The following is a 114,947-nucleotide window of genomic DNA, read 5'->3' on the forward strand; positions in this document are numbered from 1 at the left end:
GACCGGTTCGACGGGCGGGACTCCGTCGCCCTGACGGAACTGGCGGAACTCGCCTACGTCGTCTCCCCGACGGCCGTGACCAACGCGTACTTCCGCGGACTCGACCAGCAGCTGACCGAACTCGGCATCAGGAAGCGCATCGAAATAAACAGTGCCGCTTTCGAAGGAATTTCCGAGATAGTGTCCAGCGGGCTGGCCTTCTCCATTTCGATGCTGGACCCCAGGAGCCCTGTCCAGAATTACCATCTGGACAATGTCACCGTCCTTCCGTTCTCCGATTTCCATCCCCGACTGGAGACCGGTTTGATCTGGCGCAAGGACCGCGGCCAGGGCGGCGACCTGGATGAAGTCGTGGCTGCGGCCCGCGACGTGTTCGCCGAACCGCTCCGCTCGTAATCAACGAAAACCTTGCGAAAGGCGGTATGACCACTGCGGTCATACCGCCTTTCGCCATTTGGTCATTCCCTCGGCTTTCCTTCTCCACACCCCTCGCTGTAACTTAGTTTCCAGATACACGGAAAGAGCGCAGCAAGGAGTGAACGAAAGCCATGACGGACCTCGAGAACACCGTCACCGGCCCCCTGGAGGGCACCCGCGTGATCGACCTGTCGACCGTGGTGATGGGCCCCTATGCCGCCCAGATCCTCGGGGACCTCGGCGCCGACGTGATCAAGATCGAGTCGCCCGCCGACACCGTCCGCGTCGGCCACTACCGCACCACGCCGGGCATGACCCCGCTGAACCTCAACGTCAACCGCAACAAGCGCAGCGTGTCCCTCAACCTCAAGGACGACGCCGACCGCGAGCGGGCCCTGAAGCTGATCGACACCGCCGACGTGCTCATCACCAACATGCGGCCCGGCGCACTGCACCGCCTGGGCCTGTCCTACGACGACATCGCCGCCCGCAACCCCGGACTCGTCTACGCGCACGCCCAGGGCTTCCGCAGCGACTCCGACCGCGCCGGCAACGCCGCGTACGACGAGACCGTGCAGGCGGCCTCCGGCCTGGTCGACATCGCCGACCGGGCGCTCGGCGAGCCGGTCTACCTGCCGACGATCATCGGCGACAAGGTCTCCTCGCTGACCATCGCCTACAGCGTGCTCGCCGCCCTGCTGCACCGGGGCCGGACCGGCCGGGGCCAGCTCGTCGAGATCCCGATGACGGACACGCTGATCGCGTTCAACCTGGTCGAGCACCTCGCGGGCCACACCCATGTGCCCGAGACGGGCCCCACCGGGTTCGCGCTGTCGATGCTCAAGGGCCACAAGGCGGTGCGCACCAAGGACGGCCTGGCCTGCGTCATGCCGTACAACCCGCAGAACTACCGGGACTTCCTCACCGCCGCCGGACGCCCGGACCTCGCCGAGGACCCGCGCGTCAACGGGGACGCCATCGACAGCGCCGACCACGAGGATCTCGCCGCGCTCCTGGAGATCTGCGCCCCGGCGCTGACCACCGAGGAGTGGGCGGAGGTGTGCGCCAAGCACAGTATCCCGATGGCCCCGGTGCTGGAACTGGACCGCGCCCACGAGGACCCGTACGTCCGCGACGGCCATCTGCTGGACAGCGTCGAGCACCCCACCGAGGGCACCGTCCGCACCATCGGCATCCCGGTGCGGTTCTCCGCCACGCCCGGCTCGATCCGCCGGCTGGCGCCGGTCGCGGGCCAGGACACCGAGGACGTCCTCGCCGAACTCGACGCCGCCGCCCGCTGAACGTCACGGGAAGACAGTCAGGAAGACAGCCATGAGCACCACCGCAGAACACCCCCACTCCCCCGTCGTACGCACCGAACGCATCGGTTCCACCCTGCTGATCACCCTCGACCGCCCCGAGGCCCGCAACGCCGTGAACGCCGCGGTCGCCTCCGCCCTGGCCGACGCACTCGACGCACTGGAGGCCGACCCCACTCTGCGGGCCGGCGTCCTGACCGGCGAGGGCGGCACGTTCAGCGCCGGTATGGACCTCAAGGCCGCCCTGCGCGGCGAGTCCCCCGAGATCGAGGGCCGCGGATTCGGCGGCCTGACCGAGGCCGAGCCCACCAAGCCCCTGATCGCCGCCGTGGAAGGCTTCGCCATGGGCGGTGGCTTCGAACTGGCCCTGGCCTGCGACCTGATCGTCGCGGCCGAGGACGCCAGGTTCGGCCTGCCCGAGGTCAGGCGGGGCCTGATCGCCGCGGGCGGCGGCGTGATCCGGCTGCCCAAGCGCGTCCCGCATCACCTGGCCATGGAGCTGCTGCTGACCGGCGAGCCCGTCGACGGCCGCCGCGCCGGTGACCTGGGCCTGGCCAACCGGGTCACCGCGAAGGGGCAGGCCGTCGCCGAGGCACTCCGGCTGGCCGAACGGCTCACGGACAACGCCCCGCTCGCGCTGGCAGCCGTCAAGCGCGTCGTCCGCGCCGCCGACGGCGCCCCCGACGCCGAGGCCTTCGCCTTCCAGCGCACACAGATGAAGACCCTGATGGCCTCCGACGACGTACGTGAGGGCATGACCGCCTTCGCCGAGCGCCGCCCGGCGCGGTGGACTGGGCGGTGAGGCCGGCATGAGGACCGAGGACGTACGGCAGCACCTCACCACCCCGCTCACCAGCCCGGCGTACGCGCCGTTGATCCCGCGGTTCACCGACCGCGAGTACCTCAACATCGTCTACCGCACCGACCTCGACGCCGTGCGGGCCGTCGTCCCCGAACCGTTGCGTGTCGAAGAGCCCTTGGTCCGGTTCGAGGTCATGAAGATGGGCGACGTCAGCGGCTACGGCCCCTACACGGAGGCCGGCCAGGCGATCCCCGTCAGCTTCGACGGCGAGCAGGGCGAGTACCTGCACGCGATGTACCTGGACAACTTCCCGGCGACCGCCTCCGGCCGCGAGGTCGCCGCCTACCCGAAGGTCATCGGCTCCCCGTCGCTGTACGTCGACTCCGGCGCGGTCGTCGGCACCCTCGACCACGGCTCGCTGCGGGTCGCCACCGCGACCATGGGCTACAAGCACCACGAACTCGACCGACGCGAGGCCGAGGCGCAGATCACCGTGCCGACGTTCATGCTCAAGACCGTCCCCGGCTACGACGGCATGCCGCGCGTGCAGGAACTCGTCCGCACCCGTATCACCGACCTCACCGTCAAGGGCGCCTGGACCGGACCCGCCCGCCTCCAGCTCTTCCAGCACGTGCTCGCCCCGCTGGCCGATCTGCCGGTGCTGGAGGTCGTTTCCGCCAGCCACATCCTCACCGACCTGACGCTGTCCGGCGTCGAGCCGGTCCACGACTACCTGAAGGGAGGCGCTTCCTCATGACCCGCCCCTTCCGTACGGCCGCCGTCATCGGCGCCGGAACCATCGGACTGTCCTGGACGGCACTGTTCGCCGCCCACGGCCTGACCGTCCGGGTGAGCGACCCGCGCGAGGACCTCGCCGAGGCCGTCACCGACGCCCTGACGCAGTACGCCCCGCACCTGGCCGCCCGCGGCCTGGACGTGACCGGCCTCGCCGACCGCGTCCACATCGCGGCCGACGTCACCGATGCGGTCCGGGACGCGGACGTCGTCCAGGAGAACGGCCCGGAGCGCGTCGAGTTCAAGCAGGGCCTGTTCGCCACCTTGGCCCGTGAGGCACCCGCCCACGCGCTGCTGCTCAGCTCCTCGTCCGCGATCCCGTCGACCGCGTTCACGAACGAGCTGGCGGACGAAGACGCCGCCCGCGTCCTGATCGGCCACCCCTTCAACCCGCCGCACCTGGTCCCGCTCGTCGAGGTCGTGCCGGGCGAACGCACCGGTGCGGATGCCGTACAGGCCGCGCTGGACTTCTACACCGCGGTCGGCCGTACCCCGGTGGTCGAGCGCAAGGAGATCCCCGGCTTCGTCGGCAACCGCCTGCAGAACGCGCTCAGCCGCGAGGCGGTGTACCTCGTCGAGCAGGGCGTGGTGACCCCCGAGGACCTCGACAAGGTGGTGACCAACTCCCTTGGCCTGCGCTGGGCCACGGTCGGGCCGTTCCTCGGCTCGCATCTCGGCGGCGGCCCCGGCGGGTACCGGCACCTCGTCGAACACATCGGCGCCTCGATGCAGGACATGTGGGACGGCCTCGGCCGCCCCGCGCAGACCCCCGACCAGCAGGAACGGCTCATCGAAGCCGTGGAGAAGGCTTACGGCTCCTGCACGTACCCGGAACTCGCCGAGACGCGCGACCGCAAGCAACTGGCGGTCCTGGACGCACTGGCCGACGCCGGCCGGACCACCGGGACGGCCACCCCGAAGGAGGAGAACTGAGATGACCACCACCCCGCGGCCCACCACGCCCGGCCCCGTCACCGACGAACTGACCGCCGACTTCTACCACTACGAGTCGCTGCTCCCGGACGACGAGCGCAAGGTACTCCTCAAGGCCCGCGCCCTCATGCGCGACCGGATCAAGCCACTGGTGAACGACAACTGGGCCAAGGGCGCGTTCCCCAAGGAGCTCATCGGCCTGTTCCGCGACAGCGGCCTCGCCGGACTGCCCTACGAGGGCTACGGCGACCACAAGCCCGCCGCGAGCAACCTCCTGACCGGCATGCTCGCCCTCGAGATGACCCGTACCGACGCCTCGGTCGCCACCTTCTTCGGCGTCCACAACGGGCTGGCGATGTACTCGATCTACTCCGGCGGCGACCAGGAGCAGCGCGACCGCTGGCTGCCGGCGATGGCCGCGATGGACAGGATCGGCGCGTTCGCTATGACCGAGCCCCTCGGAGGCTCCGACGTCGCGGGCGGCATGCGCACCACCGCCCGGCGCGAGGGCGACACCTGGGTCCTCAACGGCGCCAAGAAGTGGATCGGCAACGCCACCTTCGCCGACTACGTCGTGGTCTGGGCACGGGACGAGGACGACAACCACGTCAAGGGCTTCGTCGTCGAGAAGGGCATGCCGGGCTTCGACCCCGTGAAGATCGAGAACAAGCTCGCCTTCCGCATCGTCGAAAACGCCGAGATCACCCTGACCGACGTGCGGGTGCCGGAGGCGAACCGTTTGCAGAACATCAACTCCTTCCGCGACGTCGCCGAGATCCTGCGCGCGACCCGCGCCGGAGTGGCCTGGCAGGCACTCGGAATCATGACCGGTGCCTACGAACTGGCCCTGGACTACGCCCGGGAGCGGCAGCAGTTCGGCCGCCCGATCGGCGGCTTCCAGCTCGTGCAGGACCTGCTGGTCAAGAGCCTCGGCAACATCACCGCCTCCTGGGGCATGCTCGTCCAGCTCGCCCGCCTCCAGGACGCCGGGATCTTCCGCGACGAACACTCCTCCCTGGCCAAGGCGTTCGTCACCTCGCGGATGCGGGAGGTCGTGGCCTGGAGCCGGGAGATCTTCGGCGGCAACGGCATCCTCCTCGACCACGACATCGCCCGCTTCTTCGCCGACGCCGAGGCGATCTACTCCTTCGAGGGCACCCGCGAGATGAACACCCTGATCGTGGGCAAGTCGATCACGGGCCAGAGTGCCTTCGTGTGAAGAGTTGCGCCTCTCCCCCGCCGTTGGACGGGCCGTGCTGAGACACGGCAGCCCAACGGCGGATCCCACCAGGTCAGTGCCCCGGGACCGGAGGTCCCGGGGCCTTCTGCGTCGCATCAGCGTCCACGCCCACCGACTCGAAGGACCGGAGCTGGCTGCTGACCGGCGGCAACCGCAAGGACGTCACCCAGCTGCTGCCCCGGCTCGACGCCGTCCCGCCGGTCCATGGTCGGCAACTTGTCCGCGTGGGTCGACCCGGACCCGAGGTCCCGGGCCTGCCGCCACGACTCCAGGCACCACCAGCAGGTCCGCCCGAGCCAACGAGCGGGACGGCTTACGCCGGATCCCCCGGACGGCCTCCAAGGCGCGACAGGGGCCGGAGGAGGGACTTCCATGGACGACATGTCCCGACTCGATTGCGCATGCCCACGCCCTCTTCGCTCCGCCGCGGCACTGGGCCTGCTGGCGGCGCTGGCCGTCGGCTGTACCGCGGCCGATGCCGACACGACCGCCGCAGGGCGTGCGGCCGTCGCGACGTCGCCCCTGCCCACCGTCCCACCCGCCCAGCCGCCGCGACAGCTCACCCGGGCCGAGGTCGAGAACGCTGTGAGCCGGCTGGACGACGTCGTACAAGACGCCATGCGCCGCACCGGTGTGCCCGGAGTCGCCGTGGGTGTGGTGCACGACGACAAGGTGCTGTATCTGAAGGGGTTCGGCCTGCGGACGGCAGGCATGAAGGACCGGGTCGGACCGGACACCGTCTTCCAGCTCGCCTCGGTCTCCAAGCCCATCGCGTCCACCGTGGTCGCCGCGGCCGTGGGCGAGAAGACCGTCGGCTGGGACGACCCGGTCGTCGGCCACAGCTCCGGCTTCGCCCTCAAGGACCCGTGGGTCACCCGCCATGTCACGATGGCCGACCTGTTCTCGCATCGCAGCGGACTGCCCGACCACGCCGGAGACCTCCTGGAGGACCTCGGCTACGACCGCTCGTACATCCTGGACCACCTCCGCCACGAACCGCTGGCTCCCTTCCGTGCCCACTACGCGTACACCAACTTCGGGCTGACCGAAGCCGCCGTCGCCACCGCACGTGCAGCCGGGACCAGCTGGGAGAAGCTGTCCGTCGACAAGCTGTACCGGCCGCTCGGCATGGACTCCACCAGCTCTTCCTTCGCCGACTACGAGAAAGCGGACAACAAGGCCGCCCTGCATGTGAAGACCGGGGAAGCCTGGCATGCCGAGCATGTACGCAACCCGGACGCCCAGAGCCCGGCGGGCGGGGTCAGCTCCACAGCCCGTGACATGACGAAGTGGCTGCGCCTGCAACTGGGCAACGGAAAATTCGAGGGCCGGCAGGTCGTCGACGCCGACGCACTGGAGCAGACCCACGTGCCGCACATGGTCTCCGAGCCGCCGCACTCGCCCGCGGGAAGGACCGGGTTCTACGGGCTCGGCTGGAATGTGAGCTACGACGACCAGGGCAGGCTGAAGCTCGGCCACTCCGGCGGCTTCGCGCTGGGAGCGGCCACCAACGTCGCGTTGTTGCCCTCGGAGAAGCTCGGCATCGTCGTCCTGACGAACGGCGAGCCCATCGGCGTACCCGAGGCGATCTCCACCACGTTCCTCGACACCGCGCAGACGGGCGGGCCGACCGTCGACTGGCTGAAGTTCCTCGGGCCGCTCTTCCAGCAAACCCTGCATGCGGAACACTCGAAGGTCGACTACAGCAAGCCTCCGGCCTCGCCCGCACCCGCCAAGGCAAACAGCGCCTACACCGGAACGTACGCCAATGATTACTACGGCCCGATGACCGTCAGCACCCAGGGGGGTGGACTCACCATGCAACTTGGGCCCAAGAAGCAACGGTTTGCCTTGCGCCACTACGACGGTGACACCTTCAGCTACAGCACCACCGGCGAAATGTCCGTCGGCCTGTCCGGTGTGACCTTTACCGTCGGGTCCGGCGGACGCGCCGACAAGGTCCGGGTCGAGAACCTCGACACGACCGGCCTCGGCACCTTCACGAGGAATGACTAACCTCGCGCTTTCATGAAGGCCTTGGCTCGGCCCTGCTTGTGAGAAGCGGCTCGATCACTGCCCAGATGTCCTCGTCCACAGAGCCACGGCCGCGAGCTCGCACAGGACGTGACCGCGGGCATGATGGAGGCCATGACTCACACCGCTCGACGCATGTTCGAGCTTCTGGAGCCGATCTGCCTGGTCACCTACTTCGCCGACGAGTGCAACGAGGAGCTGGCCGCGCTCGGCCACCGCACCTACTGGGACGGCTACTTCGCCAGCCGCGCCGCACCGTTGGGGCGGGTGCCGGCGCAGGTGGTGCACGCGGCCTTCTACAGCTTCGCCGACGGGGAGGCCGCGCGGCACATCCCGAGCGCGTGGGAGACGATCCCGCCCGAGGCGTCCCTCGCCGCCCGGGAGCGGGGCAGCGCCGCCTCCCTGCGACGGATCCTCGGCGAGGAGCTGGCCGACTCCCCCGGCCTGGTGCGCGCCGCCGACCTCACCACCGAAGCAGCGACGAACGCGCCCACAGAAGGGCGGGTCATGTACGCCGGGATGCGGGCCCTTCCGGTGCCGGGCGACGCGGTGGCCCGGCTGTGGCATTCCGCGACCATGCTGCGCGAACACCGCGGCGACGGGCACGTCGCCGCCCTCGTCGGCGCGCGCATCGGCGGCACGGAGGCCCACGTGCTCTCCGCGCTGGAACAGGGCATCCACCCGCCGGAGTCGTTCGGGCGCATCCATCATCTGCCGAAAGAGCGACTGGCCGCGGTCATGGACGGCTTGCGTGAGCGCGGGCTCGTCGACGCCGACGGCCACTTCACCGACGCGGGCCGCGAGACCAAGCAACGCGTCGAATACCTCACCGACGAGCTCGCCGCCGCACCCTACGAGGCCCTGTCTCCCGCCGAACTCGACGAGCTGGCCGCCGCGCTCGAACCCATCACCGCGACACTGGTGGCCGCGGGGTCACAGTGACGAGCGGGAACTGACCGGACGAGGAATCCGCCATCCGGTACAGCGGGTCCTCGGCCCGCGCGCCCGCGACAACGAGTACATCGCCAGGCTGATGACTACGGAGTCCGCGTTGGTCATCCGGACCTGATGTCACGCGGTGACGCACAGGTCGACCAGCTGGCGGGGGTGTCCAACTCCCGCCACCCGAGGCGAGGAAGACGACGGACACAGCGAGCAGCGGGCTTCCCGGGTGGCGGGAAACTTCCCCGTCGCTCCCCTGGAGCCTTCACCGCAAGTGGGTTCCGCGCGGCCCATTCCACGGCCAAGCCGCGCTCCTCCCTCCCGAACACCGGCGCTGGACGGCCGCGCTCAGGTAGCAGAGGTGTAGCCGTTGCAGGCCACTCTCGCCCTGGTTGACGGACCGCCCGGCGCCTGTGCGGAAGGGGTCAGTTGTGACTGATGTAGCAGCGGATGGCCGTTCCCTCAGGGCTGGTGTGGACGCGTACAAGGTCGGCGAGGGAGTGCACGAGAAGCAGGCCCCGGCCGCCGAGCTTGTCCCGTGCGGGTGGGCGACGGCCGGCGAGCGGATCGTTCAGGAACCCGTGGTCGCGTACCTCGCACACCACATGGCCGTCATCGGCCCACACGCGCAGGGTGCCCGAACCCCCGCCGTGCACGACGCTGTTGGTGGTCAGCTCGGCCACGATCAGGGCCACGTCATCCAGGCGGACACCGGAAAGACTGCGCCGCGCGGCCTGCTCGATCGCGAACTGCCGGGCTCTCGGCAGTTGGCCGGCGTCGAAGACGATTTCCTCGGCTGCCGCAGGCTGCTCCAGAGGCTGGTTGTAGCGTGCGACCACGTGCTCGGGGGCGTAGTCGGTGCTGGCTTGTTCCCTGCCGCCGGAGATGATCAGGGGATGGGTCGCGTACGCGTCGGTGAGTACCTGTTCGTCGAGACTGTCGGCGTCGTAGGGGCACAGGATGGTGACTTCCCGGCCCTCGAATGCCGGGTTGATCAGTGCCTCGTGCTGGACGCATGCCGGGTACTCCACGGTGCTGCGGCCGGCCCAGATCGGCTCACCGATGATCCGCACCCGCTTCTCGCGGTGGCTGTCCGCGAAGGCGCGCAGCACCCTGGGGATGATCCGCCCGGGGTTGCGCCCCGCCTCGGTCATGTCGAGGAACTTCACCTGGGCCACGTCCTCGCCCAGGGCCGCCTTGAGGATGGCAAGGTTCGGCCCGGGCACGGCCACCGCCACCGGCTCCCCGGCCTTCAGGCCGTCGCGGACGAACGGCACGGTGCCGTCCAAATACTCCTTCTCACCTTGGTAGAACAAGGCGGGATGGACGAACGGTTCAGTGCTGGGCTCCATCATCGTCCCATCACCTCGACAGTGAGCAGGTCCGGCCAGAACAGGTCCAGAACGCGCCGCAGGGTGGCGGGCGGTTCTTCGAGCACGATGCGTCGCCCCTGGGGTAGGTCCTGGGCCGTCATCGCCAGGGCGGAGACACCGGCGACGTCGACGAAGGTGACCGCGGAAAGTTCCAAGTGGCACGCCTGTTCGTCGCTCCGAGCAAGATGGTGCAGCGTCTGTTCCCAGGCCGGGCGGGTGAGCAGGCTGATCTCGCCGACGGCTTGCCATCCTGGCCGGTCCGTCAACGGGCGCACGCGTAGGCCGCCCGCGGCCGGGGACGGCGATGCCGTCGGCCCGTCCGCCTCCCTTGAACTGTCCACACTGTCACCCTTGGTTGCCCGCTGCCTTGCTTCCCAGTATCTCCTACCGCTGGAGTGTAGGCGGCGGCTGCCTGGCGGAGGTGACGTCCGGCCGCAGTTGGACCTGCGCGAGCCCACAGGCCTCGACGCGGACAACGCAGTCGCGGCAGAGGTCGACGTCCCCGTGCCGGCCGCGCTGGCCGGCCTCCTCGCTGCCCGCGGCATCCTCTGGGCATGGGACGTGGTCGTCAGCGCGGGAGGAGTCGTCCACGCCACCGGTGCCCGTCCAGAGCGGGGAATCCGAGGAACTGCCGACCGAACGTCTCTCCGGCATCGCTGCGACGCTCCGAGAGGTCTTCCTGGGAGCCTGGCACGCGGCCCACCGCGCATTGTTGCCCCCGGCCTCACCGGCTGCCGGACCGTGCAAGCCCGAGCCGCCGACATCCACCCGACAACTCAGGAGAGCTGACGACATGACGAACCGCTGGGTCGGAGTGACCATCGACTGCCTCGACGTGGAACGGATAGCGGGCTTCTGGAGCGCGTTGCTGGATCGCCCGACCCTGCCTTCCCGCCCCGGCTGGGTCTACCTCGGCCGTCCCGGCGACCCACAGCCCCGCCTCAACTTCCAGCCTGTGACCGAGCCGAAGCGCGCGAAGGCACGCCTGCACCTCGACATCGGAGTCGACGACATCGACCAGGGCATCGCCCAGGTCATCGCCCTCGGCGGTCGGTCCACCGGCGAACGGCACGATTACGACGAAGGCGTGGTCGTCGTGATGGCCGATCCCGAGGGCCACGAATTCTGCCTGGTCCAGTACTACTGAACGGCCCCCGATGCGCGTTGCGCGTCGAGCTCTCCACGCTCTCGGCAGGGACAGGGACACGGGTTGGGAAGGGGGGCGTGAGTGCGGAGCGGGCCCTGTGCGCCGCGGATGCCGGGGTCCCGTCGCGGCGTCGGCGACCGCCTCCCGGCAGCGGACGGACATCTGCCGCCGCCACCGTGTTGGGGGTGAGCACGTAAGGCACCGCAGGTAGTCGCGTAGTACCGCGGTACGACGTCTGCGGCGCGGTTCAGCCTCCTGGTACCACCGGATCCGGTCGATTCGGCACTTAGCGTTGCCGGTGTGGCGTCGGAGATCACGGACGCCGGAGACCGACAGAAAGAACGCGAATGATCGACGCACGCCAGTTGACCAAGAGGTACGGAGAGAAAACGGCCGTCGACGGGCTGGACTTCGTCGTGAAGCCGGGTACGGTGACCGGCTTCCTGGGGCCCAACGGAGCGGGTAAGTCCACGACCATGCGCATGATCGTGGGCCTCGACGCCGCGACGAGCGGCTCCGTCACCGTGAACGGCCACCACTACGCCCAGCACCGGGCACCGCTCCAGGAGGTCGGCGCTCTCCTGGAGGCGAAGTCGATCCACCCGGGGCGCTCGGCGTACAACCACCTCAGGGCCCTCGCGCTGACCCATGGCATCCCGGGCCGGCGGGTGGACGAGGTCATCGACCTCGCCGGGCTGGGCAGCGTGGCGAAGAAGCGGGCCGGCGCCTTCTCCCTCGGGATGGGCCAGCGGCTGGGCATCGCGGCGGCGCTGCTGGGAGATCCGCAGACGGTGATGCTGGACGAGCCGGTCAACGGGCTGGACCCGGAGGGTGTGCTCTGGATCCGCAACCTGCTGAAGACGCTCGCGGAGGACGGACGGACGGTGTTCGTGTCGTCGCACCTGATGAGCGAGATGGCTCTGGTCGCGGACCACCTGATCGTCGTCGGGCGCGGGCGCCTGCTGGCCGACACGACCGTGGCGGACCTGATCCGCGAGGCGGGCGGTGACACGGTGAACGTGGCGACTGAGGACCCGGCGCGGCTGCGGGACGTGCTGGCCGGACCGGGCGTCGAGGTCACCGGCCGGATCGGCTCCGAGGAGCTTCAGGTGACCGGGCTGACCGCCCGGGAGATCGGCCTGAAGGCCGCCGAGCACGGGATCGCGCTGTTCGGGTTGAGCGCTCACACGGTGTCACTGGAGGAGGCGTTCATGGACCTGACCAGGGATGCCGTGGAGTACCACGGCTCCACGACCGGGATCGAGACCCTCGGGAGGTCCGCATGAGCACCCTCACCGAAGCGGCCCAGGAACCCCGGACCGCCCCCGCCCGCCCTGTCTACCGGGTGACCGGACGGCGGGTGCTGTCCTCCGAGTGGGCCAAGCTGTGGTCCCTGCGCTCGACGTGGATCACCCTGGGCCTCGGCCTGCTGTTCCTGGTGGCCTTCGGCCTGATCTCCGCGAGCCATTACAAGTCGGGGATCAACTCCGGCCGCACGGACCGGGATTTCGCCGATGCCACGGCCGTCAGCCTGTCCCTCTTCGGTACGAACTTCGCGCAGCTGGCCCTGGGGGTGCTCGGCGTGCTGGTCACGGCGGGGGAATACTCGACCGGCATGATCCGCTCGACGCTCGCGGCGGTGCCGCGCAGACTCCCGGTGCTGTGGTCCAAGGCGGCCGTGTTCGGGCTGGTCGCGCTGGTCGTGGGGACACTGGGCGGCTTCGTCGCCTTCCTGATCGGGAGCGGCATCGTCTCGGGCACGCCCGCCGCCATGAACCTCTCGCACGCGGGGGTGGTGCGCAGCCTGCTCGGCGCAGGGCTCTACCTCGGCCTGGTCGGCGTGATCGGCACCGCCCTGGGCGCCCTGCTGCGGTCAGTGGCCGGCGGGATCTCGGTGCTGGTGGCCGCACTGATGCTCGTCCCGGGACTGATCTCCCTGCTGCCGAGCTCCTGGCAGAACGACATCAGCCCCTACCTGCCGTCCAACGCGGGACAGGCGATGTTCGCCCTGACCCACGACGCCACGACCCTGTCGCCGGGCGCCGGGCTGCTGGTCTTCCTCTGCTGGACAGCGCTGGCATTGGGCGGCGCGGCCTACCGGCTCGCGCGCACCGACGTCTGACACCTGCACCATGAACAGGTGACACCCGTGACCATCGATGACATCAGCGGGATGGGACTGCTGGTCGCCCGCCTGTCCCGGGGCGGCCAGCGGCTCCGGCACGCCGACCGGACACATCCGTGGGTCCTGGACACCACCGTCGTGGCCCTGGTCTTCCTGATGTTCTGCCTGCCCGACCTGTTCCACGGTGGTCCAGGTGACGGTGACGGTCCGCGCCGGTTCCGGTTCGCCTTCACCGACCTGCCCGTCGCGGGGATGCTGGCACTGCAGGCCGGCCTGGTACTGCCCCTGCTGTGGCGGCGACGCAGGCCCCTCGCGGCCTTCGTCGCCATCACGGCGGTGTTCGTCCTGCAGTGGTCCCTGAACGTCCCGCTGCGCGCGGACATCGCTCTCTTCGTCGCCCTGTACAGCCTGACCCTGCACGGGCGGCTGCGCCAACTGCCGTGGGCCTGTGCGGCCATGGCAGGCGCCATGGTGCTGGTCGCCGTACGTGTGTCGCCGTTGGTGTCCGTCTGGGACGCGCTGTTCTTCCTGCTGAGCACGGCGACCGCGGCCCTCGCGCTCGGTCTGATGGTGCGGATCCGCCGGGCCCAGCTCGCCGGACTGCGGGACCGGGCAGCCCGGTTGGAGATCGAGCGCGACCAGCGCAGCAGGCTGGCCACGGCCACCGAACGGACCCGTGTCGCCCGCGAGATGCACGACATCGTCGGCCACAACCTGTCCGTCATCATCACGCTCGCCGACGCGGGGGCCTACGCCAGCGACATCGCTCCCGAACGGGGCAAGGAGGCCCTGCACCTCATCGGCGACGCGGGCCGACAGGCCCTCGGCGAACTGCGGCGCGTGCTCGGCGTACTGCGCGAGGCCACGGACGGCCCCCCGGACGGTCCCGAACTCAGCCCACAGCCACGAATCGGGGACATCGGCACCGTGTGCGCCAAGGTGCGCGCCGCCGGACTGGAGGTCGTCTACCGGACCTCCGGCGACGTGGACGCTCTGGACAGTGGGGTACAGCTGACGGTCTATCGCATCGTCCAGGAAGCCCTCACCAACACCCTGAAGCACGCCGCCACCGGCACCCGGGTGCGTCTGGCGATCCTCGTCGAGGACAGCCGGCTGAGGATAAGTGTCCAGGACACCGGCCCGGCCACACGGCCCGGACCGCCGAGCGAGGAAGGACATGGGCTGGTGGGCATGCGGGAACGTGCGGCTCTGTACGGAGGCACTGTCAGCGCGGGGCCGACGGACGGCGGAGGATGGAGCGTCGACGCCGTCCTCGACCTCACGCCCCGAAGCGGTGACCGATGACCACCGTGCTGATCGTGGACGACCAGCCGCTGCAACGCTACGGCTTCCATCTGCTCCTGGACTCCGTCGCCGAGACCGACGTCGTCGGTGAGGCGGCCCACGGCGCCGAGGCCGTCCGCAAGGCCGCCGAGCTGCGCCCGGACGTCATCCTGATGGACGTCCGTATGCCCGGCATGGACGGCATCGAGGCCACCCGACGCATCGTCGCCGCCGGTGGCCGCTCGCGTGTCCTGGTGCTCACCACCTTCGACCTCGACGAGTACGTCCATGCCGCCCTGCGCGCCGGCGCCAGCGGCTTCCTCCTCAAGGACGCGCGCCCCGAGGAGCTCCTGGCCGGCATCAGGGCCGTTGCCGTCGGCGACGCCGTCATCGCACCCGCCCTCACCCGCCGCCTCCTGGACGAGTACACCAGGTACGTCCCCGCCCACAGAAGCGACTCCGCCGAGGATCCGCGGCTGAGCTCCCTCACCGACCGCGAGCGCGAGATCCTCGTCGCCGTCGGCAAGGGCTGGACCAACGGTGAGATCGCGGCCCGGTTCGTCCTGTCCGAGTCCACGGTCAAGACCCACGTCGGCCGGGTCCTGGCCAAGATCGGCGCCCGCGACCGCATCCAGGCAGTGATCTTCGCCTACGACCTCGGTCTCGCCCGGCCCAACGGGGACTGAACCGAGGAACCGTCGCCATCACCGAGGACACCTGGCCCGCTGCCTGGACGCCGAGCTCACCCGTACGGCCGAAACGAGGCGATCGTGCCGCTGTTTGTGTACGACGACACCCGCGACGGCGACCCCACCCGTCCCAGGGGGCACAGCCTCGGCTCCGTCAGTCACTTCGTTTCGTCAACCACTCCGCCGCCCCCGCCCGGCCACTTCCGCTGACTCCCCGTCAGCCACGTTCGAGCGGTGGGCCCGTGCCATCGGTTTCGCTCGGGTGCAGCACATTCCGGCCGCCTAGAAACAGCCGCAGGCCGTCGCGTGGGACTCCAAGAGGAGGAACGAGTGCTCCAGTCGGGCGCCTTCTCGGTGGCGGCGGCCACTCTGCGGGTGTAGCGTCGTGATCCAGCAGTCGTGGTTCCGAAGTTCCGTTCGCCCGTGATCGCCATCACGGGCGTTCTTGCGTGTCAGCGCCTCTCCGGACCAGGGCGATCACCTCCCGGGCGCGCAGAGTGCGGGCCCGGTTTCCCTCTAAGGAGACGGTTATGGCCAAGGGCACTGTCAAGTGGTTCAACAGCGAAAAGGGCTTCGGCTTCATCGAGCAGGAGGGCGGCGGCCCGGACGTCTTCGCCCACTACTCCAACATCGCCGCCCAGGGTTTCCGCGAACTGCAGGAAGGCCAGAAGGTCGAGTTCGACGTCACCCAGGGCCAGAAGGGCCCGCAGGCGGAGAACATCCGCCCGGTCTGATCGCGCTGCTGCGGCAAGGCCCGGCATACCTGGCTTCAGGATGTCGGCCTTGCCGCCTGCCGCAACCGTGACCCAGGGTTGCTTCGGCTCCCCGGCTCACCGCGGCGACAGCTGCGACACAACGCCGGTTCTCGTGTCCTGTTCGTGCCCTGTGCCGAACAGGACACGAGGATCAGCCGCGCCGGCAATCGGGCAATCGACCTGCCTCGCCGGCCGCCGTGCGCCTCACTGGCATGGTGGCCCTCGACCATGTGCTTGCTCGCCCGCCGCACCCCCAGATGGCGTAACGGCTGGTTGTCATTCCCGCGCCCCCGCCTGCTCGGGGCGCTCGTCAGGGCCCGTACGCGCGACGCCCCGCGCGAAAAGGGCATCTCCGGTGCCGTAGTGGCGCAGCAGCCACACACCGTAAGCGGCATGGAAGACGTATACGCACACCTGCCACCAGTCCGGCGCCGCACCCGGCGAACGGATCTGGAAGAAGTCGTCCAACGCGTGGACGGCGACCATCGGCCAGATCGAGCCGATCGCGTACCGCAGCCCGGCGCAGGTGAAGCCGAACAGGCCGGCGGACAGCATCTGCCACAGCGTGTCGTCCAACGGGGCGCCGAAGAACAGGTAGTTCTGGAAGTGGCCGGCGCCGAACAGGAAACCGACGCCGATCGCCGCCCGCAACGGACCGAGTGGCGTGAGGATTTGCTGCACCAGGCCGCGACTGTAGGTCTCCTCGTTGATGCTCACCCACAGCAGTGAGACCAGACTGCTGACCAGCAGGGTCGTACGGCCCTCAAGGCCCGCCACTGCGTACGAGCAGGCCACGACGAGCATCGGCAGAACCAGCCACCAGCGCCGCAGTCCACCCAGCACGGCGACCCCGCTCACGCGCAGCCATCCCCACCGCCGCAGGACGATCCAAGTGCCCGCGAAACAGGCCGCGTTGACCACGGTTGCGCCCAGGTCGGGGAACCAGGACGGTGCCAGGGGCGGCAGGATCACCTTGGCGAGCAGTACCAGCACCACATGCCAGGCGAGCGTGAACTCGACGGCCCCCCACAGGGGATGGCGGCTTACGTGCCCTTTCCACCGGTGCATCACGCGGTGAGCGTAACTGCGGGAACCTGCTCGCCGCCCTGCGCTATCGAACGCCGCCTGCGCGGGCTCTTGGGACGGCCCGCCCCGTCACGCGTCGGACGCAAAGTCGAGAACAGGACTGCCGGGCTGCCGGACTGTCCGGCGGGCTGCCTCGCGCAGGGCGGAGACGGCTGGTTCGTCGCGGCTGTCGGGCAGCCAGGCGAGTTCGGCCGTCGAGAGGCCCAGCTCCGGGCAGTCGACGTAAGTGAGGCCGACGCGCGGGTACAGGCGGCGGGCCGCGGCGGGCAGGAAGGTGATCGCCCTCCCTTGGGTGACGGCGAGGACCATGGCCTCGGTGTCTCTGACCACAGGGCCGAAGCGGACCCTGGTGCCGTCGGGGCGGGGGTTGACCGTCAGGTGGTTCCACCACGAGCGGGGTACTTCCGGAGGCATGTCGACGACCGTGCGATCGGCGAGTTGGCCGAGCGTGAGGGTGTCGCGGTCGGCGAGCGGGTCGTCGGCGGAGAGACAGACCACCCGGGCCTCGGACGCCAGGTGCAGGGACTGGATCCCGCCCGGCAGGGGGCCGCGGAGGAAGGCGGCGTCGACCTCCCCGCTGAGCAGCGTGCTGAACATGTCGACGAAGGTCAGATTGCGGACCTCGATCTCCAGGTCGGGGTGCCGAGCGCGGAGGTCGGCGAGGATGGCCTGGGCGTAGGGCATGGCGGCCTCGGCGCCGAGACTGCCGATCCTCAACAGCCCACCTGTCGCGCCGACATGACGGTCGGCTGCCTGTCGCAGTCGGGTCATGGCGTCGACCACCGTCCGGGCCTCCTCGGCGATGGACCGGCCGACTGCGGTGAGCCGCACGTTCCGGCCGCCGCGCTCGACGAGTACGACACCGAGCCGCTGCTCCAGCGATCTGATCTGCTGGCTGAAGGCCGGTTGAGTGACGTAGACCCGCGCTGCCGCGCGCCCGAAGTGCAGTTCCTGAGCGAGGACCAGGAAGAGTCGAAGTTGGTGGAGACTCGGCTCTCGCTTACCCCCGGATCCGCCACCAGCAGTCATAAATGAAAGCTTATCGACAGGAAGGGCATCCTCTTCTCCCTCTCGGCTTTCCCTTCCAAGCCCACTACATCAGGATCTATGGGACCGACTTGGCCGACGGAGCAGGATGAGCCGGACGCTTCAGGAGTCGTCCGGCGCGGTGATTCCTGCCTTATTAGGCCGTCTCCGCCCCGGCGTCGAGCGTGCCCGGTCCGGTGCGTCCACACCGCCCTTCTCAAGGAGTCACTTGCTTCGTATCCATTTCAGCTGGGGCGATCTCGAGAACGTCCGCATTGCTCAGCAACCCGATCCTCTATGGGAGTTGGTGTGCGCGGTGTGCCGCCTCCAGACGCGTCAGGGGGTCGTGGAGTTCGGACACTGGCGCCGCGAGACAGGTCAGCGGCTGTCGCGAGACCGTCGAGCCGCACATGCCCTGGGCACCCTGCGCACCGTCATCCCGGCCTCCGGCTACATCCCCGACTTCCTGACGCCCCCGGTCACCGGCGAGTGCTTGGAGTCGGGTCTCGAAAAACTACGGGCGACGCCCCGTGACCGATTGGCGGCGGAACTGACGCGATTCGCCGGCACACGGCCGGTGCCGGGCTGGCTGCGAGGCCCCCATGAACCACCTACCGCCTCGCTCAGCCTGGTCTCCGACGCGCTGCGGGGCTCGTTCCACACACTCCTGGAACCCTACTGGCGGCATGTCCGTTCGGCCGTCGGCGACGACGTGTCGGTCCGCACCCGGGCCGTACTCGACGGAGGCACCGCCGCCCTCCTGGAGGGCCTGCACCCCTTCGCCCGCTGGAACCCGCCGTATCTGGACGTGGACTATCCCGTCGACCGGGAACTGCGGCTGGAAGGGCGGGGGTTGATGCTCGTGCCGTCGTATTTCTGCTGGCGCAGACCCACGGCCCTTGCTGATCCCGATCTCGATCCGGTCCTCGTCTACCCCGTCATGAAGCAGCCTCTCGACATCGCCCGAGCAGGCGAGGAACGGCTGGAACGACTGCTCGGCCGCACCAGGAGTGCGGTCCTCGTCGACGTGGCAGGCCATCCCGCACGCACCACCACCGAGGTGGCGCAGGCCCTCGAACTCGCACCGGCCAGCGCGAGCTACCAGATAGGCGTCCTGCGCGGGGCAGGACTCGTCGTGAGCAGGCGAGACGGCAAGCACGTCGAGCACAAGGCGACGTCACTGGCTCTCAACCTGCTCGCCGGCACCGGGACGACGTTTCGAAGAGGTTCGAAAACATAGCGGCCCGTGCAGGTGCATGGCACTGTCTTCGCAAGCGTTGAACGACCAGGGGGAACCACATGGGGCGAGCCGTCAAGGCTGCGCTGATCGCACTCTTGGTGCTCGGCTGCTGCTCCGTCCTGGCGGCCAGATCGGCACCGGCTCAGCACGTGACGATCACGGCGCACTAGCGCGAGGCACAGAGCCGGCGACCACTCCTCGCACCGGGTGAGCGCCGGATGCCTGATGGCCCCGACAGACGCCGACAAGCACCGACCGACGACCAATGGGGGAACAAATGAACCTGCAAAAGCGTGCACTCGCCGTGGTGTTCCTGGCAGCGACCGCCCTGGGCGCCCTCGGCGCGCCCGCGATGGCGGCGCCGATGCCGTGGGAGACCAGCAAGGTCCCAGCCGTCCCCGCCGCGGCCGACGGCCACGACGGCAGCGTCATCGTCACCGTCCAGTGCGGGCCTCCCTGCTACCAGTAGGAGCTGGGAGCACCGTCGTCTGTATCACCTCGGTTCCCACTGATTCCTGCGGCAGACACCACAGTCGCAGGAACGCACAGGCGCAACTTGAGCATCGTCACCGCCAATCTCGCCATGTCGCTCGACGGGTGCACCGCAGGCCCTCATCAGAGCCGTGAGCACCCCTTCGGCACCGGCGCCGACGCGCTCACCGCCTGGATGTTCGAGACGGAACAGCCCGGGAGAGGGCAGGACGCACAGCTCCTCACGGACGGGTTGATGGGGGCCGGAGCCGCCGTACCACGCACCGGTCCGCTCGAGATGCGGGGCGGGACCACGTTCACGTTCGTCACCGGAGGGCTTGAGACAGCCCTGGAGCAGGCGCGGAAGGCGGCGGGTGAGAGGGACGTCGAAATCGCGGGCGGCGCGTCGCCCGTACGTCAGTACCTCGCCGCGGGACTGCTCGACGCACTGGTGCTGCATCTGGTGCCCGTCGTGCTCGGCGCGGGAGAGCGTCTCTTCGAGGGCCTCGCCCAACTGGCCCTGACTCCGGTCGAAGTGATCAGTTCACCGACTGTCACGCATCTGCGTTACCGGACCGCGCGTCGGGACTGACCCATTCACGCGGCTTATCGGGACTCCAAGACGATCACACACATGGATCGCGGCCTTTACGGGCGACGCCCTGCCACCCTTCCACGACCGGAGGAGCACCGCGCCAGCGGAAAGCCACTGCGGTGACCGATCCAGCAGGGCTCACGTCCCTCCGCCCGAGAGCACCGACGTCGGGGAGCGGTCGATGGACACCTACGACCGGATCGGCGAAGTGATCGACAGCGGGCTGATGGCGGTCGACAACACCAAGATTCGTCGAGAGTGGTCGGGGCAGATTCCCCCAAGTCACCTATCACATCGCAGCGTTGAGGAACCGGCCGTCAGGTGTGTGGCCCCTCGGGCCGCCGACAAATTCGTGCAGATGGGGATGCGAGCCGCCCCCGGCTGCGTGGCTGTCAGGCGCGGGCGACCACGCGCTGCAGGTCGGTCGGCAGCTGGATCTCGCGGGTCCAGCATGCGGGCCGCAGCGATCTCGTCGCCGGTAAGCGGAGACTGTTCTTCCTGGGCCGCCCGGCGCCCACCCTTGATGCCCGGACCATCGGCCCGGGCATCAAGGCGTTCCCTCCCTCGGCAAACCCGGCCGCCGAGGCCGTGCCGCTGAGAAAGCCCTTCTCTCAACGGACGGGCTTCGAGTCAGAATCCGATCGGGGACAGCCGCGGTCACCAGTAGTGGCGTCGGCCGGCGACCGCGTGCCCCATGGATCCCATGACCCAGAAAACGGCGCCCACCACGGCCAGGATGATGCCAAGGGTCCAGAGGATCGATATGCCGGTGAGGAAACCGACGACAAGCAGGATGATGCCGAGCGCGATCATGACGTACCTCCTGGTGCGAGCTGACGTGTTACCTCCCGGATGCCCCGAAGCGGCAACATCACCCCACCCCGAGCAATCACGAACTAATTGCCGATGGACGTCGGGCAGGTATCGCCTCGCCGCCCCGATCGCACAGGCTCACCGAACGCCCGTGGCTCGTGCTGGTGCCGGCCTGGTTGGACAGGTGGGCGAGCGCACGTGGTGATCATGTGGTGGTGAATCCGTTGATCACGGAGGGATTCCGTGCCTGCCGTTGCATCACTGCTCGTGCCCGCGGCGCTGGAACACCTGACCATGCTCCCGGCCGGTGCCCCGTCCCGGTCGCCGACGGCGCGCGCCCGCACGACGCCTCGGCCCTGTGCTCGATCCGCGTGACAGACACGGCCGCCGTATCCCGCGTCCGCGCCGCCCTGCGCGGCGGCGGCCCGCGTGACGGCCGGGCCCCGCGCTCTCCTCGCGGTGGCGAGTGGATCGCGGACGCTCCCGGCGGGTTCTACGCGTCCTGGGGTTCACGCCAGTCACGCTGTCGGCCGCGCGGCCGTGCCGCCACCCGTGCACCCTCTGCTCGTGCGGCTCGCGTCGTGGCGGCCGGACGGCCGTCGTCCCTCTGAAACGAGATCTCCGCCCTCGTCCCGCTCCACGGCCCCGCGACCTCACGGGCACCGCGATCACCGCCGATGCCCCCTCTGCGGGCGGGGAGCCTCTCCCCCAGGCCGGCCGCCCTGGCACATCGCCCTGGACCATTCCAACGCCCGTACGGGCCCGTCATCGATCGCCCGCGCAACCTCCGAACCGTCCACGGCGGGACGGCAGAGCCGCTCGCCTGCACAAAGGTCGGCCCAGGCATCCCAAAACCGTGGTCAGCAGGGGACGTTGTAAGGAAAATGGCCCTCATGACGTACGAAGGCTCCTCCATCGACCCGTCCAAGCCCAGCATCGCCCGCGTCTACGACTACTTGCTGGGCGGCAAGGACAACTACGCCGTGGACCGCGAGATCGGCGACGTGTTCAAACGCGACCTGCCCGGCTCGGTGGCCATCGCCTTCGCCAACCGCGCGGCCCTGACCCGCGCGGTCGGGGAGATCGTGAAAACCACCGGTATCCGGCAGTTCATCGACCTGGGCAGCGGCCTGCCGACGGCCGACAACGTCCATCAGGTCGCGCAACGGCACGCCCCCGAAGCCCGGGTCGTCTACGTCGACATCGATCCCCAAGTCCTGGTCCATGGCCGTGCGTTGCTGGAGAAGGACGAACGGACCCGGGTCGTCGCGGTCGATGTACGCAATCCCGAGGGCGTCCGCACCCACCCCGACACCGTGGAAATGATCGACTTCACCCAACCGGTCGCCGTCATGTTCAGCGCCATCCTCCACCACGTCAACGACGACGAGGACCCGGCCGGCATCGTCCGCTACTGGCGTGAGAACGTGCCGTCCGGAAGCTACTTCTTCATCAGCCACTTCCGCTCGGGCAACAACCCACAGACGCAGGAGGCCGAGAAGGTCCTCCAGCAGACGTTCGGCCGCGGCCGGTGGCGCACCGACGAGGAGCTCGCCTCCCTCCTCGACGGCCTGGAGATCCTCGACCCCGGCATCGTCCCCGCGCCCCTGTGGCGCCCGGACCAGACCGCCACTCCCTGGAACGACAGCGGGGAACGGCAACTCACGGTCTGGGAACACCTCATCGCCGCCGCCCTCGCCCGCAAACCCTGACCACCACGCGCAACCGGACGGATCATCGCTGAGGGCGCCCAGCCTCAGGTCGGTCGTGCCTTTTCGCCCCGCCGCCGAAGGGAGGCACGGGCGTAGAGGACCAGCCGCCCTGAGGTGCGGTACATCTGATGGAAGGTCACTGCACGTGCACAGAAGTCGCGTATACGCGGTCATCATCGACACACCCGAATCCGAGGCCGCCCAGGCGGCGAGCTTCTGGTCAGCGGCTCTCGGGGTCGACGCTCAACCGTTTCCACCGGAACCGCAGTTCACCACCCTCCATCAGGCTCTACCCGGACTGATCACCGCCATTCAAGCCGTCGACGACGCGCCCCGTATGCACCTGGACATCGAGACCGACGACGTCGAGGCGGAGACCGCGCGCTTGATCGCCCTGGGTGCGGAGCAGATTTCACAGTGGCAGGAGTGCCACGTGCTCCGAGTGCCTGGCGGGCAACTCGTCTGCGTGCTGCCCGTGGAGAGCGATCCCGAAGGCTTCCGGGCACGGGCCACTGTCTGGCCGTAACCCGCAGCAGTTGTGTTCAGCCAGGTTGGAAGAATGCGAGCAGTTTCTGGGCGGCGTCCGGAGACGTCAGCAATTCCTGCATGTCCGCGGACATCCGGGCGGCAGCGCTGGTGCGCTCGAACATCTCGCGTTCGTATTCCTTGACGGCGGCGGGAAAGTCGTTCGGGTGCGCGGCCAGCGCGAGACCCAGCACGGCGCCGTCGAGCAGCGCCATGTTGGCGCCCTGTCCCACTGGCGGCATCAGGTGCGCGGCATCGCCGACCAGCGTGACACCCGGCGTCGACGGCCAGGTCAGACCGACCGGCAGAGTGGTGATCGTCCGGGGCACGACCATGTCGTCGCAGGCCGCGATCAGCGCGGTGAAGCGCGCGTCCCAGCCGGGGAGCAGGTCGATCAGCCTGGCACGGGCGGCGGCCGGGTCGTCGAACGGGATCCCGCTGGTGGCGAACCAGTCCTCGGGTGTGTTGTAGAAGCTGAGGCCGATGCGGACGCGACCGTCACCGTTGCGCTGCGCCCCCAGGGATATTCCGTTGCCGAGCACCCAGTAGTTGCCGCGCCCGACCATCGCCGCGAGGTCGGGATGTGTGCGGTCGATGTCGGGAATCCCGATCTCGACGACGTTCTGGCCGATATGCGCCGGGCGGGCATCGGTGAGGAGCGCGCGGACCCGCGACTGCGCGCCGTCCGCACCGACCAGCAGGTCATATGTCGCGCTGCTGCCGTCGGCGAAGTGGAGCAGGCCGTCGTCGGCGGACTTGTGCGTGTGGCCCCAGCGCACGGCGTCTTCGGGGAGGGAATCCAGTAGCAGGTTGCGCAGATCGGCGCGGTCGACCTCGGGTCGATCGAGCGGGGCGTCGTCGGGTGTGTCCTCCTGGAGCAGCAAAGTGCCATCCGGTTCCAGGAGACGCATGTCCTGGCCTTCGCCGCGGGCGATCGCGGAGAACTCGTCGATCAGACCGGCCTCGCGCAGCGCCCGCTGGCCGGAGTGGATGTCGAGCATGCCGCCCTGACCGCGCGCACCACGTGACGGCTCACGTTCGTACACGACGGAGTCGATGCCGTGCACGTGCAGCACACGGGCGAGAGTCAGCCCGCCGAGGCCGGCTCCGACGATGGCGATGGTCATGGTTGCCTCTTCCCGATACACCGTACGAATCGATACACTGTATCGCTCCATGCGATGTATTGTTTGCGGCATGTTGGTGTGGGAGAGGCCGGAGCCGCCGAATCGACCTGTACCGGCCCCGCTGAGCCGGGAGCGGATCGTGCGAGCGGCGATCCGGTTGGCCGACGCGGACGGCCTGGAGGCGGTCTCCCTGCGCAAGGTCGCGACCGCCCTGGACGTCGGGCCGATGCGGCTGTACAGCTACATCGCCGGCAAGGAGGAGTTGCTCGACCTGATGGTCGACGCGGCCTACGCCGAGATACGGCCGGTCGGAGACGACTGGCGGGAGGTACTCCGGTCGCTTGCCGAAACCACCCGGCAGGTCTCACACGAGCACGAATGGCTCGCCGACCTGCTCGGTGGACGACCACAGCTCGGGCCGCACGCGCTGGCCAGGGGCGAGGCTGTCGTGGCCGCGCTGGACGCCGTCGACGTGGACGCGGTCATGCCGGTGGTCACCGCGGTCGACGCGTACGTGATCGGTGCGGTGCGGCGAGAGATCGCCGAGCGGCGGGCCGAGCGTGCCACGGGGATGGACGAGAAGAGGTGGCAGGCCTCACTCGGTCCCTATCTGGAGCGGACCTTCGCCACCGGCCGATTCCCCGCACTCGCCACGGTGGTGCGCGATGCCGCCCACCTGGACGCCGACCAGACCTTCCGGATCGGCCTCGACTTCCTGCTCGACGGCATCGAAGCCCGCATCGCAAAGTGACGCGCGGTTCAGGGCGCGAGGCCCACGCCCTCCATCGGCCCGACGCTCGGTGCTGCGCGCGGGCCAGTGCAGGTCGCCGGGGACGCGGCCGCCAGGACCAACTCGAGAGCAGGGCTGAGCGACAGGTGAAGCGGAGCCGGCTGCCGCGGCGGCCGGCTCCTGAGTCAGCGACACCTACACCGCCCCTGCGCAAGGGAAGCGCCCGCCCATCGACCCGCAGCGGCCACCAACTGGGCGGACCTTCCCGGTCACCGCACCAGCGAGCGGTGACCGGGGCGGTCCCGATCCGGTCGTGTACAGCCCCGCCGATTCGCGTGACCTGCTCGACCAGCCCGGATCGTCATCACGAAATCACGACAGACCTATTTGCCGCTCGGCCGGCCCGAAACGTATCCGCCGGATTTACTCAGCAGCCCGTTGCGTTGTAATTCCAGAACGCCGCCCTGGTCTGCGGTCCGGCGATCCCATCGGGAGTTCCGGCGTTTTCGCCGACGGCGTTCAAAAACTTCTGGAGCGCCGTGATCGTATTGGTGCCGACGACCCCGTCGACGGTACCGGCGTTGTAGCCCCAGGCGTTGAGCATCCTCTGCGCGGCCTTCCAGCTGTTGGTGCCCAGCTGCCCGTCCTCGGTACCGGCGTTGAAGCCCCAGGCGTTCAGGCAATTCTGCCAGTTCTTGGCCCGGGCTGTGTTCAGGCCGAGGTTGTTCACTGCGAGGATCGAGGCATGCGGGCTGCTGACCGCAGGCTTGGTGGCGTGCTGAGGGGCCGCCACGCTCGCACTCGCACCCGCAAGGCCTCCAGCGGCGATGCCGACGACGGCGCTCGCGACAACAAGTGCCCTGGTCAGAGAAGTTCGCATTGTTTCCTCTTTCCGATCGACGATGAAGGAATTGACGCGACCGCCCATACCGGCTGTCTGCGCCGCCGCAAGCGTGCCAGGATCGCGCTCCCAAATCCCGTGAAAATGCGAGCTACTTTTTCGTATGACCTGATTCAGGCCACATTTCAAGCACGCTCCACAGGAGATCCAGTCAGAGAGTTCTGTGAATTCCGGCCGGGGACGGTTGAAGGGCTCGGTCCGCCGTCAGGCAGAGCTCTTGCGGTACGGCCAGGCCCGTCGGTCGGCACACCTCCGCCCCGGGTGGCCCCACGGACACCGGCGTGTCAGAGCCGGGGCGGCGAGCGCTGCGGTTGACGCTTGGGCTGTGCGGTCGTCGGCCGCAAGACCGGCATCAGGAGGTTGAATCGCATGCTTGTTCTGGGCCGCTCGCAGGTCGAGGCGCTGCTCGACATGGACTCGCTGATCGACGCACTGGCCCTGGCGATGGCAGACCTCAGTGCGGGTCGCGCCTCGGTACCCGACCGCGTCGCCGCCCTGGTGCCCGAACGCGATGGATTCCTGGCGGCCATGCCGGGCTTCCTGCCATCGGCCGGGGTACTCATGACCAAGCTGGTGTCACTCTTCCCGCACAACGACGGGACGCGGTTGCCCACCCATCAGGCGCTGATCGTGGCGTTCGACCCGGACACCGGCGAGCCCACTGCCCTGCTGGACGGTACGGCCATCACCGCAGCGCGAACCGGCGCCTGCTCCGCCTTGTCGGCGCGACTGCTGGCCCGCGAGGATGCGACAGTGCTGGCACTGCTGGGCACCGGCGTGCAGGCGCGGTCCCACGCCCGCGCGATCTGTCGGGTCCGCCCGATCCGCCAGATCCGCGTCGCGGGCCGGAATCCGGCGAAAGCCGCTGCCCTGGCTGATGAACTCTCAGCCGCACTGCAGGTCGACGTCCAGGCCGTGTCCAGCTACGCCGCGGCACTCGACGGCGCGGACATCGCGGCCGCGGCAACGCACGCCGTCGAACCCGTGATCCGCCGGTCCTGGCTGGCACCCGGGGTGCACATCACGTCCGTGGGGTACAACCCGGCGGGTCGCGAGATCGACGACGCCACGGTGGCTGAGGCGCTGGTGTGCGTCGAATCGCGCCAGGCCGTGCTCGCTCCGCTTCCTGCGGGCAGCAACGACCTGCTCATTCCGATCCGCGACGGTCTCATCACCGCCGATCACGTGCACGCCGAACTGGGCGAAATCATCGCCGGCAGCAGACCGGGGCGCGCCACGCCGGACCAGATCACCCTCTACAAGTCGGTCGGCGTGGCAGCGCAGGACGCCGCGGCCACGGCCCTGGTCGTCGCCTCCGCCCGCGAGCAGTCAATCGGCGAGGAGATCACCCTGCGGTGATGCTCACGCCGTTCTCCTCAGGCTCGGCGACCTCAGTCGAGTCCGGAGGGTCCTGCATGCGATCCTGACCGCGAGTGCCGGCGAGTGCTCGCGACGGGCAGACGCCGTCGGCGCTCAAGCTGCTCTACCCGCACGGCCCGACGTCCCAGGAGCCCTGCGCGTCGGCGCCCGTGAGCCGTCTGCCCCGAAGCGGCGGACGGCCATGCCACCTGAACTCAGATACGAGTGGTCAGCGCACTGAACGACGGCAGCATCGCCTGACGAGCCTTCAGCCCACAGGCACAGTTCAGTCAATGGATGCGGGCGCCAGGGGCGCAGTTTTACGCGACCAAGGTGCGGCGGCACTCACGCCCGCTGGTCGCCCACTGATCAACGCCCCGAAGGCTACGGCTGCCTGCCGCGCCTCTGGACGGATCACGTCAACACGGTTATCCGACAAGTACATGGCCCCGATCGAGGGAGGCGCGCTCACCCGATACGGGCGCATCGGTCAGCGCCGGCGTACCACCGGGCTACCGGATGCGTTGCAGCGGCATGGACCAAACATCCACCACCACGGGATGCCTCCTGACCCACGGGAGGCACCGCCTCCCCCATGCCGAACTCACCGACGTCTACGGCATGAACGTGCCGATCTACACCGCCCTCGTGGCCGAGTGGTGGGCCCGGGGGCGCACAGTGCCCGGCCGGCACGATGCCCAGTGGGCCACGCTGGCCGCCCCACCCGCGACCGGGATGCCTGGCGGCACGGAAATTCGAATCGGCACCGGGGCCTGGGAACGCGTGGCTCTCTTGGCACCCGGCGCAGGCTGAGCAGTCGCCGGATACGCAGGCCGTCACCGCCACATTCGGCCGGTGTCCGCAGTGCCCGATCCGCGCAGAAACCGCGTGCGGACTCGGGCTTCGACGGCTGCCGTTTGGGCGCCGGGGCGGAGGGATGAGGCCGGGTCGAGCAGGGTGGCGAGTATTCCGGTCGCCTCCTGGAGGGCCACTTCCACGGCCGCCGGGGCGTACAGGGTGCCGCTGCCGTCGGGCGGTACGAGCCAACGGAGGGAGCCGGCGGCCCGCTGCAGCGCCGGGACGGCGATCCACGCGCCGCAGCCGGCGTAGCGGACGCCGTCACCGACCCAGCGGCTACGCGGATCCGGCGGCAGGAAGAAGCCCACCCGGTGGGAGGTGAAGTCGGCGAGAGTGGGGCCGGGCTCGTGCCGCGGCGAGCGCAGCAGCACGTCGAGGGCGAACAGGCCCAGTTCTTCCGGGACGCTCAGCACGTCCCAGAACCGGCCGGCGGCCAGCACCGCGGTGCCGGAATCCGATTGCCAGGCCCGCTTGCAGGCCCGGGGGTCCGTCGCGGCGGCGGCGAGCCACTCAACTGCTTGCTGCGCCTGGTTTCTCAAGAGCTCTCCTCTGCGGGGCGGCGTGCGGGTGGAACGGTACCTCTGACAGAGCGCAAGATTGTGCGAATTTCCGGTGGTCTGACCGGAATGCTCGGCGCCCATGCTGGTGCATATTTCTACGTGGCGGAAGGGGTGGCGCGACATGGCGCTTTGCTCTGGCGCGAACGACCGCGGGTTGTCGAGGCGCGCTGAAGCGGTCCGAAGGGCAAGCCTGTTGACGAGGTTCAGGGTCCGCGGCTGGTTCATCCGCCTTCGCGAGTGGGAGTGCCGAGTGGCCTGGCGAGGATGGCCCGCGGCGCGCGACCCGTTGGCTTCGCTGGTACAGACGGCGCAACGCCTCGACTACGGCGCAGGCCGGTCCAGCAAGCTCGATGACGATGACGATGACGAGCAGCGGTGAGCGCCACACCGCAGCCGGTGAACACGATCCGGCGGGACTGTGGTCGGCGTTGAGCACATGCACAGAAGCGGTTTCGGGGTCGAGCAGTCCCTGGGGGGTGGTGGCCTGGGCTCAAGGGGGCCGACGTTGTGCCCGGCGCCTGCGTGGCGGTCGTACCCGCGCGGCACCCGCCGTCCTCTATCCGAGCATGAGCATCGTCTCGGCCACCTCGCCGACCGCCGCATCGGGGATCGCGGTGGCGGCCTCGTCCAGGACGAGCAACCGTGCTCCGGGGATTTCGCGGGCGATCGCCTCGCCGTTGTCGACAGGGAAGAAGCGGTTGCGGCGGCCGTGGACGACGAGCGAGGGGACTGCGATCTCGGGCAGCCGCTCACGCCAGCGGGGTTTGCAGTCGAGCCTGGCAAACACCACGCCCATCTGGTTGGCCATCTGGACCGGGGGTGCGATGCCGGGCGTGCGGTCCCAGATGTGCGCGGCGATCGCGCGCGCGGCGACGGGGTCGTCGCCGAGGATCTCCGCGCCGGCGGCGGCGAACTCCGCTACCGCCTCGCGGTCGGCCCAGTCGGGCATCGCGCGCGCGAACAGCCTGCTCATCGTCGCCTGTTCATGGTCGGAAAGGTCGTCGTCGGGCGGGCCAGGGGCGACCGCGCGGGTGCCGACCAGGGTGAGCGCCGAGAACGCGCCCGGATGGTCGAGCACGGCCACCTGGGCGACCATCCCGCCGACGCCGATCCCCGCGAGGTGCGCAGGCCTCCCGCCGAGGACATCGGCAAGCGCCGCCGCGTCGGCGGCGAGGTCGCGCAGGGTGTAAGCGGGCGCTTGCGGGTCCGTCGCCGTCGACTCCCCGCTGTCACGCAGGTCGTAGCGGACCACGCGGCGCCCGCCGGCCGCGAGGTGCTCGCACAGCGCGTCCGGCCAGGAGAGCATCGTCGTCCCGCCCACGAGCAGGACGAGTGGCGCGTCCTCGTCACCGAACGACTCGATGCCCAGTGCGATCTCGTTGGCGTTGACAGTGACAGTGGTCATCGGATCACCGGGAGACGTCGTAGGTCAGGTGCGTCGCGGTCGATGTCGAGATCACGCTCCGCTGCACCAGTGTCCGCGGCGCTCCGCCGGTGAACAGAGGTGTCCCGGCGCCCAACATGACCGGCGCGAGGTGCAGCGACAGTACGTCGACCAGCCCGGCCTCCACCGCCGAGCCGACCGTGGCACCGCCGCCCATGAGGATGACGTCGAGGTCCTTGCCGCCTTCCGACGACGCCGCCTCGGCCCGCTCGCGCGCGGCGGCGACGGCGTCGGACAGACCGGTGGTGACGAACGTCCAGTCGAGGTTGGTCGTCCGCACCGACTCGGGCGGCGAACTCGTCACGACGACGAACGCGGGCTTGCCGACCTCGCCGGCGCCGTAGCCGGTTGTGTCGTCCCAGCCCTTCGGCCCGTCGACCACGTCGAACAGGCGACGGCCGAGGACGACGGCCCCCGAGCGAGCGGTCCCTTCTCGCAGGATCCGGCGATCGTCGGGGTCGTCGGAGAACGCCCACGTGTGCAGGGCCTCGCCGCCGGTGCCCAGACCGTTGTCGGGGCCGGGGTCGGGCCCGGTGACGAAGCCGTCGAGAGAGACCGAGATGTCAGCGATGATTCGAGTCATGCCAGGGCAGACCCGATCCGCCGCCCGAACTCATCGCTCACGCATGAAACGTGTGGCGGATGCGAACTGGAGAGCAGGATGCGCGCGGCGCCACGTCGGTCGTACGGCGGAGGTCGCCCCCGCTCACCTCAACAGCTGGTTCAACAAGGTCTCGCCCGACCTTCGATCACCCCTCGGCAGCCGCTCCCTGGCCCGGGCCCGAAACCAGGACTCTGGTGGCGAGGTTCGCCAGCTGTGCCCGCATTCTTTCCCGCGGCACGCGCTGCTCCCCGGCCAGGTGCTCGACGAGGTCGGCTCGTGTGGCGGCGAGCAGGGCGTGGGCGATGAAGTCGCTGTCCGTCAGGCCGGGGATCTGCTCCAGTACGGCTTGGAGCATGCTGTGCCACCGCTCGTAATGGTCCGGCTGGTAGGGACTGCTGCTGGCGCCTCCCGCCTCCAATGCCAGCGCGAGGCGCCGGTTGTCGAGCTTGAAGCAGAGGAGTGCGTCGAGCAGGGCGAGCACGCGGTCCCTCGGCGGGGTCGCGGGCCCCAGAGGTGGCGGCCCTGACTCGACGGCCTCTCCGAGCGGTTCGAGCCGTGCCTCGTACAGCGCGCGGAGCAGTCCGGCGCGATCGCCGAAGGCGCGGAAGAGGGTTCCCTTGCCGACGCCGGCCGCTGCTGCGACGTCGGCCATCGTGACGTCCTCGGGACTCTCGCGGCAGGCGAAGAGGGCGTCGGCGGCTTTGAGCACGGCTTCCCGGTTGCGGACGGCGTCCTTGCGGGACTTGCGCTCGGGCATGGTGCTCCCTCGTTTGCAAAGCGGACTAGCGGTCCGTATTGTCGAAGCGGACCTAGGGTCCGGATTCTGTGAACTGGAGGATACCCATGTCCGCACCGACTTCGCCGGTGGACCTGTACCACCACAGCCTGCGACTGCTGCTCGACAAGAACATTCCCGCATGGGTCGACCTGTGGGCCGAGGACGGCCTCATGGAGTTCCCCTTCGCTCCCGGGGGCTGGCCCCAGCGCCTGGAGGGCAAGGAGGCCATCGCCGACTACATGCGCCACTATCCCGACCACATCGATCTGCACGCCTTCCCCGACCTGCGAATCCATCGGACCACCGATCCGCAGACCATCGTGGTCGAGATGCGAGGCGTCGGCCGCCTGGTGAAGTCCGACGCTCCGTTCGACATGACCTACATCGCCGTCGTGACCGTTCGGGACGGGCACATCGCCTCCTACCGCGACTACTGGAACCCCCTCGCCGTCCAGGAACCCGGCACCGACTTCGCGGGGAGCAGCCGATGACGACCGCAGGCACCACCCTGGTCATCGGCGCCACCGGAACCACCGGCAGCCGCACCGCCACACAGCTGGCAGCCGCCGGCCACCGCGTCAAAGCCGCCAGCCGTCGGGCCGGCCAGGTCGCCGGCGCCGAGCCGGTCCCCTTCGACTGGCACGCTCCCGCCACCCACGCTGCCGCGCTCGACGGAGTCGACAGCGTCTACCTCATACCGCCGGTCGGGGACTCCGACCCCGCGGCGGTCATGCTGCCGTTCCTTCAGCAGGCCCGCAGCGCCGGCGTGCGGCGCGCGGTGCTGCTGAGTTCCTCGGCGATCCCCGCAGGCGGCCCGGCGGTGGGAACAGTGCACCAGGCACTGCCCGGCCTGTTCCCGGAATGGGCCGTACTGCGACCCTCGTGGTTCATGCAGAATTTCACCGGCTCGCACGCGCACGGCCGCAGCATCCGTGACGAGGGCAGCATCTGGACCGCCACTGAAGGCGGCCGCGTCGCCTTCGTCGACGCCGAGGACATCGCGGCCGTCGCCGTCCGTGCCCTGACCGACGAGCAGGCCCCCAACACCGATCTCGTCCTCACCGGCCCCGAGGCACTCAGCCACGACGACATCGCCCTCATCATCACCGAGGTCACCGGCCGACCCGTGACCCACCGTCGCCTTTCCTGCGAGCAGATGCGCGATCGCCTCTCGGCGGAGGTCCCGGTGGAGTTCGCCGCTCTGCTGGCCGACCTGGACCGCGCCATCGCCGCGGGGGCGGAGGACCGCGTCACCGACACCGTCCACCGCCTCACCGGCCGGCCCCCGCGCAGCTTCCGCACTCTGCTGGAAGAAGAGGTGGGCTCCAGCAGCTGATGTTCCGGGACGATCGGCAGTTCTGCTTTGGATCCCTATCGCGATCTCGGCCTGCCGTCCACGGCGTCAAAGGCGTTACGGCACGTCAGAAAATGAGGCACCGAAGGCGCCGCCAAGAGCATCGAAATGATCAAGGGGCCGTGGCGCTCCCAGGCGGGACAGCCGGTCAGTCGTCGGTGCACGAGGGCCAGTGATCTGCGGCCCACTCGGGCCAGCCCGGCCAGCCCGTCGGCGGGTTCGGAACATCGCCGCCGGCGAGCTCGGCGGCGTCGGGCTCCTCGAACTGCTCCCGCCATCGTTCTACGTCGGCCTCGCTCATCGGGAACGTCTGATGCGGTGCCCTCTCCTGGCGGTGGGCGATGCGCGCGAGCTGGACGTCCTGGTCCACGGGCACGTAGACCACCTGGCAGGCCGCCCCGGCCGACTCCGCCAGCCGGCGCAGTGCTGACCGTTCGTCGCGGCCCCAAAGTCCGTAGTCGAGCACGACGCTGGTCCCCAGCCGTAGGGCCTGCAGGGCGACCGCGATGAGCCGCCCTTCGAGCACCCAGCGCTTGCCGTCGGCCATCGAATCGCCGAAGAGCGGGATCATCCACTGATCTGGGGTCAGCCGCAGCGCCCGGTGCGTTGCGGCGAGCTCTGTGGCCAGGGTGGTTTTACCGGCTCCCGGGAGTCCGACCATCAGGAGCAGGGTGGTGACGCGCGGGTCCGGCGTGACGATGGGTCCGGCCGCATCCGGGCACGGGCATGGGCTTTCGCGCTGTGAATCGAAAGAGTGCGGCTGAGACATTGGTCCCCTGATCAGGCAGGACGGCCCGGCAGCACAGAAATGAGCGTGACTGCCAGCAGGACTCTGATCTGGCGGTAGGTCTCGGGGCTGACCTCGAGGGGGCAGCAACAGCGCCGTGGTTACGGCATCCCGGGCACCGCCGCAGCGGCGGTACGGGTGGTCATGGCAGCACAGCAGCACATGCCTGCACCGTAGCTCACCCGGTCGGCGAACCTCAGGAACATGCGCGTCAAGCGAACCGGGCTCAGCGCTGCAGCGCCCCGCACGTAGCTCGCCGATTCAAGCGCTCACTCGCCCACTGAAGGGTTCTGACCGTGCTTCCGCGTCCCGCTCTGCATGGGGGCTGGCGGCGGGTATCAGCCGGCCAGCTTGTTGAACTTGCGGATCTGCTGGTCGAAGACCCGGGCGGGTGCCATGCGGCGCAGCAGGCTGACGCGCCGGGCGAACGGGCCGGCGGTGGAGCGCAACCGCGGCCTGCGTGCGGTGGCCGCCGTGACGATGGCCTGGGCGACGACGGCGGGGGCGTCGCCACCCGTGACCGCCTCGGCGACCACCTGGTCGACGATGCGCCGCTGTTCCGCGTAGACCGGCAGCGGCGTTTCGGGCAGCACGAGGTTGCCCTCGAACGCGGTGTTGGTCCCCCCGGGCTCGACGAGCAGCACCCGCACGCCGTGCTCACGGACCTCGTGGTCCACGGACTCGGAATACCCCTCCACCGCGTGCTTGGACGCGATGTAGGCGGCCATGTACGGCTGGGGGATCAACCCGTAGATCGACGACAGGTTGATGATGCGCCCACGGCCCTGGGCACGCATGTGGGGCAGGACGGCCCTCATCATGCGGACGACGCCGAAGACGTTGATGTCGAAGACGCGCTGGTGCTGCGCCAGGGAGCTTTCCTCGATGGCGCCCGATGAGCCGATGCCGGCGTTGTTGACCAGGACGTCGATCCGGCCGAACCGATCGATGACCTGCTGGACCAGCGTGGCGACCGAAGCGTCACTGCTCACGTCGAGGTCGAGGAAGGTCACGCCCTCGCGGGGGGGCGACCTTCACGGTGTTCCGGCTGGTTCCGATCACCTCGAAACCCGCTTCGACCAGGGCGATGGCGGCGGCCTCCCCGATGCCTGAGGACGCGCCTGTCACAAGTGCTACAGGTCGTTTCGTGGCCATCATGAGCTCCTTGGATTTTGATCATGTCCACAGCGATTTGCGGCTTTCGGGGTTCCTGATCTCAACTCGCACCTTGTGTCGACATCTGACGAGAACCGCATCTCAATAGTATCTGTTCCTCAATTATCTGCAACTCTGATGTTGCAGTTCTTCAGGAAGGTGCAGCTCAGGAGTATCCTCTTTAAGGAGATACGAGTCGATGACGGGACGGGAGACCTCGTGGGACGAGCACTGCGGGCTGATGCCGAACGCAGCGTGCGCGCCATTCTGGAGGCGGCCGAGAGGGTCCTCGCCGAGGATCCCGGCGCGCCGATGGAGCAGATCGCCGAGGCTGCGGGTTTGGCCAGGACCACGGTGCACCGGCGGTTCGCGAACCGGCAGGCCCTCATCGAGGCACTGGCCGCTTCCGCGAAGCAGCAGCTCACCGACGCCATCGACGACGCCCACCTCGACACTGCTCCCCCACTGGTCGCGCTGCACCGCGCCACCGCGAACACGCTGCGAGTCAAAGGCGCCTGGCGGTTCACGCTCGGCAATCCCTTGGCGCAGACCGACGTCACCAAGGATGTCTGGGCCGAGATCAACGCCCGGTCTCTCGCCTTTCTCGCGCGAGCGCAGCGTGAGGGACTCCTCGATCCCGCGGCAGATCTGGAGTGGACGCGGCGGGTCTACTACGCCCTCATCGGCGAGGCCCTGCACGGGCCCGGCGCTGACGAAGACCCGGACGCACAGAACCCGGACGCACTGGCCACGCGTATCGTCGACACGCTGCTCCGCGGTGCGGGACGACGCGACTGAGCCGCACCCACCCGACGGCGCACCGGGGAGCGGGAGTCAGTAAGGGGTGCCGGCAGCAGGACTGGCAGAGCCGGAGTGCAGGACCGTTCCCCCGGGTGGCTTTTCTGCCATGCCGGTGGAGACGCTGCACGCTGTCCTGTGGCCAGGTGTGAACCTCAAAGTGCGGCAAGTCATGGTCATCGATGGCGACTTGGGGGGTCTGGGCGGCGGAATGTGGCCCACCGGGCAGGTAGCCCGGGCGCCGGACCTCGACGTCGCATCTGCCGCACGTGTTCACAGCCGCTATGGGCGTGAGATGGCCGGGTTGCCTGTCTGCGGGCGGGGACCGGCTGTCCATCTGTGACTGCGACGGTTCTTCAACAGACCTGAAGGGGAGCCGGCGGGTCGGGCTTCGGGTACGTCAGTGGCAGGTTCCGGTCAAAGGTTGACCAAACCACCGGATGCTCTGTCCCACGCGTGGTCGGGTCTCCAGCGACGGCTGTATACACCGCCCGTTTGGGAGGACCTGGTGTCAGCACCAACCCGCAAGAGACGATGGCTCACGATCTGTGCCATCACCGCAACCGCCGGACTCATCGCGATACCCGCGAGCGCCGCGCCCGGCCAACACGGCGGTAGCCCCTTCGGGGCCCGCACACTCGACCAACTCGCCGCGGAGCGAACGCAGTCGGTGGGCGCCATGAGCCCCAAGGTGAAGGAAGACGACGGCGACGACGGCAACGAGGCCGACGAGATAGCCGAGGGGGCGGACCAGTACGCCGAGGCCCGCACTTCACCCGGCATCGTGGCCCCGGGCGCGTACGGGGCCGCATGGGCCAGTCTCGCCAAACTGCCCGGCACCGGCGGCAGTTGGCGCAACGTCACCGATCTGCCGTACGACTCCGACGACTCGCGCTACCGCGACATCGACTCCAACTCCAGCGGTGGCTCGGGCAATGTCACCGGCCGGATGGCCGCGGTGGCCGCCGATGACGACGGGTACGTGTACGCGGGCAGCGCGGGCGGCGGGGTGTGGCGGTCCCGTAGCGGCGGCGGGCACTGGCAGCCCATCAGCGACCGGCTTCCCACGCAGTCCACCGGCGCGCTGGCGCTCGACGGCGGCGGGCGGCTGTGGCTGGGCACCGGTGAGGCGACCACCAACGCGGACGCCTACCTCGGCAGTGGCGTCTACGTCCTGTCCGACCCGCACCACGGCACGTTCTCCACGCGCAGCCGGGTCGGCGGCCACGAACTGGAGTCCACCACCATCCACGAGCTGCGGTTCGGCGGCGGCAAGGTGTGGGCGGCGACCAGCGAGGGCGTGTGGAGCCACTCCACGAAGAAGCTCAGCGGTGCCTGGAAGCTGGAGTACGCGCCCAACCCCGAGTACCTGCCCGGCGGTTCGAAGGCCGACGACCCCGACGCCGCGTACAAGAACATCACCAACGACATCGCGATCGACCCGAAGAACCCCTCCAAGGTCGTGCTCGCGGTCGGCTGGCGCAGCGGTGACGACTACAACGGCTTCTACACCAGGACCAACGGCGCCTGGACCAGGATCACCAGCGGCTTCGGCGACCTGCCGACCGACGCGGACAACGTCGGCAGCGTCACCTTCGCCCGTTCTGCCGACGGTTCGCGCTATTACGCGATCGACCAGTCGCCGGAGCAGCTGAACACCAATCCGGACAGCGGCCTGGAGGGCATCTACGTCTCCAAGTCGGGCTCTCCCAGCGGCCCTTGGACGCAGATCGCCGACTACCAGGGCCTGGCCGCGTCCGGCTCGGCGCTGACCTCCCCGGGCTACATGCCCGGTGTGCAGGCTTGGTACAACCAGTTCCTCAGCGTCGACCCGGCCGACCCCGAGCACGTGTACGCGGGCTTGGAGGAGGTCTACGAGACCAAGGACGGCGGCACCAGCTGGTCGACCGTCGGACCGTACTGGAACTTCGGCTTCTCCTGCTGGAGCATCGACCCGGCCAAGCAGACCGGTGACTGCAACCCGACCACCCACTCCGACCAGCACGGCGTCGCGATCGGCCGGTACCACGGCAAGAGCTTCGTGTACGTCGGCAACGACGGAGGGGTCTACAAGCGCCCCGTCAACGGCTCCCAGGACTCCTCCGGACACGCCACCGACTGGGCCTCGCTCAACGACGGCACCATCGACACCCTGCAGTACTACTCGGTCGGTGTCGGCAAGGACCTCGACCATGGCGGCGTCTCGGTCACCGGCGGTCTGCAGGACAACGGTCAGTCCGTCCTGCGCAGCAACGACAAGGTCATGGGCTCCAACTTCGGCGGCGACGGCGGCGACACTCTCACCGACCCCGCCAACGGCTGCAACATCGCCGAGGAGTACGTCTACCTCTCCATTCAGGTGACTCAGAACTGCGCGGTCAACGACGGCAGTTGGATCACCGACCCGGGCAAGGCCACGTCGTACAACGTCGCCCCGGCCGACAACGCCACCGGTGAGGCACGTTTCATCGCCCCGCTCGCGGCCGACGCGAAGAACAGCTCGACCTGGGTCGCCGGCGGCCGCCATGTCTGGGTGCAGACCCACGGTTACGCCATCCGCAGCGGTGACGAGTGGAAGAGCGTGTACGACCTCGGCGAAGGCCACACCGCGACCGCCGTCGCCGCCTCGGGCGGCAAGGTGTACGCGGCCTGGTGCGGGCCCTGCAACAACCAGGGCTTCGCCCGCGGCATCTCCGTCGGCAACGCGGACGGCACCGGCTGGCACAACATCACGCTGCCGGCCACGGGCGCGGACGGCACCGTACCCAACCGCTACCTCAGCGGCTTCGCCATCGACCCGAAGAACGCCGACCACGTCTATCTCACGGTCAGCGGCTTCTCCCGGCAGTGGACCGAGGGACCGGGCGCCGGCGTCGGGCATGTCTTCGAGTCCAAGGACGGCGGCACCACCTGGAAGGACATCTCGAAGAACCTCCCCGACGTGCCGACCGACTCCGCGGTCGTCACACCGAACGGCGGCCTCGCCGTGGCCACCGACCTGGGTGTCGTCTATCGCGCGCCCGGCCGCACGAGCTGGCAGCGCGTCGGCTCGCTCCCGGCCGTCGCCGTGCTCCAGTTGAAGCTGAGCCCGGACGGTCGCACGCTGTACGCGGCCACCCACGGCCGCGGCATCTACACGATCAAGGTGCGGGACTGCGACTGAGGGCACCATCGGCGTCGCGGTGAACGGGTGATCCCGGGTTTCCGGGGTCACCCCGCCGTCGTGTGCGGCACCACGTTCACGTGCAGGGTGAAGGCCACGCTGCCCGCGCCCGCCAGGTCCGGTTCCTTCGCCAGGGCGGTGATGTCGGCGGCACCACCCCGAGTACCCGCGCTTCGCAACGAGGTTCTCCCGGTGCCGTCCGCACCCAGCTGCCAGCCGGAGGGCAGGACGAAGGCCGGCGCGGAGCTGCGTACGGCGGTCCACCGCCTGCCGTCCGTGCGAGGGCGCAGGACGAGCGACACCACGGTCCCGGGCCGCACACACAACTGCTGCCGGGCCGGATCATCGGGTGACACGGTGAGCTCCACATGCCCGGTGGCGCAGCTGTTCGGCGAGGCGGGCACGGAGGCCGACGCGGACGGGTTTCGCCCGGTCGGGCTCGCGGTCGGTGGCGCAGAGGGACTCGCGGCGGCCGCCCCGGACGAGGCCGTCGGCGCACCGGTCGTCGGCGTCCCGGAGTCGCTCTCGGACGGCCCTCCCGACGCTCCGCCGCACGCCACCAGGACCACCACCCCCGCAGTCACCCACCCCCCGGCCCACCATCGCATCCGCGCACCTCCCGGCCAGGCTTGCCCGGACACCAGCATGCCCCACCCCGAAGGTTCGTGACGAAGAGGGTGATCGAGCGCGGCTCCACAGCGTGTGGCTCACGCGCGGAGACCGTCCGGCACGCCCCAGCGGCGCGCACCCGGCGCCCATCACGGCCATGCTGGGCACGACGGAGCCCGAGCCAGGAGTACGAGGCGGTGTGACGATGACCATCGACGTGATGGTGCGGCGCGAGATCCCGCTGCCGCCCGAACGGGTGGCCGCGTACGCCATGGACTGGCGCCACGACGCCGAGTGGACCCAGGGCATCCGTACGGCGGGACTGACCCGGCAGGCGGACGGCGGCGGCTTCGGGACGGGCGCCGAGGTCACCCGCACGGCACACTTCCCCGGTCGGCGCATCGACTACGTCCTGCGTGTGGCCGCGTACCAGCCCCCGCGGCTGCTGGACATGGTGTCCGTGGCCGCTCCCATGCCGATGCGCGTCACCTACTCCTTCGAGGCGCACCCGCGCGGCACACTCGCGGCCATTCGGGTCCGAGGCGGCCCCAGCGGTCTTCTACGCCGGGCAGGCCCCCGCTCGCCCGTCAGGCCCGTTCCTCCCTCACCAAGGATCTGCGCGACCTCGAGCGCAGACTTTCCGAGCGACAAGGAGACGTCTGATGGCGTACGACGAAGGGCTCGCCGAGCGCATCCGCCAACACCTCAGCACGGTTTCCGGCGTCGCCGAGAAGCGCATGTTCGGCGGCATCGCCTTCCTGCACCAGGGCAACATGGCCGTCGGCGTGACCGGCGGCGATCTCATGGTCCGCGTCGGCCCCGACGCCGCCGACGCGGCTCTCGCCCGGCCCGGGGCGCGGATCTCCGACATGGGCGGCCGCCGGATGCGCGGCTGGGTCGTGGTCGCCGGTTCCGCCGTGGCGGAGGACGAGGCCCTGGGGGCGTGGATCGACGAGGGACGCGCGTTCGCAGCGAGCCTGCCACCCAAGTAGCGCCACGGCTCCGAGGTGAGCGCGGTCGAACTGCCGGTTCAGGGACCGCTGTCGAAGTCTCCCGCGGGCGGGAGGGCCGTCCTCGGCCAGGGCTGAGGACGGCCGGCACCGGCGGTGCCGGGACGTCAGTCCTGCTGCCCGACCGCCTCCAGTACGGCCTTCAGCTGCCGCAGCGGATCCGGACCTGCGATCCGCAGTACGACCGTGTCCGCGCCGGCCGTCGCCAGCTCGCGGATGTGCTCGGCGGCCTGGGGGGCGGGGCCCGAGACGGTGAACACCTCGTGGGACGGGCGGCCGAGCCAGGCGCCGTGGCCCTCGATGTGCGGGTGCAGGGTCCGCGCCACCTCGTCGGAGTCGTCACCGATGCAGGCGAAGGCGAAGACCATCAGAGCGTGGTCGGACGCGGCGCCGCCCTTGGTGATCAGCGCGCGGGCGTTCTCCAGGTCGCGCGGGCCGTGGCCCTCCGTGATCACGGTGCCGTCGGCGACCCGCCCGGACAGTTCCAGGGAACGGGAGCGCACCACGCCCGCCACCACTGGCGGCACATCGGCCGGAGGGTGCGTCAACTGGACGCCTTCCAAGCGGACTTCACGGCCTGCCAGTTCCACCCGTTCGCCGCGCAGCAGCGCGCGGACGGAGGTGATCGTCTCTTCGAGCAGGGCCAGTGGGGAGCGTGCCGCGGCGCCCACCTGGGCCATCCACTCCTGCACACCGTGCCCGATCCCGGCCACCAGCCGTCCGGGGAACACCCGTGCCAGCGTGGCCAGTTCCATCGCCAGGAGCGCCGGGCTGCGCAAGGGGGCGGGGGCGATGCCGATACCGACCCTGATGCGTTCCGTGGCTCCCAGCGCCACGGCCGCCGCCGACACCCCGCCGTTCCACCCGAGGTCCTCCACCACCCACAGGTCGTCCACCCCGAGCGCCTCGGCCTGCCGCGCGAACCCGGGCAGCCCCTCCGGAGCCCAGTCGCGGTCGTACATCACACCGATCCGAACATTCGTCATACGCCGGAACCTATGCGGCGGCCACGACTCGAACAACGGTGTATTCGCCGCTCGTGACCCCAGGGCTGGCACGTCACCCGGTACCGGCCTGTCCCGTCGGCCCGCGTCCGAGCTCGTACGACTCGGGAGGCGGCGAGGCGATGAGTCCGGTGCGGCCGGCCTCCCACCAGGCATGCCGGCGACGCGCCGACCGAGGCCCGCAACGGGCTCCGGGCACCTCAGTCGGCGGCAGCGTATGAGGTACCCGGAAGTCATCGCAGGAAGATCGAGCACCCCCGGCGCCCGGAGATCCGGGGTCTGCTCCCCCGCCTCGCGCGGGCCCCGTTCAACCGGCCTCAGGCCTGGCTACGGGCGCATCGGCAGCCGGCACCAAGCAGGTGCCGGTCCTCGGCCACGACGCAGGGGCGTCCGGGGTTGGCGCAGGGTGGGCCGACTCCGGAACCGCCTCCGCTCAGCCCCCGCTCTTGCGCCGGAAGGACCGCTGGCTCGAAGCCGGGCCGTGCGCTCCACGGATCTTTGACGCATTGGGGTTGGCAGCAAGGTCGGCGGCGTCAGCCTGCGCACCGCGCTTGCGATCCAAGGCCTCGCGGAACTTGCGTTTGAGGTCGTAGTTGCCGTCGCTGTCGGGCGTGAGCGCGGACGTCTCGGGGTCAGCCGGCTCCGAACCTTCTGGGGACGCAGCTTCTGCGGTCATCGTGACCTCCTGGGTTCGGGCAATGGGAAGCCCAGCTTGTCATGCCGGGCGCGGTACGAGACACCGGTATTCCTTCTCCGGCCCATCATGGACCTCACCGCCACGACCTGAGGCGGGCGGCAACGCCTCAGGAGTTCTGAGCGACCGTAAGCACGATCTTGCCCCGTATGTGCCCCTTGGCGGCGCGTTCGTGCGCGGCGCGGGCGTCCGCGAGCGCGAACGTGCTGTCGATCGCGACGCGGACCGTGCCCGCCTCGACCAGGCGTCCCAGTTCGGCGAGCTGCGCGCCGCTCGAGCGGACCTGGGTGGCCGTGACCGTGACTCCCAGCTTCGCGTTCTCCTCGTCGTCGAAGTCTCCGAAGTACACCGGATACAGAGCCCCGCCACGCTTGAGGGTCTGAAGGAAGCGCCTGCTGCGGGGACCACCGACGGAGTCCAGGACGAGATCGACACCACGGGCGACTTCTTCCGGACGGTCCTTGGTGTAGTCGATGAACTCGTCGGCCCCGAGTTCCCGCAGGAACGTCTCGTGGGCGCCGGAGGCCACGGCGATGACGTGGGCTCCCTTCCACTTGGCCAGTTGGAGAGCGAGATGACCCACGCCACCGGCAGCGCCGTTGATGAGCACCGTGGTCCCGCCGTCGAGCGCCATCGGACGGTGCTGGGCCGCTTGGAACGGCGAGGGGTGGTCGTGCCCGAGCTCGATCAGGAACTGCCACGCCGTCAGCCCCGACATGGGCAGTCCGGCGGCGTGCACGTGGTCGACGCCAGCCGGCTTGTGTGCGAGGTCGGACGCGGGCGCGGTGACGTACTCGGCGTACGCGCTGCCCTGGAGGGTGGTGGGGAAGCGCAGCAGGCCGACCACCTCTTCTCCGACGGCGAAGCCGTTGACGTCGGCGGCGACGGCCGCCACGACACCTGAGACGTCGGTCCCCGGGATCAGGGGAAGATCGAACGGGGGCTTGAGCTCGGGAGGTACGTCGGGCATTCCCTCGCGTGCGTACCAGTCAGGAGGGTTGATGCCTACCGCGTGCACGCGCACGAGCACCTCGCCCGGGCCCGGTTCGGGAACCGGTGCCTCCTCGTAACGCAGCACCTCAGGGCCGCCGAACTCGTGCAGACGGATCGCCTTCATCGTGTGGGTCGACATCGTTTTCTCCTGCCCGCATCGCGGGATACGCTTATTCGGATCAGCGATCCGGGTATCCGGACCACTGATCCGAATATATGGACCACTGATCCGGATAGTCAAGAGGGGCAGATGCGGGCCGACGCCAGGAAGAATCACGACCACGTGCTCGCCGTTGCGGGCACGGTCATCACCGAGCAGGGTGTCGACGCATCGCTGCGCGACATCGCGCGCAGGGCCGGCGTGGGACTCGCCACGCTGATCCGCCACTTCCCCACCCGTGAGTCCCTCCTCGAAGCCCTTCTCCGCACGAGCTTCGACGAACTGGCGGCAAAGGCGGCGGCCCTGGAGACATCGAGTGCGCCCGACGACGCGCTGGCGTCGTGGCTGCGCGACTTCGTCGCCTGCGCGCACGACTACCGCGGCGTCATCGAACTGATGGTGACGGCCATCGAGGACCCGCAGTCCGCACTGCACGCCTCATGCGTCGCGATGCGCGCCTCCGGCACACGGCTCCTCACCCGCGCCCAGGCGCAGGGTCTCGCACGAGCGGACCTCGACGGCACGGACCTGTTCGCGCTGGCCGGGTCACTTGCCTGGCTCAGCGATCAGCCCTCCCTCGCCGCACGCGCCGATCACCTCTTCGAGGTGGTCACGAGCGCCATCCTGAGGAACCCGGTGAGTACCGACAGCAGAGACACCCCCTCGTTGGCCCCCTAGCCGAGGTCAAGCCGCACACAGGCCTCCGAGCGGCACGCGACCGGCCCGGCCGCGTGCCGCTCGGGGTAACTGGTGGACTGGGACGCGGCCTTCGTCCTCATCGTGCCTCCGCGCCGGAGCACGTGATCGAACGCAGACCGCCGGCGCCTTCGGGCGGACCCTGACCCGAGTCAAACCATTCGACACTGTTCGAGATCGTGGCACGATGTGAAGCATGACAACGAACCGAAAGGTCCATGCCGCGTAACCGGCCAGGACGCGTCCGGACAGGCCTTCCCCGTCACCACACACCAGGAACGACGCCGGTCATCGACGGCTTGTCCGCCCGTGCGCTGTCCGAGATCGCCCACCTCGAACGCACCCGCAACTATCTGCTGTCAGGAGACGTCAGCGCGGCCATGCGCCTGTGGAAGGACTACGTCCACCGCCCCCAGCGCCAACTGTGGCATGACGACGAGTGGGGTGACGCGTACGACGACTGCTGCGGAAATCCCCTCGAAGCCCGCGCTCTCCTCGATACCACGATGCAGGCCCTGTCGCCGAGAAGCGCTCGCGAACTCCGACAGATCGTCAGACGGTTCGACGCCGTCTGAAACCACTGACCCAGGCCATCTCCCAGATCACCCTCACGGCCGCACGACAAGCTGCCCGCCATGACCGAACTCGGCACCAAGCCTGGCCACTTGCCCCGACCCGCACCCCACGCCCACGGCAGGAACAGGTAGCTGAGCCCGGCCTCTCCGACCTCCGGCCGACCGCAGCAGAACCGGTCAGGCCTCGCGGTTCACCGCCGCGTCGAGGAGGGGGCCCAGTTCACGGGCCACGGTCGTCAACGGACGTACATCCCGCTCCGCCCTGGCCATGAGAATCGCTCCTTCCAGGGCGCTCACCATGAGGGTGGCCAGCGCGCCGGCGCGTTCCTCGGGCACGCCCATGTCGGTCAGCGCCCGGGCCACCGGACCGGTCCAGGTGGCGAACGCCTCTGCCACGGCCGCCCGCGTGGACGTGGTCGACTCGGCCCAGTCCACCGTGGCGGCGGCGACGGGGCAGCCCCCCGCGAAGCCGGCGCTCTCGTACTCGTCGGTCCACTGGCGCACCATCCCGGCGAACAGTCCGCTCGGTGTCGGCTCGGGCAGGGCGGCGAGGAAACGGGCCACCCGGTTGCCCGCGTAGCGGCCCGCCCACTGCACCGCCTCGTTGACCAGTTGCTCCTTGCCGCCGGGGAAGTAGTGCTGGAGCGAACCGCGCGGCGCACCGGCGTGGGCGGCCACCTCGCGCATGCCGGTGGCGGCGACCCCGTCCCGCCGGATGAGCTGGGCCGCGCTGAAGACCATCCGCTCCCGAGCTCCCCTCTCGGACACCGCCATCGCCGACCTCCATGTCTGGTGGGTGCGGAGCCACTCTATGACCGTCGTCATAAAGCTGCCTACTATGACCGCTGTCATAGTGCGCGACAACGGCTCGGCGTCGGCGCGAGCGGAAACAGGCGGTGCCTTGTGAACGTGGGATTCATCGGCCTCGGAACCATGGGGCAGCCCATGGCCCTCAACCTCGCCCGGGCCGGGACGCCGCTCGTCGTGTGGAACCGCACTCCCGGCCGGTGCGAGGCCCTGCGCGCCGCCGGAGCGGAGGTCGCCGCGAGCCCGGCCGAGGTCTTCGACCGGGCCGGGACGGTGTTCCTCATGCTGGCCGACGAGGCCGCCGTGGACGCCGTACTGGAGCGAGGCACCCCGGACTTCGCCGGCCTCGTCGCCGGACGGACCGTCGTCCACATGGGCACGACCTCGGCCGAGTACTCGGCCGGCCTTCAGGATGCCGTCCGGGCCGCGGGCGGAAGGTATGTCGAAGCTCCCGTCTCCGGCTCCCGCATCCCCGCCGAACAGGGGGAACTGGTGGGCATGACGGCGGGTGACGACGACGCCGTCGCCGCCCTACGCCCCCTGCTGGCCGCCATGTGCCGGGAGACGTTCGCCTGCGGCGCGGTCCCCGGCGCGCTGCTGATGAAGTTCTCGGTGAACCTGTTCCTGATCACCCTCGTCACCGGGCTGACCGAGGCGTTCCACTTCGCCGACCGGTACGGACTCGACCAGCGTCTGCTCCGGGACGTCCTGGACGCGGGCCCGATGGCCAGTGCGGTGTCACGGGTGAAGGGGTCCAAGTTGCTGGCCCGCGACTTCACCGTGCAGGCCGCCGCCGCCAACGTCCTGGAGAACAACCGTCTCATCGCCGAGGCCGCCCGCAAGGCCGGTCTGGCCTCCCCGCTCCTCGACGCCTGCCATGCCCTGTACGGCGAGGCCGTCGAACAGGGTCACGGCGGCGAGGACATGGTGGCCGTCCTGCACGCCCTGGAGACCCGGACCGACGGCACGCCCCCGCCGTACGGCGCGAGTCAGGGATGAACTGCCGACGAATTCTGGCTTTTCCTCTGGTCAGGAGCTGGTCAGAAACACGGTTCGCGACCGACGGTCTGCTTACGATCGTCAGCGCCCCGATGAATCCCGTACGACCCACTGGAGCCCCGGCGTGTCCCCACCCGAGCCCGGAGCCATGACCGTTGCACCCGTCCCGTTCCTCCGGCGGCGCCCGGTCCTGCTGGCGGCCGGTGTCCTCGTGACCTCGGGAGTCGTGACGGTGGGCGTGCTGACCACCGCGGGCCCTGGTGCGGGCAGGGAAAGACGGGCTGTCGCCTCAGACGGTCTGCCCCACACGACCATCCAGGTCTCCGCCGGCGGCTGCGGACACGGCTGGACCCACCCGGTGGCGGGACGTCAGGTCTTCGACCTGCGCAACACCTCCGGCAGCCCGGCCGAGGTCTATCTCACCGACGCCACAACGGGCGCGGTCCACGGCGAGGTCGAGGGCCTCGGCCCCGGCACGACCCGGCCTCTCCAAGCGACGCTCGGCAACGGCTCGTACGCCTTCAGATGCCTGCCCGACGACGCCGACGCAGTCACCGGGCCCACCGTGCGGATCACCGGCGCGGGGAGCGTGCAGAGCGGTCCGGCCGCCGTGCCGGTCACCCAGCAGGAGCTCATCCCGCCCACCCTCGCCTACCAGAAGTGGATCCGGGCCCGCACGGTCGAGCTGGCCCGCAGGACCGATGTGCTGCGCGCGGCAGTCGACCGCGGGGACCTGGCCGCCGCGCGCCCCGCCTGGCTGCCCGCGCACCTGGTGTACGAGCGGATGGGCGCCGCCTACGGCACCTTCGGCGACGCCGACGCGGAGATCAACGGGACCACGGCCGGGCTGCCGGGCGGGGTGCGTGACCGGGGCTTCGCCGGCTTCCACCGCGTCGAGTACGGGTTGTGGCACGGCGAGTCCGCGAGCAGCCTGCGCGGGCCGGCCGACCGGCTCGCCGAAACCGTGCACGCGTTGCGGGACGGTTGGCCCGACCAGCGGATGGATCCGGCCGATGTCGGTCTGCGGGCCCACGAGATCCTGGAGAACACCGTGCAGTTTGAACTGACCGGCCGTACCGACTACGGCAGCGGCACCAACCTCGCCACCGCCCGCGCCAACCTCGACGGCACCCGGACCCTGCTCGGCCACCTGCGCCCGCTCCTGAGGACCCGCACCACCGGGCTGACCGGAATCGACGCGTGGATGAGCCGCGCCCAGCACACCCTGGACGCCTTCGACCACGACGGCCGCTGGACCCCGCTCGCCGAACTGACGCGCGCCCAGCGGGAGAAGGTCGACGCCGACCTGAGTGAACTCGTGGAGCGGCTGGCCGATGTCGCCGCCCTCACCGACGTACGGAGGACCGCGTGACATCCGCACACCAGGTGGGCCGCCGGGGTTTCCTGGCGGGAGCGGCCGCCGTGGCGGGTACGGGTTTGGTGGCGGCCAGTGCTCCCGAGAACGCCGCGAGCGACAGCCCGAGCGTGGCCTTCCACGGCCGCCACCAGGCCGGCATCCTCACCGCGGCCCAGCGCGCCACGGCGTTCGTTTCCTTCGACACGACGGCCGACGACCGGGCCGAACTGACGGATCTACTGCGCACGCTCACCGACCGGGCCCGCTTCCTGACCGCCGGGGGGATCCCCGACTCCCCCGGTATCACCGCCCCGCCGTCCGACTCCGGCACGCTCGGTCCGCAGGTCCCCGCCGACCGGCTGACCGTCACCGTCGGCGTCGGCGCCTCCCTCTTCGACGACCGCTACGGCCTCGCCGCCCGCAGACCGCACCGGCTCACCGCCATGCCGTCCTTCCCCGACGACGACCTCGACGCCGCCTGGTGCCACGGCGACCTCAGCGTGCAACTGTGCGCCGACAACACCGACACCGTGCTGCACGCCCTGCGCGACATCACCCGGCACACCCGCGGCGGTATGCAGGTGCGCTGGCGCATGGACGGCTTCGTCAGCCCCTCCCGGCCCTCCGGGGCCCCGCGCAACCACCTCGGGTTCAAGGACGGCATCGCCAACCCCGACGTGGCCGACGGCCGGGCCATGGACCGCCTGGTGTGGGTGGGCGCCGACAGCGGCGAGCCGGACTGGGCGGCGGGCGGCAGCTACCAGGTCGTACGGCTGATCCGGATGCTGGTGGAGTTCTGGGACCGGGTCTCGATCACCGAGCAGGAACGGATGTTCGGCCGCGCCCGGGACACCGGCGCCCCGCTGGACGGCCGGCACGAGAAGGACACACCGCGGTACGCGCAGGACCCACAGGGCGACGTGATCCCGCTGGACAGTCACATCCGGCTGGCCAACCCGCGCACCGGCGCCACCGCCGACCAGCGCATCCTGCGCCGCGGCTACAACTACGACCGGGGCACTGACAGCAACGGCAACCTCGACATGGGGCTGCTCTTCTGCTGCTACCAGCAGGACCTGGCCCGGCAGTTCGAGACCGTGCAGAAGCGGCTGGCCGGTGAGCCGCTGGTCGACTACGTCACCCCGTTCGGCGGTGGTTACTTCTTCGCGCTGCCCGGGGTGCGGAACACGTCCGACTGGCTGGGACGCACCCTCATGGCCTGACGCCACCCCGCCCATACCGGTCAAGGACGTCTCAAGAACACATGAGATTCTCCTGACCGAACATTCGCTCGCGCGTCATCGCCGCTCCCCTGATCTGCCGTCACCATGGCCGAGGGTTCCCCGTAGCAACCCCCTCCCCCGTGCTCCCTGGAAAGGCGAGACAGCATGATCGGCTCGACCACAGCAAGAACCGTGGGCGCCCTGCTCGGCGCGGCCGCCCTCGCGGCGACCGGCGCCGTGCCCGCCACGGCGGCCGGCGCACACCCCGGCCACCCCGCCCCGCGGACCGCGACGCCGATCAAGCACATGGTGGTGATCTACGACGAGAACATCTCCTTCGACCACTACTTCGCCACCTACCCCAAGGCGGCGGGCACCGACGGCACCAGGTTCACCCCGGCCAAGCACACCCCGAAGGCCGACAACCTCCTCAACGCCGGGCTGCTGAAGAACAACCCGAACCTGTACGCCCCCAAGCGGCTGTCCGGCTCGCAGGCCATGACCTGCGACCAGAACCACTCCTACGGCCCCGAGCAGTACGCGGCCGACGGCGGCAAGGCCGACAAGTACGTCGAGAACACCGAGGTCAACAAGTGCTCCGGGCTGTTCGGCGAGCCCGGCCTGGTGATGGACTACTACGACGGCAACACCGTCACCGCGCTGTGGAACTACGCCCAGCACTACTCCCTCAACGACCGTTCCTTCAGCTCGGTCTACGGCCCCTCCACGCCCGGCGCCCTCAACCTGGTCTCCGGTCAGACGCACGGCGTCATCTCCGTGGACCCGTCCACCGGCACCGAGCACCCGAAGCAGACGAAGACCCCGGACCCGTACGCCGTGGTCTCGCCGAACGCCAAGGGCATCGGCACGGTCGTCAACGACCCCGACCCGGCCTACGACGACTGCGCGGACAAGGACCACACCAGCACCAGCGCGCTCGCCGCCCTGCAAGGCAGGAACATCGGTGACCTGCTCAACGCGAAGGGCGTGAGCTGGGGTTGGTTCCAGGGCGGCTTCCGGCCCAGCACCGCGTGGGACGGCAAGCAGAGCGACTACGCCAAGTGCGACACCACCCACACCAACGTGGGCGGCGCGGCGGCCGTCGACTACAGCCCGCACCACAACCCGTTCGCCTACTACAGGTCGACGGCCAACCCGCACCACCTCGCCCCCAGGAGCGTCGCCGAGATCGGCCACAACGGGCGCGCCAACCACAACTACGACCTGAGCGACTTCGACGCCACCCTCAAGGCCGGAAACCTGCCCGCCGTCAGCTTCCTGAAGGCCGGCGAATACCAGGACGGCCACGCCGGCTACTCCGACCCGATCGACGAGCAGCACTTCCTGGTCAAGGAGATCAACGCCCTCCAGCAGTCTCCGGAGTGGAAGTCCACCGCGGTCGTGATCGCCTACGACGACTCCGACGGCTGGTACGACCACGTCACCTCCAAGGTGCTCAACGGCTCCAAGGACACCACCGTCGGCTCCAACGGCAAGGCCCTCGACAGCCCCGCCTGCCAGTCCGGTCCCGCCGCCGCGGGCGGTGACGCCGACCGTTGCGGACCCGGCACCCGGCAGCCGCTGCTGGTCGTCTCCCCGTACAGCAAGGTCAACAAGATCGACCACACCGCCACCGAGCAGACGTCGATCACCCAGTTCATCGAGAACAACTGGCACACCGGCCGCATCGGCGACGCCTCCTTCGACCAGCGGGCGGGCAGCCTGACCGGCATGTTCGACTTCCGGCACCCCAACGACCAGCAGGTGCTGCTCAACGCCAACGGCTCGGTCAAGTCGGTGAAGAGGATTCCGCACTACTCCCAGGCGGCCTCCGCCACGCCGGACAAGGCTCCGTACGCGCCCTACGTCGCGGACCTCAAGGCGCAGGACGTCGCCGACACCGGCAGCACCTCACCCGCCCTGCCGATCACCCTCACCGCCGGCCTCGCCACCGCCGTCGCCACCACCACGGTGTTCGCGCTGCGCCGCCGCAAGACCCGCATCGCGACGCGCTGAGCGAGGGTGGGAGTCGGCGGCGCCAGGGTGACCCGGGCCGCCGACTCCCTGGCCGGCCTCGAAACAGCGTCAGGTCCTCGCGGCCAGGTCCCTGAGGGCGATGTTGAGTTCCAGGACGTTGACGCGGGGTTCTCCGATGAAGCCGAGCGTGCGGTGGTCGGTGTGGTCCTCGACCAGCTTCTCGACCTGCGCGACGGACAGGCCGTTGCGCTCGGCGACCCGGTGGACCTGGATCCGCGCGTAGGCCGGGGAGATGTCGGGGTCGAGGCCGGAGGCGGAGGAGGTGACCGCGTCGGCGGGGACCTGGGACGGCTCGACCGTGTAGTCGGCGGTGGAGTTGTCCTTGACGACCTTCGCCTTGGCTTCCTTCACCCATTTGACGAGTTCGGGGTTGTCGGCGGAGCGGTTCGTGGCGCCGGACAGGATCAGTCTGTACTGCGTGTTGACCGAGTTCTCACCCAGCCCGTTGGCCGGCCTGGGCTGGAAGTAGTCCGGGCCGTAGGCCTGTTGACCGATGAGCGAGGAGCCGACGACCTTGCCGTCCGCCTTGATCTCCGAGCCGTTGGCCTCGGTGGGGAAGAACGCCTGGGCCACACCTGTGACGGCCAGCGGATAGAGGACGCCTGTGAGCGCGGTCAACACCAGCAGTGCCCGCAGGCCGGCGCCGAGCAGACGGGCGGTGTTCACAAAGGAGTTGTTCATGTCCTTCAGCCGATCCCGGGGATGAGCGAGATGAGCAGGTCGATGATCTTGATGCCGACGAAGGGCGCGATCAGCCCGCCGACGCCGTAGATCCCGAGGTTGCGCCGAAGCAGCTTGTCCGCACTCATCGGCCGGTACCGCACGCCCCTCAGGGAGAGCGGCACCAGCGCGATGATGATCAGCGCGTTGAAGACGACGGCGGACAGGATCGCCGAGTCCGGCGAGGACAGGCCCATGATGTTGAGCTTGTCCAGACCCGGGTAGACCGCGGCGAACAGGGCCGGGATGATCGCGAAGTACTTCGCGACGTCGTTGGCGATGGAGAACGTGGTCAACGCGCCCCGAGTGATGAGGAGTTGCTTGCCGATCTCGACGATCTCGATCAGCTTGGTCGGGTCGGAGTCGAGGTCGACCATGTTGCCGGCCTCCTTGGCGGCCGCCGTCCCCGTGTTCATCGCGACGCCGACGTCCGCCTGAGCCAGGGCCGGGGCGTCGTTGGTGCCGTCACCGGTCATCGCGACGAGCTTGCCGCCCGCCTGCTCCCGCTTGATGAGGGCCATCTTGTCCTCGGGAGTGGCCTCCGCGAGGAAGTCGTCGACGCCTGCCTCCTCGGCGATCGCCCTGGCCGTCAGCGGGTTGTCACCCGTGATCATGACGGTCCTGATCCCCATGCGGCGCAGTTCCTCGAACCGCTCCCGCATCCCCTCCTTGACCACGTCCTTGAGATGGATCACCCCGAGGACCCGGGCCCCCCGAGCGTCCTCGACGGCCACCAGCAGCGGCGTGCCGCCACCCTCGGAGATCCGGTCGGAGACGGTGTCGGCGTCCTCGGCGACCGTGCCGCCCTGCTCCTTCACCCAGGCGATGACGGAACCGGCCGCGCCCTTGCGGACCCTCCTGCCGTCCACGTCCACGCCGGACATCCGGGTCTGCGCGGTGAAGGCGATCCACTCGGCGCCGTCGAGCTCGCCCTGGTGGCGCTCACGCAGGCCGTACTTCTCCTTCGCCAGGACGACGACGGAGCGGCCCTCGGGTGTCTCGTCGGCCAGCGACGACAGTTGGGCCGCCCCGGCGACCTCGGCCTCGGTGGCGCCCTTCACCGGCAGGAACTCCGCGGCTCGGCGGTTGCCGAGCGTGATGGTGCCGGTCTTGTCGAGCAGCAGCGTCGAGACGTCACCGGCGGCCTCGACGGCACGGCCGGACATCGCCAGGACATTGCGCTGGACGAGCCGGTCCATGCCCGCGATGCCGATCGCGGAGAGCAGCGCGCCGATCGTGGTGGGGATGAGGCAGACGAGCAGGGCGACCAGCACGACCGTCGTGAGGTGCGTGCCCCCGTAGTCCGCGAGCGGCGGCAGCGTGGCCACGGCCAGCAGGAAGACGATCGTGAGCGAGGCCAGCAGGATGTTCAGGGCGATCTCGTTGGGTGTCTTCTGCCGGGCCGCGCCCTCGACGAGGCTGATCATCCGGTCGATGAAGGTCTCGCCCGGCTTCGTCGTGATCCTGATGACGATCCGGTCGGAGAGGACCCTTGTGCCCCCGGTCACGGCGCTTCTGTCACCGCCGGACTCGCGGATGACGGGGGCCGACTCACCGGTGATCGCCGACTCGTCGACCGACGCGACGCCCTCGACGACGTCACCGTCGCCGGGGATGATGTCGCCGGCCTCGCAGACGACCCGGTCGCCGATCCGCAACTCGGTGCCGGGGACCTGTTCTTCGGCAAAACCGTCGAGCCGTCGGGCGACCGTGTCCGTCTTGGCCCTGCGCAGGGTGTCGGCCTGCGCCTTGCCCCGACCCTCGGCGACCGCCTCGGCCAGGTTGGCGAAGACGACCGTCAGCCACAGCCAGGCACTGATGGTCCAGCCGAACCAGTCGCCGGGGTCCTTGAAGGAGAAGACGGTGGTCAGGACTGAACCGATCCACACCACGAACATCACGGGCGACTTGATCATCACCCGCGGGTCGAGCTTGCGGAAGGCGTCGGGCAGCGACTTCAGCAGCTGCCCGGGGTCGAAGAGGCCCGCGCCGACACGGCCCTCGGGAGTCTGGTGCCCGGTGGGTGCGTCGCGGTGCGGCGCCCGGGTGGGAGTGGCTGTAGACATCTCTTCGCTTTCGTCACGAGCGGCCCTCGTACGCGTGGTCATGACGCCAGCCCCTCGGCCAACGGGCCCAATGCGAGTGCCGGGAAGTACGTCAGACCGGTGATGATGAGGATCGCGCCCACCAACAACCCGGTGAACAGCGGCTTTTCGGTGCGCAGGGTGCCCGCCGTCTCCGGCACCGGCCGCTGCCCGGCGAGCGAGCCGGCCAGCGCCAGCACGAACACCATGGGCAGGAAGCGGCCGAGGACCATGGCCAGTCCCAAGGTGGTGTTGAACCACTGGGTGTCCGCGTTCAGCCCGGCGAAGGCCGAGCCGTTGTTGTTGGCGGCGGACGTGTAGGCGTAGAGGATCTCGGAAAACCCGTGCGCCCCGCTGTTGGTCATCGAGTTGGCGGGAGTGGGCAGTGCCATCGCCGCGGCGGTGAAGACGAGCACCAGCGCCGGGGTGATGAGGATGTAGCAGGCGGCGAGCTTGATCTCGCGGGTGCCGATCTTCTTGCCCAGGTACTCGGGCGTACGGCCGACCATCAGGCCGGCGATGAACACCGCGATGATCGCCATGACCAGCATGCCGTAGAGCCCGGATCCGGTGCCGCCGGGCGCGATCTCGCCCAGCATCATGCCGAGCATGGTGATCCCGCCGCCGAGCCCGGTGAAGGACGAGTGGAACGAGTCCACGGCACCGGTCGACGTCAGCGTGGTGGACACCGCGAAGATCGACGAGGAACCGACGCCGAACCGGACCTCCTTTCCTTCCATGGCCCCGCCGGCGATCTGCAACGCCGGTCCGTGGTGGGCGAATTCGGTCCACATCATCAGGGCGACGAAGCCGACCCAGATGGTCGCCATGGTTGCGAGGATCGCGTAGCCCTGTCTGACCGAGCCGACCATCACCCCGAACGTGCGGGTCAGCGAGAACGGGATCACCAGCAGCAGGAAGATCTCGAAGAGGTTGGTGAAGGGCGTCGGATTCTCGAACGGGTGCGCCGAGTTGGCGTTGAAGTAGCCGCCACCGTTCGTGCCGAGTTCCTTGACGGCCTCCTGAGAGGCGACAGCGCCCCCGTTCCACTGCTGCGCGCCGCCCATGAACTGGCCCACTTCGTGAATCCCGGAGAAGTTCTGGATCACACCGCAGGCGACCAGCACGAGCGCCGCGACGAACGCCCCCGGCAGCAGGACGCGGGTGACACCGCGCACCATGTCCGACCAGAAGTTGCCCAGCTCACCGGTGCGGGAGCGCGCGAACCCGCGCACCAGCGCCACGGCGACGGCCATGCCGACGGCCGCCGAGACGAAGTTCTGCACGGCGAGACCCGCGGTCTGCACGACATGGCCCATGGCCTGCTCGCCGTAGTAGGACTGCCAGTTGGTGTTGGTCACGAACGAGACCGCGGTGTTGAACGCCTGGTCCGGGTCGATCGCCTTGAAGCCGAGCGACAGCGGCAGCACGCCCTGGAGCCGCTGGAGGAGGTAGAGGAAGACAACCGACACGGCCGAGAAGGCGAGGACACCGCGCAGGTACGCGGGCCAGCGCATCTCGGTGTCGGGGTTGGCACCGATGCCCTTGTAGATCCACTTCTCGATCCGCCAGTGCTTGCCGGTGGAGTAGACCTTGGCCATGTAGGTGCCGAGAGGGACGTAGGCGAGGGCCAGCGCGCCAATGAGGGCGAGCATCTGGAGGACGCCGGCGAGTACGGGACCCATGTCGTGGCTCAGAACCTCTCGGGGAAGATCAGCGCGAGGACGAGATAGCCCAGCAGGGCGACGGCCACGACCGCGCCGACGATGTTCTCGGCGGTCACAGCTTCGTCACCCCCTTGGCGACGAGGGCCACCAGCGCGAAGACCGCGACCGTGGTGACGACGAAGGCCAGATCGGCCATCACGAACTCCTCGAAGAGGTTCGGGAGAGAAATACGGACAGGTAGAGGAAACCCCGCACGTGCCCGGATTCGGTCGGCCGTTGACGGCTCCCTTACGGCGACCCCCGCCGCCTTGACGGGACTCTTACGCCCACGGCATCCAGGTCGGCCCGGCCGATAAATGCTTGGCCGCACCCCGTCCCATGGCGCAGCATTCTCGACGTGACAGACACCGAACCCACCGAGGACGAGAATCCGGACGGGCTGCTCGGCTGGTGCGTGGTGGCCAACGTGGCGCGGGAAACCGCGCACGGCGAGAGCGGCCTCGACATCCAGCGCGGCACGAAGCACTTCCGTGTGGGGGCCCTGCTGTGGATCCCGCCCGTCCCCTGGGACTCCGGCCACTGCCGCTGGCCCGCGGTGGGCCGGCACCGGGGTAACGGCCGCCGGTACGTCAACATGGTCGTGCGCGCGGAGGACCTGGAGAACTTCCGGGTCAAGGGTGTCTACAGCGAAGGTCTCGTCCGCAGCCTCAACGGCCACCGGCACGAGCCGGCGGCCCCGCGGACCTTGCAGAACCCGTGGTCACGCGAGTGGGCCCAGAACTGGGCGGACCGCTGGAACCAGCCACGGGAGCCCGTCCGCATCGACGGCCACTCCCACCCGTGGATCTCCGTTCCCAATCCTCCTCCGGCAGAGCTCCAGGTCGACGGCGAGACCCTGCACCTCGCCCACTACGGCACCAGAGGAGCGCACTACAGCCGCACACCTCCACCCTTGGAGCGAACTCCGGAGCCCTGAGCGACGCCTGCCCCTGCGCTCACGCGTCCCTCATCGCACCGTGGGACCTTGCCGCCGAGGGCTGCGACGCCGTAGGAGTCATGGTCCGCGGCGAGCAGTCAGGTATCGCTCGCGGGCTGCAGCCACAGCCCCCGTCGCCGCCGCTGTCATCGAGCGCGGCGGCACCGCTGGGCCGGGCCATCGGCCGGGTGTCCGCTCACGGCCTCGGCGGCACCGGGGACGCCCGGCACGGGTCGAAGGACTGGGCGCCGAGGCCGTTCCGGCCCCCTCCCGGGGGCCGGGGCGGACGACCACACGCCGCCCGCCCCGGCATCCCCGCCCGTCCGCGCCTTGTCGGCCGCGCGGACGACCGCAGCGGCACGGTGGTGCGGGGCCGCGACGGCCGGGCGCCGTGGCCGGTCCTACGGGCAGGACGGCTCTGTGTCTCGCGAGGGTATTCGGACCGCCGAGCCTGGGCCGAGCGGGACGCCGACCGCATTTGGGGCGACTCGAAATCCCCGATGTGGGAACCGGGAGAGAAGCCCTGTCGCACGAAGGGGGCCGGGTGGCGCGACGCACCGGCTCCCGCCCCGGAGGAGAGGCCACGATGGCGCGCGAACACGACTCCGAGCAGGCCGTCCCGAACACGCCGGGGCTGCGCCCGGACAGCGCCGGTGTCACGCGCCGCCGGCCCCTGCGGGCGCGGCACGTCGAGGAGACGGTCGAGGTCGCGGTGCCGGTGCGGACGGCGTACAACCAGTGGACGCAGTTCAAGACGTTCCCCCGGTTCTCGAGCGTGGTGCACGGCGTGGAGCAGGTCAGGCCCACCGTGACCGCCTGGACCATCGGCTACGGGCCGCTGCGCCGTCGCTTCGCGGTGGAGATCGTGGAGCAGGACCCGGACGCCTACCTGGCCTGGCGCGGCCTGGAGCAGCGCCCCTCCCACCAGGGCGAGGTTGAGTTCAGGCCGACGGAGTCGGGCGGCACGGCCATCACCGTCCGGATGCTGCTGGAGCCGCGCGGAGTCACGAGACGGCTCACCGGCTCTTCCAAGCTCGCGCAGGTGACCGCCCGGCTGGTGCGCCGCGAACTCCAGAACTTCAAGCAGTTCATCGAGGGGATGGGACAGGAGGGCGGGGCCTGGCGCGGCACCATCCGCAACGGCCGAGTACAGCACGACCACCCGGAGCCGCCGAGGAGCCGGGTGGCCCAGTGGCCCGTCGGCTGACCCGCCTACCGGACCCGGCAGGACACAGCGGCGAGCGAGTCACGGCAAGAGAAAGGCGATGCGATGCAGAACCCGCCCGGCGAGGAGCCGGAGACCACCCTCTCCGTGACACCGCCGAAGAAGTGGGCGGCCGGGGTTCCCGCGGTCGTGCACGCGCTGGAGTACTCGCTGGAGCAGACGTCCCCGCGCAAGACCGGGGTGGACCTGCTGGCCATGAACCAGGTGGGCGGGATCGACTGTCCCGGTTGCGCCTGGGCGGATCCGGCCCCGGGGCAACGCCATCGCAACGAGTACTGCGAGAACGGCGCCAAGCACATCAACGACGAGGCCACCACACGCCGGATCACCGCCGACTTCTTCCGTGAGCACAGCGTCTCCGACCTGGCCGAACGCTCCGACATGTGGCTCAACCAGCAGGGCCGCCTCACCGAGCCGATGATCAAGCGGCCGGGCTCCGACCACTACGAGCCGATCAGCTGGAACGACGCGCTGGGCGTGCTCGCCGGAGAACTCACCTCGCTGTCCTCCCCCCACGAGGCCGTCTTCTACACCTCGGGCCGGGCCGGCAACGAAGCCGCCTTCGTCCTCCAGCTCTTCGCCCGCGCCTACGGCACCAACAACCTGCCCGACTGCAGCAACATGTGCCACGAGTCCAGCGGCTTCGCCCTGAGCGAGACGCTGGGCACCGGCAAGGGCACCGTCAGTCTTGACGACCTCCACCACGCCGACCTGATCTTCCTGGTCGGGCAGAACCCCGGTACCAACCATCCGCGCCAGCTGTCCGCCCTGGAGGAGGCCAAGCGCAACGGTGCCCGGATCGTGGCGGTCAACCCGCTGCCCGAGGCCGGGCTACGACGCTTCAAGAACCCGCAGAAGCCGAGCGGGGTCATCGGGCGCGGCACCCAGATCGCCGACCGCTTCCTGCACATCAAGCCCGGCGGCGACCTCGCCCTCTTCCAGGCCCTCAACCTCCTGCTGCTGGAGGCGGAGGACGCCCGGCCCGGCACCGTCCTGGACCACGACTTCATCGAAGCGCACACGGCCGGCTTCGAGGAGTTCACGGAGCACGCGCGCAGCGTCGACTGGGACGACGTCCGCGCGGCGACCGGACTGACCCGCGAGGAGATCGAGAGGGTCCGCGACGAGGTCCTGCGCAGCGAACGCGTCATCGTCTGCTGGGCGATGGGCATCACCCAGCACAAGCACGGCGTGCCCACCATCCGGGAGATCGTCAACTTCATGCTGCTGCGCGGCAACCTGGGGCGGGCCGGTGCCGGCGTCTGCCCGGTGCGCGGGCACAGCAACGTCCAGGGCGACCGCACCATGGGCATCTGGGAGCAGATGCCGGACTCGTTCCTCGACGCGCTGCAGGAGGAGTTCGGCTTCGATCCACCGCGCCCGCACGGGCTCGACTCGGTGAACTCGATCAAGGCGATGCGTGAGGGCCGTGTCAAGGTCTTCCTGGCCCTGGCCGGCAACTTCGTGCGCGCCGCTCCCGACAGCGAGGTCACCGAGGAGGCGATGCGTTCGTGCCGGCTGACCGCCCACATCTCCACCAAGCTGAACCGGTCGCACACCGTGTGCGGTGACACGGCGCTGATCCTGCCGACGCTGGGCCGGACCGAACGGGACGTCCAGGCCGACGGTGAACAGTTCGTCACGGTGGAGAACTCCATGAGCGAGGTGCACACCTCCCAGGGCCGCCTCGAACCCGCGTCCCCGCTGCTGCTCAGCGAAGTCGCGATCCTGTGCCGACTGGCCCGCCGCACCCTCGCCGGTAAACCGGACATCCCCTGGGACCGGTTCGAAGGCGACTACGGCACGATCCGCGACCGTATCGCCCGCATCGTGCCGGGATTCCACGACTTCAACGCGCGGGTGACGCGACCGGGTGGCTTCCAGCTGCCCAACCCCGTCAACGAGGGCGAGTTCAACACGTCGGCGGGCAAGGCGTTGTTCACCCGCAACGAGCGGGTGGTCCCGCAGGCGCCCGAGGGTCACCTGCTGTTGCAGACCCTGCGCTCGCACGACCAGTGGAACACCATCCCGTACACGCTCAACGACCGCTACCGCGGCATCCACGGCAGCCGTCATGTGGTGCTCGTCAACCCGGCCGACCTCTCCGGACTCGGTCTCGCCCAGGGCGACCGCGTCGACCTGGTGAGTGTCTGGGGGGACGGCATCGAGCGCCGGGCCGAGAACTTCGAGGTCGTCTCCTACCCGACCGCACCGGGCTCCGCCGCCGCCTACTACCCGGAGACCAACGTCCTGGTGCCGCTGGACAGCGTCGCCGACATCAGTAATCAGCCCACGTCCAAGGGCCTCGTCGTACGCCTGGAGTCCCCGTCCGACCGGGCGACTCCCACCACTGCCTGAGAGGAGGCCGAGCAGGGGGGCGGCCTACGCGTCCGCCGGGCGGGTGAACCCGTAGGCGCGCTCGACCTTGGCCACGTGCAGCGAGAACGAGGCGTACCAGTGCTCGCGTCCGTACGCACGGGCCAGGGTGTGCTCCGCGTGATTGCGCCAGGCGGCGATGGAGGCCTCGTCCCTCCAGTACGACACCGTGATCCCCAGGCCGTTCGCGCCGCGAGCGGCATCGACGCCGAGGAATCCCGGCTGGTCGGCGGCGAGTGCGAACAACCGCTCGTCCGTCTCGGCATAGCCGTTGTCGCCGTCGGTGCGCACGGCGGTGAACACCACGGCGTAGTAGGGCGGGTCGGGCAGCGACGCGGGCGCGGGAGTGGGCAAGGCGGTCCTCCGACGGACGACACCGGCAGTTTCACCTGAAACGATCTCGCGCCCCAGGCCGAACTCACCACCCTCCTGTGCTGCGGTTGAACCGTGCCCCCAGGAGCCACGATCGGCCGAATGCCGTCTGTCCAGGGATCGGTGAAGGCCAATAGCGTGTGCGACCGTCGCGTTCTGGGGGGTCTCGTGAACGGTCTCCGTGCGTTCGTCGTCTGCCTTGTGATCGCGTGTGCCGCGGTGGTGTCCCCCGCTGCGGCCGTGACACCCGAAGCGGCCGTGACACCGAGCTGGTCGGCGCTCCCGGTGCCGCCGGCCACCCCGCCCGTGACCGTGTCCGACCTCGCCGCCCGCGGGCCGGGTGAGGCGTGGGCGACCGGGTACGAGCAGGCCGCCGACGAACTGCGGCCGATGCTGTACCGCTGGGACGGCACGGCGTGGAGCCGGGACACCACCTTCCCCGGCTCCACCGAACCGGGCTGGCTGGGCAAGGTGCAGTTCGTCGGCGCGGAGGTGTGGATCCTCCACAACCGCGCGGGCGAGGGCGAGATCCTGCGCCGGCCGGCGGGAGGGTGGAGTAGCGTCCCGCTGCCGCAGACCCTGTGGACCTACCAGGACTTCACCGCCGTACCCGGGGCCGCGTGGGTGGTCGGTGAGGACGGCACCGGGCTGAAGGTGTTGCGCTACGACGGTTCCCGCTGGACCGCGCAGGCCGTCCCGGAGGGGGTGCTGTACCTGATGGGGATCGCCGCGCGTACCGCCGACGACGCCTGGGCCTGGGCCGACACCGACAGCGGGACGGCTGTGCTGCGCTGGGACGGCACGGCGTGGCGGGACGCGAAGGTGCCGCTGCCGCCCGACAGCAACGTGCACACCCTGCTGATCGAACCGGCCGGCCGGGTCACGATCGGCGGCAGCCAGTACACCGACGGCGTGGCCCGCACCTACCTGATGACCTTCAACGGGCACGCCTGGCGCACCACTTACCCGCCCCTGGGCGACACCTACACCGAGGGCATGGTGCGCGGCCCGGACGGCGCGCTGTGGCTGCCGGTGCGCAGCGACCGCGCGTTCCGGTCGAAGTACGCGCGCGTGGACGGCCCGCGCACCACCTTCTCCTACGGCCCGGAGCGCACGAACGCGATCGACGTGAAACCGCGTGCGCTGGCGAGGGCCGGGGCAGCGCTGCTGTCCTTCGGCACGGTCGAGGTCTACGGCTCCAAACCGAACCTGATGAGTGAGCGGCTGGGAGGCTGACCATGGCACGCAGACTTCACGTCGCGGCCCTCGCCGTCGTCATGACCCTCATCACGGTCATGAGCTCGGCCGCGGCGGAACCCCCGTCCTGGCGACACGTTCCCGTCCCGGCCCAGGTACGCCCGCAGGCCGCGCTGAACGAGGCCGTGGCGTTCGGCCCGGACCAGGCGTGGGCGGTGGGCGCCGACGCCGTGGGCCGCGAGGCACCGGGCTTCCCGCTGGTGCTGCGCTGGGACGGAACCGCGTGGCAGCGCCAGAGCCTGGCCGGGATCGGCTGGCAGGGTGAGCTCCTGTCCATCGCCGCGACATCGCCGACCGCGGTGTGGGCGGTGGGCCGCGACGCGGCGGGCGGCACCCGTCTGCTCCACTTCGACGGCACCGCCTGGTCCGAGAGCCGGCCACCGCCCGGTGTGTCGCTGACCGAAGTCGTCGCCGGCGGCGGTGAGACCTGGCTGATCGGTTCGCGGGACGGCGCCCAGGTGCTGCTGCGCCGGGACGGGCAGGCCTGGCAGGACGTGCCCGTGCCGCCGGGCTCGGTGTACGGCCTGGACGTCAAAGCGGCCGACGACGTCTGGGCCGCCGGCGCCACCGACGCGGGTGCGGCCGTGTCCCATTGGAACGGGCAGGCGTGGCAGCAGACGATCGTGGACGGCTTTCCGCGGTCGGCCGTGGGCAGTGTGCTGGCGGTCTCGCCGACCGAGGTGTGGGCGGGCGGCACGGCCGGGTTCGTCGGCGGCCCGCCCGGCCGGCCGATTCCGCCGCTGCTGGTCCGCTTCGACGGGCAGACGTGGAACCGGGTGAGCGTGCCCACCGACTTCGGCTCGATCAGTTCACTGGCTGCCTCCACCTCCGGTGGACTGGCCTGGGTCTCGGTGTCCCGCTCGCAGAAGTGGGGGCCGCCGGGCAGCACTCCGCCCCTGGTGTCCGGGCCTGACTTCCTCGCCTGGAACGGACAGTCGTTCAGCGAGTACGGCGAACCGGCGGTGGCCGGAGAGGGGGATTCCCGGACGCTACGGCTGGCGCCGGTGCCGGGCACGGAGACGGTGTGGTCGGTCGGCCGCGCCGACGGCCCCGAAGGCACCTTCGCCCCGCGTATTCTGCGCTTCGGCTGAGAAGCGGAAAGCCATTCAGACTTCCCCGGATGGCTCCGCGCATGCGCGGCTTCCCTCAATCGAGAGACATACGGCACACCCACCTAACAACTCGGCCCGACGGGGTAAGCGAGTTCGGGTAAGGGCGGTCGGACGCCTTGCTGCCGTCTGACGACAAAAGCCAGGGAAGCGACACGTAACCGTGTCGGACGTATGGGGAAGGACCTGGAATGCTCCGGTGGGCGGGGACCACTCCGTGTGCTGGTCACCCATGTCGAAAGGTGACGAAGCCGCCGAGGGCGCGAGTGGCGGTTCAGGCGGTCCGGCTGCCGGAGCCCGCCGCGTCGTCGTGTGTCTGTGTGGCCGCGGCGGCGCAGAACGCCTCCAGCCCTTCCAGCAGCGCGATCCGCTTGACGTCAGGCATGTCCGCCAGCACGGTCTGCAACTCCCTCTCCCTGCGGCCGCGCAGGTCGACGAGGAAGGCGCGGCCCCGGCCGCTGAGATGCAGCCGCACCTCACGTCTGTTCTCCTCGCTCACGACCCGCTCGACGAACCCGGCCGCCACCAGCCGGTCGCACAGCCGACTGGTGGACGGCGGGGTCGAGGCGAGAAACTCGGCGAGGGTACGCAGGTTGATGCCGTCGTGGTGCTCGAGGATATGCAGCACCCGCAGCTGCGACGCGGACGTGGGCGCGGTCGAGGCCCGGCCCCACACGACCTCCAGCAGCTCGACGGCCGTCGTGGTCACCCGTGCGACCTCATCAGGCTCTGAGCGGCGGCGGAAGGCAGTCACGATCACACTCTCGCAGGCACTGGGGTGTCTGCCAGCGTACTAGGCGAGCGAGCTGACCACACGGGACCGGGATGGTCGAAGCGATCCGGCCTCGTGAGCGAGACCCGTACGTCGTCCGGTGAAGGACAGGTGTTTTTCCATCATGAAGAGATTTCTGGCCGTTGAACGCGCTCTGCGCACAGCGGCCCCCCACCAGTTGCTCGACGCCATCCGCGCCGTACTGATCGAGCAGTACGGCGCGGAGGACGTCGAGCTGTTCATGGCCGACTACAGCCTGAGCGTGCTCCAGCCGGTGTCGGTGCTGCCGCACACGCTGGAGCCGGTGTCGGTGCACAACAGTCCGGCCGGCCGGGCCTTCGGTTCGCAGCAGCCGTACCGGGAGGACGGGCGCAACGGGCGAACGCGTCTGCATCTGCCGGTCAGTGTGCGCGGCGACCGGCTCGGTGTGCTGTCCGTCACCCTGTCCGGCCGCGACGCCACGCAGCAGTGGGAGTCCGAACTGGCCGACATCGCCGACGTACTGGGGCACGAACTGGTCGTGGCCGAGCGCGACACCGACCTGTACCTCCAGGCACGGCGCAAGGACCGGCTGACCCTGGCCGCCGAGATGCAGTGGCAACTGCTGCCCGGCCGCGCCTGCTCCCGTCCCGAGTACGAACTCGGAGCCCAGCTGGAGCCCGCCTACGCCATCTTCGGCGACAACTTCGACTGGTCCGCCACCGCCGACCACCTGATGCTGTACGTCACCAACGGCATGGGCGAGGGCATAGAGGCGTCCCTGCTGACGAACCTGGCCATCAACGCGCTGCGCAACGCCCGGCGCGCCGGACTGTCCATCGCCGACCAGGCGGCCCTGGCCGACCAGGCCGTCTACGCCCACTACCGGGGGCACAGCTATCTGTCCGTCCTGATGTTCGACTTCGACCTGGCCACCGGTCGGGCGAGCGTCGTGGACGCGGGCTCCCCCCAGCTGCTGCGGCTGCGCGGCGGCACCGTGGAACGTGTCGACTTCGACGCCCAGCTCCCGCTGGGCATGTTCGAGGAAACCGACTACGTCGCGCAGGACTTCTACGCCGAACCCGGTGACCGGCTCGTCTTCGTCAGTGACGGAGTGCATGCCGTGGCCTCCCCCAGGGGCGAGGCCTACGGGGAGGCGGCTCTCGTCCGGGCCGTCCACTCCACCCGCCTGCTGCCCGCCGCCGAGGCGCCGCGCGCCGTCCTGCGGGAGCTGACCGGCCACCGCGGTGAGGCCATCCCGGACGACGACGCGCTGATCGTGTGTGTGGACTGGCACGGCAGGCCGCAGTCCGACGGACCGACCAGCCTGTCCGCCGGCGGTGGGGGCATGTTGTTCCCCACTCGCACTCACGTTAACGTTTGCCATGCGGCAATAATTGCCACATGGCCTGACCGCTCGGCGGGCCGAACGGCCTCGCAGGCAGGGATGAGGATGCAGGTGGCGGAGCACGACACGGCCCCCCGGACGGCGAAGGAGTTGGGCGCCTTTCTGGAGCGGCGTCGTGAGCAGATCGCCCAGCGCTGGGCGGACGCCGCCCTGTTCCGTACGGTCTTCACCGTCTCACGGGACGAGGCGGTCGAAGCGTGCAAGGCCGTCGTGGACGCCCTGGCCGACGTGGCCCGCTCCGGACGGCTGGAGGATGTCGACGCGCCCGGCTTCGACACCGTGCGGGACCAGCTCGGCCGGATGGCCGCAGCCCGGGGCCGGAGCGGCTCCACGCCGGTACAGATCGCCGGCGAGGTCGCGGGGCTGCGCGAACCGGTGACCGCACTGCTGCGGGCCGAGTTCCAGGACGCCGCCGACGACGTGCGGGGCGACGCGTGCGCGCAGGCACTGGCGGTCCTGATGGCCACGCTCCGCCTGGTGATCATGGAGACGACGGTGAGCGCGGGCGAGCAGCTCATCGCCCGGCAGCGCCAGCAGCTGCTGGAGGTGGCCACCCCGGTCATCAAGCTGTGGGACGGCGTGGTCGCCGTACCGCTGATAGGGACCCTGGACAGCGCCCGCAGCCAGGTCGTGATGGAGAGCCTGCTGGAGGCCATCGTGGACCAGCGGGCCGCGTACGCGATCCTCGACATCACCGGTGTCCCGACCGTGGACTCGCTCGTGGCCCAGCACCTGATGAAGACCGTGGCCGCGGCCCGGCTGATGGGCGCGGAGTGCATCGTCTCCGGGATCCGTCCCGCCATCGCGCAGACCATCGTCCACCTGGGCATCGACCTCGGGTCGATCATCACCCGGGCCGGTCTCGCCGACGCGTTGGCCTACGCGCTCACCCGGCAGGGCATCGTCGTCTCCCCACGCCCGGTGACGGCAGCGAGTCCGCGGTGACCGGCGTCGTCGCCACGCACCGCGGCCCGGGCCCGGTGCCGGTGCCGGTGCCGGTACTGGCGCTGGGAGACGTCCTGCTGGTCACCCTGCAGGGAGAACTGCACGACGAGGCGGCCGAACAGCTCCAGCACGACATCTCCGAACGGATCGCGTCCAGTCCGACACCGGTGAACGGTGTCGTGATCGACATCTCCGGGGTGGAGATCGTCGACTCCTTCCTCGGCCGCGTACTGGCCGAGATCGCCGCGAGCGCACGCCTGCTCGCCGCACGGACCGTGCTGGCCGGCATGCGTCCGGCCGTGGCCATCACCCTCGTCGAGATGGGGCTCACCCTGCCCGGCCTGCTGACCGCCCTGAACGTCGAGAAGGCCCTGGCCCTGCTGGGCCGCGCCTCCTGGGCAGCTCCGACGGCACACCCGGGAGAGGGTGCATGATGCATGCCCCCATCGCCTCGACCACGCGTCTGCCCATCGGCTCGGACGCCGACCTGGCCTGGGTACGACAGCAGGTGCGCCAGACCGCGGCCGACCTCGGCTTCAACCTCGTCCAGCAGACGAAGCTGGTGACCGCCGCCAGCGAACTGGCCCGCAACGCCCTCGTCCACGGAGGCGGCGGGCACATGGAGATGACGGTGCTGACAGACAGCGCCCACCGCGGACTGCGGCTGTCCTTCGTCGACGCGGGCCCCGGCATCCGGGACGTCGAGCTCGCCATGACCGACGGGTACACCAGCGGAAACGGCCTGGGCATGGGGCTGAGCGGGGCCAGGCGGCTGGTCAGGGAGTTCGTTCTCGACAGCCGCCCCGGCCAGGGCACCACCGTCACGATCGCCGACTGGGTCTCCGGCCTGCCCGCGCCACGCACAGGTGCCCCTTGAGCAGGGTGTGGGACATCCCGGTCCAGGACAGCACCCGCGTCCGGGACGTACGCGTCGCCGCCGAGGCCGCCTGCGCCCGGGCGGGGCTGGACGCGCACGCCACGGCGGTCGCGGCGCTGGTGGCCACCGAGCTGGGCACCAACCTCGTCAAGCACGCCGGGGGCGGCCGCATTGTCATCAACCTGGCCGCCCCCTCCGACACGCTCGCCGAGGACGTGCCCTGCGTGCAGATCGCCTCGCTCGATCACGGACCGGGCATCGACGACGTTCCCGCGGCGATGCGGGACGGCCACAGCACCGCCTCTTCCTCCCTCGGTGCGGGCCTGGGCACCTGCCGGCGCATATCCAGCGAGTTCGACCTGTACAGCAGACCGGGTCAGGGCACCGTCGCGGTGGCACGCATCACCCCCGCGCGGGCACCCGGCGGTCCACGCCGCCGGGAGGTGCGGTCGCGTACGGCCACCCGGGCCGGGGGAATCACCACATCCCTCGCCCTGGCCGAGCACTCCGGAGACGCCTTCGGCCAGGTGCGTTCCGGCCCCCGCGTCACGCTGATGCTGGTGGACGGGCTCGGCCACGGGGACAAGGCAGCCGACGCGTCCACGGCCGCCGTGGAAGAACTGCGCCGGTGTGCCGAGCTGCCGCCGGCCGAGATCCTGCGGCAGCTGCACTCCGCACTGCGGGCCACGCGAGGCGCGGCCGTCGGCGTCGCGCAGCTGGACGAGGACGCCGGCCGGCTGACGTTCGCCGGTGTCGGCAACATCGGCGCCAGGCTGCGCACCGGTGGTGCGTGGCACCCCCTCATCTCCCACCCGGGCATCGTCGGCGCCCACTTCCCCGCCACCGTGCCCCTGCGCGAGGCGGCCTGGACGCCGGACAGTCTGCTCGTCCTGCACAGCGACGGGCTCCCCAGCCGCTGGGTACCGCCCGGCGACCCCCGACTCGGCGCCCACGACCCGGCCGTGGTCGCCGCGGTCGTCCTGCGGGACGCCGGCAGCGCCGCCCGGCCCCTGCGCGACGACGCCAGTGTGGCCGTACTGGCCCCTGACCCCCGGACGGACCCGTATGACCGCACCCCATGACGTCTGGAAGATCGCGTCGGTCGCCGACGCCGCCCGGGCCCGCGCCGGCGCCGACCGCATCGCCACGGACGGCGGGGCGCCGGCACTGGAACGGGCCCGCTTCCTGACGGCGCTGACGGCACGACTGCGCAGCTGCCTCAGCCTGGGCGGTGAGTGGGAACTGCGGCTCCACGTCCGGCAGTTCGCCACCGGACAGGCCGGCCGGCTCGAGGCGTCGTTGAGGCCGACCGGCGATCACGAGCCGGGCCCCCAGGACGGGACTCCCCCACTCACCTGTCCCCTGCCTCAGCGGCCCGTCCGGCAAAGCCGCCGTGTCGCCACCTCGCTGCCGCAGGCCCTGCTGCGCGCCGACGAGAACACCGCGGCGGTGCTGAGCCTCCTCGACGAGCAGGAGAACCTGGTCCGGCTGCACCGGGAGGAACTGCACCACACCAACCAGGGCGTCCTGGCACTCCACGCCGACCTGGAGGCCGCGGCCCGCGCCCAGCGCGAACTCCTCGAAGCCGAGCGGACCGCCCGCACCGAGGCGGAACGGGCCCGGCGGCTGCTGACCTTCCTCGCTGACGCCAGCGCCGCCATCACGTCCTCCCTCAGCCACACCGCCATCCTGCGCCGCCTCTCCGACATGCTGGTGCCGGAGTACGCGGAGCATCTCGACGTCTGGCTCTTCGACGAGGAGGAGTACGAGGAGCACGACGACGAGCGCGCGCACCGCGTCCGGGAGCACTCGGCGGCCGCCGTGGCCGCCGCCCGCACGGGTCGTCCCCAGCACGCCGCCGCACACCCCGGCGCCCTCCCCGGCGTCGACGACCTCCCGCCCTCCGCCCTGTCCCCCGAGCGGCCGCTGCTGGCCATCCCCCTCGTCGCACAGCGCCTGCTGGGCGTCCTCACCCTCACCGCCCCCGGCCCCCGTCTCGACGAGGACACCTCCGTGATGCTGGTCGAGCTCGCCCGCCGCGTCGGCGTCGCCCTGGACCACGCCCACCGCTACCGGCAGTCCCGCAACACCGCCGAAGCCCTGCAGCGCGCCCAGCTCACCGACCTGCCCACCCCACCGGGACTCCTGCTCGCCGCGCGCTACCTTCCCGCCACCTGGGGCATGAACATCGGCGGCGACTGGTACGACGCCTTCCTCCAGCCCGACGGCAGCGTGCTGGCCGTCATCGGCGACGTCACCGGCCACGGACTGCACGCCGCTGTCGTCATGGGCCAGTTGCGCACGGCCCTGCGCGCCTACGCCGTCGAGAACGCCACCCCCGGCGAGATCCTCACGCGGCTGCACCGCATGCTCGGCCACCTGCAGCCGGACCTGTACGCCACCGCGCTGATCGCCCGCTTCCGGCCCGGCGAACCGGAGGTGCTCTGGGCCTCGGCAGGCCACCCGCCCGCCGTCGTGCGCGCCGCCGACGGCACCGCACGGGTCCTGGACGCCAAACCCGGCGTGATGCTGGGCATTCCGCTGCCCTACGTGTACACGGACCAACGGGCCGAGCTGCCCCCCGGTTCGTCCCTGGTGCTGTACACCGACGGGCTGGTCGAACGCCGGGGCCAGGGCATCGACCCCGGCATCGGGCGTCTCGGCCGCGCACTGGAGGCGCTGAACACCGCCGAACTGGAACAGGACCTGGACGCCGCCGCGGACGCCCTCCTCAAGCCCCTGCTGTACGACTCCGAACGGGACGACGACGTCTGCCTGCTGCTGTGCCACACCGTGCCCCCCACGGTGCGGGAACGGCCCCGGAAGGCGGACCGATCCCCCACTGACTCCGAACCGCCTGACAGCCTGCCCGCGCGCGGTAGCGTGAAGGACACAAGGCGAGAGGGTGGATTGCGTGAAAGTCTCTGAACCACAGCCGTCCGCGGAAGCCCAACTGCGCGCGGCCGCGCCCCACGCGCTGGTCGCCACCGCCCGCCGACTGCTCGCCGAACGGGTGGGCGCCCAGGCAGTGACGCTCCTCCTCGCCGACTACGGCCTGGCCGTCCTGCAACCGGTGACGCACCTGCCGCACACCGACGCGCCGGTCTCCGCCCATGAGGGGCCCGCGGGCAGCGCCTTCCTCACCCAGAAGCCGGTGCTCGAAGTCCTCCACGATCCGGCCGGCCACCAGGCGCATCTGCCCATCACCGTGCGTGGCGACCGGCTCGGCGTCCTGTCCGTACATCTGCCCCCGGGCGCCGTCGACCCGCACACCGTGCTCCAGCTCGGCGACTTCGCCACGGCACTCGGGCACGAGGTCACCACCGCCGGCCGCGACGCCGACCTCTACCTCCAGGCCCGCCGCACGCGTCGCATGACCCTCGCCGCCGAGATGCAGTGGCAGCTCCTGCCCGGCCGAGGCTGCGCCCGCGAGGAGTACGTCATCGGCGCCCACCTCGAACCCGCCTACGCCATCGGCGGCGACACCTTCGACTGGTCCACCAGTGCCGACCACCTCGTCCTCGCCATCACCGACGGAATGGGACAGGGCATCGACGCCGCCCTGCTCGCCGGTCTCACGACGGGCGCCCTGCGCAACGCCCGCCGCGCCGGCATATCCCTCGCCGACCAGGCATGCCTAGCCGACCAGGCCGTCTACGCCCAGTACGGCGGCAAGGCGTACGCCTCCACACTGCTGCTGCGCTTCGAGCTGGCCACGGGCGTCGTGCACGCCGTCGACGCGGGCTCCCCGCAGCTGTTCCAGCAGCGCGGCGGCCGCACCGAGCGGGTCGAACTGGAGGCGCAGATGCCGCTCGGCATGTTCGAGGAGACCCAGTACGCGGAGCAGACCTTCCAGGTCGAGCCCGGCGACCGTCTCATCGCCGTCAGCACGGGCGTGCACGACACTCGCTCCGCGACGGGCGACCTGTTCGGCGAGCGGGTCCTGCGCCAGATCCTCGGCGCCACCCGTTCCGCACCGCCGCACGAGACGGCACGCGCGGTCATCGCCGGACTGTTCGAGCACTACGGCAGCAAGGAACTGCTGTCCGACGCCGCCGTGGTCTGTCTCGACTGGAACGGCCGCCGGGGCTGACCGCCCGGTCACCGCCCGGGGTCGTCGGTTTCCTTGCCGGTGTCGCCCTGAGCGCTCAGAAAGGCCCGCAGCCCCCCGCTCAGGGCCGCCCGCTCACCGGGTGCCATGGCCGCGAGAACCGCGGCGAGCGCCTGCGATCTGCGCGCGGCCACCTCGTCCAGCACGTGCCGACCGCGCACCGTGAGAACGAGCTGCACCTCACGGCGCCGGTGCGGATGCAGCAGTCGCTCCAGCAGGCCGGCCGCCTCCAGCCGGTCGCACAGCCGGCTGGCCGTCGGTGGCCCGATCTCCATGCACTCCGCGAGAGTGGTGAGGTTCAACCCCGGTTCCGACTCCAGGATCCGAAGGGCTCTGAGCTGGTGCGGCGACAGCCTCAGGCTCGCTCCCTGGGCGGCCACCGACCACAGGTTCGCGAGACCGTCCACGGCGTCGGCGACTTCCAGCGCGACGGAGAGTGGGTCGTCACCCGGTCCGCTCGACTGGTCGTCCCCCGAGCCACTGAGACGAGTCACACACCCATCACTTTCCGTAATCGCTTGGCCATGCAGATACCGCCCTCATTCAAACGCGGTACCCGATGAGGCGTCGAGCAAGCACGCGGCCCGCTCCGGAGGACGGCAAAAGAAAGAGGCAAGGAGAGAACTCTCCTTGCCGCTACTCAAGTTATAGCGCGAAGGGGGGCTTGCGGCAAGCCCCGGGGCACGGCGCAGAATCGTCGGCCGAGGCCACAACCTGCGGAAATGGGGGAACGACGTGTTGTTGACGACGTATGGTGCGCGGCGCCCGGGAGGGCAAGGCGGCCGAACGATCCGTCGAAGGAAGGGCCACCGGGGATGAAGACGAGTGCGACAAGCGGTTCGACAGACCCGGAGACGCGGTACGTGTTGGATCTTCAGGAGATCGACGAGAGTCAGGTCGCCGTCGTCGGCGGCAAGGGGGCGCACCTGGGCAGCCTGTCGCGGATCGACGGCATCCGCGTACCGACGGGCTTTTGCGTGACGACGGACGCCTACCGGCGGGTCGTGGCGCAGACGCCGTCGATCGACGAGCAGCTGGATCAGCTGTCGCGCGTGAACCCGGACGACCAGGAGGCGGTCCGCACGCTCAGCGCGGAGATCCGCCGGACCATCGAGGGGATCGCCGTCCCGGACGATCTGGCGGAGGCGATCACCAGCGCGCTCGCCCGGTCCGGCGAGCGGACCGCCTACGCCGTCCGGTCCAGTGCGACGGCCGAGGACCTGCCCACGGCCTCCTTCGCCGGCCAGCAGGACACCTACCTGAACGTCGTGGGACCGACGGCGATCCTCCAGCACATCAGCCGATGCTGGGCCTCACTGTTCACCGAACGGGCCGTGACCTACCGCCGGCGCAACGGCATCGACCACCGTACGGTCCACATGGCCGTGGTCGTGCAGCGGATGGTCTTCCCGCAGGCGGCCGGCATCCTCTTCACGGCCGACCCCGTCACGGGCAACCGGACGGTCGCGACCGTGGACGCCGGTTTCGGCCTCGGCGAGGCCCTGGTCTCCGGCCTGGTGAACCCGGACGTCTTCAAGGTGCGGCACGGCGAGGTCGTCGCCAGGACGATCTCCGCCAAGCAGCGTGCCGTTCACGCCCTGCCGGCCGGCGGCACGCAGGAAGTGGCGGTCGACCTGCGGCGTCAGGAGCAGCCGGCGCTGACGGATGCGCAGGCGGTCCGGCTCGTGGAGCTCGGGCGCCGGATCGAAGCGCGCTTCGGCCGCCCGCAGGACATCGAATGGTGCCTGGTCGACGACGGTTTCCACATCGTGCAGAGCCGCCCGATCACGACGCTGTTCCCCATCCCCGAGAGCGGCGACCAGGAGAACCACGTCTACGTCTCCGTCGGCCATCAGCAGATGATGACCGACGCCATGAAGCCGCTGGGCCTGTCCATGTGGCAGCTGACGGCCATAGTGGCGATGGCCGAGGCAGGCGGGAGGCTGTTCGTCGACGTCACCCGTCGGCTGGCCTCGCCCGCGAGCCGCACCGCGCTACTGGATCTCATGGGCAAGGGCGACCCGCTGGTCAGGGACGCCCTGGAGACCGTCCTGGAGCGCGAGGACTTCGTCCCTTCGCTTCCCGACGCGCCCGGCGGGCCGCGGGCCGGCGGCGCACCCTCCCCGATCGAGACCGATCCGGCCGTCGTCACCGGCCTGATCGAGCGCAGCCAGGCGTCCGTCGCCGCCCTGCGGCGCGACGTCCGCACGAAGGCCGGACCGGCCCTGTTCGACTTCCTGCTGGAGGCCTTCGAGGAGCACAAACGCGTCCTCACCGATCCGCTGAACTTCCAGGCGATCATGGCGGGAATGGAGGCCACGTGGTGGCTCAACGACAAGCTGGAGGAGTGGCTCGGCGAGAAGAACGCGGCTGACACGCTGACCCTGTCCGCCCCCGGCAACATCACGTCGGAGATGGGACTCGCGCTGCTCGACGTCGCGGACGCGATCCGCCCCCATCCGGAGGTGGTCGCATTCCTGGAGGGCGTCGAGGACGACGGCTTCCTCGACGAGCTGACGAAGCTGCCCGGCGGGACCGAGGCACACGACGCCATCGAGGCCTACCTCGACCGGTACGGCATGCGCTGCGTCGGCGAGATCGACATCACGAGGCCGCGTTGGAGCGAACGCCCCAGCACGCTCGTTCCGGTGATCCTCGACAACGTCAGGAACTTCGAACCCGGCGCGGCCCGGCGGCGATTCGAGCAAGGGCGCCAGGAGGCGCAGAAGAAGGAACAGGACGTGCTGGCACGCCTGCGGGCCCTGCCGGACGGGGAGCGGAAAGCCGATGAGACCAAGGGCATGATCGACCGGGTCCGCACCTTCATCGGCTACCGGGAGTATCCGAAGTACAGCATCATCAGCCGCTACTTCGTCTACAAGCAGGCCCTGATGGCGGAGGCCGAGCGCCTTGTGGAGGAGGGTGTGCTCGCGGAGAAGGAGGACGTCTTCTACCTCACCTTCCAGGAGTTCTACGAGGTCGTGCGCGCGAAGCAGATCGACGACCGGCTCGTCCAGCAGCGCAAGGACGCCTTCCGCTCGTACGAGGCGCTCACACCGCCACGGGTCCTCACCTCGGACGGCGAGGCACTCAGCGGGGCGTACCGGCGCGACGACGTGCCGGACGGCGCCCTGGTCGGCCTGCCGGTCTCCACCGGGGCCGTCGAGGGCAGGGCCCGCGTGATCCTCGACATGGCGGACGCCGATCTCGAAGCGGGCGACATCCTGGTCACGACCTTCACGGACCCCAGCTGGTCACCGCTGTTCGTCGGCATCGCGGGCCTGGTGACGGAGGTGGGCGGTCTGATGACCCATGGCGCGGTGATCGCCCGGGAGTACGGCTTGCCGGCCGTCGTGGGCGTGGAGCAGGCCACCCGGCGGATCCGGGACGGGCAGCGGATCCGCGTGCACGGAACCGACGGGTACGTCGAGATCCTGTCCTGACCGCCCACCCGTGACGGAGCCGTGTCCCGGCTCCGTCCCGGGCGCACGAGGAGCTGGGCTCAGGAACGCGTGGCGCTCTCGGTGTCGGGGTGGATGGTGAAGATCTGGTCGAGGCCGACGATGCGCAGCACGCGGAGCATGTTCGGCGGTACGGCGGCGAGGGCGACGTCCGCCTGGGTGTCCTGCGCATTGCTGCGCGCGGCGATCAGGGCCGTGATGCCACTGGAGTCGCAGAACTCCAGTCTGCTCAGGTCCAGGACCAGGCACTGGCCCGGCCGGAGGGAGAGGTCGCCGAGCGCTGCGTGCAGTTCGGCGACGTTGGCGTAGTCGAGTTCGCCGACAAGCTCCAGAACGGGACCGGTCGCGGCATCTCGGGTGGTGATCTTCAGCGGGCTCATCGTTCGTTTCTCGTCTGTGGGTCGGTGGCCGGGACACCGATGGCGAGCAGGGCGGTGTCGTCGTCGAGGCCGTCACCGAAGCTGTCCAGAAGCCCGGTCAGGGCCTCCACTACGGCATGCGGGGACTTGCCCGCATGAGCGGTGACGAAGGAGAGCAGCGCCTCGTCGCCGTAGAGGCCGGTGCGGTCCTGGCCGGTGCGGGCCTCGGTGAGGCCGTCCGTGTAGAGGAGAAGCGTGTCGCCGGGTCCGAGAACGGTACTGGCGCCGACGAAGGGGGCGGAGGGAAGGATGCCGATGAGGAGACCGCCGGGGGTCGGCAGGAAGTCGGCTGTGCCGTCCGCGCGCAGGACGATGACCGGCGGGTGGCCGCCCGAGGCAAGGTGGACGACCACCTGGCCGGTCGTGGGATGGGGTTCGAGGGTGCCGAACACGGCGGTGCAGTAGCGGGGGTCGCCGCTGCCGGCGTAGCGCTCGTGGAGCACCTTGTTGAGGGTGCCCAGGGCGGACTCGGGGTCGGGGTCGTGCAGCGCGGCGGCGCGCAGGGTGTAGCGGGTCAGCGAGGTGATCGCGGCGGCCTGGGGCCCCTTGCCGCACACATCGCCGAGGAAGAAGCCGAAGCGTTTGCCGTCGATGGTGAAGACGTCGTAGAAGTCGCCGCCCAACCGGTCGGGCGAGGCGGTGTGGTAGTGGGTGGCCGTCTGTACGCCGGGTACCGGCGGCAGGATGTCCGGGAGCAGCGACTGCTGGAGTACGGCCAGCGCCTCCTGCAGTCGGGCGCGGTCGGCCTCCGCCTGTCGGCGTGCTTCCTCCGCCTGCAGGCGCGCTTCCTCGGCCGTCTTACGGCGACGCAGGAGTTCCTCTTCGTAGGCGCGGCGGTCCCGGGCGTCGAAGACCGTGGTGCGGATCAGCAGTTGCTGCCCGGTGGTGCCGTGTTTGACGACGGACGAGACCAGCACGGGCATCCGGCCGCCGCCGGTCTGCTTCATCTCCAGGGCTATACCGCTGATCTCGCCCTGCATCCGCAGCAGCGGCGCGAAGTGCGTCTCGTGATACAGCTTGCCGCCGACGGTCAGCAGGTCGGTGAACCGCATCCGGCCCACCACTGCCTCGCGCTCCAGACCGAGCCAGTGCAGCAGTGTGCCGTTGATCTTCGCGACGGTGCCGTCCATCAGCGTGGAGAGATACCCGCAGGGGGCGTTCTCGTAGAGGTCCTCGGCGCCGTCCTCCAGCAGTGCGGCGAACGCCGCGTCCGCGGCTTTGCCGCCGCCGCCCGAGTCCTGCGGGTCGGGCTGCCGGTCGGCGCCGCACATCATCACAGGCTCGCGAGGAAGTCGACGATCGCCTCGTTGGTCGCCTCGGGCGCGGACAGGTGCGGGCAGTGCCCGGTGGCGTCGAGAGTGACCAGGGTCGAGCCGGGAATCGCCTGGTGGACGAAGGCTCCGACCTCACGGGGGGAGATCGCGTCCTGGGTGCATTCCAGCACCAGCGTGGGCACGCTCACGCTCTTCAGGTCGTCCCTCGAATCCGACAGGAACGTGGTCCGGGCGAAGACGCGCGCCATGTCCGGGTCGGTGGCGCAGAAGCTGTTCCTGAGCTCGTCACCCAGCTCGGGCCGATCCGCGTTGCCCATGATCACCGGGGCCATCGCCACCGACCAGCCGAGATAGTTCGCCTCCAGCGACGCCAGCAGTTCGTCGATGTCCTCGGCGCTGAACCCGCCCCGGTACCCCTCGTCGTCGATGTAGCGCGGGGACGGAGCGACCATCACCAGCGCGCCTATTCGCTCCGGGGCCATCCCGGCCGCCAGTACGCCGATCATCGCGCTGACCGAATGGCCCACGAACACCGCGTCGCGCACTTCGAGCGCCTCGCACACCTCGACCACGTCCCGGGCGTACCCGTCCAGGGAGGAATACCGGTCCTCCGAGAACGCGGACGCGTCCGAGCGGCCCGAACCCACGTAGTCGAACAGCACCACGCGATAGTCGTCGACCAGAGCGGGCACCGTCAGCCGCCACATGTTCTGGTCGCAGCCGAAGCCATGCGCCAGCACCACCGTGGGCCCCTGGGCGTTGCCGGTGACGGTCACGTGGTTTCTGCTCGCGATGTCCATACTCAACAGTCTCTCAAGCCGCACGCCCGCGCCGCGACGCACCCTCCACGGCCCGCACTCCCGCGTCACTTCCCCCATGGCACGCAGCCGGCGCGCGCAAGCCCGCGTCGACCAGCATTCCGACGGCCACGGAGAACAGGCCGAGCAGCGTCACCACCATCAGCAGTCGGCGCACCTCGGCCGGCTCGCGTCGGCGCCTACGAAGCTCTGTCTCGGCGCCTCCTGGGCTCAGGAGCGGGTTCGTGGTCGTGTGCGGCCGCCCGCCAGGGCTCGGAGCAGGCGGTTGCGGCTGCCGTTGGGCACGGTCCACAGGGGGTGGCCGCGTACGGCCCACGACTGCAGCAGGGCGTTGGCCGCGAGGAAGCCGCTGGTGGCGGCACGTTCCATCAGGGCGACCGGCAGGTTCGTACGTACCAGGTCGCCCGCGATCACCAGGCCGGGCTGGGGGGTGCGTACGCCGGGGCGGTCGGTGTGTCCGCCGACGGGGAACAGGGGGCAGTCCTGGCGCCATTCGTGCCGTGCGTCGAGGACGCGCGCGTCGCGAGTCTCGGGATAGACGTTCCCGAGCTGCGCGATCAGGTGCTGGGCCTCCGCGTCGGGGTCGGCGTGCTCCGGCAGCGCGTAGCCGTGGAGTTCGACCACGGAACCGCCGGTGCGGGCGGACCATCGTGCGGCCTCCTGCTCCCAGCGTTCCAGGACGCTGACGTTGTCGAGCGAGCCGTATCCCGCCGTGCCCAGGAACCCGGGGCGGCCGGCGTCGACGGCGCGGTCGAGCCAGAGGCGGGAGACGAGGAAGGGCGGGGCGGTGCGGAGCCGGCCGACGCGTTCACGCCAGGCCGCGTCGGCGAGCCGGGGTGAGCGGGCGACCAGGGAGCGCAGGCCCGTGGTGTCGAGGGCCAGGACGACGGAGTCGTAACGCCGCTCCTCGTGGCCCGTGCCGACGGTGAAGGCGCCGTCCGCGGTGGGCGCGACGTGCTCGACGGAGGTGGACAGGCGCAGGTCGACGCCGTGGCGGCTCAGGTGCTTGGCGAGGGGATCCCACAGGGCTGTCGGGAAGGGGTCGTCGGGCACGTCGAAGAGGAGTCCCTCGGAGCTGCCGAGGAAGTAGATGTGGAACATCAGGACCATCTCGGCGGCGGAGAGGTCGCGGGGGTCGGCGAAGAAGCTGCGGGAGAACACCTCGAAGGCCAGGTGGCGTGCGGCGGGCGGGAAGCGCAGGGAGTCGAGGAAGTCGTGGGCGCTGACGGTGTCCAGTCGGGCGTAGACGTCCGGGACGCGGACGTCGAGCAGGGGAAGGGCCGCGGCGGGGTCCAGGCGCGCCAGGTCCCGCCAGCGGAAGGAGGGGCTCAGCGCCACGAAGCCCAGTGCGCTCAGTGGCGGGGTGCGCGGCACTCTGCGGAAGCTGTCGTGCAGTCCGTCGCGGTGCCGCAGCGGATAGTCGGGCAGGCCGGTGAGGTGCCCTGCACCGGCGCGGCGCAACAGGCTCCGCAGGTTGTAGTACTGGCGGAAGAAGGCGTGGAAGCCACGGCTCATGGTCGCGGTGGTGCCGTCGTACAGGTCGGTGGTCCAGCCGCCCACGCGGCCGCCCAGGTAGGCCTCGCGTTCGTGGAGGGTGACGTCGACGCCGCGTTCGGCGAGCGCCGTGGCGGCGGCGAGGCCGGCGATGCCGCCGCCGACGACGGCGGTGCTGCGCTGCCCGCCGACCCGGGTCGCTCCGGGCGGCGGGGGCAGGAGGACGGCGTGGCGGTCCCGTCCGGGGCGGGTGGGGCCCGCCGTGGCGGCGGTCACTGTCCGCTCCGGGCGGCGCGGCGGGCGACGACGGTGTGGGTGATGCCGGTCTGCCAGCCGGGCAGGGGGAGGGCCCGTACCCGATCGAATCCCCGGGCTCGGACACGGTCCGTGAACCGGTCGACCGTGTCGAACTCGACGACGCTGCGCCAGAGGTGGCGGTACAGGTCGCCGTCCCCGAGGGCGGTGGCGACGGGCAGCACCAGGCCGCGGCACACGGCGGTCCAGACGGCACGGTGGAGCGGGCGTCCGCTGAGGGTGTACTCGTGCACGGCGAGCCGGCCGTGCGGGGCCAGCAGGTCGTGGACGGCGTCCAGCACGGCGTCGGGGTCCGCGACGTTGCGGAAGAGGTAGGCGGCGAAGACCGCGTCGAACGGCCCGTTCACGCCCGCGTCGGCGAGCGCCTCCGCCGGAGCGCAGACGAACCTGACCTTGCCGTGCCACGGCTTGGCCATGGCACGGTCCAGCATCCCGGCGGAGGCGTCCACGGCCGTGATGTCGGCGTCGGGCAGCACGCGGGCGAGCGCGGCGGTGGAGGCGCCGGTCCCGCAGCCCAGGTCCAGGACGCGCAACCCGGTGCCGGGGCGGGGCAGCCCGAGCCGGCGCGCCGAGCGGCGCAGATGAGCGTGGTAGCCGGGGTTGGCGGCCACGAGTGTGTCGTAGCTGTACGCCGCATGGTCGAATGCGGCGGCCAGATCCGCGTCACGCAGCACGCTCACGTTGCCTCCTGGTGCGGGTCGTCGGGGTGTCGGATCGGGCCGCTGCAGGAAACGGGGTCGGGGACTTCGGGACTCGGGGATCGGCGGGCCGCACCGCGGGTCAGGGCCCGGGGAAGGGACGTCGGGGAAGCCGGGGCACTTCCGCGGCGGCTCGCAGCATGGGCAGGACGGGGGTGCGCAGTCCGATCGCGAGTTCTTCGCGCAGTCGTGTTCCGCCGTCGAGGAAGCGCAGGAGCCGGGTCATGGGAACCCTGGTGAACAGCCGGGAGAAGAAGTCCGCTCCGTCCACCAGACCACTGTCGAGGGCGTGCAGCAGGACCGCGTCCATGGCGCGGGAGCGGGGCGAGTGCGGCAGCGGGGGGACGGGCCGTCGGCCTTGGCGCAGGGCCGCCGCGACGGCCGCGGTCTGGCGCTGCACGCCGGCGAAGGTGTAGCCGGTCGAGGGCCGGGTGGCTCCGCCGGCCGCCCCGATACGGAAGACCGACTCGCCCGTCTGCCGTGCGAACCTGGCGTCGGTCATCGGGATGACGCCGGTCTCGGTCGCGGTCACCTCGAAGTCCCTCAGCCCGAGCACGCTGCCGGTGTAGTGGTTCAGCGCCTTGTCGTACGCGTCCGCGGACAGGACCGTCGGCGAGAACTCCGTGTACTCCACCAGGGCCTGATCCGGGCCGGTGGGCAGGACGTAGCCGAAGGAGAGGCCCTTCGCGGGCTGGGAGGTGCGCAGATCCATGAACTCCGCGCGGGCCGGGTCGAAGACAGGGCGGCCGGTGCGGACGAACCAGCCGTGGAAGTGCTGGAGGAGTGTCGTACGGGCCGCGGGGAGGCTGCCCAGCGGCCGGGAGTCGAACACCCAGCGGGCCTGCACGGACTCGGAGTGTCCGTCCGCTGTGCGGGCGTCGATCAACGCCCCTTGTGGGAGTCCTTCGACGCTCTCGACCGTCGCCTCGATGCGCCGTACCTGTCCGCTGCGGGCGAGGTCGTACTCGATCAAGGACTCGAAGTCGTCCGAGTGGATCATCTTGTAGCGCAGGGGGGAGATGTCGTGCTCGATCGGCTGCCCGGTGGGCCGGTGCACGCGCAGGCGCTGCCACGACCTGGTGACCGCGGCGTCGTAGGGCCCTCGGCCCGTCTCCCAGAAGCACCAGGTGCGCCGGGGCGGGCGCAGTGGTCCGGGCGGGGCGTCCACGAGGACGACGGACAGGCGCCGCGTGCCGGGGGCGGGGCGACTGAGGCGGTGGGCCAGGGACAGCCCCGCGGCCCCTGCTCCGATGATGGCGACGTCCGCCTCGTACATGGCCGGGTCACTCCCTCCGCGCCGTCGCCGTGCCGTGCAGCGACATCCGGTCGCAGTACCCGTCCGGAGGCGGATCTCACCCCATGGGTCTCGCCGGCCGTAGTGCGAACTGCGTCGGTTCTGCGTCGTCGTCACGCGGCGCACTCGACGAGAGCGTCCTTGCTGAGCCGGCCGGCGAGGCGGCGCAGGCCTCGGCGCGCGTGGCTCTTGACCGTTCCCAGGGGCCAGCCGGTGAGTTCGGCGATCTGGGTCTGGGTGAGGTCGTCGTAGAAGGCCAGGTTGAGCACGCGGCGCTGCGGTGCCGGAAGCTGTGACATCTCGGCGGCGAGCAGGACACGGTCGAGGGCGGCCTCCGGAAGCGCGGCCTCGTCGTCGGCCCGCAGCAGCAGCTGGGCGCCGGCGGCGGCGACGAGTTCGTTGCGCCGGGTGCGGGCGGCGAGTGCGTCGGCGATCTTCCGGCGGGCGATGCCCGTGAGCCAGCCGGGCAGGGTGCCGCGGTCCGGCGCGAATCCTGCGCGGCCTCGCCACGCGGCGAGGAACACCAGCTGGGTGACGTCCTCCGCCTCCCTCGCATCCCCCAGGGAGCGCCGGGCGAGGGCGTGGACGAGCGGACCCCACCGATGGTGCACGACTGTGAGGCATGTCTCGTCCCCTTTGAGAAACCCGTCGACGAGCTCGCTGTCGTCGATGTCCCCGCCGGTTCGCTGTGCGGTCGTCATCGTCACTCCTCCGCTGGGCCTGGTGGTCACCGAGAGCGACCGCGGCCCTTCCACCGTGCGGATTCCATACATGTGGGGCAACTTGCATCGACTTCGCATCGAATTGGGCAGGAGAGATGAGAGACGCACTCAGTGGGAGCGTCGGTCCCGGTCCTACCGTGCCGCCCCGCATCCGTCTCCGCCACCGGAGGCGAACCGGTCATGACGACGCCAGCTCTGATCACGAGGATTCGATGAGGGGTACCGGCATGAGCTCCACCGTGGCAAAGGGCCACAGCGCGGACCGGAGTCCGTGCGCACAGTCGCCCGCCGAGCAGGTCTCCCCCGCACCGCCCCACCGGACGGCCGAAGAGACGGGCCACGGCCGGGACGATCATCAGCGCGCCTCCCCGCCCGAGAACCGTCCGGCCTACGGCGACGATCCGCGCGCCGTGGACGCGGACGTGCCCCACGCCGTGCGCGCGGTGCTCGGTGACCTGCTGGACCACCAGCTGGCCGCGGCCGAAGCCGTCGATCCGCTCTTCGGCGAGGACCTGGCCGCGCGCGTCGCCCGTTTCACGCGGAGCGGCGGCAGGCTGGGCCGCTCCCGCTTCGTGTGGTGGGCGCTGCGGGCCTGCGGCGGCGACGAGCCCTGGCGGGCGCACGCCGCGCTGCGGATCGGCGCCGCCCTGGAACTCATCCAGACCTGTGCCCTGGTCCATGACGACGTGATGGACGGCGCACGGCTGCGCCGCGGACGGCCGGCGCTGCATGTCGACGTGGCGGCCCAGTACAGCGGCGCGTGCGACGCGCGGCGCTGTGAGCGGCTCGGGGAGGCCGCGGCGATCCTCGCCGGTGACCTGGCCCTGGCCTGGGCGGACGACGTGGTCGCGGACACCGAGATGCCACGTCCCACCGCGCGACGGGTCCGGGACCTGTGGCGTGCCCTGCGCACGGAGATGGTGGCCGGGCAGTACCTGGACGTGCAGGGTGAGGCCACCTCGGCGCGTTCTCTGGCCCGGGCGATCCGCGCCGCCTGCCTCAAGAGCGCCCTGTACTCCGTGGAACGCCCGCTCGCGCTGGGGGCGGCGGTGGCCGACGCGGGCCCCGCCGCCACCCGGGCCCTGTGTTCGGCGGGCCGCTGCGTCGGGCTGGCCTTCCAGCTGCGCGACGACCTCCTCGACGTCTTCGGAGATCCTCGCGACACCGGCAAGCCCGCGGGCGGCGACATCCGCAGTGGCAAACCCACCTACCTCGCCGCGGTCGCGCAGGCGCGGGCCGAGAGCTCGGGCGAGCGACGTGCCCAGGACCTGCTGCGCGACACGCTCGGCCGTACGGACGCCTCCGATGCCGAACTCGCCGCGGTACGCGAGGTGTTCGTGACAACGGGCGCACGCGACACCGTGGAGGGGAAGATCCGCAGACTGGTGGCCCAGGGACTGCGCCATCTGGACACCGCTGCGCTGGAACCCGAGCCCACGAGGCAGTTGCGGATGCTGGCACGGTCCGCGAGCGGAGTTGCCGACAGTGCGGCCTCCGGAGTGGTTCCCCTCTCCCTCATCCTGGCTACCGGCGAGGGGGCCGGCCGATGACCCGTACCGTTCCCGGGCGCACCGACCATGTGGTGGTCGTCGGCGCCGGACTGTCCGGACTGGCGGCCGCCCTGCACCTGCTGGGCGCCGGACGCCGGGTGACGGTGGTGGAGCGCGACGCGTCACCCGGCGGACGGGCCGGACGGGTGGTCCGCGGCGGCTATCACATCGACACCGGTCCCACAGTGCTGACGATGCCTCATCTGGCGGACGAGGCATTCGCCGCCGTCGGCGACAGCCTGGGCGCACGCGTGGATCTCATGCCGCTGCACCCGGCCTACCGCGCCCGGTTCGCCGACGGCAGCACCCTGGACGTCCACACCGGCGCCGAGGCGATGGAGGCGGAGATCGAGCGCTTCGCCGGTGCCCGCGAGGCCGCCGGATACCGGCGGTTGCGCTCCTGGCTGGAGCAGCTGTACCGGGTGCAGATGAGGCGCTTCATCGACGCCGACTTCGACTCGCCCCTGCACCTGCTCCATCCCGACCTCGCCCGCCTGGCCGCCCTCGGCGGGTTCGGGCGGCTGGACGCGCGCATCGGACGCTTCCTGCACGACGAGCGGCTGCGGCGCGTCTTCTCCTTCCAGTCCCTGTACGCCGGTGTGGCACCCGAACGCGCCCTGGCCGCGTACGCCGTCATCGCGTACATGGACACGGTGGCGGGCGTCTGGTTCCCGCGTGGCGGCATGCACGCCCTGCCCCGGGCGATGGCGGACGCCGCCGCGGACGCGGGGGCCGACCTGCGCTTCGGGGAGACGGTCACGCGCCTGGAACGCTCCGGGGAGCGGATCACGGCGGTGATCACCGACACCGGCCGTATCGCCTGCGACGCCGTCGTCCTCACCCCCGACCTGCCCGTCACCTACCGGCTGCTGGGCCGCGCCCCGAGGCGGCCGGTGGGTCTGCGGTTCTCACCCTCCGCCGTGGTCCTGCACGCCGGCACGGACCGCACGTGGCCCTGGCTGGCCCACCACACCATCTCCTTCGGCGCGGCATGGCGGCGGACGTTCTCCGAACTCACCGAGAGCGGCCGCCTGATGAGCGATCCGTCCCTGCTCATCACGCGCCCGACCACCACCGATCCGAGCCTCGCCCCGCCCGGACGTCACCTGCACTACATCCTCGCTCCCTGCCCGAACACCGCCCTCGGCCCCGGCGCGGCCGACTGGCGCGAACTGGGCCCGCGTTACCGCGACAGCCTGCTCACGGAACTGCACCGGCGCGGCCTGGACGGCATCGCCGCCGCCGTGGAGGAGGAGTGCCTGGTCACTCCGGCCGACTGGCAGGCACAGGGTCATGCGGCCGGCTCACCCTTCTCCGCCGCGCACACCTTCGCGCAGACCGGGCCGTTCCGGCCGCGCAACCTGGTGCGCGGCACGGTCAACGCCGTTCTCGCCGGCTGCGGCACCACCCCAGGCGTCGGCGTACCGACCGTCCTGCTGTCGGGCAAGCTCGCCGCGGCCCGGATCACGGGCGGTGCCCGTCGCGTACGGCCGCGCCCCGCCGTACGCGCCCCCCGGGAAAGGAGGCCGGTATGACCGACCGTGAACTCGACGCGGCCGGCGTCACCGATCCGGCACTGCGGCAGGCGTACGCCCGTTGCAGGCGGCTGAACGCCCGGCACGGCAGGACGTACTTCCTCGCCACCCGTCTGCTGCCGGTGGCGCGCCGGCCGGCGGTGCACGCGCTGTACGGGTTCGCCCGGTGGGCCGACGACATCGTCGACACGCTCGACGGGACGACCACCGCGGCCGAGCGCGCGGAGCGACTGACCCGTCTGCAGCACCAGTTGGAGACGGGACTGGGCACGGGCCGCAGCACCGAACCGGTGGTCCGCGCCCTGGCCGACACCGCGCTGCGCTACGACATCGACCCCCGCCACTTCACCGACTTCATGACCGCGATGCGCGCCGACCTCGACATCACGGGCTATGCCACCTACGCCGACCTGCGCACGTACACCCACGGTTCGGCGGAGGTGATCGGTCTGCAGATGCTGCCGGTGCTCGGCACGGTCGTCCCGCGCGAGGAGGCGGCACCGCACGCGGCGGCCCTGGGCGTGGCGTTCCAGCTGACCAACTTCCTGCGGGACGTGGGCGAGGACCTCGACCGCGGCCGCGTCTATCTTCCCGCCGACCTGCTGGCCGCCCACGGCGTCGACCGGCGACTGCTGCGCTGGAGCCGTCACACCGGACAGCCCGACCGCCGGATCACCGCCGCCCTGCGGGAGTTCGAGCGGCTGACTCGCGCGCTCTACCGGGAGGCCGCCCCGGGGCTGGCCATGCTCGACCCTGTCTCGCGCCCGTGCATCCGCACCGCCTTCGTCCTGTACGGCGCAATCCTGGACGCGGTCGCCGCGGACGAGTACCGCTCGGTGCAGCGCCGTGCCGTGGTCCCGGGACGTCGCCGTGCCGTCGTGGCCCTGGACGGCCTGGTCCGGGTGGGCGCGGCGCGGCTGCGGCACAGGAGGGCCGACGACCTGGCAGCACACTCGCCGGGCACGGCGGCCCACACGTCATCGACCTTGCGGAGGATCGCATGAAACCCCGGCGACCTGCGGGACGTGCCCGCTACCCGCTCTCCCTGCGGCGCCGCCCGGTGCGTTGGGAGAAGCAGCGACCGACATGGGGGCAGGCCCGGCCCGCGCTGATCGCCGAGGCGCTGAAGCGGGCCCAGGCCCGACCGTCCGGCAACTGGTACGTCGTCGGCGGCACGCGGGACGTGCGACGAGACCGGCCGTTGTCCGCCACGGTGGCCGGGCAGGAACTGGTGGTGTGGCGCACCGCCGACGGGCGACTTGCGGCGGGGCCCGGCGTCTGCCCGCACCTGGGGGCACCGCTCGCCGACAGCCCGGTGCGCTGCGGGGCCCTCGTCTGCCATTGGCACGGACTGGCCCTGCACGGCGGCCCGTTCGCCGGCTGGGAGCCGTTGCCCGTGCACGACGACGGCGTGCTGGTCTGGGTGCGCCTGGACCAGGTGGGCGGTGAACCGCCGACCCGGGCACCGGTCGTCCCGCCCCGCCCCGAGCTGTCGCGTTCCGTCGCCGCCGTCTACGCCGGGGTGGGGATCTGCGAGCCCGAGGACGTGGTGGCGAACCGGCTGGACCCCTGGCACGGGGCCTGGTTCCACCCGTACTCCTTCGTCGACCTGACCGTCGTCGGCACTCCCGACGCCGAGGGCGGGGGCGAGGACGGGTTCACCGTGGACGTCTCCTTCAAGGTCGCCGGGCGGTTCGTCGTACCGGTGCGGGCCCTGTTCACCACGCCCGAACCGCGGACGGTCCTCATGCGCATCACCGAGGGCGAGGGCCTGGGCTCCGTGGTCGAGACGCACGCGACCCCGCTCGGCCCGGACGAACTGGGCCGGCCGCGCACGGCCGTCGTCGAAGCGGTCGTGGCCTCCTCAGCGCGTCCCGGCTTCGCCGTGGCGCGCGCGGCGGCCCCCGTCCTGCGCCGCCTGATGGCGGCGGGGGCCGCGCGGCTGTGGCGCGACGACCTGGCCTACGCCGAACGCCGCCGGCTGCTGCGCTCCACCGGACGCTTCCCCGGCTGACCTACTCCGAGGTGACCGTGTGCCTGCCGCGGTTCAGTCCGACGGTTCGGCGACCGCGTCGGGGTGATCGGTGAGGTAGTCCTGGAGGACCGACAGGAAGCCGGCGTCGGGGCGAAGTCCCAGTGCGGCGGCGCGCCGGTGGTCGACGACGGCCGGCCATGAGCCGACGATCGCTTCGACCGCCGGGTCGGGAGCGAGGGTGACCCGGTCGGCGACCGTGTCACCGGCCACCTGCCGCAGGGTCGCGAGTATGTCGGCGACCGAGACGGTCAGGGCCGGCAGATTCACCGGCAGCGGGCCCTCCAGGCGCCCTGGTCCGGTGCCGCGTTCGGCCTCGGCGACGCGGAGGATGCCCTCGACGGTGCGCCGGGGTGAGGCGAGCGCCACCTTCAGAGCGGGATCCACCGGGCAGACCGCGGGCAGGCCCGCGAGCGGTTCGCGGACGATGCCGGACAGGAAGGCGGAGGCTGCCGCGTTGGGCCTGCCCGGACGTACCGCCACCGTCATCAGACGCGCGACACGCCCGTCGACGAAGCCGCGTCGGGTGCAGTCCGCGATCAGCTGTTCGCACATCAGCTTCTGGGTGCCGTAACTCGACCGCGGTACCGGCACCGTCGTCTCGCTGACCACCGGTGGCAGAGGCAGGGCCGGGTGGGAGCCGTAGACGGCGACACTGCTGGCGAACAGCATCCGCAGCACCGGCCCGCCCGACCGGGCCTGGGCACGCGCCGCCTCCAGCAGCGCGCGGGTGACGTCCACGTTGGCGTGCATCCCGAGGTCGAAGTCGGCCTCGCACTCGGCCGACACCGCGGCGGCGAGATGGAACAGCGCGTCCACCGGCTCGGCGAACACCTCGTCCAGGCGCTCGAGCAGTTCCCCGTGCACGACCTGGACCGGCACGCCTGCCCCTCGCGAGTGGTCGGGCCAGGCAACGCGGTCCACCAGCACGAGGCGGCTGATCTGCGCACCGCCGAAGGTCCCGGCCCGCGACAACGCGCCGACCAGCAATCGGCCGAGGAACCCGGACGCACCCGTCACGACGACTCTCACCGTTCATCTCCTCCAGAGGCGGCTTGTCTCCTGGATGTCGTACCCAAATGGGCCCGGAAACGGTTCGAGCCGCTCCGGGTCTCCCAGCGGCTCAGAAAGCCGCAGGGTTTCCAGCTCGTGGGTGATGCCGCCGTATCCTCCGGCCGATGATCGGCTCGCGTCGACCGGTGAGCAGGGACACCGACCGCGGCCGCGGTGGCTTCGGCGAGGGGCGACAGGCGTCCCGCCGCCGGGGGCGACGTCCTCCGGGCGGACATGACCGTCGGCGATCACCGCCGGGAAGCCGGCGTGCCCGCCCATCGCGTTCGCCGGCGGACATCACCACCCCGCCCCGCCCCTCCCTGCCGCACAGCCGTCACTCGCCGCACCTCCACCAGCCGTGGGAAGTGCGTGGCACCGTGGTCGGTGCCCCGTCGGGGAAGCGCTTCGACGCGCACCTTCGCGAAGCTCGATGCAGTTTTCATGCGGATCAACCCGTTCTCTCCGGCGTCGCGTTGCGCTAGGCTCCCGCACTATGTCGAAGCGCTTCGACGATCAGCGTCTTCGACACAGGGGGCAGGCCTTTCGACTCAATGGAGAGTTCCATGCCGAGCTCAGCCGGTTTCACTCGCCGCCAGATCATGACGACCTCCGCGGCCCTCGCAGTGACGGCCTTGTCCGTCCCGACGGCCGCCCAGGCCGCCGTCCGGTCCACCGGCTCCGCCGCGTCGATGTCCGCGATGGACGTCGTCGCACACATGCAGCCCGGCTGGAATCTGGGCAACAGCTTCGAGGCCATCGGCGCCGACGAGACGGCATGGGGCAATCCGCGGGTGACCCAGGCGTTCCTCCGCAAACTGAAGGCGCAGGGCTTCAAGAGCATCCGGATCCCGGTGACCTGGGGCCAGCACGAGGGCCCGGCTCCGACCTACGCCCTCGACCCGGCGTTCCTGGCCAGGATCAGGCAAGTGGTCGACTGGGCCCTGGCCGACGGCTTTTACGTTCTGATCAACATGCACGGCGACGCGTGGCAGTGGGTGCCGAACATGCCGACCCAGCATGACGCGGTGCTGGCTCAGTACACGGCCACCTGGCAGCAGATCGCGGCCACCTTCCGGGACGCATCGCGCCGACTGCTCTTCGAGAGCATCAACGAGCCCTTCTTCAACGGCAGTTCGGGCGACCAGCAGAACGCCGTTCTCATGAACGAGCTCAACACGACCTTCCACTCGGTGGTGCGCGCGACCGGCGGAGGCAATGCCGACCGGCTGCTCGTCATGCCGACCCTCGGGGACACCCCGGACCAGGCCAAGATCGACACCCTGCTCGCCACCTTCAGCGCGCTCGACGACCCGAACCTCGTGGCCTCGATCCACTACTACAGCTTCTGGCCGTTCAGCGTGAACCTCGCCGGCTACACCACCTTCGACGCGGCCACCCAGCAGGACCTGACCGACACGTTCGACCTCCTGCACAGGTCTTTCGTGGCCAAGGGGATCCCGGTCGTCGTCGGTGAGTACGGGCTGCTCGGCTGGGACTCCGGCCCCGGCACGGTCGAACAGGGTGAGACGCTCAAGTACCTCGAGTATCTCGGCTACTACGCGCGCCAGCAGGGCTTGACCACGATGCTGTGGGACAACGGCAGTCGCTTCAACCGCCGCACCCTGCAATGGAACGACCCGAGCCTCTATGCGCAGATACGGTCGAGCTGGACCGGGCGCTCCGGCACCGCGTCGACCGACCAGCTCTTCGTGCCCAAGGGCAAGACCCCGACGGACGCGACGATCACGCTGAACCCCAACGGCACCCGGCTGATGAGGATCGATGTCGGCACCCGCCCTCTGATCCGGGGCGTGGACTACACCGTCAGCGGCAGCACCCTGACGATCGCAGGGGCGACGCTCGGCCGACTGACCGCGTCGCAGGAGTACGGCACGAATGCTGTCTTGTCCCTCCGGTTCACGGACGGAATTCCTTGGGCCGTCAACGTCATCACCTATGACCAGCCGGTGCTGGCGAGCGCGACGGGCACGACGGCCTCGCTGGTGATTCCCACCGCGTTCAACGGCGACAAGCTGGCAACCATGGAAGCCGTCTACGCCGACGGAACCGCCGCCGGTCCGCAGTCCTGGACGACATACAAGCAATTCAACGTGGCCTTCACACCGGACTACACCGCGGGCACGATCACCTTGCCGACCGCGTTCTTCGACGGTGTCACCGACGGCACCACCGTGACCCTCACCTTCCACTTCTGGAGCGGCACGCAATTGACGTACACGGTGACCAGGTCCGGCACCGCGATCACGGGCACCTCCGTCTGACGACCACGTCACGGGCGCGGCCTTCGCACCTGTCGGCGACTCTCCGCGCCCGCGTCACCTCGATCTGAGCGCGATCGCCTCGGCGACGCGGGCGCCGCGGCCTGGGCCTCATCGCCCACTGCCGGCACGCTGACCCACCTGAACATGGCGGCCACCGAACTGAGAGCGCCCCGCACCGGCCGCGTTCCTCACCCGACCGGCGAATACCAGGGCAGAACTCGCAAGCCAGGACGCCTTCACGTGGTGAACTCGTGAAAGATTGACTGGAGTTGTGAAAAGGGACAAGAATGCGGCTCGCTCGCTGTGACTGAAGCGAGCGAAGTGACGCGAGTGGCTCAGCCACGGCTTGCATTCCCACTCTCCGCCCTCCGCGGCCGCTCGCGTCCTGCCACCTCCCACATTTCTCGAAACCGCCAGGACATATCTTGACGCGCTTTTCACGCTCCAGAACGTCGGCCGCTGTCGCCGCCACCGCCTTCATCGCCACGGCCACCCCCCTGTTCGGGGCCACTGCCGCCGCCGCCACACCCGGGGGCGGCTGCCAGACGGCCACGGTTCAGTACCGCCTCGTCGACGCCGACGGGAAGCCGGTCGGTGCCGACTGGACCTCACAGGGCGGCTTCCACCAGTTGTCCGCCGCCCCCGGCACGATCGAGGTGCGGCTGGCTCCCGGGCAGACGGTCGGCGAGAGCTGCAAGTACCCGGTCTCGCTGGCCGAGTACACCACCGAGGGCCCCAACTGGTACACCTCCGGTCTCCAGACCCTCGTCGACCACGACACGGTCTATCTCGGCGCCGCGGACCTCCCCGGCGCCGACGACGCCAAGCGGACCTGGCAGAAGCTCACGGTGAAAACGCCGGACTGCTACGGGCAGATCGACCTGTACGGCGACGACGTCATCTACGACGGCGGATCGGGAGACGGGCACGGGCCCGCGCCCTACCAGCCCGACAACGTCGTCACGCCCGACCACCTGATCGCCGCGTGGAACGGTGGCGACAAGTCGTGCACGCCCGAGCAGCCGAACTCCCCCACGCCCCCGGCCTCCCCATCCACGCCGGACAGCCCGAGCAGCCCGCCGGCCAGCCCGCCGCCCGCGGACGAGACGACTCCGCCTGCCACGTCCACGACCCCGCCTCCCAGCTCCAGCACTCCGCCCACCACCCCGGACGTCCCTCCGCTGGAGTCGACGCCCCCGACCGCTCCGGCGCCCTCGCCCAGCGACAGCACCCCGCCGCTGGCCGAGACCGGCTCCAGCGCGCCGGTCGGTCTGATAGCAGGCGGCGCGGCCGCGGTGATCGCCCTCGGGGCGGCCGCCCTCTACGGCACCCGCCGCACCCGGCGTTCCTGACCAGGACCGCTGACACCACCGGCACGCGGTGAGTCAGCCGGCGGTTTCGCCCGAGGCACCGGACACACCGGTCGGCCGGGACAAGGGCTTTGGGCGAAACCGCCGTTGGGGCGGATCGGGCGGGCGCGCGCAGGGTGACGGGCAGCGCGGCCGTCGGTACGGCCCCTCACCGGTTCAGTCCTCGCGACGCGCATCGCGGTCGGCAAGGCCGCCGGCGCCGAGTGGCCCGGTGTACTCGACGGTCTGTTCCGCCTCCATGCGGGGCAGCGCGCGGCGCGACACACGCAGCACGAGGGGCGGCAGAGCCGTGCGCACCGGCTGGACCAGGCGCAGCCAGGCCGGTGCGTACACCGCCGTACGGCGCCGCTCCAGGCCCCTGACCAGACGGGCGGCGACCGTCTCGGCGGGATACACGCGGCGGGCCGGGGCGGGCATGCGGACGCGCAGTTCACGCAGGACGGCGTGCCGGTCCGCGTCGCGGATCATGTCGGTGTCCGTCCAGTTGAGGTAGGCGATACCGACGCCGACGCCCCGGTGTGCCACCTCCGCGCGCAGGGAGTGCGCGAACGCCTCCGCCCCCGCTTTGGAGGCGCAGTAGGCGCTCATCAGCGGCACCGCGCCGATCGACGCGAGCGAGGCGATCTGGAGGAAGTAGCCCGCCGTGTCGAGGAGGTCCGGCAGGAACGCCCGGGCCGTGTGGGCGCTGCCGGTGAGATTGACGTCGACGACGCGGCTCCAGGCCTCCGGCGGCGAGGCGTCGAACGGTCCGCCTTCGGCTATGCCCGCGTTGGCCACCACGGCCGAGGGGGGTCCGAGACGTGCCCGTACGGTGCGGGCCGCGGCGGCCAGCGCGTCCGCGTCGGTGACGTCGACGTCGAGGGGCAGGGCCGGCCCCGGCAGGGACGCGGCCACCGCTTCCAGCAGGGGCTTCTCGTGGCCCAGCAACGCCACCCGGGCCCCGCGCCGGGAGATCTCGCGGGCCAGGGCAGCGCCCAGGCCGCGGGCGGCTCCGGTGACGGCCACCGTCCTTCCGGCAAGCGGACTGCTGCGCACGGAACCGACTCCTTTCGTGGCACGGGCGCCCAGTCAGCCGCGTCTCGCCCGCGGGGACGCCCGGGCTCAGCTCCCGAAGCCCGGCGGGCACGCGCTGTGGTCGGGGTGACCGGCAGTGCGGCGCTCCTCCTTCATCTCCGCCTCGTACAAGTGGTCACGGCCCTGCGCGAGTTCCTGCACCGCGCTCGCCTCAAGTTGCTGGAAGGGCCGGTAATAGGTGGCGTTGTAGGCCTCGACGATCTGGAACGTCCAGTGTCCGGGGATGACATTGCGTCCGAGGATCTCCGAGCGGACCTTCGCGGCCCATTCGGGGTGCCCCGCCTCCTCCAACAGCCGGACGGCATGGTCCAGTTGGAGGTCGGCCGTGCCGGTCAGCTGGTGGAAGTCGTACAGCCGGCCCCTGGCCCGCTCGGTCGTCTCCAGTGCCTTGGACAGCGCCCCGAGAGCCTCGACGGTCGTGTCGTCGACCCCGGCGGGGCGACGGTGGTCGTGGTCGGGGCCGCCGGGGACCTCATGGTGTTCGTTCACTGATCCTCCTCGGCAGGTACGGCCGCCCCGGTGGGCGGCGCCATGGGTCAGCGCCTGCTTCCGGTGCGGTCGCGGCGGGTCAGGAGTCGCTGGGCGCGGTTCAGGCCGGGGGGCCGGTGGCGGTGCAGGGCGGCCCGTGCCGCGTTGGCGCCCGGTGCTCCGTGCACGCCGCCGCCCGGGTGAGCCCCGGAGGATGCCAGGAAGAGCCCGGGGACCGGGGTCTCCGGGCGTCCGGTGCCGGGTACGGGGCGGAAGACGAACTGCTGATGGAGGGCGGTCGTGCCCCCGTTGATGGCGCCGCCGCTCAGATTGGCGTCCAGGGACTGGAGGGTCGGGGGCGCCAGGATGCGGCGGGCGCGGATGAGGGCGCGGAAGCCGGGCGCGAACCGTTCCACCTGGCGTTCGACCCGGTCTGCCATGAGTTCCTGGTCCTTGGTGTCCCACTGGCCGGTGATGCCCTCGTCGGCGGCGTCGGCGCCGATCTCGTGGGGGACGTGGGTGTAGGCCCAGGCCGATTCCGTGCCCTGCGGGGAGCGGGTGGCGTCGGCGGTGGTCATCTGCCCGAACAGCAGGAAGGGGCGGTCCGGGACCTGCCGCATGGCGAGCTGCGCGGCGAAGCGCGTGAGCTCGTCGACGCCGTCGGCGAGGTGTACGGTCCCGGCCCGGGACGCCTGCTCGGCCTGCCAGGGCACCGGCCCGTCGAGCGCCCAGTCGACCTTGAACGTGGCGAAGTCCCACTGGAACCGGCGCACGTCCTCCAGGAGCTGCGCGGGCAGGTGCTCGGGGTCGAGGAGGCTCCCGTACAGCGCGGGTACCGACACGTCCGCCAGCACCGCCCGGCGGGCCGGTACCGCGTCGCCGGCCGCCGTCCGTACACCGACGGCCCGGCCACCGCGGACGACGACCTCCTCGACGCGTTGTCCGCAGCGGATCCGCCCGCCCCGGGACAGCAGTCGGCGCGTCAGGGCGCCGGTCAGGGCGCCGGAGCCGCCGACCGGGACGGGGAAGCCGTAGGTCTGCCCCAGCATGGCCATCAGCCAGCCGAAACCGCCGCTGCCCGCCGCTTCCGGGGCGAGGTCGGCGTGCAGGGCGTTTCCCGCCAGCAGCAGCCGGCCGCCCTGTCCGCGGAACTCCTCCTCCCCCATCCGCCGTACCGGAAGAACCAGGGTCCGGGCCATCCGCAGACCGCCCGCGGCCCGCAGCCGCCACGCCAGCCGGGCCGTCGCCCGGACCGGGGGGAAGGGGGTGAACAGTGCGTCCAGGAGGTCGGGGCGCAGGCTCACCCACACATCGTGCAGGCGCCGCCAGGCGTCCCCGTCGCCCGGCGCGAAGGCGTCGAGGGAACGGGCGGTGGTGTCGAGATCGCGGTCCAGGAGAGCACAGCTGCCGTCGGTGAGAGGGTGTGCGACCACGCTCGGTGCGTTGCTCCAGCGCAGTCCGTGGTCCTCCAGCCGCATGGCGGCCAGGACCGGGGAGGCGGCCGCGAGCGGGTAGAAGGAGCTGAAGAGATCGTTGACGAAGGCGGGATCGACGCCGTGGTCGTGGCGCACCGCGCCGCCCGGCTCCGGCTGTTCCTCCAGCACCTCGACGCTCCAGCCGGCGTCCGCCAGCACGTTGGCGGCGACCAGACCGTTGGGGCCCGCGCCGATCACCACGGCGTCAGGCATGGCCGGCTTCCTCCGCGCCCGTCACGGCCGACCGGACCGGTGCCGGGGACGGGGCGTCGCGGGCCGGGTTCTCGCACAGCCTGGCCAGTCGGGCGAGCATGGTGCGGTGGCGCAGCTGGATCAGCGCGTCGAAGCCGACGTTGTGCAGGCGGCCTCCGGCTCCCTGCAGTGGGTGCTCGTCCACGATGACCAGGCAGTGCTCCCCCCACGGACGCAGCTCGATCGCGATGCGGGCCGTGCCCAGCACCCCGGCATGGGCCTCCAGCTCCAGGCCGGCGCCCTCCTCGCAGTGGCGTACGACCGTCTCGTTGGAGAGTTCGAGCGGGCCGAGCCGGACCTGGAAACGGATCGCCGCGTCCTGGTGCGGCCACTGCCCCCGGACCGGCTCGGACTGCGCGGTTCCCACGACCCACTCCGCGTAGCGGTGACCGTCGGCGAGGACGTCCCACACGGCACTCGGACTGACTCGGATCAGGCGATGGCGACGAGCCACGGATACCTCCAGGACTGTGTGTACAGAGACCTTCCGTCGTGATCCCTCGGCCGGATGCACCCGTTCCGGCCCGGCCCTCTCGGTCAGGACGCTGCCGCGGTCGCCGTTCGTCTCGCGTGACGTCCGGTCCTCCCGTAGGGTCACGGTGCCGCCATGGCAGAAGGGGCCCTACGGCCTGGGTCGTACGCCGACCAGGCCGCAGACGTATGTGAGCCACCGCGGGGTCCGTGACCCGTCCGGCGAGGAAAGGCGCGTCCCCCTTACGGCTCGACCCATGAGGAGTGCCCATGTCTGGAGAGTTCAAAGCGGTGGTGGAGGTCGACCGGCCGGCGCGGGAGGTGTTCGCCTATCTCGCCGACGGGCGCAACGATCCTGAGTTCAGTCCCCGGGTCCTCAGGATCGAGCGGATCCCGGAGACCCCGACCGCTGTGGGCACGGTCTTCCGGAGCACCGTCAAGGACGCCGGGATGAAGACCGCCCGGGAGTTCCGCATCACCGAACTCGAAGCGCCGGTGAGGATCCGCTGGACCGAGGTGTCCAAGAACAGCGTGACGGTGCGCGAGGGGGGATACGACCTGGAGTCCCTGGCCGACGGCAGGACGAGGGTCCAGATCTTCAACGTCCTGGAGGGCCACGGTCTGGGCAAGCTCCTGGTCGGCCTGGCGCTGGCCGCGGCCCGCAAGGACGCTCCTGCTTTCGGCACCCGGATCAAGACGGCCGCCGAGAAGGCGATCGGCGCCGGCTGACGTGTCACCGGCACGGGGTCACCGTCGGCGAGCACGCTGCCGACGGAGCCCCCGATCACCCCGCCGGCGGCGGGCCGGGTCGTCGCGAGCGGTGGACGGATTCACCTCCCCGTCGTTCCGAGGATCTGGTCGGCCGTCGCGAAGCTGTGCCCGGTCGGCTTCAGCACTTCGTAGAGGTGGCCGAAGTAGTCCGTACTCGCCGTTCCGGTGAGCACCGCCAGCAGGAAGGCGACGCACCCCACGTCGTGGTGCTCCCACAGGGGGCCGCGCCCTTCGTTGTAGAGCACGGTCCACTCGTCGGGGCGCTGACCGGGCCGCGCCAGCCAGTAGAGGAAAGCTCCCGTGCCTTCCTCGAAGGCCCAGGGCAAAACTCTCGCGCCCGCCTCCCGTAGACCGGCGGGCTTGTCCTCGAACTCCCACAGACCGGCCAGGATCTCGTCCCGCTCCCTCGCCTGCGCGTGCAGGTTGCAGTCGTCGTAGGCGGAGTCGGGGACGAGCAGCCAGATCGTCTGGTGGAAAAGGCCGTCGCCGTACGTCTCCACGAGCTGCTTGTAGTCGGTGGGCAGAGCCGCACCGAGGTCGCGCTCGGCCTGCGCCCAGTCCACGGCGGGTGGCGCCACGGCGGGCGGCGGGCAGAGACGGACGAGCGCGTCAAGGGCGGTCATGGAACGGACGTTACCGAACGACCAGCCGGTGCCCGCGGGCGCGGCGGCAGGCCGGGCGGCGGGGCCGCCGGCAGCGGCGCGGTCACGGAGGGATCGGGGCGTGCCGGCGTTCGACGGTCACAGAGGCAGAGGCTACGGCCCTGGCGGCGTGCGGCCGCCTGCCGCCAGGGCGACCGGGAGCGGCTTGGTCCACCCTCGGCGCCGAGGCCGGTCGCGTGAGGGCCCGGTGAGCAGCAGGCCGAGGGCCGGACGGACGCACCGAAGCAGTTACCGCCCGGTCGGCCCCACCGTGGGCCGGGGATCAGTGGCACGCGTGATCGCGGACTCCACGGCGGCGATTCGGTCGGCGAGGAGGCCGAGCGCGGCGACGGCCCGCACAAGGGCGTCGTCGTCCGAGCCGCCGAGGGCGCGGCTGCGTACCTGGGCCGTTTTCAACTCGGCCCAGCGAGCGCTCTGTTCGGGGTCGAGAGGGCCGCGCAGCTCGGCGAGCTTGAGCAGGTTGGCCTCGGCGCCCGACGTCAGGGTCTGGGCCTCGGCCGCGTAGTGGTCGTCGATGAGGGCGGCGAGTTCGGTGTCGTTCATGACGGGCTGGATACGTTGGGCGATCTTGTTCAGGTTGCGGTAGGAGCCCTGGAGCCGGAAGGGTGGCTCCGTACGGGCGGCGTCCGCTTGGGAGGCGGAGGCGAGGTACGCCGCGTTCACGGCGAGGACCGTCTCGCGGGCCGTGACCAGGTGGCGCAGGACAGCGAGGATCCGCTCCAGCTCGGCGGCCGGGTAGGGGTGGATGAGCCGGTCGGTGCGGGCCGCCGGGTCGCCTGCGGCGAGCCGGAGCAGCAGGTCCAGGTCCGCGCGTTCGCGGCCCGCCAGCGGGGCCACGACCGGGTTCGCCGTCAGCGCGTTCTCGACGAAGCTGAGTGCGAAGACGTCCTCCTTGCCGGTCAGGACGTCGCCGAGGTTCCAGACGTCGGCGCGGTTGGCCAGCATGTCGGGGAGGTGGAACCGGCTGCCGGACTCGGTGTACGGGTTGCCCGCCATGCAGACGGCGAAGCGTTTGCCGCGCAGGTCGAAGGTGCGCGGTTCGCCGTCCCACACGCCCTCGATGCGGCGTGTGGCGTCGCACAGCGGGATGAACTTCTGCAGCAGTTCCGGGGAGGTGTGCTGGATGTCGTCCACGTGCAGGAGCGTGTTGTTGCCCGCCGCCAGCGCGAAGTTGATCTTCTCGATCTCCTGGCGGGCGGTGGCGTTCGGGGCCTCGGCCGGATCGAGCGAGGTGACCGCCGGGCCGAAAGCGGGGCCGCTGACCTTGACCAGGAGGAGGCCGAGGCGGTCGGCGAGGTACTCGACGAGGGACGTCTTGCCGTAGCCGGGCGGCGAGATGAGCAGGAGCAGCCCACTCGTGTCGGTGCGCTTGTCCGCCCCGGTGGTGCCGAGCTGCTTGGCGAGGTTGTCGCCGATGAGCGGCAGGTACACCTGGTCGATGAGGCGGTTGCGGACGAACGCGGACATCACACGCGGGCGGTGGTCGTCCAGGTGCAGCCGGGAGCGTTCGGCGGCCGCGAGCGCGGTGCGCCGGTGCTGGTAGGCGCGGAAGGCGGGGGCGTCCTGCTGCCTGAACCGCCTTGTGCGGGCCAGGAATTCGTCGATACGGAGGGTCAGGCGGCCGCCGGTGATGCGCGGGTGCGTGCCGAGCAGGCCCTCGACCGTCTCGGTCAGCGGTGCGTCGGAGTCGTGGCGCGGCAGTTCGGGGCAGAGCTCGGCGGCCACCGCCTCGTCCAGGTCCCCGGGAGTGCCGGTGGCGGCGGCGTACGCGGACAGCCACGCCTCGACCAGCTGGCGGCGCGCGGCCAGGTCGTCGACGGCGGCGAGATCGTCGTCGTAGGCCGAGGTGCCGACCGTACGGCGGAACTTCTCGAGGAGCGTGCGGGTGGTCGCGCTGATGACGAAGCCGTCGGGGCCTGTGGTCAGTTCCTCGAAGAGGTACGCGGCCGCCGCCGGGCCCATCCGCGACGCGAGCTCGGTTCGGAAGCCGGCGATCGCCGGGGCCGGGCCGAAGGTGTCGCGGGCGCGGGCGAGCGACACCGCGCGACGGGCGAGGAGCGCGCGGGCGTCGGGGGACAGCTCGTGGGCCCAGAACAGTTGGGCTGCGGCACGGGCGGACGGCTCGTGCCGCAGCAGGCCGGCACCCTGGTCCAGGCGCAGCAGCGCCGCGAGGATCGCGGTCGCGTCGTGGTCGTGGACGCCGCGTTCGTAGCCTTCGTCGTACGCCTGCTCCGCCGCCTGTCGCACGAGCGCCGGCAGGTCCGCCTCGGCGAGGGCCGCCGGGCCGTGTTCCTCCAGCAGGCGGGCGGCGAGGTGTTCGGCCCGGTAGACCTCTGGCGACTCGGAGGCCAGCGTACGGCCCCAGTACGGGCGGGTGGCCTCGAACTCGGGGTCGGTGACCGGTACGCGATAGTCGGTGCCGGTCAGGGCGAAGGCGAGGGTGTCGCCGTGCGGGACCAGAGTGAGGTCGAGGGGCTGGGTGTTCACGGCGAAGCGGTGCCGGCCCAGGCGGAGGGTGCGGCCGTCGTCGCCGTACAGGTCGGTGCGGTCGCGCAGCGCGCGGGACGCCTCCTGGTGAGTGGCCTTGAGCCTGCCCTCCAGTTCCTCCGCCCTCACCTGGTCACCGAGTTCGCGCAGTTCGCCGGCGATACGGCGGATCCTGGCCACCATCGGGTCCGAGGCGAAGTACAGGGCGACCGCCTCGGCGTCGGCGGCCGCGGCGGAACGGCGGGCGACGGTCTCCAGGACCCGGCCGGCGGAGGCGGCGAGCTGTTCGGCGCGGCGGGCGCGGGCGTCGGCGAGGCTCTGCTTGCGGGCGGCGAACGCCTCGTGGATCTCGGCCCGCTTGTCCGCCAGCTCGGTCAGGAAGTCGTCGAAGTCCGCGAAACGGGACTCCAGGCCCTCCAACTGCACCAAGATCGGCATCAGTTGGTCGTCACAGGCCAAAGGGGTGTCCGCCACCGACAGGGCGCTCGCGACAGATTGGCACAGCAGCGCGAACTCGGCGGCGAACCCGGTCCGTCCTTCCCGGTCGAGCAGGGTTCGGCGGCGCGCGTCGAGCGTGGCGCGGACGCGGTTGGTCGCGCCCAGTACCTCCGAGACGCGCTCCAGGATGGCCGTACGCACCGTGGCGTCACCGACGTCGAGTGCGGCGACGACCTCGGTGACCGTGCGCAGTCCGTCCGCCAGTTCGCCGACGCGGGCCGTCACGGGGGCGGCCTCGGCGACCGTGGCGATCGCTCCGGCGTCCGTGAGGAGCTCGTCGATCTGCCGGCGGTGGGCCGCGAAGGCGTCCTCGCGGGCCAGGAAGGTGACGGCGCGCCGCCCGAACGAGGCCAGGTCCTGCGCGGACTGCGCCGCCAGCTCGTCGATGCGGGCGGTGTCCGCGTACCGCATCTCCTTGAGCGTCAGCAGACGGCCTTGTGCGCGGCGCAGTTCGGTCAGCCCGGTGACCCAGGCGGCGGCCTCGCGAGGGGCCTCTCCGCGCAGCCGGCGTACGACGGCCGCGATCCCCGCGGCCGCCTCGTCCAGCGCGTCGGTGGCCTGACGGGTGAGGGCCTGGACGGTCTCGAACTCGGTCAGCACCTGCTCGGCCGTGACCCGCACCTGCCGCAACGGGCCGTTCAGGGCTCCGAGTTCGGGGTCGGCCAGCCAGTGGTACGCGTCCGTCGCCCGGTCGCATGCGGCGACCAGCGCCGCGTACACCTGCGTCGTCGGGGTCGTCCCGGCCACGGCGGCCGTGATCGACAGGCAGTCGGAGATACCGCGGACGAGGTCGGCGTTACCGACGCGGGCCAGCGGGCCGGTGCCGGTGGGGCGGGCGGCGGCGTAGGTGTCCGAGACGTACGGCGAGCGCCACACCTGGAGCGGGTGGACGCGGGACGGTTCGGCGGACTTTCCCGCCGGGTCCCCGCGCAGCACCATGAGCGTGCCGTCGTCGAAGAGTGCCCAGCCGTGACAGGACAGGGGGGTGGCGATCTCCTTGCGGATCATGTTGTACGGCAGGAGGAGGCTACGGCCCTCCGCGCGCGCGTGGAACGCGAAGAGGACGTCCTCCCCGTTGGGCGAGCGGGTCACCTGCTCGTACTCCAGGTTGACCGTGTCGATGCCGTCGAAGGTCTTGTACGCGCCGGTCGCCAGGCAGTAGCCGCCGGGGAAGACGATCCCCTGGTCCTCGGGCAGTCGGCGGCAGGCCTGTCCGATGCCGTCCAGGCGTACGACGGTCTTCGTGAGCGTGTTGAAGACCAGGTGGCGGTGGGTGTCCTCCTTGTAGGGGCGGACCCGCAGCAGGATCAGGGCTCCCACGCGCGCGTACGCGATGTCGGCGTCGGCCAGCGACTGCAGCGGCTCGTCGACCGGCTCGGTGTGGATCCCCTCCCCCGTCTCGGTGTCGTCCTCCACCTTGATGGTCAGGGTGCCGGCGACAGTCCCGACGAAGACCTCGCCCGCGATCGACACGTGCGGGTGGCGGCCGAGGACGTGATCCTCACGGGTCGCCCCGGTCCACTCGAAGTCGTGGGAGGGCGGGAGGACGTGGTCGCGCTCACCGCGGGCGTCGAGGAAGGCGACCCGGCGTCCGTCGTCGGACAGCGTCCAGCGCAGGACGCGGACGTCGTCGGTCTTCTCACCGGTCTGGAAGACGGCCAGCAACTTGCCGCCCACGTGCCGGAGCCGCAGAAGACGGGCCTGGCGGTAATAGCGGTACAGGGCCGCGAACTCCCGCAGGAAAGCAGGGTCGTCGAGCAGGCCCGGCACCGCGTCCTCGGGCAGCCGGTCGAGGTCGCGGTCGTGCAGGGCGAAGACGTCACCGACTGCCGTCTCCGGCTTGGGATTGGGGAAGACGTTGTGGCCGAAGAGGAGGACCTCACCGATGGCGACGATGTCCCGGGGCACGCACCTGTGCTCGGTGCGCAGGCGTTCGGTGCCGGTCAGCTCCAGCCGTTCCGAGCCGAACTCCTCGCAGCGACGGACGTTGAGCGCCTCGACGCGGCGGCCGAGTTCGGCGGCCTGTGCGGCGAGCCGGTCGCGCAGCACCTCGTAGGCACCGGCGTCGGCCCTGTCGTACGTACCGGTGTCCGGGCCGGTGGTCATGTGATCCCTTCCAGGAAGTCAGAGATGCGTCCGGAGCCGCCGTCCCCTGTGCGGCGGCTCCGGACGAGTGGACGGGTCAGGCCCTGGCCGCGCTGCCGTTGAGAGCGGCTAGCGGTGCGTCCGCCAAGCCCAGCTCGTCCGCCTTGTCGAGCAGTTGCCGGAACTGCCCGGAGTTGGTTCCGCCGGCGTTCATCAGCCGCATGAGCAGCGCGGAGACGGTCACGTTCTGCACGTCGGCCGTCGACACCGAGCCGAGGATGCGGCTGAGGTCGTCGGTGAAGCTCGACGTGCCGTCCAGCCAGGGCTTGGCCAGGGCCTGGGCGGTCTCGGAGTGTTCGAGGAAGCCGTCCACGCCCTTGCCGAGCGCGATCGACGAGACGAGCCGGTCGAAGAAGACGGAGTCCCCGCCGACGATGTTGATGTCGGCGTTCTCCAGGCCGGTCGCCAGTACGGTCGCCTGCGCCTCGGCGACCTGCCGCTGGACGTCGAGTCCGGCCAGCCGGATCTCCTTCTCCGCCTGAACGCGCAGCCGGTACTCCTCGTGACCGCGCGAGGCGTCGTCGAGGGCGGCCATCGCCGCGGCCTTCTCGGTCAGTCCCGCCGCCTCCGCCTTGAGCTTCTCGCCGATACCGGTGGCCTCGGCGAGGGCCTTCTCGCGGGCGCCCTCCGCCTCCGCGCGCAGCCGTGCCTCGGTGGCGGCGGCCTCCGCGCGGCCGGCCTTCTCGGTGACCTCGGCCTCCTTGCCGCGGACCTGAACCGCGGCGAGCCCCTCGGCGGCCGCCTCGGCCTGGACCCCTTCGGCCAGCCGCAGCTTGGCCTGCGCGTCGAGATCGGCGCACTTCAACCGGGCATCCGCCAGGGTGAGTTCCTCCGCCGCGCGGTGGGTGGCGGCCTGCTCGGCGGCCTCCGCGGCCTTGATGTCCTTGACCAGCTTCTCCTGCGCCTGGGCCTCGGCGGCGATGACGACGGCCTGCCGCTCCCGCTCCGCCTCCTCCACGGCCCGCAGCCTCTTGATGGACTCCTCCTGCTCGGCGACCGTACGGTCCACCGCCACCCGCTCCCGGACGACCTCGGCGATGTCCCGCTTCTCGGCCTCGACCTCCTTCTCGGCCGCGATCCGGGTCAGCTGGGTCTCCCGCTCCCGCCCGATGACCTCCAGCTGGCGGTCCTTCTCGATCCGCTCGTTCTCGACGGCGATGACCCGCTCGCGGTTCTTCTGCGCGACGGCGATCTCACGGGCCTGGTTCTCGCGCTGGATGCCGAGCTGTTCCTCGGTGCGGATGAACGCGCCCTGCGCGCCGAGCCGTTCCTCCTCCTGCACCTTGGCGGTGACCGCCTCCTCCTTGGCCCGCAGCGTCTCGACCTCGCGCCGCTGCCTGATCTCCGCCTCGGCCTGCCGGCGTTCCAGCTCCAGGATGGTCTCCCGGGCGTCGACGTCCTGCCGGGTGATCTCCTTCTCCTCCGTGCGCTGGAACTCGTTGGTGCGCACGTGCTCGACCGTCGTCAGCTCGGTGATCTTCCGGATGCCCTGGGCGTCCAGGATGTTCTGGCTGTCCAGCTGGGTCATCGGCGTCTGCTCGAGGAAGTCGATCGCCGCGTCGTCGAGGTGGTAGCCGTTCAGATCGGTGCCGATGACCTGGATGATCCGATCGCGGAACTCCTCTCGCTTGGTGTAGAGGTCGACGAAGTCGAGCTGCTTGCCGACCGTCTTGAGGGCCTCGGAGAACTTCGCGGCGAAGAAGCCCTGAATGGCCGCGGGGTCGCTGGCGGTCTGCGTGCCGATGGCCTGGGCGACCTTGATGACGTCCTCGACGGTCTTGTTCACCCGGACGAAGAAGCTGATGTGGATGTCGGCGCGGATGTTGTCCTGGCAGATCAGGCCCTCGCGGCCGGTACGCCGGATCTCGATGGTCTTCACCGAGATGTCCATGTACTCGGCCTTGTGCAGTACCGGCAGCACGACCGCGCCGGTGAAGGTGACGTCCACCCTCTTCGTCTTGGAGATGATCAGCGCCCGGCCCTGCTCGACCTTGCGGAACAGCCTGCTGACCACCAGAAGCATGGTGACCGCGATGAGGAGGACAACGGCGACGAGCACGCCGATGCCCAGGGAGATGGCATCCATGGGGTACGTCCTTGAGGCATACGGAAGGTGAGGTGCGGGGAGGTGTGCGTGGCGGCCGCGGCTTCAGCCGGTGTGGCCGCCCGGGTCGAGCGCGCTGTCGTAGCAGGCGACCCAGAAGAACTCGCCGGACTCGTCGTAGGCGTACAGCAGCCCCGTGCTTCCGCTGCTGAGGTCCTCGCCGCCGCTCTGCCGGACCTGGACCACGGCCGTGGAGCCGTCCGGCGCGGCGACCTCGGCCTGGCCGAAGGCCGCGTCCACCCGGCCGGTGCGGATGGTGCAGGTCAGTCCGACGAAGTCCAGCCGGGACGGGCCGGGTTCATCGGGGAAGAGGCGATGCAGCGGCCGTACGAACACCCGGGTGACGCCCCACGCGACGAGCAGCGCGACGACCAGTACGGCGAGCCGGACCAGGGCACGGGGCAGGCCGGAGGCGGCGACCGGATCCAGCAGGACGGTCGCGGAGAGGCTGGTGAACCAGCCGAACGCCGTCAACAGCGAGAAGACGACCGTGACCGGTACGCCGCCCATCCCCCAGGCGTCGACGTGCGCGTCCGTGTCGAAGCTGTGGTGGTCGGCCGCGCCGACGGCGACGAGCAGCCAGAAGCACACGACCACGACCAGGGCGGCCGTGAACAGGATGGTCGGAAAGCCCGAGGCGGCCTCGAAGAACGTCCGCATGCCCACCCCTCCCCGATCATCTCGTCACCGGCCACGGCGGGGGGTGCGGTCCCGGTGCCGGAAACCTGCCGGAATCCGGCACCGGGATCGTCCTCCGTGCTCCCCCGTAAACATCCTGCCCGCGCACGCCCGGTGCCCGCATTGCCGGTTCCCGGCAGTCTTCACCAGGGTCTGGATGCCAGAATGCCGCCAAGAACGCGTCAGCGTCGCGTGTCCGGCGCGTCAAGAACCTGGGGGATCACATGGCGGAGCACGCAATACCCGAGAACTATCTCGACGGCTACGCCCGGATCCTGGCCGACGTCTCCGCCACCGGCCGCCGTCTGACCCGCGACGAACTCGCATCACGCCGCGCCCTCGGCGAACTGGCCGCCGACGCCGGCTACGGCCTGCGCTCGCTGATCGGCGCCCACCTCGCCGCCACCCGCGCCGCCTGGCCCGGCGCCCCCGCCTCCGCCGATTGCGTGCTCGCCGCCGTGCAGCAGGTCGTCGACGCCTTCGCCGAGGGCTACGAGCGCGCCCAGCGCCTCGCCATCCGCCAGGAGGAGGCAACGCGCCGGGAGTTCATCGACGACCTCCTCTACGGCCGCAGCGACCTGGGCCGTCTCGCCGAACGCGCCGAGCGCTTCGGCCTGCGCCTCTCCCACGCCCACGCGGTCGCCGTCGCCAAGGGCCCGGCCGCCTACGACGAGGCCGACCCGGTCGCCCGCCGGGTCGAACAGTCCCTCATCGCCCGCTTCGGCGCTCGCAGCATCCTCCTCACCACCAAGGACGGCCGCCTGTTGTGCGTCGCACCGGGCGACCAGGACGAGGTGCTGGCCTACTTCGCCAAGCAGGCGTACGCGGCCACGGACGGAGGCCGGGTCGCCATCGGGCGCCCCCAGCCCGGCCCCGGTGGGGTGGTGCAGTCGTACGAGGAGGCCCTCAACACCCTCGACCTCGCCGACCGCCTGGAACTGGAGGCGCCGGTCCTGCACGCCGCCGACCTGCTCGTCTACCCGGTCCTCACCCGCGACCGCCAGGCCATGGCCGATCTGGTGACCAGTGCCCTCGGCCCGCTCACCGCGGCCCGCGGCGGTCCCCGGGTGCTGATGGAGACCCTCATCGCCTATTTCGACTCGGGTTGCGTCGCCGCCGAAGCGGCCCGCCGGCTCTCACTGAGCGTGCGGGCGTTCACCTACCGCCTGGAACGCATCCACCAGCTCACCGGCGCGAACCCGGCCGACACGAATCACCGTTACATGCTCCAGACCGCGGTGATCGGTGCCCGGCTGCTCGACTGGCCGGACAAACCCCTCTGAACGTGCCGCCCCTTTCTGCCGGCGCAGGAGCACGGCGGCCCGGACCCCCTACAACAGCTCGTCGAACAACGCGAGTCGGACTGTGATGCACTTGCCGACCGGCTCCTGGCGCACCTCGATTCCCTGGACGACCGCCATCACGATCTCCAGACCGTGTTGTCCCACCCGGCCCGCGTCGGCGGCGCGTGCCAGCGGAAGTGTCGGATCGGTGTCCCACACCTCGATCTCCAGCATGGCGTCGACGATGCGCAGGTGCAGCAGCACCGGCCCGGGCGCGTATTTCAACGCGTTGGTGACCAGCTCGCTGACGACCAGTTGCCCCAGGTCCATGGTGCGGGCCGCCACCGGCAACCCGTACTCCCCCTGCACCCGCGTCAGGAATTTCGACGTCTGGGCCCGGGCGTCGGCGATACAGCCGTCCGCTCCGTCCAGGGCCACGGTCACCTCGGCAGGTGCGGCTTCCGGCATCCGCGAACACTCCTCAGGCAGGACCCGCACCCTGCCGACCATCTCCAGTACCCCGTTCATGAGCGCGCGGCTACCCCGTGTTTCACGGCTTACGCCTGTGCCGCGCTGTTTCTGTGCTGCGGACGAACTGAAGGGCCGTCTCATGCATCGCGGGAGGACTTCCGGGGCAGCGGTGGCACCAAGGACGTGACAGCCCCCTTCGAGTGCGCAGAGGACGCAAGTGACAGAGAACCGGGAAGCAGCGGGTCACGGCAGATTGTCCGTGGTCCGGAACGACACCGACGGCATCACCGTCCTCGGCCTCGACGGAGAGATCGACCACCAGAGCGTGAGGGGCCTGACGCGCGCCCTGGCGGCGGCGGAGGGCGCCGTGGGTCAGCGGGTCGTCATCGATCTGAGCCGGGTCACGTTCATGGACTCCAGCGGCGTCAACGCCCTGATCGCCGCCTTCCAGGCCACTGAGGCCGCCGGGGGGTGGCTGCGGCTCGTCGTGGTGCGGGGTGCCGTGCTGCGTACCTTGCAGCTCGTGGGACTCGACACCGTCGTCCCCTTTCACCCGACCCTGGAGGAGGCCCTCGCGCCGACGCGGCCGGACACGTGAAAACCGTGACGAGTACCCCGCCCCCTCTCCGTCATGCCGCCCGCATGACCCCTTTTTTGGTCAGGTCACAACGCTCCCGACAGCCTTTTGTCGCTGCTCGGCACCTGGGTTAATCTTCGACGGATTTCTCATCGGGCAGCTCCGTGGGGTGCGGAATTGTCGCTGGTGAGCGGGCCCTTCACGAGCCCGGCACGGTTCCGAGTCCTCGGTGCGGGGGCTCTTGGGGAGCGGAACGAGGGTGCGCATGACCAGCACGTCGACGGAGGCTCGGGAGAAGGCCCCGGGCGAGCAGGAGCTACGGCAGTTGCTGGCCGGGCTGACCGCCGTGCGCGACGGCGACTTCGGCACTCGGCTGCCGTCCGACGGACACGGTCTGCTGGGCGACATCGCCACGGTCTTCAACGGCATGGTCGACCAGCTGTCCGTGTTCACGTCGGAGGTCACCCGGGTGGCCCGCGAGGTGGGCACCGAGGGCACGCTGGGCGGCCAGGCGGAGGTTCCGGGAGTCTCCGGCACCTGGGCCGACCTGACCGACTCGGTCAACGCCATGGCGGGCAATCTGACCACCCAGGTCCGTGACATCGCCCAGGTGGCGACGGCGGTGGCCAAGGGCGACCTGTCCCAGAAGATCGACGTGCCCGCGCGCGGGGAGATCCTTCAGCTGAAGGAGACCGTCAACACGATGGTCGACCAGCTCTCCGCCTTCGCCGACGAGGTCACCCGCGTCGCCCGCGAGGTCGGCAGCGAGGGACGGCTCGGCGGACAGGCGCAGGTCCCCGGCGTCGGCGGCGTCTGGCGAGACCTCACCGATTCGGTCAACTTCATGGCCGGAAACCTCACGTCCCAGGTCCGCAACATCGCCCAGGTCACCACGGCGGTGGCCCAGGGCGACCTCTCCCAGAAGATCACCGTCGACGCCCGCGGCGAGATCCTCGAACTCAAGAACACCATCAACACGATGGTCGACCAGCTCTCCGCCTTCGCCGACGAGGTCACCCGCGTCGCCCGAGAAGTCGGCACCGAGGGCCGCCTCGGCGGACAGGCCGACGTCAAGGGCGTCAAGGGCACCTGGCGCGACCTCACCGACTCCGTGAACTTCATGGGCGGCAACCTCACCGCGCAGGTCCGCAACATCGCCCAGGTGGCCACGGCGGTCGCCGAGGGCGACCTCTCCCAGAAGATCACCGTCGACGCCCGCGGCGAGATCCTCGAACTCAAGAACACCATCAACACGATGGTCGACCAGCTCTCCGCCTTCGCCGACGAGGTCACCCGCGTCGCCCGAGAGGTCGGCACCGAGGGCAACCTCGGCGGACAGGCGATCGTCCGGGGTGTGTCGGGGACCTGGAAGGACCTGACCGACAACGTCAACGTGATGGCGTCGAACCTGACCGGGCAGGTCCGTTCGATCGCCCAGGTGGCCACCGCCGTCGCCCGCGGCGACCTCTCGCAGAAGATCACCGTCGAGGCCAAGGGCGAGGTCGCCGCGCTGGCGGACGTCATCAACACGATGGTCGACACACTGTCCGCGTTCGCCAACGAGGTCACCCGCGTCGCCCGCGAGGTCGGCACCGAGGGACGGCTCGGCGGACAGGCACAGGTGCCGAACGTGGCCGGCACCTGGAAGGACCTGACGGACAACGTCAACTCGATGGCCAACAACCTCACCGGGCAGGTGCGCAACATCGCCCTGGTGACGACCGCGGTGGCCAACGGTGACCTGTCGAAGAAGATCGACGTCGACGCCCGGGGCGAGATCCTGGAGCTGAAGACGACCATCAACACGATGGTCGACCAGCTGTCGTCGTTCGCCGCGGAGGTCACCCGCGTCGCCCGCGAGGTCGGCAGCGAGGGCCGGCTCGGCGGACAGGCCGAGGTGGAGGGCGTCGAGGGCACCTGGAAGCGGCTCACGGAGAACGTCAACGAGCTGGCCGGGAACCTCACCCGGCAGGTGCGCGCGATCGCCGAGGTCGCGAGCGCCGTGGCCGAGGGCGACCTGACCCGGTCGATCAACGTGGAGGCCTCCGGCGAGGTCGCCGAACTCAAGGACAACATCAACTCCATGGTGGAGTCCCTGCGCGAGACCACGCGGGCCAACCAGGAGCAGGACTGGCTCAAGACCAACCTGGCCCGCATCTCCAGCCTGATGCAGGGCCACCGGGACCTGCCGGTGGTCGCCGAGCTCATCATGGACGAGCTCACCCCTCTGGTCTCCGCCCAGTACGGCGCCTTCTACCTGGCCGAGGACACCGAGCGCGGGCACGAGCTGCGGCTGGTGGGCTCGTACGGCTATCCAGACGACGACGAGCGACCCACCCGTATCCCGGTCGGGCGCTCCCTGGTCGGACAGGCCGCGCGCAACCGCCGTATGGTCACCGTGGAGGAGCTGCCCGCCGGGTACGTCACCATCTCCTCCGGCCTCGGACACGCCGCGCCCACCGCTCTGGTGGTGCTGCCGATCGTGGTCGAGGAGCAGGTCCTCGGTGTGATCGAGCTGGCCTCCGTCAGCCGCTTCAGGAAGATCCACCAGGACTTCCTGGCACAGCTGATGCCGACCATCGGCGTCAACCTCAACACCATCGTCGCCAACGTCCGCACCGACGAACTGCTGGACGAGTCCCAGCGGCTCACCGCCGAACTCCAGGCCCGCTCCGAGGAGTTGCAGGTCCAGCAGGACGAACTGCAGCGCTCCAACGCCGAGCTGGAGGAGAAGGCCTCCCTGCTGGCCTCGCAGAACCGCGACATCGAGGCCAAGAACCTCCAGATCGAGCAGGCCCGGCAGGAACTGGAGACCCGCGCGCAGCAGCTGTCGCTGGCCTCCAAGTACAAGTCGGAGTTCCTGGCCAACATGAGCCACGAGCTGCGCACCCCGCTCAACAGCCTGCTGATCCTGGCCCAGTTGCTGGCGCAGAACCCCTCGCGCAACCTCACCCCGAAGCAGGTCGAGTACGCGGGCATCATCCACTCGGCGGGCTCGGACCTGCTCCAGCTGATCAACGACATCCTCGACCTGTCCAAGGTCGAGGCGGGCAAGATGGACGTCGCCCCCGAGCGGGTGCCGCTGCGCCAGCTCCTGGAGTACGTCGAGGCGACGTTCCGGCCGATGACGACCCAGAAGAGCCTGGAGTTCACGGTGGCCACGGCCCCCGGCACCCCGGCCGACCTGCTCACCGACGACTCCCGGCTGCGTCAGATCCTGCGCAACCTGCTGTCGAACGCGGTGAAGTTCACCGAACAGGGCGGTGTGGAGCTGCGGATCGAACCCGCGGCCGACCGGGAGGTGCCGCCCAGCGTGCACCGCGGCGGTCCCGTCGTGGCGTTCCGGGTCAAGGACACCGGCATCGGCATTCCGCAGCAGCAGCTGGAGACGATCTTCGGGGCGTTCCAGCAGGCCGACGGGACGACCAGCCGCAAGTACGGCGGCACCGGGCTCGGTCTGTCCATCACCCGGGAGATCGCCCACCTGCTGGGCGGCGCGGTCACGGTCGACAGCACTCCCGGCCAGGGCAGCACGTTCACGCTGTACCTGCCCGTCGCGCGCGCCGACTTCGAGGAACTGATGGAGGGCGGCGGACGTCCGGCGGAACAGCCGTACGACATCTCCGCCTCCGCGGAGACGGACGAGCCCCGGGCGCTCACCGCTCCCGCGTCCTCCCCCGAGCAGCGCAGGCGCCGTCTGCTGGTCATCGAGGAGCGCCCGCGCGGTCTGCTCACGCTGGTCGCCGAGCGGGCCGTCGCGGACCTCGCGCACGACGCCGGCGATCCGCACGGGGCGATCGACATCATCACGGCCGTGGGCGCGCAGGAGGCGGCGAGCACGCTGGCCGCCGACCCCTGCCACTGCGTCGTCCTCGAACTCGGCATGCCGCACGACGAGGGCGCCGACTTCCTGCAGGCCATGGGCGGCGACTCGGCGCTGGCGAGCGTGCCGGTCCTGATCCACACCGGACACCGCGTGGACCTCGCCCAGGAGCAGGGCCTGCGGGCCCTGGCGGGCGACCGGCCGCTGGACTTCCTGTCCAGCCTGGACGACCTGCGGGAGCGCATCACCCTGCATCTGTCCGCCGAGCAGCCGGGCGACGTGCTGTCCCTGGTGCGTCCCGAGGAGCCGCAGCGTCCCGTGGCACAGGTGGACGACTCCTTCCTCGGCCGGAGCGTTCTCGTGGTCGACGACGACGCGCGGAACCTCTTCGCGCTCAGCGGGGTGCTGGAGCTGCACGGCTTCCAGGTGCTGCACGCGGACAACGGCCGCAAGGGCATCGAGATGCTGCTCGCCCACCCGGACATCTCGCTCGTCCTGATGGACGTGATGATGCCGGAGATGGACGGTTACGCCGCCACCGCCGAGATCCGTTCGATGCCGCAGTACGCGGAGTTGCCCATCATCGCGGTCACCGCGAAGGCCATGCCGGGCGACCAGGAGAAGAGCCTCGCGTCAGGAGCCAACGACTACGTCACCAAGCCCGTCGACACCGGTGACCTCATCGCCCGCGTCCGACGGTGGCTGCCCGAGTGAGGGCAGGCAGCGCCCACCAGCCGACCGCGTGACGTCCCAGCCGAGGAACAGGCCCACCGTGAGTGATCTCCGTCAGCCGTCCGAGTCCCAGAGTGCCCCCGCGCCTGACCAGCCCGACGTCGACGGCAGCGACGGTGACGGGCAGTCCTCCCCCGTCGGCAGGCTGGCGGCGACCGTGGAGCGGCTGCGCCGGGAGGTGCGGGCGGCGCAGGCCGAGGCCGACGGGCGGGCCCTGATCGAACTGGCCAAGGGCATCCTGGTCGAGCGGCTGGGCTGCGGACCGGCGCAGGCTTCGCGGCAGCTCGCCGAGCTCACCGCGCAGGCGGGGGTGACCCCGCTGGAGTTCGCCGTCGAGGTGATCAACCAGGCCTCGCGCGACCGGGTGTCGGAGGTGACCAGCGCCTTCCTGGCCGCCACCGCCTCCGTCGATCCGCCCGACGGACACTCCTCCGCCGTACGGCTGCGGACCGCCGAGAGCGGTGTGCTGGCCGCCGACGACACCCAGGCCGTCGCGGACTCGCTGCTGGAACACGCGCTCACCCCGCTGGGCGCGGAGGCGGTGGCCATCTGGGCCCTCGGGGCCGACGGGTCTCTCGCACTGGCGGGCAGCGCCGGGTTCTCCACGGCCGAGGCCGGACGCTGGCGCCATGTGCCGCCGGGCGTGACGACCGTGGCACGCCGCGGGCTCACCGAGCGCAGGGGGGAATGGATCCGCAGTCTGTCCGAGACCGGCCTGCCGTCCATCGGGCAGCACCACTACCGCGACGGCGGCCGGGTCGCCGTACCCGCCGAGACCGGCGGGCGTATCCACGGCGTACTGGAGATCGTCTGGTCCACGGCGCTGGAGCCCCCTCCCGCGGCGATCGTCCGCCAGATCGAGGCGCTGGCCGAGCTGTGCGCGCACACCCTGGAGACGAACGCGCTCCCGCACCCCGACGACGCCACGAACCCGCGCGTCCTGCCGGACGTCGCCGAGCTGATGGACCTGGCCGACGGACTCCACGATCCCGCCCTGGTGCTGGTGCCGCACCTGGGCTCGGACGGGCGCCTCGTCGACTTCCGCATCCACCACGTCAACAGCCGCTTCCTCGACCCGGCCGGCCGGCCGCGGGGCGTCGTGAACGGCGCGCTGCTGCTGGAGGCGTATCCGATGGCCGCGGGCCACAGCGAGCTGTTCGAACGGGTGGAGCGGGTCTACGCCACCGGCGAGCCCTTCCGCGCCCACCGCATGCGGCTGACCGCCCTGGTGGACGACGTTCCGCTCTCGGCGGTGGCCGACATCAACGTCAGCCGGCACGGCGACAGCGTCCTGCTCATCTGGCGCATCGAGGACGAGACGGCCCGCCTGGCGAGCCTGCTCCAGCACGCCCAGCGCCTGGGCCGCATCGGTGGTTTCGAGGAGAACCTGCTGACGGGTGAGATCACCTGGAACGGCCAGCTCTACCACCTCTACGGCAGGCCCGTCTCCGACGCCCCCGTACCGCTGGAGGACCTGCCCGCCTACGCCCACCCCGACGACGCCGTCGCCATCGGCCGGTTCCTGCGCACCGTGGTCCACCAGCGGCGACCCGCGTCCACCGCGTTCCGGCTGCAACGCCCCGACGGGGTCACCCGCCACATCCGGGTCGTGGCGGAGCCGGTCCTGGACTCCGCCGGCCAGCTGTATGTCGTGCGCGGCGCGTACCAGGACATCTCCGCGCACCACTGGACCGAGGTCGCCCTCGCCGCCACCCGGGACCAACTCGCGCACAGCGAGCAGCAGGCCAGCGAGCGCAACCGGCTGACCCTCCAGTTGCAGCACGCCATCATGCCGCCGACGCAGGCGCCGCTGGCGGTTCCGGGGCTGGACGTGGCGGTGCGCTACCGGCCCGCGGAGACGCAGCATCTGGTCGGCGGCGACTGGTACGACGCGGTCGTGCTGCCGTCCCGGCTGGTGCTGCTGTGCGTGGGCGACGTCGCGGGCCACGGCATCGAGGCGGCCACCAGCATGGTCGTGCTGCGCAACGCGCTGCGCGGGCTCGCCGTGACCGGTGCCGGGCCGGGCCAGCTGCTGTCCTGGCTCAACATGGTGGCCCACCATCTGACCGGCGCCGTCACCGCGACGGCGGTCTGCGCTCTGTACGACCCGGAGAACAACACTTTGCGCTGGGCGCGGGCCGGGCATCTGCCGCCGGTCCTGGTGCGCGGCTCGGAGGCGGCACCGCTGCCGCTGGTCACCGGGCTGCTGCTGGGCGCCGTACCGGAGGCGACGTACGAGGAGCACGAGGTCCAGCTCGCCGTCGACGACACGCTGCTGATGTACACGGACGGTCTGATCGAACGCCGCGACCGGTCCGTGGAGGAGTCCCTGGCGCAGTTCCTGACGGTGGCGCGGGCGGTCCCGCCCACCCTGGACCAGCAGTTGGACCGTCTGCTCACGCACAGCAGGTCCGACACGGACGACGACACCTGCATCGTGGGCATCCGCGTGGCCTGAGGCACGCTCGGCGCCGGGGCTTGTGTCCGCGCATACGGGGAACGCGGTTGCTCCGAACGAGCGGGGGGACGTCATGCCACGCGTCAAGGAGTACCACGTCGCCGCGTCCGGTCAGTGGACGGACGAGGAGGAGGGCCGCCGCCGACTGCCCGCCGGGGAGGTCCACGCCTGGGAACCGGGCTTGAACCAGACGGTGTGCGGTCTGTCCCTCAGCCGGTCCCGGCTGATCCGGTTCCCGCACGTCACCTGGTCCGACACGATCCCGGAGTCCGGGGGCGCGGCCGACCGGGTGCGGCGGCTGTGTCCGCGGTGCGCCTCCGTGGCGGGACGTCGCGGAGGCGACGCCCGCCCGAAGTGGCAGCGCACCAACCCCAGACCGTGAAGGAAGCAGGCATGCCCGACCAGAAAAGTACCGGCGTCTCGGAACGGCTGGCGCGGACCGCCGACGACGTGTTCGGCTGGAGCGAGCTGCGGCCGGGGCAGCTGACCGCGATGGAAGCGGTCATGCGGGGCCGGGACACCCTGGCCGTCATGCCCACCGGCGCCGGGAAGTCGGCGGTGTACCAGGTGCCCGGGCTGCTGCTCCCCGGGCCCACGGTGGTGGTCTCCCCGCTCATCGCCCTCCAGCGGGACCAGATCGCCGGCCTGCTCACCCACGCCGACGCCCCGGACGCCGTCGCGGTCAACTCCGCCCAGGCGGCCGGAGAGACAGAGGCCGCATGGGACGCGGTCCGGCACGGTGCCGCCGAGTTCCTGTTCCTCTCCCCCGAACAGCTCGCCAAGGACGAGGTGATCGAACGCCTGGCCCGGGCCGCGCCCTCGCTGTTCGTCGTCGACGAGGCCCAGTGCGTCGCCGCCTGGGGCCACGACTTCCGTCCCGACTACCTCCGCCTGGCGCAGGCGGCCCGGCGGGTGGGCAGACCCCCGGTCCTCGCCCTGACCGCAACGGCCGCCCCACCGGTGCGGGAGGAGATCGTGGAGCGGCTCGGCATGGAGGATCCGGCGCTGGTCGTAGCCGGTTTCGACCGGCCGAACATCGCGTTGGAGGTACGCCGCTTCCTGGACGACACGGACAAGCGCCGGGTGGTCGTGGAGCGCGCCGCGGCGGAGCCCAAGCCGGGCCTCGTCTACACCGCCACCCGCCGGGACGCCGAGGCGTACGCCGCCGACCTGGCCGCGTTGGGCCTGTCGGCCGCCGCGTACCACGCCGGGCTGACG

Annotated in this window: 99 protein-coding genes and 4 pseudogenes (2 of these 103 only partly in view); 61 read left to right on the top strand and 42 right to left on the bottom strand. The window is 70.7% G+C overall.

The features are described 5' to 3' along the window. The 9 genes and pseudogenes from ABZT02_RS11680 to ABZT02_RS11720 all read left to right on the top strand — a co-directional run. Window positions 1-396, top strand: partial view of a LysR family transcriptional regulator gene (locus tag ABZT02_RS11680; protein ID WP_356016648.1) — the final stretch only. The gene continues 516 nt to the left of window position 1, outside the view; the window shows 396 of its 912 coding nt (coding positions 517-912); its start codon lies off the left edge, out of view; its stop codon occupies window positions 394-396. Window positions 397-548: 152 nt separating this feature from the next. After that, window positions 549-1,718 carry a CoA transferase gene (locus tag ABZT02_RS11685; RefSeq protein ID WP_356016651.1) on the top strand — a complete coding sequence of 390 codons (1,170 nt, stop codon included), beginning with the start codon at window positions 549-551 and terminating at the stop codon, window positions 1,716-1,718. A 31-nt stretch (window positions 1,719-1,749) separates the two neighbouring features. Next, window positions 1,750-2,538: a crotonase/enoyl-CoA hydratase family protein gene (locus tag ABZT02_RS11690; RefSeq protein WP_356016653.1), complete on the top strand. Its 789-nt coding sequence runs from the start codon at window positions 1,750-1,752 to the stop codon at window positions 2,536-2,538. Between the two features lie 7 nt (window positions 2,539-2,545). Beyond that, window positions 2,546-3,295 carry an acetoacetate decarboxylase gene (locus tag ABZT02_RS11695; protein ID WP_356016655.1) on the top strand — a complete coding sequence of 250 codons (750 nt, stop codon included), beginning with the start codon at window positions 2,546-2,548 and terminating at the stop codon, window positions 3,293-3,295. Continuing rightward, entirely contained in the window at window positions 3,292-4,266 is a 975-nt protein-coding gene (locus tag ABZT02_RS11700; RefSeq protein WP_356016657.1) for a 3-hydroxyacyl-CoA dehydrogenase NAD-binding domain-containing protein, read from the top strand. The genes ABZT02_RS11695 and ABZT02_RS11700 overlap by 4 nt, the downstream gene beginning before the upstream one ends. 1 nt (window position 4,267) lies before the next feature. Continuing rightward, on the top strand, window positions 4,268-5,485 hold the full coding sequence (locus ABZT02_RS11705) for an acyl-CoA dehydrogenase family protein (RefSeq protein ID WP_356016659.1): 1,218 nt from the start codon (window positions 4,268-4,270) through the stop codon (window positions 5,483-5,485). A gap of 149 nt (window positions 5,486-5,634) precedes the next feature. After that, window positions 5,635-5,742, top strand: a pseudogene (locus ABZT02_RS11710) (IS5/IS1182 family transposase); the annotation flags it as partial. Between the two features lie 136 nt (window positions 5,743-5,878). Beyond that, on the top strand, window positions 5,879-7,522 hold the full coding sequence (locus ABZT02_RS11715; protein ID WP_356016661.1) for a serine hydrolase: 1,644 nt from the start codon (window positions 5,879-5,881) through the stop codon (window positions 7,520-7,522). Between the two features lie 132 nt (window positions 7,523-7,654). Next, complete coding sequence (locus ABZT02_RS11720; RefSeq protein ID WP_356016663.1) at window positions 7,655-8,482, top strand: MarR family transcriptional regulator; 828 nt, start codon at window positions 7,655-7,657, stop codon at window positions 8,480-8,482. A gap of 425 nt (window positions 8,483-8,907) precedes the next feature. On the opposite strand, the gene ABZT02_RS11725 is transcribed toward ABZT02_RS11720, so the two are convergent. Continuing rightward, complete coding sequence (locus tag ABZT02_RS11725; RefSeq protein ID WP_356016665.1) at window positions 8,908-9,834, bottom strand: anti-sigma factor RsbA family regulatory protein; 927 nt, start codon at window positions 9,832-9,834, stop codon at window positions 8,908-8,910. Continuing rightward, complete coding sequence (locus ABZT02_RS11730) at window positions 9,834-10,130, bottom strand: STAS domain-containing protein (RefSeq protein WP_356017113.1); 297 nt, start codon at window positions 10,128-10,130, stop codon at window positions 9,834-9,836. The genes ABZT02_RS11725 and ABZT02_RS11730 overlap by 1 nt, the downstream gene beginning before the upstream one ends. A gap of 518 nt (window positions 10,131-10,648) precedes the next feature. Between ABZT02_RS11730 and ABZT02_RS11735 the strand changes: the two genes are divergently transcribed. The 6 genes from ABZT02_RS11735 (at window position 10,649) to ABZT02_RS11760 (ending at window position 15,834) form a co-directional block, all read left to right on the top strand. Beyond that, the gene (locus tag ABZT02_RS11735; protein ID WP_356016667.1) at window positions 10,649-11,002 is read left to right on the top strand and encodes a VOC family protein; all 354 of its coding nucleotides are present in this window, start codon (window positions 10,649-10,651) and stop codon (window positions 11,000-11,002) included. A gap of 347 nt (window positions 11,003-11,349) precedes the next feature. Further along, window positions 11,350-12,288 (top strand): ATP-binding cassette domain-containing protein, encoded by a 939-nt coding sequence (locus tag ABZT02_RS11740; protein ID WP_356016669.1) that lies wholly within the window; start codon window positions 11,350-11,352, stop codon window positions 12,286-12,288. Beyond that, complete coding sequence (locus ABZT02_RS11745) at window positions 12,285-13,124, top strand: ABC transporter permease (RefSeq protein ID WP_356016671.1); 840 nt, start codon at window positions 12,285-12,287, stop codon at window positions 13,122-13,124. Before ABZT02_RS11740 ends, ABZT02_RS11745 begins: the two co-directional genes overlap by 4 nt. 27 nt (window positions 13,125-13,151) lie before the next feature. Then, entirely contained in the window at window positions 13,152-14,432 is a 1,281-nt protein-coding gene (locus ABZT02_RS11750; RefSeq protein WP_356016673.1) for a sensor histidine kinase, read from the top strand. After that, complete coding sequence (locus tag ABZT02_RS11755) at window positions 14,429-15,097, top strand: response regulator transcription factor (protein WP_356016675.1); 669 nt, start codon at window positions 14,429-14,431, stop codon at window positions 15,095-15,097. The genes ABZT02_RS11750 and ABZT02_RS11755 overlap by 4 nt, the downstream gene beginning before the upstream one ends. Before the next feature lie 533 nt (window positions 15,098-15,630). Then, window positions 15,631-15,834 (top strand): cold-shock protein, encoded by a 204-nt coding sequence (locus tag ABZT02_RS11760; protein ID WP_020120296.1) that lies wholly within the window; start codon window positions 15,631-15,633, stop codon window positions 15,832-15,834. 297 nt (window positions 15,835-16,131) lie between these two features. Here ABZT02_RS11760 and ABZT02_RS11765 read toward each other — a convergent pair whose 3' ends face one another. Beyond that, on the bottom strand, window positions 16,132-16,923 hold the full coding sequence (locus ABZT02_RS11765; RefSeq protein WP_356017115.1) for a CPBP family intramembrane glutamic endopeptidase: 792 nt from the start codon (window positions 16,921-16,923) through the stop codon (window positions 16,132-16,134). An 87-nt stretch (window positions 16,924-17,010) separates the two neighbouring features. Further along, window positions 17,011-17,970, bottom strand: a complete 960-nt coding sequence (locus ABZT02_RS11770; protein WP_356016677.1) for a LysR family transcriptional regulator — start codon at window positions 17,968-17,970, stop codon at window positions 17,011-17,013. Window positions 17,971-18,196: 226 nt separating this feature from the next. Here ABZT02_RS11770 and ABZT02_RS11775 point away from each other — a divergent pair, with 226 nt between their 5' ends. The 3 genes from ABZT02_RS11775 (at window position 18,197) to ABZT02_RS11785 (ending at window position 20,270) form a co-directional block, all read left to right on the top strand. Beyond that, window positions 18,197-19,207: a helix-turn-helix domain-containing protein gene (locus ABZT02_RS11775; protein ID WP_356016679.1), complete on the top strand. Its 1,011-nt coding sequence runs from the start codon at window positions 18,197-18,199 to the stop codon at window positions 19,205-19,207. Between the two features lie 277 nt (window positions 19,208-19,484). After that, a complete protein-coding gene (locus ABZT02_RS11780) occupies window positions 19,485-19,676 on the top strand; it encodes a hypothetical protein (protein ID WP_356016681.1) in 192 nt (63 codons plus the stop codon). Window positions 19,677-19,763: 87 nt separating this feature from the next. Then, window positions 19,764-20,270, top strand: a complete 507-nt coding sequence (locus tag ABZT02_RS11785) for a dihydrofolate reductase family protein (RefSeq protein ID WP_356016683.1) — start codon at window positions 19,764-19,766, stop codon at window positions 20,268-20,270. Between the two features lie 660 nt (window positions 20,271-20,930). On the opposite strand, the gene ABZT02_RS11790 is transcribed toward ABZT02_RS11785, so the two are convergent. Next, window positions 20,931-21,086: a DUF6131 family protein gene (locus ABZT02_RS11790; RefSeq protein ID WP_148104231.1), complete on the bottom strand. Its 156-nt coding sequence runs from the start codon at window positions 21,084-21,086 to the stop codon at window positions 20,931-20,933. 884 nt (window positions 21,087-21,970) lie between these two features. On the opposite strand from ABZT02_RS11790, the gene ABZT02_RS11795 reads away from it, so the two are divergent. Both ABZT02_RS11795 and ABZT02_RS11800 read left to right on the top strand, forming a co-directional pair. Beyond that, window positions 21,971-22,798, top strand: coding sequence for an SAM-dependent methyltransferase (locus ABZT02_RS11795; protein WP_356016686.1), 828 nt, complete (start codon window positions 21,971-21,973; stop codon window positions 22,796-22,798). 145 nt (window positions 22,799-22,943) lie between these two features. Further along, entirely contained in the window at window positions 22,944-23,324 is a 381-nt protein-coding gene (locus ABZT02_RS11800) for a VOC family protein (RefSeq protein WP_356016688.1), read from the top strand. Between the two features lie 16 nt (window positions 23,325-23,340). Here the strand turns inward: ABZT02_RS11800 and ABZT02_RS11805 are convergent, their stop codons facing one another. After that, window positions 23,341-24,450 carry an NAD(P)/FAD-dependent oxidoreductase gene (locus ABZT02_RS11805; RefSeq protein ID WP_356017117.1) on the bottom strand — a complete coding sequence of 370 codons (1,110 nt, stop codon included), beginning with the start codon at window positions 24,448-24,450 and terminating at the stop codon, window positions 23,341-23,343. 70 nt (window positions 24,451-24,520) lie between these two features. Here ABZT02_RS11805 and ABZT02_RS11810 point away from each other — a divergent pair, with 70 nt between their 5' ends. Further along, window positions 24,521-25,201: a TetR/AcrR family transcriptional regulator gene (locus tag ABZT02_RS11810; RefSeq protein WP_356016690.1), complete on the top strand. Its 681-nt coding sequence runs from the start codon at window positions 24,521-24,523 to the stop codon at window positions 25,199-25,201. A 406-nt stretch (window positions 25,202-25,607) separates the two neighbouring features. On the opposite strand, the gene ABZT02_RS11815 is transcribed toward ABZT02_RS11810, so the two are convergent. After that, window positions 25,608-26,060 carry a peptidoglycan-binding domain-containing protein gene (locus ABZT02_RS11815; protein WP_356017119.1) on the bottom strand — a complete coding sequence of 151 codons (453 nt, stop codon included), beginning with the start codon at window positions 26,058-26,060 and terminating at the stop codon, window positions 25,608-25,610. A 390-nt stretch (window positions 26,061-26,450) separates the two neighbouring features. On the opposite strand from ABZT02_RS11815, the gene ABZT02_RS11820 reads away from it, so the two are divergent. Then, complete coding sequence (locus ABZT02_RS11820) at window positions 26,451-27,440, top strand: ornithine cyclodeaminase family protein (RefSeq protein WP_356016692.1); 990 nt, start codon at window positions 26,451-26,453, stop codon at window positions 27,438-27,440. Window positions 27,441-28,276: 836 nt separating this feature from the next. On the opposite strand, the gene ABZT02_RS11825 is transcribed toward ABZT02_RS11820, so the two are convergent. The 4 genes from ABZT02_RS11825 to ABZT02_RS11840 form a co-directional block, all read right to left on the bottom strand. Next, a complete protein-coding gene (locus tag ABZT02_RS11825; protein WP_356016694.1) occupies window positions 28,277-28,837 on the bottom strand; it encodes a hypothetical protein in 561 nt (186 codons plus the stop codon). A gap of 577 nt (window positions 28,838-29,414) precedes the next feature. Next, a complete protein-coding gene (locus tag ABZT02_RS11830; protein WP_356016696.1) occupies window positions 29,415-30,263 on the bottom strand; it encodes an alpha/beta hydrolase in 849 nt (282 codons plus the stop codon). Between the two features lie 4 nt (window positions 30,264-30,267). Further along, entirely contained in the window at window positions 30,268-30,885 is a 618-nt protein-coding gene (locus ABZT02_RS11835) for a dihydrofolate reductase family protein (RefSeq protein ID WP_356016698.1), read from the bottom strand. 166 nt (window positions 30,886-31,051) lie between these two features. Next, window positions 31,052-31,663, bottom strand: a complete 612-nt coding sequence (locus ABZT02_RS11840) for a TetR/AcrR family transcriptional regulator (RefSeq protein ID WP_356016700.1) — start codon at window positions 31,661-31,663, stop codon at window positions 31,052-31,054. A gap of 86 nt (window positions 31,664-31,749) precedes the next feature. Here ABZT02_RS11840 and ABZT02_RS11845 point away from each other — a divergent pair, with 86 nt between their 5' ends. Together ABZT02_RS11845 and ABZT02_RS11850 are read left to right on the top strand one after the other, a co-directional pair. Continuing rightward, complete coding sequence (locus tag ABZT02_RS11845; RefSeq protein WP_356016702.1) at window positions 31,750-32,175, top strand: nuclear transport factor 2 family protein; 426 nt, start codon at window positions 31,750-31,752, stop codon at window positions 32,173-32,175. Continuing rightward, entirely contained in the window at window positions 32,172-33,020 is an 849-nt protein-coding gene (locus tag ABZT02_RS11850) for an NAD(P)H-binding protein (protein WP_356016704.1), read from the top strand. Before ABZT02_RS11845 ends, ABZT02_RS11850 begins: the two co-directional genes overlap by 4 nt. Before the next feature lie 166 nt (window positions 33,021-33,186). Here ABZT02_RS11850 and ABZT02_RS11855 read toward each other — a convergent pair whose 3' ends face one another. After that, window positions 33,187-33,699 (bottom strand): ATP-binding protein, encoded by a 513-nt coding sequence (locus ABZT02_RS11855; RefSeq protein WP_356016706.1) that lies wholly within the window; start codon window positions 33,697-33,699, stop codon window positions 33,187-33,189. A gap of 464 nt (window positions 33,700-34,163) precedes the next feature. Next, window positions 34,164-34,980, bottom strand: a pseudogene (locus ABZT02_RS11860) (oxidoreductase). A gap of 219 nt (window positions 34,981-35,199) precedes the next feature. Here ABZT02_RS11860 and ABZT02_RS11865 point away from each other — a divergent pair. Continuing rightward, window positions 35,200-35,778, top strand: coding sequence for a helix-turn-helix domain-containing protein (locus ABZT02_RS11865; RefSeq protein ID WP_356017121.1), 579 nt, complete (start codon window positions 35,200-35,202; stop codon window positions 35,776-35,778). Between the two features lie 508 nt (window positions 35,779-36,286). After that, window positions 36,287-38,941 carry a glycosyl hydrolase gene (locus ABZT02_RS11870; RefSeq protein WP_356016708.1) on the top strand — a complete coding sequence of 885 codons (2,655 nt, stop codon included), beginning with the start codon at window positions 36,287-36,289 and terminating at the stop codon, window positions 38,939-38,941. Window positions 38,942-38,988: 47 nt separating this feature from the next. On the opposite strand, the gene ABZT02_RS11875 is transcribed toward ABZT02_RS11870, so the two are convergent. Then, a complete protein-coding gene (locus ABZT02_RS11875; protein WP_356016710.1) occupies window positions 38,989-39,297 on the bottom strand; it encodes an acetyl-CoA synthetase in 309 nt (102 codons plus the stop codon). A 1-nt stretch (window position 39,298) separates the two neighbouring features. Here ABZT02_RS11875 and ABZT02_RS11880 point away from each other — a divergent pair, with 1 nt between their 5' ends. The 3 genes and pseudogenes from ABZT02_RS11880 (at window position 39,299) to ABZT02_RS11890 (ending at window position 40,542) form a co-directional block, all read left to right on the top strand. Beyond that, entirely contained in the window at window positions 39,299-39,610 is a 312-nt protein-coding gene (locus tag ABZT02_RS11880; RefSeq protein ID WP_356016712.1) for a hypothetical protein, read from the top strand. A gap of 145 nt (window positions 39,611-39,755) precedes the next feature. Beyond that, a pseudogene (locus ABZT02_RS11885) lies at window positions 39,756-40,213 on the top strand (SRPBCC family protein). Next, on the top strand, window positions 40,213-40,542 hold the full coding sequence (locus ABZT02_RS11890; RefSeq protein ID WP_356016714.1) for a TfoX/Sxy family protein: 330 nt from the start codon (window positions 40,213-40,215) through the stop codon (window positions 40,540-40,542). Before ABZT02_RS11885 ends, ABZT02_RS11890 begins: the two are co-directional and overlap by 1 nt. A 125-nt stretch (window positions 40,543-40,667) precedes the next feature. On the opposite strand, the gene ABZT02_RS11895 is transcribed toward ABZT02_RS11890, so the two are convergent. From ABZT02_RS11895 to ABZT02_RS11905, 3 genes are all read right to left on the bottom strand, one after another. After that, the gene (locus ABZT02_RS11895) at window positions 40,668-41,546 is read right to left on the bottom strand and encodes an LLM class flavin-dependent oxidoreductase (RefSeq protein WP_356016716.1); all 879 of its coding nucleotides are present in this window, start codon (window positions 41,544-41,546) and stop codon (window positions 40,668-40,670) included. Between the two features lie 451 nt (window positions 41,547-41,997). Next, window positions 41,998-42,240 (bottom strand): DUF5302 domain-containing protein, encoded by a 243-nt coding sequence (locus ABZT02_RS11900; protein ID WP_356016718.1) that lies wholly within the window; start codon window positions 42,238-42,240, stop codon window positions 41,998-42,000. Between the two features lie 127 nt (window positions 42,241-42,367). Then, complete coding sequence (locus tag ABZT02_RS11905; RefSeq protein WP_356016720.1) at window positions 42,368-43,390, bottom strand: NADP-dependent oxidoreductase; 1,023 nt, start codon at window positions 43,388-43,390, stop codon at window positions 42,368-42,370. Between the two features lie 111 nt (window positions 43,391-43,501). Between ABZT02_RS11905 and ABZT02_RS11910 the strand changes: the two genes are divergently transcribed. Together ABZT02_RS11910 and ABZT02_RS11915 are read left to right on the top strand one after the other, a co-directional pair. After that, entirely contained in the window at window positions 43,502-44,089 is a 588-nt protein-coding gene (locus tag ABZT02_RS11910; RefSeq protein ID WP_356016722.1) for a TetR/AcrR family transcriptional regulator, read from the top strand. A gap of 317 nt (window positions 44,090-44,406) precedes the next feature. After that, the gene (locus ABZT02_RS11915) at window positions 44,407-44,682 is read left to right on the top strand and encodes a hypothetical protein (protein ID WP_356016724.1); all 276 of its coding nucleotides are present in this window, start codon (window positions 44,407-44,409) and stop codon (window positions 44,680-44,682) included. 177 nt (window positions 44,683-44,859) lie between these two features. On the opposite strand, the gene ABZT02_RS11920 is transcribed toward ABZT02_RS11915, so the two are convergent. Then, window positions 44,860-45,456: a TetR/AcrR family transcriptional regulator gene (locus tag ABZT02_RS11920; protein ID WP_356016726.1), complete on the bottom strand. Its 597-nt coding sequence runs from the start codon at window positions 45,454-45,456 to the stop codon at window positions 44,860-44,862. Window positions 45,457-45,585: 129 nt separating this feature from the next. Here ABZT02_RS11920 and ABZT02_RS11925 point away from each other — a divergent pair, with 129 nt between their 5' ends. The 4 genes from ABZT02_RS11925 to ABZT02_RS11940 all read left to right on the top strand — a co-directional run bounded on the left by ABZT02_RS11925 (window position 45,586) and on the right by ABZT02_RS11940 (window position 51,084). After that, window positions 45,586-46,488, top strand: a complete 903-nt coding sequence (locus ABZT02_RS11925; protein WP_356016728.1) for an NAD(P)-dependent oxidoreductase — start codon at window positions 45,586-45,588, stop codon at window positions 46,486-46,488. A 148-nt stretch (window positions 46,489-46,636) separates the two neighbouring features. Beyond that, the gene (locus ABZT02_RS11930) at window positions 46,637-47,860 is read left to right on the top strand and encodes an EfeM/EfeO family lipoprotein (RefSeq protein ID WP_356016730.1); all 1,224 of its coding nucleotides are present in this window, start codon (window positions 46,637-46,639) and stop codon (window positions 47,858-47,860) included. Then, window positions 47,857-49,068 carry an iron uptake transporter deferrochelatase/peroxidase subunit gene (efeB, locus tag ABZT02_RS11935; RefSeq protein ID WP_356016732.1) on the top strand — a complete coding sequence of 404 codons (1,212 nt, stop codon included), beginning with the start codon at window positions 47,857-47,859 and terminating at the stop codon, window positions 49,066-49,068. The genes ABZT02_RS11930 and efeB overlap by 4 nt, the downstream gene beginning before the upstream one ends. A 165-nt stretch (window positions 49,069-49,233) precedes the next feature. After that, the gene (locus ABZT02_RS11940) at window positions 49,234-51,084 is read left to right on the top strand and encodes an alkaline phosphatase family protein (protein WP_356016734.1); all 1,851 of its coding nucleotides are present in this window, start codon (window positions 49,234-49,236) and stop codon (window positions 51,082-51,084) included. A 69-nt stretch (window positions 51,085-51,153) separates the two neighbouring features. Here the strand turns inward: ABZT02_RS11940 and ABZT02_RS11945 are convergent, their stop codons facing one another. Genes ABZT02_RS11945 through kdpF form a run of 4 tightly spaced genes read right to left on the bottom strand, consistent with a single transcriptional unit; the run spans window position 51,154 to window position 55,692 of the window. Further along, the gene (locus tag ABZT02_RS11945; protein ID WP_356016736.1) at window positions 51,154-51,786 is read right to left on the bottom strand and encodes a potassium-transporting ATPase subunit C; all 633 of its coding nucleotides are present in this window, start codon (window positions 51,784-51,786) and stop codon (window positions 51,154-51,156) included. Window positions 51,787-51,791: 5 nt separating this feature from the next. Next, window positions 51,792-53,891, bottom strand: coding sequence for a potassium-transporting ATPase subunit KdpB (kdpB, locus tag ABZT02_RS11950; protein WP_356016738.1), 2,100 nt, complete (start codon window positions 53,889-53,891; stop codon window positions 51,792-51,794). A gap of 38 nt (window positions 53,892-53,929) precedes the next feature. Further along, the gene (gene kdpA, locus ABZT02_RS11955) at window positions 53,930-55,594 is read right to left on the bottom strand and encodes a potassium-transporting ATPase subunit KdpA (protein WP_356016740.1); all 1,665 of its coding nucleotides are present in this window, start codon (window positions 55,592-55,594) and stop codon (window positions 53,930-53,932) included. Window positions 55,595-55,602: 8 nt separating this feature from the next. Further along, a complete protein-coding gene (gene kdpF, locus ABZT02_RS11960) occupies window positions 55,603-55,692 on the bottom strand; it encodes a K(+)-transporting ATPase subunit F (protein WP_356016742.1) in 90 nt (29 codons plus the stop codon). A gap of 281 nt (window positions 55,693-55,973) precedes the next feature. On the opposite strand from kdpF, the gene ABZT02_RS11965 reads away from it, so the two are divergent. The 3 genes from ABZT02_RS11965 to ABZT02_RS11975 all read left to right on the top strand — a co-directional run bounded on the left by ABZT02_RS11965 (window position 55,974) and on the right by ABZT02_RS11975 (window position 60,135). After that, a complete protein-coding gene (locus tag ABZT02_RS11965) occupies window positions 55,974-56,552 on the top strand; it encodes a hypothetical protein (protein ID WP_356016744.1) in 579 nt (192 codons plus the stop codon). A 586-nt stretch (window positions 56,553-57,138) separates the two neighbouring features. Continuing rightward, window positions 57,139-57,759 carry an SRPBCC family protein gene (locus tag ABZT02_RS11970; RefSeq protein ID WP_356016745.1) on the top strand — a complete coding sequence of 207 codons (621 nt, stop codon included), beginning with the start codon at window positions 57,139-57,141 and terminating at the stop codon, window positions 57,757-57,759. A 63-nt stretch (window positions 57,760-57,822) separates the two neighbouring features. Further along, window positions 57,823-60,135, top strand: a complete 2,313-nt coding sequence (locus ABZT02_RS11975) for an FdhF/YdeP family oxidoreductase (protein WP_356016747.1) — start codon at window positions 57,823-57,825, stop codon at window positions 60,133-60,135. A 24-nt stretch (window positions 60,136-60,159) separates the two neighbouring features. On the opposite strand, the gene ABZT02_RS11980 is transcribed toward ABZT02_RS11975, so the two are convergent. Next, window positions 60,160-60,507 carry an antibiotic biosynthesis monooxygenase gene (locus tag ABZT02_RS11980; protein ID WP_356016749.1) on the bottom strand — a complete coding sequence of 116 codons (348 nt, stop codon included), beginning with the start codon at window positions 60,505-60,507 and terminating at the stop codon, window positions 60,160-60,162. A gap of 186 nt (window positions 60,508-60,693) precedes the next feature. On the opposite strand from ABZT02_RS11980, the gene ABZT02_RS11985 reads away from it, so the two are divergent. Together ABZT02_RS11985 and ABZT02_RS11990 are read left to right on the top strand one after the other, a co-directional pair. Next, entirely contained in the window at window positions 60,694-61,761 is a 1,068-nt protein-coding gene (locus ABZT02_RS11985; RefSeq protein WP_356016751.1) for a hypothetical protein, read from the top strand. A gap of 2 nt (window positions 61,762-61,763) precedes the next feature. Beyond that, a complete protein-coding gene (locus ABZT02_RS11990; protein ID WP_356016753.1) occupies window positions 61,764-62,873 on the top strand; it encodes a hypothetical protein in 1,110 nt (369 codons plus the stop codon). A 292-nt stretch (window positions 62,874-63,165) separates the two neighbouring features. On the opposite strand, the gene ABZT02_RS11995 is transcribed toward ABZT02_RS11990, so the two are convergent. Further along, entirely contained in the window at window positions 63,166-63,600 is a 435-nt protein-coding gene (locus tag ABZT02_RS11995; protein ID WP_356016755.1) for a MarR family transcriptional regulator, read from the bottom strand. Window positions 63,601-63,787: 187 nt separating this feature from the next. Between ABZT02_RS11995 and ABZT02_RS12000 the strand changes: the two are divergent. The 7 genes and pseudogenes from ABZT02_RS12000 to ABZT02_RS12030 all read left to right on the top strand — a co-directional run. Continuing rightward, window positions 63,788-64,948 (top strand): annotated as a pseudogene (locus ABZT02_RS12000) (PP2C family protein-serine/threonine phosphatase); the annotation flags it as partial. Between the two features lie 147 nt (window positions 64,949-65,095). Further along, window positions 65,096-65,995 (top strand): STAS domain-containing protein, encoded by a 900-nt coding sequence (locus tag ABZT02_RS12005; RefSeq protein WP_356017123.1) that lies wholly within the window; start codon window positions 65,096-65,098, stop codon window positions 65,993-65,995. Then, on the top strand, window positions 65,992-66,429 hold the full coding sequence (locus ABZT02_RS12010) for an STAS domain-containing protein (protein WP_356016757.1): 438 nt from the start codon (window positions 65,992-65,994) through the stop codon (window positions 66,427-66,429). Before ABZT02_RS12005 ends, ABZT02_RS12010 begins: the two co-directional genes overlap by 4 nt. After that, window positions 66,429-66,872 (top strand): anti-sigma regulatory factor, encoded by a 444-nt coding sequence (locus ABZT02_RS12015; RefSeq protein ID WP_356017125.1) that lies wholly within the window; start codon window positions 66,429-66,431, stop codon window positions 66,870-66,872. Before ABZT02_RS12010 ends, ABZT02_RS12015 begins: the two co-directional genes overlap by 1 nt. Next, window positions 66,869-67,954, top strand: a complete 1,086-nt coding sequence (locus tag ABZT02_RS12020; protein WP_356016759.1) for a SpoIIE family protein phosphatase — start codon at window positions 66,869-66,871, stop codon at window positions 67,952-67,954. The genes ABZT02_RS12015 and ABZT02_RS12020 overlap by 4 nt, the downstream gene beginning before the upstream one ends. Further along, complete coding sequence (locus tag ABZT02_RS12025; protein WP_356016761.1) at window positions 67,938-69,800, top strand: GAF domain-containing SpoIIE family protein phosphatase; 1,863 nt, start codon at window positions 67,938-67,940, stop codon at window positions 69,798-69,800. Before ABZT02_RS12020 ends, ABZT02_RS12025 begins: the two co-directional genes overlap by 17 nt. Beyond that, window positions 69,778-70,965 carry a GAF domain-containing SpoIIE family protein phosphatase gene (locus ABZT02_RS12030; RefSeq protein WP_356016763.1) on the top strand — a complete coding sequence of 396 codons (1,188 nt, stop codon included), beginning with the start codon at window positions 69,778-69,780 and terminating at the stop codon, window positions 70,963-70,965. The genes ABZT02_RS12025 and ABZT02_RS12030 overlap by 23 nt, the downstream gene beginning before the upstream one ends. Before the next feature lie 8 nt (window positions 70,966-70,973). Here the strand turns inward: ABZT02_RS12030 and ABZT02_RS12035 are convergent, their stop codons facing one another. After that, entirely contained in the window at window positions 70,974-71,477 is a 504-nt protein-coding gene (locus ABZT02_RS12035) for a MarR family transcriptional regulator (RefSeq protein ID WP_356016765.1), read from the bottom strand. Between the two features lie 321 nt (window positions 71,478-71,798). Between ABZT02_RS12035 and rph the strand changes: the two genes are divergently transcribed. Next, window positions 71,799-74,426 carry a rifamycin-inactivating phosphotransferase gene (gene rph / locus ABZT02_RS12040; RefSeq protein ID WP_356016767.1) on the top strand — a complete coding sequence of 876 codons (2,628 nt, stop codon included), beginning with the start codon at window positions 71,799-71,801 and terminating at the stop codon, window positions 74,424-74,426. Window positions 74,427-74,485: 59 nt separating this feature from the next. Here rph and ABZT02_RS12045 read toward each other — a convergent pair whose 3' ends face one another. From ABZT02_RS12045 to ABZT02_RS12075, 7 genes are all read right to left on the bottom strand, one after another. Further along, window positions 74,486-74,824 carry an STAS domain-containing protein gene (locus ABZT02_RS12045; RefSeq protein WP_356016769.1) on the bottom strand — a complete coding sequence of 113 codons (339 nt, stop codon included), beginning with the start codon at window positions 74,822-74,824 and terminating at the stop codon, window positions 74,486-74,488. After that, the gene (locus ABZT02_RS12050) at window positions 74,821-76,134 is read right to left on the bottom strand and encodes a SpoIIE family protein phosphatase (RefSeq protein ID WP_356016771.1); all 1,314 of its coding nucleotides are present in this window, start codon (window positions 76,132-76,134) and stop codon (window positions 74,821-74,823) included. The genes ABZT02_RS12045 and ABZT02_RS12050 overlap by 4 nt, the downstream gene beginning before the upstream one ends. 2 nt (window positions 76,135-76,136) lie before the next feature. Further along, entirely contained in the window at window positions 76,137-76,937 is an 801-nt protein-coding gene (locus tag ABZT02_RS12055; RefSeq protein WP_356016773.1) for an alpha/beta hydrolase, read from the bottom strand. Window positions 76,938-77,165: 228 nt separating this feature from the next. Further along, on the bottom strand, window positions 77,166-78,725 hold the full coding sequence (locus ABZT02_RS12060; RefSeq protein ID WP_356016775.1) for an FAD-dependent oxidoreductase: 1,560 nt from the start codon (window positions 78,723-78,725) through the stop codon (window positions 77,166-77,168). Then, complete coding sequence (locus tag ABZT02_RS12065; protein ID WP_356016777.1) at window positions 78,722-79,444, bottom strand: methyltransferase domain-containing protein; 723 nt, start codon at window positions 79,442-79,444, stop codon at window positions 78,722-78,724. Before ABZT02_RS12065 ends, ABZT02_RS12060 begins: the two co-directional genes overlap by 4 nt. Before the next feature lie 100 nt (window positions 79,445-79,544). Next, entirely contained in the window at window positions 79,545-80,738 is a 1,194-nt protein-coding gene (locus ABZT02_RS12070; RefSeq protein WP_356016780.1) for a lycopene cyclase family protein, read from the bottom strand. A gap of 131 nt (window positions 80,739-80,869) precedes the next feature. Beyond that, window positions 80,870-81,457, bottom strand: a complete 588-nt coding sequence (locus ABZT02_RS12075; RefSeq protein WP_356016782.1) for a sigma-70 family RNA polymerase sigma factor — start codon at window positions 81,455-81,457, stop codon at window positions 80,870-80,872. A 248-nt stretch (window positions 81,458-81,705) separates the two neighbouring features. On the opposite strand from ABZT02_RS12075, the gene ABZT02_RS12080 reads away from it, so the two are divergent. The 4 genes from ABZT02_RS12080 to ABZT02_RS12095 are packed head-to-tail and all read left to right on the top strand — an operon-like array spanning window position 81,706 to window position 86,577. Next, complete coding sequence (locus ABZT02_RS12080; protein ID WP_356016784.1) at window positions 81,706-83,028, top strand: polyprenyl synthetase family protein; 1,323 nt, start codon at window positions 81,706-81,708, stop codon at window positions 83,026-83,028. After that, window positions 83,025-84,563, top strand: a complete 1,539-nt coding sequence (gene crtI, locus ABZT02_RS12085; protein WP_356016786.1) for a phytoene desaturase family protein — start codon at window positions 83,025-83,027, stop codon at window positions 84,561-84,563. Before ABZT02_RS12080 ends, crtI begins: the two co-directional genes overlap by 4 nt. Then, window positions 84,560-85,567: a phytoene/squalene synthase family protein gene (locus ABZT02_RS12090; protein ID WP_356016788.1), complete on the top strand. Its 1,008-nt coding sequence runs from the start codon at window positions 84,560-84,562 to the stop codon at window positions 85,565-85,567. The genes crtI and ABZT02_RS12090 overlap by 4 nt, the downstream gene beginning before the upstream one ends. Further along, the gene (locus ABZT02_RS12095; protein ID WP_356016790.1) at window positions 85,564-86,577 is read left to right on the top strand and encodes a DUF5914 domain-containing protein; all 1,014 of its coding nucleotides are present in this window, start codon (window positions 85,564-85,566) and stop codon (window positions 86,575-86,577) included. Before ABZT02_RS12090 ends, ABZT02_RS12095 begins: the two co-directional genes overlap by 4 nt. Window positions 86,578-86,610: 33 nt before the next feature. Here ABZT02_RS12095 and denD read toward each other — a convergent pair whose 3' ends face one another. Continuing rightward, the gene (gene denD / locus ABZT02_RS12100; RefSeq protein ID WP_356016792.1) at window positions 86,611-87,627 is read right to left on the bottom strand and encodes a D-erythronate dehydrogenase; all 1,017 of its coding nucleotides are present in this window, start codon (window positions 87,625-87,627) and stop codon (window positions 86,611-86,613) included. Window positions 87,628-88,211: 584 nt separating this feature from the next. On the opposite strand from denD, the gene ABZT02_RS12105 reads away from it, so the two are divergent. Beyond that, the gene (locus ABZT02_RS12105) at window positions 88,212-89,930 is read left to right on the top strand and encodes a cellulase family glycosylhydrolase (protein ID WP_356016794.1); all 1,719 of its coding nucleotides are present in this window, start codon (window positions 88,212-88,214) and stop codon (window positions 89,928-89,930) included. Window positions 89,931-90,355: 425 nt separating this feature from the next. Further along, window positions 90,356-91,282 carry a hypothetical protein gene (locus tag ABZT02_RS12110; protein WP_356016796.1) on the top strand — a complete coding sequence of 309 codons (927 nt, stop codon included), beginning with the start codon at window positions 90,356-90,358 and terminating at the stop codon, window positions 91,280-91,282. 174 nt (window positions 91,283-91,456) lie between these two features. Here ABZT02_RS12110 and ABZT02_RS12115 read toward each other — a convergent pair whose 3' ends face one another. From ABZT02_RS12115 to ABZT02_RS12130, 4 genes are all read right to left on the bottom strand, one after another. Further along, complete coding sequence (locus ABZT02_RS12115; RefSeq protein ID WP_356016798.1) at window positions 91,457-92,335, bottom strand: SDR family oxidoreductase; 879 nt, start codon at window positions 92,333-92,335, stop codon at window positions 91,457-91,459. A gap of 66 nt (window positions 92,336-92,401) precedes the next feature. Continuing rightward, window positions 92,402-92,863, bottom strand: coding sequence for a hypothetical protein (locus ABZT02_RS12120; protein ID WP_356016800.1), 462 nt, complete (start codon window positions 92,861-92,863; stop codon window positions 92,402-92,404). 47 nt (window positions 92,864-92,910) lie between these two features. Further along, complete coding sequence (locus ABZT02_RS12125; protein ID WP_356016802.1) at window positions 92,911-94,530, bottom strand: NAD(P)/FAD-dependent oxidoreductase; 1,620 nt, start codon at window positions 94,528-94,530, stop codon at window positions 92,911-92,913. Then, window positions 94,523-95,023, bottom strand: coding sequence for an SRPBCC family protein (locus tag ABZT02_RS12130; RefSeq protein ID WP_356016804.1), 501 nt, complete (start codon window positions 95,021-95,023; stop codon window positions 94,523-94,525). Before ABZT02_RS12130 ends, ABZT02_RS12125 begins: the two co-directional genes overlap by 8 nt. Window positions 95,024-95,310: 287 nt before the next feature. Between ABZT02_RS12130 and ABZT02_RS12135 the strand changes: the two genes are divergently transcribed. Then, the gene (locus ABZT02_RS12135) at window positions 95,311-95,769 is read left to right on the top strand and encodes an SRPBCC family protein (protein ID WP_356016806.1); all 459 of its coding nucleotides are present in this window, start codon (window positions 95,311-95,313) and stop codon (window positions 95,767-95,769) included. A 101-nt stretch (window positions 95,770-95,870) separates the two neighbouring features. Here the strand turns inward: ABZT02_RS12135 and ABZT02_RS12140 are convergent, their stop codons facing one another. From ABZT02_RS12140 to ABZT02_RS12155, 4 genes are all read right to left on the bottom strand, one after another. Then, window positions 95,871-96,434 (bottom strand): hypothetical protein, encoded by a 564-nt coding sequence (locus ABZT02_RS12140; RefSeq protein WP_356016808.1) that lies wholly within the window; start codon window positions 96,432-96,434, stop codon window positions 95,871-95,873. A gap of 267 nt (window positions 96,435-96,701) precedes the next feature. Beyond that, the gene (locus ABZT02_RS12145; protein ID WP_356016810.1) at window positions 96,702-101,564 is read right to left on the bottom strand and encodes a DNA repair ATPase; all 4,863 of its coding nucleotides are present in this window, start codon (window positions 101,562-101,564) and stop codon (window positions 96,702-96,704) included. A 76-nt stretch (window positions 101,565-101,640) separates the two neighbouring features. After that, complete coding sequence (locus tag ABZT02_RS12150) at window positions 101,641-103,689, bottom strand: flotillin family protein (protein ID WP_356016812.1); 2,049 nt, start codon at window positions 103,687-103,689, stop codon at window positions 101,641-101,643. Window positions 103,690-103,752: 63 nt separating this feature from the next. Continuing rightward, a complete protein-coding gene (locus ABZT02_RS12155; protein WP_356016814.1) occupies window positions 103,753-104,367 on the bottom strand; it encodes a hypothetical protein in 615 nt (204 codons plus the stop codon). 242 nt (window positions 104,368-104,609) lie between these two features. On the opposite strand from ABZT02_RS12155, the gene ABZT02_RS12160 reads away from it, so the two are divergent. Continuing rightward, the gene (locus tag ABZT02_RS12160; protein WP_356016816.1) at window positions 104,610-105,668 is read left to right on the top strand and encodes a helix-turn-helix domain-containing protein; all 1,059 of its coding nucleotides are present in this window, start codon (window positions 104,610-104,612) and stop codon (window positions 105,666-105,668) included. Window positions 105,669-105,716: 48 nt separating this feature from the next. Here the strand turns inward: ABZT02_RS12160 and ABZT02_RS12165 are convergent, their stop codons facing one another. Continuing rightward, window positions 105,717-106,196: an ATP-binding protein gene (locus ABZT02_RS12165; RefSeq protein WP_356016818.1), complete on the bottom strand. Its 480-nt coding sequence runs from the start codon at window positions 106,194-106,196 to the stop codon at window positions 105,717-105,719. A gap of 202 nt (window positions 106,197-106,398) precedes the next feature. Here ABZT02_RS12165 and ABZT02_RS12170 point away from each other — a divergent pair, with 202 nt between their 5' ends. From ABZT02_RS12170 to ABZT02_RS12190, 5 genes are all read left to right on the top strand, one after another. Continuing rightward, entirely contained in the window at window positions 106,399-106,737 is a 339-nt protein-coding gene (locus ABZT02_RS12170; RefSeq protein ID WP_356016820.1) for an STAS domain-containing protein, read from the top strand. A 244-nt stretch (window positions 106,738-106,981) separates the two neighbouring features. Then, a complete protein-coding gene (locus ABZT02_RS12175) occupies window positions 106,982-111,253 on the top strand; it encodes a HAMP domain-containing protein (protein ID WP_356016822.1) in 4,272 nt (1,423 codons plus the stop codon). Window positions 111,254-111,311: 58 nt separating this feature from the next. Then, window positions 111,312-113,729, top strand: a complete 2,418-nt coding sequence (locus ABZT02_RS12180) for a SpoIIE family protein phosphatase (protein WP_356016824.1) — start codon at window positions 111,312-111,314, stop codon at window positions 113,727-113,729. Between the two features lie 73 nt (window positions 113,730-113,802). After that, complete coding sequence (locus tag ABZT02_RS12185) at window positions 113,803-114,111, top strand: hypothetical protein (RefSeq protein ID WP_356016826.1); 309 nt, start codon at window positions 113,803-113,805, stop codon at window positions 114,109-114,111. Window positions 114,112-114,122: 11 nt separating this feature from the next. After that, window positions 114,123-114,947: the 5' portion of a RecQ family ATP-dependent DNA helicase gene (locus ABZT02_RS12190; RefSeq protein WP_356016828.1), read on the top strand. 885 nt of this gene lie beyond the right edge of the window; 825 of the gene's 1,710 nt are visible here — the first part of the coding sequence; the start codon lies at window positions 114,123-114,125; its stop codon lies beyond the right edge, outside the window.

This window comes from Streptomyces sp. NPDC005402 (genome assembly GCF_040606575.1).
Classification (GTDB): domain Bacteria; phylum Actinomycetota; class Actinomycetes; order Streptomycetales; family Streptomycetaceae; genus Streptomyces.

What these genes read in the sequence shown, in the direction of transcription:
- ABZT02_RS11685 (WP_356016651.1), top strand. Translation starts at nt 549, where the DNA reads ATGACGGACCTCGAGAACACCGTCACCGGCCCCCTGGAGGGCACCCGC.
- ABZT02_RS11690 (WP_356016653.1), top strand. Translation starts at nt 1,750, where the DNA reads ATGAGCACCACCGCAGAACACCCCCACTCCCCCGTCGTACGCACCGAA.
- ABZT02_RS11695 (WP_356016655.1), top strand. Translation starts at nt 2,546, where the DNA reads ATGAGGACCGAGGACGTACGGCAGCACCTCACCACCCCGCTCACCAGC.
- ABZT02_RS11700 (WP_356016657.1), top strand. Translation starts at nt 3,292, where the DNA reads ATGACCCGCCCCTTCCGTACGGCCGCCGTCATCGGCGCCGGAACCATC.
- ABZT02_RS11705 (WP_356016659.1), top strand. Translation starts at nt 4,268, where the DNA reads ATGACCACCACCCCGCGGCCCACCACGCCCGGCCCCGTCACCGACGAA.
- ABZT02_RS11715 (WP_356016661.1), top strand. Translation starts at nt 5,879, where the DNA reads ATGGACGACATGTCCCGACTCGATTGCGCATGCCCACGCCCTCTTCGC.
- ABZT02_RS11720 (WP_356016663.1), top strand. Translation starts at nt 7,655, where the DNA reads ATGACTCACACCGCTCGACGCATGTTCGAGCTTCTGGAGCCGATCTGC.
- ABZT02_RS11725 (WP_356016665.1), bottom strand. Translation starts at nt 9,834, where the DNA reads ATGGAGCCCAGCACTGAACCGTTCGTCCATCCCGCCTTGTTCTACCAA.
- ABZT02_RS11735 (WP_356016667.1), top strand. Translation starts at nt 10,649, where the DNA reads ATGACGAACCGCTGGGTCGGAGTGACCATCGACTGCCTCGACGTGGAA.
- ABZT02_RS11740 (WP_356016669.1), top strand. Translation starts at nt 11,350, where the DNA reads ATGATCGACGCACGCCAGTTGACCAAGAGGTACGGAGAGAAAACGGCC.
- ABZT02_RS11745 (WP_356016671.1), top strand. Translation starts at nt 12,285, where the DNA reads ATGAGCACCCTCACCGAAGCGGCCCAGGAACCCCGGACCGCCCCCGCC.
- ABZT02_RS11755 (WP_356016675.1), top strand. Translation starts at nt 14,429, where the DNA reads ATGACCACCGTGCTGATCGTGGACGACCAGCCGCTGCAACGCTACGGC.
- ABZT02_RS11760 (WP_020120296.1), top strand. Translation starts at nt 15,631, where the DNA reads ATGGCCAAGGGCACTGTCAAGTGGTTCAACAGCGAAAAGGGCTTCGGC.
- ABZT02_RS11765 (WP_356017115.1), bottom strand. Translation starts at nt 16,923, where the DNA reads ATGCACCGGTGGAAAGGGCACGTAAGCCGCCATCCCCTGTGGGGGGCC.
- ABZT02_RS11770 (WP_356016677.1), bottom strand. Translation starts at nt 17,970, where the DNA reads ATGACTGCTGGTGGCGGATCCGGGGGTAAGCGAGAGCCGAGTCTCCAC.
- ABZT02_RS11780 (WP_356016681.1), top strand. Translation starts at nt 19,485, where the DNA reads ATGAACCTGCAAAAGCGTGCACTCGCCGTGGTGTTCCTGGCAGCGACC.
- ABZT02_RS11790 (WP_148104231.1), bottom strand. Translation starts at nt 21,086, where the DNA reads ATGATCGCGCTCGGCATCATCCTGCTTGTCGTCGGTTTCCTCACCGGC.
- ABZT02_RS11795 (WP_356016686.1), top strand. Translation starts at nt 21,971, where the DNA reads ATGGCCCTCATGACGTACGAAGGCTCCTCCATCGACCCGTCCAAGCCC.
- ABZT02_RS11805 (WP_356017117.1), bottom strand. Translation starts at nt 24,450, where the DNA reads ATGACCATCGCCATCGTCGGAGCCGGCCTCGGCGGGCTGACTCTCGCC.
- ABZT02_RS11810 (WP_356016690.1), top strand. Translation starts at nt 24,521, where the DNA reads ATGTTGGTGTGGGAGAGGCCGGAGCCGCCGAATCGACCTGTACCGGCC.
- ABZT02_RS11815 (WP_356017119.1), bottom strand. Translation starts at nt 26,060, where the DNA reads ATGCGAACTTCTCTGACCAGGGCACTTGTTGTCGCGAGCGCCGTCGTC.
- ABZT02_RS11820 (WP_356016692.1), top strand. Translation starts at nt 26,451, where the DNA reads ATGCTTGTTCTGGGCCGCTCGCAGGTCGAGGCGCTGCTCGACATGGAC.
- ABZT02_RS11830 (WP_356016696.1), bottom strand. Translation starts at nt 30,263, where the DNA reads ATGACCACTGTCACTGTCAACGCCAACGAGATCGCACTGGGCATCGAG.
- ABZT02_RS11835 (WP_356016698.1), bottom strand. Translation starts at nt 30,885, where the DNA reads ATGACTCGAATCATCGCTGACATCTCGGTCTCTCTCGACGGCTTCGTC.
- ABZT02_RS11840 (WP_356016700.1), bottom strand. Translation starts at nt 31,663, where the DNA reads ATGCCCGAGCGCAAGTCCCGCAAGGACGCCGTCCGCAACCGGGAAGCC.
- ABZT02_RS11845 (WP_356016702.1), top strand. Translation starts at nt 31,750, where the DNA reads ATGTCCGCACCGACTTCGCCGGTGGACCTGTACCACCACAGCCTGCGA.
- ABZT02_RS11850 (WP_356016704.1), top strand. Translation starts at nt 32,172, where the DNA reads ATGACGACCGCAGGCACCACCCTGGTCATCGGCGCCACCGGAACCACC.
- ABZT02_RS11855 (WP_356016706.1), bottom strand. Translation starts at nt 33,699, where the DNA reads ATGGTCGGACTCCCGGGAGCCGGTAAAACCACCCTGGCCACAGAGCTC.
- ABZT02_RS11890 (WP_356016714.1), top strand. Translation starts at nt 40,213, where the DNA reads ATGGCGTACGACGAAGGGCTCGCCGAGCGCATCCGCCAACACCTCAGC.
- ABZT02_RS11895 (WP_356016716.1), bottom strand. Translation starts at nt 41,546, where the DNA reads ATGACGAATGTTCGGATCGGTGTGATGTACGACCGCGACTGGGCTCCG.
- ABZT02_RS11900 (WP_356016718.1), bottom strand. Translation starts at nt 42,240, where the DNA reads ATGACCGCAGAAGCTGCGTCCCCAGAAGGTTCGGAGCCGGCTGACCCC.
- ABZT02_RS11905 (WP_356016720.1), bottom strand. Translation starts at nt 43,390, where the DNA reads ATGTCGACCCACACGATGAAGGCGATCCGTCTGCACGAGTTCGGCGGC.
- ABZT02_RS11910 (WP_356016722.1), top strand. Translation starts at nt 43,502, where the DNA reads ATGCGGGCCGACGCCAGGAAGAATCACGACCACGTGCTCGCCGTTGCG.
- ABZT02_RS11920 (WP_356016726.1), bottom strand. Translation starts at nt 45,456, where the DNA reads ATGGCGGTGTCCGAGAGGGGAGCTCGGGAGCGGATGGTCTTCAGCGCG.
- ABZT02_RS11930 (WP_356016730.1), top strand. Translation starts at nt 46,637, where the DNA reads ATGACCGTTGCACCCGTCCCGTTCCTCCGGCGGCGCCCGGTCCTGCTG.
- ABZT02_RS11940 (WP_356016734.1), top strand. Translation starts at nt 49,234, where the DNA reads ATGATCGGCTCGACCACAGCAAGAACCGTGGGCGCCCTGCTCGGCGCG.
- ABZT02_RS11945 (WP_356016736.1), bottom strand. Translation starts at nt 51,786, where the DNA reads ATGAACAACTCCTTTGTGAACACCGCCCGTCTGCTCGGCGCCGGCCTG.
- kdpB (WP_356016738.1), bottom strand. Translation starts at nt 53,891, where the DNA reads ATGTCTACAGCCACTCCCACCCGGGCGCCGCACCGCGACGCACCCACC.
- kdpA (WP_356016740.1), bottom strand. Translation starts at nt 55,594, where the DNA reads ATGGGTCCCGTACTCGCCGGCGTCCTCCAGATGCTCGCCCTCATTGGC.
- ABZT02_RS11970 (WP_356016745.1), top strand. Translation starts at nt 57,139, where the DNA reads ATGGCGCGCGAACACGACTCCGAGCAGGCCGTCCCGAACACGCCGGGG.
- ABZT02_RS11975 (WP_356016747.1), top strand. Translation starts at nt 57,823, where the DNA reads ATGCAGAACCCGCCCGGCGAGGAGCCGGAGACCACCCTCTCCGTGACA.
- ABZT02_RS11990 (WP_356016753.1), top strand. Translation starts at nt 61,764, where the DNA reads ATGGCACGCAGACTTCACGTCGCGGCCCTCGCCGTCGTCATGACCCTC.
- ABZT02_RS12005 (WP_356017123.1), top strand. Translation starts at nt 65,096, where the DNA reads ATGCAGGTGGCGGAGCACGACACGGCCCCCCGGACGGCGAAGGAGTTG.
- ABZT02_RS12015 (WP_356017125.1), top strand. Translation starts at nt 66,429, where the DNA reads ATGCATGCCCCCATCGCCTCGACCACGCGTCTGCCCATCGGCTCGGAC.
- ABZT02_RS12025 (WP_356016761.1), top strand. Translation starts at nt 67,938, where the DNA reads ATGACCGCACCCCATGACGTCTGGAAGATCGCGTCGGTCGCCGACGCC.
- rph (WP_356016767.1), top strand. Translation starts at nt 71,799, where the DNA reads ATGAAGACGAGTGCGACAAGCGGTTCGACAGACCCGGAGACGCGGTAC.
- ABZT02_RS12045 (WP_356016769.1), bottom strand. Translation starts at nt 74,824, where the DNA reads ATGAGCCCGCTGAAGATCACCACCCGAGATGCCGCGACCGGTCCCGTT.
- ABZT02_RS12050 (WP_356016771.1), bottom strand. Translation starts at nt 76,134, where the DNA reads ATGTGCGGCGCCGACCGGCAGCCCGACCCGCAGGACTCGGGCGGCGGC.
- ABZT02_RS12055 (WP_356016773.1), bottom strand. Translation starts at nt 76,937, where the DNA reads ATGGACATCGCGAGCAGAAACCACGTGACCGTCACCGGCAACGCCCAG.
- ABZT02_RS12070 (WP_356016780.1), bottom strand. Translation starts at nt 80,738, where the DNA reads ATGTACGAGGCGGACGTCGCCATCATCGGAGCAGGGGCCGCGGGGCTG.
- ABZT02_RS12075 (WP_356016782.1), bottom strand. Translation starts at nt 81,457, where the DNA reads ATGACGACCGCACAGCGAACCGGCGGGGACATCGACGACAGCGAGCTC.
- ABZT02_RS12080 (WP_356016784.1), top strand. Translation starts at nt 81,706, where the DNA reads ATGAGCTCCACCGTGGCAAAGGGCCACAGCGCGGACCGGAGTCCGTGC.
- crtI (WP_356016786.1), top strand. Translation starts at nt 83,025, where the DNA reads ATGACCCGTACCGTTCCCGGGCGCACCGACCATGTGGTGGTCGTCGGC.
- ABZT02_RS12090 (WP_356016788.1), top strand. Translation starts at nt 84,560, where the DNA reads ATGACCGACCGTGAACTCGACGCGGCCGGCGTCACCGATCCGGCACTG.
- ABZT02_RS12095 (WP_356016790.1), top strand. Translation starts at nt 85,564, where the DNA reads ATGAAACCCCGGCGACCTGCGGGACGTGCCCGCTACCCGCTCTCCCTG.
- ABZT02_RS12105 (WP_356016794.1), top strand. Translation starts at nt 88,212, where the DNA reads ATGCCGAGCTCAGCCGGTTTCACTCGCCGCCAGATCATGACGACCTCC.
- ABZT02_RS12125 (WP_356016802.1), bottom strand. Translation starts at nt 94,530, where the DNA reads ATGCCTGACGCCGTGGTGATCGGCGCGGGCCCCAACGGTCTGGTCGCC.
- ABZT02_RS12135 (WP_356016806.1), top strand. Translation starts at nt 95,311, where the DNA reads ATGTCTGGAGAGTTCAAAGCGGTGGTGGAGGTCGACCGGCCGGCGCGG.
- ABZT02_RS12140 (WP_356016808.1), bottom strand. Translation starts at nt 96,434, where the DNA reads ATGACCGCCCTTGACGCGCTCGTCCGTCTCTGCCCGCCGCCCGCCGTG.
- ABZT02_RS12145 (WP_356016810.1), bottom strand. Translation starts at nt 101,564, where the DNA reads ATGACCACCGGCCCGGACACCGGTACGTACGACAGGGCCGACGCCGGT.
- ABZT02_RS12150 (WP_356016812.1), bottom strand. Translation starts at nt 103,689, where the DNA reads ATGGATGCCATCTCCCTGGGCATCGGCGTGCTCGTCGCCGTTGTCCTC.
- ABZT02_RS12155 (WP_356016814.1), bottom strand. Translation starts at nt 104,367, where the DNA reads ATGCGGACGTTCTTCGAGGCCGCCTCGGGCTTTCCGACCATCCTGTTC.
- ABZT02_RS12160 (WP_356016816.1), top strand. Translation starts at nt 104,610, where the DNA reads ATGGCGGAGCACGCAATACCCGAGAACTATCTCGACGGCTACGCCCGG.
- ABZT02_RS12165 (WP_356016818.1), bottom strand. Translation starts at nt 106,196, where the DNA reads ATGAACGGGGTACTGGAGATGGTCGGCAGGGTGCGGGTCCTGCCTGAG.
- ABZT02_RS12175 (WP_356016822.1), top strand. Translation starts at nt 106,982, where the DNA reads ATGACCAGCACGTCGACGGAGGCTCGGGAGAAGGCCCCGGGCGAGCAG.
- ABZT02_RS12185 (WP_356016826.1), top strand. Translation starts at nt 113,803, where the DNA reads ATGCCACGCGTCAAGGAGTACCACGTCGCCGCGTCCGGTCAGTGGACG.